Here is a 114,946-nt window from a genome sequence, read left to right as displayed (position 1 = left end):
CGGGTCGACCTCTTCGCGGAGGCCACCGGTGACCACCAGTGGATCCACGTCGACCCCGAGAAGGCCGCCGCGGGCCCGTTCGGCACGACCATCGCGCACGGCTATCTGACCCTGTCGCTGCTCCCCCTCTTCGGGCCGCAGCTGATCGCGGTCGAGGGCGTGAAGATGGGCGTCAACTACGGCACGAACAAGGTGCGTTTCCCCGCGCCCGTGCCGGTCGGCTCCCGGCTGCGCGCGACCGCCACGATCACCGGCGTCGAGGACGTGACCGGCGGCGTCCAGGTCACCGTCGCCTTCACGCTGGAGCGCGAGGGCGGCGACAAGCCCGTCTGCGTCGCCGAGTCCGTGGCGCGCTACTACTTCTGAGCCGGCGCCGGCTCCCCGGCTCCGACCATCCGCAGCACGAGGTCGGCGTACAGCGCGCCGACCTCGTCCGGCGTCCAGGGCCCGTCGACGTTGAACCAGCGGGCCACGTCGATGCAGAGGGAGAGCACCGCGAGGGTGGTCCCCTTGACGTCGAGCACATCGAACTCGCCCGACGCCACGCCGTCCACGATGACCGCGTGCACCTCGTCGTCGCACTGCCGGCGCAGCGCGAGGATCTCGGCCCGGGCGTCCGGCCCGAGCGAGTCCAGCTCGTACTGGACGACCCGGGCCGTGGTGCGCCCGCCGGCGTGCCAGCGGACGAAGGAGCTGACCGCGTCGGCCAGGCGCTCGCGGGCGCTGCCCTCGCGCCGGGCCGCCGTCCGCAGGATCTCCAGGGCCTTCGCGTGCCCGATCCTGCTGATGCGGTGCAGCAGCTCTTCCTTGGTCTTGTAGTGGATGTAGAGCGCGGCCGGGCTCATTCCGGCGCGGCCCGCGATGTCACGGGTCGTCGTGGCGTGGTACCCGCGCTCGGCGAAGGCCTCCACCGCGGCGATCAGCAGCCGTCGCGCCGCGTCGGGCGTGACCTCGCCCCACGCCTGCGCCTCGCCGCCGGCCGTCTCCTCCGCCGTACCCATCACGTGCCCCTCTCCACTGGCAGGTGCACCACCATACCGCCGAAGGTGAGCGGGCGCTTAGTGCGCGTTCGGCCCCGCGACCGCTCAGTGCTTCTCGAAGGGGGTGTAGGTGGGCGCCGAAGCCCCGTCCTGCCGGTCCCGGATCACCTTGGCCAGGGTGAAGGCGGAGGTGACCAGGTACAGGACGGCGATGGCGAGGAAGCCGCGGACCCAGGCGTCGGCGCTGAGCTGGTAGATGCCGATGGCGGTGGCCGCCATGGCGACGGCGAAGGAGGCGACGGCCTGGCCGTAGAAGGCCGCGGTGTTCTGCTTGCCCGGTGTGTCACTCATGGGGCCAAGCTTCGGCCGAAGTGGCCCGCGCCACATCCGCCGAGGTACTCAGGAAGGTACTCAGAACGCCGAAACCCCTGTCAGCGCCCGCCCGATGACCAGTTTCTGGATCTGGCTGGTGCCCTCGTAGAGGGTCATCACGCGGGCGTCCCGCAGCAGCTTGCCCGCCGGGTACTCGTCGATGTAGCCGTAGCCGCCGAAGACCTGGAGCGCGTTGTTCGCGGCGCGGACGGCCGCCTCCGAGGCGAACAGCTTGGCCTTGGAGGACTCGACGGCGAACGGCTGACCCCGGTCGATCAGATCGGCGACCCGCCAGGTCAGCAGCCGGGCTGCGTCGACGTCCACGGCGATGTCGCTGATCAGCTCCTGGACGAGCTGGTGCCCGGCGATGGGCTTCCCGAACTGCTCGCGCTCGCCCGCGTAGCGCACCGCCGCGTCCAGTGCGGCCTGGGCTATGCCGACACAGCCGGCGGCGACCGACATCCGGCCCTTGGCGAGGGCGGACATGGCGATCGAGAAGCCCTTGCCCTCCTCCCCCAGCAGCGCCGAGGCGGGCACGCGTACGTCCTCCAGCACCAGTTCGGCCGTGGTCTGGCCGCGCAGCCCGAGCTTGCCGTGGATCGTGCGGCGCGTCAGGCCAGGAGTGTCGGTGGGGACCAGGAAGGCGGAGACGCCCTTGTGGCCGGGGGCGTCCGTGGAGCGGGCGAAGAGCAGGACGACGTCGGCCCAGGTGCCGTTGGTGATGAACATCTTGGTGCCGTTGATGACGTAGTCGTCGCCGTCGCGTACGGCCCGGGTCGCGAGGTTGCCCGCGTCCGAGCCCGTGCCCGGCTCGGTCAGGCCGAAGCAGCCGACCGCCTCGCCGGCGGTGAGCCCCGGCAGCCACCGCCGCTTCTGCTCCTCGCTCCCCCAGGCGGCGACGGTCTTGGCGACGAGCCCCAGCGAGACGGAGACGACGCCGCGCACGGACGAGTCGCCCCGGCCCAGTTCCTCCGTGACCAGGCAGTACGCGAGGTGGTCGCCGCCTGAGCCGCCGTACTCCTCGTCGACGGCCAGGCCCAGGAAGCCGACCTCGCCGAGCTTCTTGACGACTCCGCGGTCGACTTCCTCGGCGCGGTCCCAGGCGATGACGTTCGGGGTGATCTCGCGCTCGACAAAGTCCCGGGCGAGCTGCCGCATGGCGGTCTGTTCCTCGCTGAGCTCCAGGTTCACCACAGGCACCCCACTTGAACACGGTACATTTTAATTAGCACTGCTAGTTTCCGTCGGCAGCCCTACTATGTGCGCCATGGCCCGACCGCGCAAGCCCTTGCTCTCCACCGACCGGATCGTCGAGACGGCCCGCGCGCTCGTGGACGCGGAGGGCCTGGCGGCCGTCTCCACGCGCAGGCTCGCCGCCGAACTGGGCGTCAGCGGGCCCTCGCTCTACAACCACTTCCGCACCAAGGACGAGATCCTGGAGGCGGTCGCCGACTCGGTGAGCGGCCAGGTGGATCTGACGATGTTCGAGGACGGCCGCGACTGGCGGACCGCGCTGCACGACTGGGCCGTCTCCTACCGGGCCGCGCTGCGCGACCATCCGAACATCGTGCCGGTGCTGGCCCGCGGCCCCGGCCGCCGCCCGGCGGGACTGCGCCTCGCGGACGCGGTCTACGGCGCGATGGTCGCCGCGGGCTGGCCGCCGGCGCAGGCCACGTCCATCGGCGCGCTGATGCGGTACTTCGTGATGGGTTCCGCGCTCGGCTCCTTCGCCGGGGGCTTCGTGGACGACGCGAGCGCCTACGACCCCGCCGACTACCCCCATCTCCAGCAGGCCCATCTCCTCGCCGAGCAGCAGGAGAAGATCGACGAGCGGGCCTTCGAGACGGGGCTGACGGCTCTGCTGGACGGGCTGGCAGGGCAGTACGAGCAGGTACGGCGGACCGCGTAGGGACACTTCGGCGGCGGCCGAACGGTCCGTGTTCCATGCTGGGGCCATGACGACGAGGGATCCGCGGGCCACCGGCCTGGCACGGCTCGCCGGGCTGTTCGCGGACGAGACCCGGGCCGCGTGCCTGCTGGCGCTGCTCGACGGGCGGGCGTGGACCGCGAGCGAGCTGGGGCGGCACGCGGGGGTCACCGCGTCGACGCTGAGCGAGCACCTGAGCAGGCTGGTCGCGGGCGGGCTGCTCGCCGAGGAGCGCCAGGGCCGGCACCGGTACGTCCGGCTGGCAGACGCGCGGGTCGCGCAGCTGTTGGAGGACCTGGCCGCACAGGTCGCGCCGGGCACGGCCGCCGTACGGCCGCGGAGCCTGCGGGAGTCGAGCGCGGGCTCGGCGATGGCCCGGGGCCGCACCTGCTACGACCATCTCGCCGGCCGGCTCGGCATCGCGGTCACCGAGGCGTTGACGGCCCGCGGGCTGCTGCAGCAGGAGACCGGATTCGCACTCACCGACACGGGCCTGGCCTGGTTCGCCTCGGCCGGCATCGGCCTCGAACGGCGTGGCAGACGCCCCCTGGCACGCGCCTGCCTGGACTGGACCGAACGCCGCCCCCACCTCGCGGGCGTCGCGGGCGCGGCCCTGTGCCGACACGCCCTGGACACGGGCTGGTGCGTCCGCATCGGCTCCGAGCGAGCGGTGAAGGTGACGGCGGCCGGTGAACAGGCCCTCTTCGAGCTGCTGGGGGTGGAGGCGGCGACACTGCGCTGATCCCTGGCCGGGCCTGCGGCGCCTTCAGCCGTGGCACGGCGACCGACACCGACGACGCACGCGTCCACCGCAACGCCCGAGGCGCAGGGCCTTGGTGAGGGCCCGGGAGGCATCGCATGGCGCAGCCAGGGCACCGCACCGGACACAGCGCCTTCGGCGGGGACGCACCCGCCGACACGCTCCCCGCCCACCCCACACCCACCTTGGTGGGGGGCCTGGGAGGCATCGCCTGGCGCAGCCAGGGCACCGCACCGGACACAGCGCCCTGGCCGGGGCGCAGGCCTTCGGCGGGGGCGCACCGGCCAACGCGCCCCCGCCCACCACGCACTCGACGGGACGCAGCGCCTTGGCCGGGGCGCCCGGCATGGCCGCACGCCCCCGGCTGCCGCGCCACCCGAGGCCCGCCCTCGGCCCTCAAGCGCCGACCCGCACCGCCCGAGCCTCGGCCCCCGGCCCGAACCGCCGCTCCCCTCCCGTCCGAACCCCTCGTCCGAAATCCGCGAGCGTCCGGCCCTTCGCCACTCCTAGCCTCTGGAGCATGATGAACACCTCCCCGTCCCGCCCCGACCGCCGGGCGGAGCTGCTGGCCGCAGGTGCTGCCGCGGTCACCGTCGTGTTGTGGGCGTCCGCGTTCGTCTCGATCCGCAGTGCGGGGGACGCTTACTCGCCGGGTGCGTTGGCGCTGGGGCGGCTGCTGGCGGGGGTGCTGGCGCTGGGGGTGATCTGTCTGGTGCGGCGGGAGGGATGGCCGCCGCGCGGGGCCTGGCGCGGGATCGCGATATCGGGGGTGCTCTGGTTCGGCTTCTACATGGTCGCCCTCAACTGGGGCGAGCAGCAGGTCGACGCGGGCACCGCCGCCCTGGTCGTGAACACCGGGCCGATCCTGATCGCGCTGCTCGGTGCCCGGCTGCTCGGGGACCCGATGCCGCCGCGGCTGCTGGCGGGGATGGCGGTGTCGTTCGCCGGTGCCGTGACGGTGGGGCTGTCGATGTCGGGCGAGGGCGGATCCTCGGTGCTCGGGGTGGTGCTGTGCCTGCTGGCGGCGGTCGCGTACGCCGGTGGCGTCGTGGCGCAGAAGCCCGCGCTGGGCTCGGCGAGTCCCTTGCAGGTGACGACGTTCGGGTGTCTGGTCGGCGCGGTGCTGTGTCTGCCGTTCGCCGGGCAGCTCGTCGCGGAGGCCGCCGACGCGCCGGCGTCCGCGACGCTCAACATGGTGTACCTGGGCGTCTTCCCGACCGCCCTCGCCTTCACCACGTGGGCGTACGCCCTGTCCCGGACGACCGCGAGCAGGATGGGCGCGACGACGTACGCGGCGCCCGCGCTGGTCGTCCTGATGTCCTGGCTGTTCCTCGGCGAGGTGCCGGGGCTGCTCACCCTGGTCGGCGGTGTGCTGTGCCTGGCGGGTGTCGCGGTGTCCCGGTCGCGGTCGCGGTCGCGGGCGGCGGCTCGGGGCGGGGCTCCGGGAGCGGCTCCGGAGCCCCGGCCCGAGGAGGCCGCGGACTCAGCCCGCTGACTCGGCCTCCGTCGCCGGCTCGGGGGCGGGTTCCGCCGCCGTTTCCGCCGCACGGGCCCGGTCCGCGAGGACCTTGATCGAGACCAGCGCGATCACCGAGAGCACGATGATGTAGCCGGACACGGCCATCGAGGTGCCCGTCGCCTCCAGCAGCAGCACCATGACGAAGGGCGCGAGCCCGCCGCCGGCGACGGCCGCGATCTGGTAGCCGAGGGAGGCGCCGGTGTAGCGCATCTCGGGCGTGAACAGCTCCGCGAACAGGGCGGCCTGGGGGCCGTACATGATGCTCAGGAAGCAGCTGGCGACGAACGTGCCGACCGCGAGCCACAGCAGCGAGCCGGTGTCGATCAGCAGGAAGAGCGGTACGGCCCACAGCGCGATGCCGACCGCGCCGAGGGCGTAGATCCGGATGCGGCCGAACTTGTCGGAGAGCGCGGCGGCAGCCGGGATCAGCACCAGCTGGGTGAGGCTGATGCACAGCGAGACCATGAGGACGGCGCTCTTCTTCATGCCGAGTTCGCGGGTCGTGTAGTCGAGCACGCCGGTGATGATGATGTAGAAGGTCGCCGTGTTCACGGCGAAGGAACCGCCGGCGAGGAGCACCGTACCGAGGTGGCCGCGCAGGATCGTGCGCAGCGGAGAGGACTGCTCGCCCTTCTCCTTCTCGGCCAGCTTCTTCTCCGCCTCCCGGAATTCGGGGGTCTCCTCGACGCGGGTGTGGATGTACCAGGCGAGCACGAGGACGAGCAGGCCGACGAGGAACGGCACACGCCAGGCCCAGGCCGCGAACTCGGAGTCGGTGGTGAACGCGCCGGCCAGCAGGAACACCGTGTTGGCGGTCACCACGCCGATGGGGACGCCGAGCTGGACGAAGCTGCCGTAGATGCCGCGCTTGCCCTCGGGGGCGTACTCGGTGGCCATCAGCATCGCGCCGCCCCACTGGGCGCCTACGGCGATGCCCTGCAGCACGCGGAAGAGGACCAGCAGGATCGGGGCCGCGACGCCGATCGTGTCGTACGTCGGCAGCAGGCCGATGCCGGTGGTGGCCACGCCCATCAGGGTGAGGGCGAGGACCAGCATCGGCTTGCGGCCGCGCTTGTCGCCGAGGTGGCCGGCGACGATGCCGCCGATGGGGCGGGCGAGGAAACCGACGGCGAAGGTGGCGAACGAGGCCAGGACGCCGGCGGTGGGGCTGCCCGCGGGGAAGTAGAGATCGCCGAGGACGAGGGCCGCGGCGATGCCGAAGACGAAGTAGTCGTACCACTCGACGGCGGAGGCGAGCGCTGCCGCGGTGGCGACCCGGCGGCGGTTGCCGGCGGCCGGGGTGGTGGAGGCGGGCTGAGCGGAAGGTGCCGTGTCCATGCGGTGCACGCTCCGGTGGGTGCGGGGACGGAACGGGGGGTGGCTCGGGTTCCGGGAACGTACTGACCGGACGGTATGGACGTCAACGGGTCGCGCACCAGGACTTTTACCTGTACTTGGCACCGACCGCGCGGGCGGGCATGCCTGAGGCCCCGGCCTCGCACGGAGGCCGGGGTGGCGGGAGAGCCGGTCTAGAAGACGACCAGGGCCCGGCCGCCCTTGCCCGCCAGCATGTTCTCGAACGCGGCCGGGATGCCCTCCAGGGAGATCCGCTCCGTCACCAGCGCGCTCAGGTCGAGGCGGCCCGCCCGGATGTGTTCGGCGAGCACCGGGAGGTCCTCGGCCGGGTCGGAGTTGCCGTAGACGCAGCCGGAGAGGGTGCGGCCCCAGTGGAAGATCTCCAGGGCGTTGAAGGTGACCTGCTGGTCCTCGCCGCCGATGCCGACGACCGTGGTGCGTCCGCCGCGCCGGGTGGAGTCCCAGGCCGTGCGGATGCTGACCGCGCGGCCGGCGCACTCCACGGCGACGTCGACGCCCTGTTTGCCGGTGAGGGCGCGGATCTCGCGGGCGGTGTTCTCCGAGGCGATGACGTAGTCGGTGGCGCCGGCCGCCCGGGCCAGTTCCTCCTTCTCGGCGGAGACGTCGACCGCGACGATCTTCGAGGCGCCCGCGATCCGGGCGGCCTGGAGCGCGGCGAGGCCCACTCCCCCGACGCCGAACACCGCGACCGTCTCGCCCGGCCGGACCTGGGCCGAGTGGTGGACGGCGCCGTAGCCGGTGAGGACGGCGCAGCCGAGGAGGGCCGCGTCGGTGAGCGGGACGCCCTCGGGCACGGGCAGGACGCAGGCGGCGGACACGACCGTCTCCTCGGCGAACGCGGCGACGTTCAGGCCGGGGTGCAGGTCGGTGCCCTCGGCGGTGCGGGCGTAGACGTCGCCGGCGCCCTTCAGGGCGTTGGCGCACAGCCAGACCTCGCCGAGCGAGCAGGCGTGGCAGGCGCCGCAGGACGGGGCCCAGTTGAGGACGACTCCGTCGCCGGGCGCGACGTGACCGACTCCCTCACCGACGGCGACGACCGTGCCGGCGCCCTCGTGGCCGAGGACGGCGGGGACGGGGACACGCATGGTCCCGTCGGACAGGGAGAGGTCGGAGTGGCAGACCCCGGCGGCGGCGAGCCGGATCCGGACCTGTCCGGGTCCGGGGTCGGGCAGGTCGATGCCGGTGATCTCCAGCGGGGAGCCGACGGCGGGCAGAACGGCGGCGCGGACAGCCATGGCGGAAGGGACTCCCCTGGTTCTAGAACTGGAGGGACTTGGTCTGGAGGTACTCGGCCAGGCCGTGCACACCGAGCTCGCGGCCGACGCCCGACTGCTTGTAACCGCCGAAGGGCGCGAGGGGGTTGAACCGGCCGCCGTTGATGTCGACCTGGCCGGTCTCCATCCGGCGCGCGAAGGCCACGGCCTCGGCCTCGTCCCCGGCCCAGACGGCGCCGGCCAGGCCGTAGACCGTGCCGTTGGCGATGCGCAGGGCGTCCTCCTCGTCGTCGTAGGGGAGGATCGACAGGACCGGGCCGAAGATCTCCTCCTGGGCGATGGTCATGTTCTCGGTGACGTCGGCGAAGACGGTCGGGCTGACGAAGTACCCGGTCTCGCGCGGGGAGTCGGGGCCGCCGGCGACCAGGCGGGCGCCTTCCGCGACGCCCTTCTCGATGTAGCCGCGCACCCGGTCCTGCTGCTTGGCGTTGACGACCGGGCCGATGCGGTCGCCGTACTTGGCGGCGGCCTCGGCGGCGAGTTCCACGGCCTCGTCGTACCGCTCGCGGTGGACGAGCATGCGCGTCCAGGCGCTGCAGGTCTGCCCGGAGTTGGACATGACGTTGGCGACGCCGACGTTGACCGCCTTGGCCAGGTCGGCGGTCGGCAGGATGACGTTGGCGGACTTGCCGCCGAGTTCGAGGGCGACCTTCTTGACCTGCCCGGCGGCGATCGCTGCGATCTGCCGGCCGACGGCGGTGGAGCCGGTGAAGGAGACCAGGTCGACGCCGGGGTGTTCGGCGAGGGCCTGGCCGGCGACCGGGCCGAGGCCGGTGACCAGGTTGAAGACGCCCGCCGGGATCCCGGCCTCGTGCACCGCGTCGGCGAAGAGGCGGGCGACCAGCGGGGTGTCCTCGGCGGGCTTCACGACGACCGTGCAGCCCGCCGCGAGGGCCGGGGCGACCTTGGCGACGATCTGGTGCAGGGGGTAGTTCCAGGGCGTGATGGCGCCGACGACACCGATCGGCTCGTGGTGCACGACCGAGTTGCCGGTCTTCTCCTCGAAGGCGTACGTCGCCGCCAGCTCGGCGTAGGAGCCCGCGACGGCGATCGGCACGCCCGCGTGGACGGCCTGGGAGAACTTCAGGGGCGAGCCGAGTTCGGCCGTGACCGTCTCGGCGATCTCGTCGGCGCGGGCCACGAGCACGTCCCGGAGGGCGGCCAGGCGCGCCGCGCGCTCGGCGGGCGGGGTCGCGGCCCAGCCCGCGAGGGCGGCGCGGGCGGCCCGTACGGCGGTGTCGACGTCCTGGGCGGTGCCCGCCGGGACCGTGCCGATGACCTGCTCGTCGACCGGGTTCACGACCTCGATCACGTCCTGGCCGGCGGCCGGGCGCCAGGCGCCCCCGATGTACATGCCGTCGTATGCCTTCATCGCGCTTCCTCCGGGGGCGGGGCGTCGTCGTCCGGCACATAAACTAGCGACGATAGTTTTCTGACGCCAGACACCCCGGTCACGGGTGCCGGGTCATGGGTGTGCCACTGCTCACCTTTCCAGGTCGGGCAGGCGTGCCGGATGCGGGCAGATGCGGTCGCCGTCCTGGTCGAAGACGAAGAGGTGGGCGAGGTCGACGAGGAGCGGCACCTGCATGCCGTGGCGGAGGGCCAGGTCGGGGGTGGTGCGGACGATGAGGTCCCCGGGCAGGCGGGGTTCGGCGGGGGCGGGGGCGGCGGTCTCGGGGTGGTCCAGGGCGACGACGGGTCCGGCCCGTCCGGCCGCGGACCGCTCCCGCAGCCGGGTGAGCACCGAGCCCTCGCGACGGCGGCGCCGGGCGGCTCGGCCGGGGCGGGGACGCGGGGCCTCCAGGTCGGGGACGACGGCGGGGCTGGAGCCGGTGTTGAAGTGGACGAGGATCTCGTGCCCCTGGAACTCCACATGCTCGACCAGGCCGGTGATCGGCACCTCGCCGGGCCGGGCCGAGGAGTGCTTGGCGATCCGGACGGCTTCCGAGCGCAGGCCCACGATGACCCCGCGGCCCTGCTGGACCCGCAGCAACTGGTGGTCCAGGGAGAGCGGTTCGGGCAGGCGCAGGAACTGCTTGCCCAGGCTGATGGTCATCGCGCCGTCCAGCGGGGCACGCACCAGTCCGCGCAGGAGGTTGATGCGCGGGGTGCCGATGAACGCGGCGACGAAGACATTGCTGGGCAGCGCGTACACCACGCGCGGGCTGTCGGCCTGCTGGAGCACACCGCCGCGCAGCACGGCGACCCGGTCGCCCAGCGACATGGCCTCGGCCTGGTCGTGGGTGACGTAGACCGTGGTGACGCCCAACTCCCCGGTGAGCTGGGCTATCTCGGCGCGCAGATGGGTGCGGAGCTTGGCGTCGAGATTGGACAGCGGCTCGTCCATCAGGAACGCGGAGGGGTGGCGGGCGATGGCCCGGCCCATGGCGACGCGCTGGCGTTCACCGCCGGAGAGCTGGGCGGGCAGGCGGTCGAGGAGGTCCTCGATGCCGAGCAGGCGGGCGGTGGCGTCCACCCGCGGCCGGGGGTCCGTGCCCGGGTCCTCGATGCGCAGCGGGAAGCCGATGTTGGCCCGGCCGGTCATGTTGGGGTAGAGGGCGAAGTTCTGGAAGACCATCGCCATGTCCCGGCCGGACGGCGGCAGGTCGTTGGCGTACTCGCCGTCGAGCAGCAGCTCGCCCTCGTCGATCTCCTCCAGCCCGGCGATCATTCTGAGCACGGTCGACTTGCCGCAGCCGGACGGGCCGAGCAGCACGAGGAACTCGCCCGGGGTGATGTCCAGCGACAGCCGGTCCACCACGCGGGAGCCGCGCGTGTAGGCCTTGCTCACGTCGTGCAGGGAGATGGCGCGTGTCATGCGTGCCCCCGAGGGGTCTTCAGGGCGCTGGTGCTCCGCGGGTCGGAAGCCCCGTGCGGGTCGTACGGGGCTGTGAGTCACGGAAGTTAACGGAATGTGTACGGCCGGGGGAAGACACCGGGCGGGATCGGGGGCTCCGGTCCAGCTGGTGAGAAGGCGGACGGCCTGATTCGGCCAGGTCGTCAGCGGACGGCGGTGAGATGGGCGAAGACCACGACGTTCCCGGAGTAGCCCTTCCTGCGGTCGTAGGCGCCGCCGCAGGTGATCAGGCGCAGCTCGGGGCGGCCCCGGGCGCCGTACACCTCCTGGCTCGGGAACCGTGCCTTCTCGTACGACTTGATGGCGTCGACCGTGTAGACGGCGGTCCGCCCGTCGGCGCGGCGGGCCTCGACGATCCGGCCCCGCTTCAGCTCCGTCAGCCCCGCGAAGACGGCGGGACCGCGGTCCGTGTCCAGATGCCCGACAGCGACGGCGACACCCTGCTCGCCGGGCGAGGCACCGTGCCGGTACCAGCCGACCAGTTTCGGTTTGCCCTCCGGGGGCGCGGTGAGACGGCGTTCGCGGTCGAGGCCCAGGGGCATGATCGGGGCGTTGATACGGAGGTAGGGGATGAGGAGGCGGGTGGCCGGCGAGTGGGGCAGCGGGCCGGGGGCGGAGGGACGCCGGGTGCGGGTGGGGGGTTGGGTGCGGGGCGGACTGGGGGTGCCGGCTGAGGGACGTGAGGGCGGGGCGGTTCGGCCGGCGGTGGGGGGCAGGGAGGTGTGGGGGCCGGAGCCTTGGGGCGGGGCCGTACGGGACGCGGGTGCCTGGGGCGTGCCGGTGCCGGGGCCCGTGCCGGGGGTTCGGGAGGTGCCGGGCCGGGCGGACGGGGAGCCGGAGGAGTTGGCGGGGAGGGTGGGGGGTGTGGCGGAGCGGCTGGGCGGAGTGGCGGTGGCGCCGACGTCGTCCGAGGGGGCCGGTGCCGTGCCGGAGGTGCCCGGCAGGGCTGCCGCGGCGGCTTCTGCGGAGCTGGTCGGGAGGGCCGTGACCGTTGCGGACCCGGGTACGTCGCCCGGGTCCCAGCAGACGGCGAGCAGCAGCAGCGAGAAGGCCACCGCGATCGTCCGCGCCAGCCGATAGGCGCGCGTCCGGTACCAGGGCCTGCGAGACCGCCGCGGCCAGGCCTCGGGGCCTCCGCCCCCGGCTCCACGACGCCCTCCGGTCCCACCGGGCCCACCGGGTCCACCGGGTCCCCCGGACCCACCGCGGGCCCCGCCCCTGCGCCGAACCACCGGCTCGGCACCCGAACCGACCCCGCCCCTGCGCCGACCCGCAGCGGTGGCGACAGAACCAGCCCCACCTCGCGTAGACCCCGGGCCTCGCGACGACCCCGGACCTCGCGAAAACTCCGTGCCTCGCGCAGACCCCGGCGAGGCAACGGTTCCGGCCCCACGGCGACTTACCGGTACCGGTACCGCGACGGATCCGGCCGCCCCGGACCCCCGCCGAGACACCGAGCCGCCGACGGCCCCGGCGCCAGCCCCACGCCGCGACACCGAGGCAGCCTCGGACCCTTCCCCGGCCGTACGCCGCCCCACGGCACCAGAACCGGACCCGGCCCCACGCCGCCCCACCGGAGCGCCGCCGGAACGGGAACCGGCCCCACGCCGGACCTCCGGGACGGCTCCGGATTCACCCCCGCCCCGCGCCGAACCCGCCCCGGACTCGCGCCGCCCCACGGAAGGGGCGGCGCGATACGCGGAAGGCGTCCTACGCCGCGCCATCGGGGCGGCGGCGGAGGCGGAACCAGACCACTCCGGCGACGGCGGCCAGGCCTACGGCGGCGGCGCCGGCGACCGGGGTGAAGGCCTCGGCGCGGGCGATGCCGCCACCGCCCGCCGGGGCGCCGCCGTTCGGGGTGATGGTGGCCTTGGAGTCCGGGCAGGCGACCTGGAACACCTTGAACTTGCCGGCGCCGTGGGCCCGGTCGGTGAGCCATGTCAGCTTGTACTGCCCGTTGGGCAGGTCGATGAGGGGGCTGCGGCCCGCTCCGGCCGCGTTGAGGGTGACCGAGCCGCTCTTGGCCGGCACCTCGGGCAGGGCCTGGATGGTCCAGTTGACCGTCTCGCCCGCCTCGAAGTCGAACGCGGCGAGGTAGAAGTCGCAGACCTTCGGATCGTTGCGCCGGTCTCCGGCGGCCGTCTCCGTGGCGTGGATCTTGACGTCCCCGTTGTCCCCCGGAGCGGCGACAGCGGGCACCCCGCTCAGGGTGGTCCCGGCGAGGGTGAGAGCGGCGAGGACGGCGGTGCGGGTGCCGGCACGGCGCGCGAGGGGTACGACGGGCATGAACATGCCTCCAAGTCAGATGATTTTCATACAAACACCTCGTCACCTGACTATCTGCCACATGTCACCCGGAAACGCCGGAGCAGCGCCCACGACGCGTCAGATGTCGCTCTTCCGGCCCAATGGCATCCCGTTCCGCCGGGGTTCGGGGTCGCCCGCTCCGTCCGCCTCCTCAGCCTCCTCCGGCTCCCGCGGGGACCGCACCGCGACCCCCGCCGACGCCAGCAACAGCACCCCCAGCATCACGAACGGCGCCGCGACCCCCGCGACCCCGGCGATCAGCCCGGCCGCGGCGGGCGCGGCGACCTGGCCGAGCCGGTTGCCGGTCAGCCGCAGGGCGAGCGCCGTGGAACGGGCCTCGTCGGGCGCGGCCTGGACGACCGTCGTCATGGACAGCGGCTGCCCGACGCCCAGGCAGAAGCCGAGCAGGACGAGCAGCAGCCCGAGCGCCCACACCGGCACCGGCAGGGCGATCCCCGCGCACAGCAGGGCCGCCAGCAGACACGTCACGGTGAGCAGCAGGGTCCGGCCGAGCAGCCGCAGCAGGGGCGTCAGCACCAGACGGCAGGCGATGGTCGCCGCCGCGCGCAGACTGAGCAGGACGCCGATCACGGACGGCGCGATGCCCCGGTGCTCGCCGACCACCGGGAGGTAGGCGGTGAGGATGTCGGTCGCGGACAGCACGGCGAGGCTGATGAGGATGCCGGCGGGCACGCCCCGGGTCCGCAGGATGCTCCCGACCGGGACCCGGGCGCCCTTGTCCGCGCGGGACGTGTCCGCCGTACGGCGGTGCTCGATACGCCACAGCGAGGTGAACGCGACCGCCGCGACCCCGCCCGCGACGATCAGGGCGAGCGCGCTGGTGCCCGCCATGTCCCCGCCGCCGATCAGCGCGCCCGCCGCGATGGGGCCGACGAGTTGGCCGAGGGCCGCGCCGATGGTGAAGTGCCCGAAGTTGCGGTCCTGTTCGTGCGGCGCGGACTGGCGCGCGACGAGGGACTGTGAGCCGATGACGAAGCAGAGATGGCCGAGGCCCATCACCCCGCTCCACAGGGCCATCGTCCCCAGGGAGCCGGCGACGCCGCTGAGGGCGCAGCCGCCGGAGATGAGGACGACACCGAAGGGCAGCAGGGGCGCGCAGCGGCCGTGGTCGGTACGGCGGCCCAGGGGGACGGCGGCGAACAGCGGAAGCAGCGCGTAGACACCGGCGATCACACCGACGGCACGTTCGTCCGCGCCCAGCGCGAGGGCCCGGTAGGAGACGGCGGGCCGGGCCATCGACACCGCCGCCTGCGCGAAGCTGAAGGCGATGACGAGGCGGAGCAGCCAGCCGCGGTTCCCACCGGGCCTCACGATGTACTCCAACGGGGATCGGACAAGGTCAGATGATCCCGAACAGGATGCCCGCGCCGAGGATGACCAGGCAGGTGAGGGCGGCCCACTTCACGACGAACTTGGTGTGGTCGCCGAATTCGACCTTGGCCATGCCGACCAGGACGTAGACGGCCGGGACGAGCGGGCTCGACATGTGCAGGGGCTGGCCGACCAGCGAGGCGCGGGCCATCTCCACCGGGGAGACGCCGTGCGCGGCACCGGCCTCGGCGAGGACCGGCAGGACACCGAAGTAGAAGCCGTCGTTCGACATGAAGTAGGTCAGCGGCAGGCTCAGCACACCGGTGACGATGGCCATGTGCGGGCCCATGCCCGCGGGGATGACGTCCACCATCCACTTGGCCATGTTGTCGACCATGCCGGTGCCCTGGAGGACGCCGGTGAAGACGGCGGCGGCGAAGACCATGCCGGAGACGTTCAGGACGTTGTCGGCGTGGGCGGCGAGGCGCGCCTTCTGGTCGGGGATGTGCGGGAAGTTCACGGTGAGGGCCAGCGCGGCACCGAGCAGGAACAGCACCGGGATCGGCAGCCACTCCATGATCATGGCGGTGAGCAGGGCGACCGTGAGCAGCGCGTTGAACCAGTAGAGCTTGGGGCGCAGGGTGGCCCGGTTCGGGTCGAGGCCCTGGAAGCTGTCGTCCTCGGCGTCGTCCTCGGCGTCGGCGCCACCGCCGGAGCCCGCGTCCGCGTCGGTGCCGGCACCCGAGCCGCCGCCCTTGCGCATGGAGACCTTGCCGTCGCCCGAGTCGCCGGAACCGCCGGAGCCCACGAGGACCGTCTCGCTCTCCTTCTCCTCCTCCAGCACCTCGTCCAGCGTCAGCATGCCGAGCCGACGGCGCTCACGGACACCGAGCACGTAGGAGAGACCGAAGACGAAGAGCAGGCCCACCAGGAGCGCCGGGATCATCGGGACGAAGATCTCGCTGGCGTCGAGCTTGAGCGCGGTCGCGGCGCGGGCGGTCGGGCCGCCCCAGGGGAGGGTGTTCATCACGCCGTTGGCCATGGCGGCGACACCGGTCATCACGACCAGGCTCATCTTCAGGCGCTTGTACAGCGGGTACATCGCCGAGACGGTGATCATGAAGGTGGTGGAGCCGTCGCCGTCCAGCGAGACGATCGCCGCGAGCAGGGCGGTGCCCACGACGATCCGCATCGGGTCCGCTTTACAGAATTTGAGGATCCCGCGGACGATCGGGTCGAAGAGACCGACGTCGATCATCACACCGAAGTAGACGATCGCGAACATGAGCATCGCCGCGGTGGGGGCGAGGTCGGTCACGCCGTCGAGGACGTAGTCGCCGAGGTGGGCACCCTTGCCGACGAACACGCAGAACAGCGCGGGAATCAGCACGAGCGCCGCGATCGGCGACATCTTCTTCATCATGATCAGGACCAGGAAGGTCGCGATCATGGCGAAGCCGAGGATGGTCAGCATGAGTGGATACCTAACGTTCGCCCTTGAACATCCCACCAGGGCCGGCGGTTCCCGAGACGTTAGGTCCCGTCAAGCAGCGTTAACAAGACGTTGACGTGCGAGCAATAAGCGCAAAACTGCTGGTCACAGCTTTGCTCAGGTCAGGGGCATGAGCTTTTCGGCCGCCGGGGCGCATGCGACGGGCACTCCGTTGAGGACCGCGTTGCCCGACAGCGGGTCGAGCAGCCGGCCGTCGAGGAGCTGGTTGACGTTGACGCCGGGGTCGGTCGAGGCGTGGCCGAGGCGGGTGCCGGGCCGGTTGTGGCCCCAGCCGTGCGGGAGGCTCACCACGCCCTTGCGGACGGCGTCCGTGACCTCGGCGGGTGCGGTGACCTCTCCCCCGGCGCCCTTCACCCGCACCGGCGCCCCGTCCTCGACGCCCAGCCGTTCGGCGTCCTCGGGGTGGATGTGCAGGGTGCAGCGGTTGGAGCCGCCGGTGAGGGCGGGCACGTTGTGCATCCAGCTGTTGTTGGAGCGCAGATGGCGGCGGCCGACCAGGACGAGCCCCTCGGGGCGTTCTGCCAGGGCCGCGCGAAGGCGGGGCAGGTCCCGCGCGATCGGCTCCGGCAGCAGCTCCACCAGGCCGCTGCGGGTCTTCAGCGGCTGCGGGAGCCGGGAGGCCAGCGGGCCGAGGTCGATGCCGTGCGGATGCGCGAGCAGCTTCTCCAGGGTGAGCCCGTCCGGTCGTACGCCGAAGCCGTCGCCGTAGGGGCCGAGGCGCAGCATCATGTCCAGCCGTCGCTCGGGGCCGGTGTCGCCGGTGAGCTGTGCGGCGAGGTCGCGGGGGTCGCGGTCGTATACGGGCGAGTGGGGTTCCGTGACCGCCTTGCCGAGGGTCTGGTCGATGACCATCCGGTCGACGGCGGCGGGGTCGGTCCCGTGCATGCCCGTCGCGGCGAGGATCAGCCGGGCCAGGATCTCCGTCTCCGCCATCCGTCCGGGTTCCAGCGGGACCGCGGGGCGGGTGTAGCGGACCTGGTTGCGGACGGCGAGGGTGTTGAAGGCGAAGTCGTGGTGCGGGCTCTGGGAGGGCGGGGGCGGGGGCAGCACGACATGGGCGTGGCGTGAGGTCTCGTTGAGGTAGGGGTCGACGCTGACCATGAAGTCGAGCGAGTCGAGCGCCTTGTCGAGCCGGTCGCCGTCGGGCGCGGACAGGACGGGGTTGGCGGCGACGGCGACGAGCGCGCGCACCGGCTCGCCCTCCTCGGTGGCGGTGTCGATCTCCTCGGCGAGGGCCGACAGGGGCAGCTCGCCCTTCGCCTCGGGGTGCCGGCTCACCCGGGAGTGCCAGCGCCCGAGGGCGAAGCCCCGTCCGGGCCCGGCGGGGCGCGGGGTCCTGTCGGTGGCGGCCTGCGGGAAGAGCGCGCCGCCCGGCCGGTCGAGGTTGCCGGTGAGGATGTTCAGGACGTCGACGAGCCAGCTGGCCAGGGTGCCGTGCGGGACGGTGCAGCTGCCGATGCGGCCGTACACGGCGGCGGTGGGGGCGGCGGCCAGTTCACGGGCGAGGGTGCGGATGAGCCCGGCGTCGACGTCACAGGCCGGGGCGACGGCCTCGGGGGTGAACTCCTCCAGGGCGTCGGCCAGTTCCTCGACGCCCTGGACGTGCGGGGTGGGCTCGACGAGGCCCTCGGCGTAGAGCACCTGGGCCATCGCCGCCAGCAGCAGCGCGTCGGTGCCGGGCCGTACGGCGATGTGCCGGTCGGCGAGCTTGGCGGTCCGGGTGCGCCGCGGGTCGATGACGACGAGGGTGCCGCCACGGGCCTTGAGCGCCTTGAGCTTGCCCGGGAAGTCGGGGGCGGTGCACAGACTGCCGTTGGACTCCAGCGGGTTGGCGCCGATCAGGAGCAGATGGTCGGTGTGGTCGAGGTCGGGCACGGGGATGGCGTTCGCGTCGCCGTAGAGCAGTCCGCTGGAGACGTGCTTGGGCATCTGGTCGACCGTGGAGGCGGTGAAGACGCTGCGAGTGCCGAGCCCGGCGAGCAGCAGCGTCGGGTACAGGGCCCCGGCCATGGTGTGCACATTGGGGTTGCCGAGGACGACGCCGACGGAGTTCGGGCCGTACCGCTCGACGACCGGGCGGATGCCGGCGGCGACGGCGTCGAAGGCCTCCTCCCAGGTGGCCTCGCGCAGTTCGCCGTCCCGGCGCACCAGCGGGGTGCGCAACCGGTCGGGGTCGGAGTCGACGGCGCCGAAGGACGCGCCCTTGGGGCAGACGAACCCCGCGCTGAACACATCGTCGCGGTCACCTCGGGCACGGGTGACGCGCGTCCCCTCGATGGTGAGGGTCAGGCCGCAGGTGGCCTCGCACAGGGGACAGATACGCAGGGCGGTGCGGGACACGGGTCCTCCCGGGGGCGGCGGCTACGGTGACGCACGAACGCGCCCGAGCATACCGACCGGTATGCATGGAGGGGAGGCCCTGGAGGAACCGGATCGCCCGACGGGTCCAGGACGCACCAGGTCAGTCGAGCACCCGGGACAGATACGCCCGCAGCATCTCCCGCATCTCCTCGATGACCTTCGGGTCTCCGTCCGGCGCGACCCGGAAGGCCAGGTGCACGAGTGTGTCGGCGGTCTCGACGGCGATGAGGAACACCCGGCGCAGATCCTCGTCGGGCTCACGGTCGAGATAGCCGGAGAGGAGTTCGCTGAGGCGGTCGGCGACACGGTGGTTGGGTTCGCTGTGGCGGGCGCCGACGGGGATCTGGTTGCCGAAGTCGACGAGGGAGAAGCCGGGCGCGGTGCGCTTCATCTCCAGGTACTCGTCGAGCACGGCGTCCATGGCCACCCGCCAGTCCCCGCCGCCCGTCTCCCGCAGGCGCTCGGTGACGCGGGCGGAGTACCGCTCGAGGTTGCGCTGGGCCAGCGCGTCGGCCATCTGGCGTTTGTTGCCGAAGAAGCGGTAGACCGAGCCGATGGGGACGCCGGCCCGCTGGGCGACGGCGCGGGTGCTCAGGTCGTCGTAGCCGACCTCGTCGAGGAGGTCGGCGCAGGCGTCGAGGATCCTGGTCAGGCGTTCGGCACTGCGCCGCTGCACGGGCGCACGACGGAGCGATGTCGCGTGGGGCACGGGCTTCATGATGCCTTTCCGGCGCGGTCGGGTGAACCTCGCCCCCCGATCCGGGGCCGGGCGTCCGTCGCGTGCGTCCGCGCTTCCCCCGGGGCGCTCGCGCTCGGCTTCGCGCCCGGGCCGGGTTGTGACGCGGTGATGTCGGCCGTGCTCTCCACGGGCCGCCCGTCCACCGCCCAGGCGGTGCCGTCGTCGGCGTAGAGGCGGGCCGTGACGTGGTGCGTGCCGCGCGGCACGAGGTGGGCGGCCAGCCGGTACTCGGTGGTGCGGAGCCGGGCGACGAGGCGGCCGTCCACATAGAGGTGCGCGAGTCCGCGCCCGGCCACCGCCTCGTCCGCCGCACCCGCCCCCGAGAAGCGGAACTTCCGGACGGCCAGCCGGACGTCCCAGTCGCCGGCCCCGTCGGGCTGCACCTCGATGCCGACGTCGGGGGCGTCCCGCTGGGCCACCTGACGGTAGGGCCGCCCCTCCGGGTCCCGGTCCTCCAGGAGCGTGCCCACGGGCGTGGGCGAGGCCCCGCTCCCCCGCTCCGGCTCCTGGCCGGAGCCGCAGCCGGCGGCTCCGGTCAGCAGGACGCAGACCGCGAGCAGGGCGAGAGGTCCACGTGTCCACGTCATGTCCGCGAGCGTAGAGCGCGCCCCAGGCCCGGCGGATCGTCCTCAAGTCGGGTTCAGGTCATCCGTCGTGAGGAGGGTGCGTGTCCCTCTTGCGTCGCGGAAAACGCAATCCTACGGTGTTCCATAGGAATCGGATGGCAAGGGAGCAGCGATCATGGGCGATGGGGGTACCTCCCGCGCAGGCGTGTCCGAGCGCGAGGGAGCGCGGAAGAGGGCCGAAGGGCTGACCTATCTCTCCGGCTTCGGCAACGAGCACGGCTCCGAGGCCGTCCCGGGCGCGCTGCCCGAGGGCCGCAACTCGCCGCAGCGGGCCCCGCTCGGGCTGTACGCGGAGCAGCTCAGCGGTACGGCCTTCACCGAGCCGCGCTCCCACAACCGCCGCTCCTGGCTGTACCGGATCCGCCCGTCGGCCGCGCACCCGGCGTTCACCCGGGCCCACAACGGCTCGGTCCGCACCGCTCCCTTCACCCAGACCGTGCCCGACCCGAACCGGCTGCGCTGGAACCCCCTTCCCGACCCGGCCCCCGAGACCGACTTCCTGGCCGGCCTGTGGACGCTGGGCGGCAACGGCGACGCCACCCAGCGCACCGGCGTCGCCGTGCACCTCTACGCGGCCAACGTCTCGATGGAGCGGGTGTTCAGCGACGCCGACGGCGAGCTGCTGATCGTCCCGGAGCGCGGCGGGCTGCTGCTGCGCACCGAGTTCGGTCTGCTCCATGTGGAGCCGGGCCATGTCGCGCTCGTCCCCCGTGGGGTCCGCTTCCGTGTGGAGCTGCTGGACGGATCCGCCCGCGGCTATGTGTGCGAGAACTACGGCGCGCCCTTCCGCCTCCCCGACCTGGGCCCGATCGGCGCGAACGGCCTCGCCCATCCCCGGGACTTCCGCGCCCCGGTCGCCGCGTACGAGGACGTCGAGGGCCCGGTGGAGGTGGTGAACAAGTTCTGCGGCAACCTCTGGACGGCCACCTACGACCACTCCCCGCTCGATGTCGTCGCCTGGCACGGCAACCATGTGCCGTACGTCTACGACCTGCGCCGTTTCAACGCGCTCGGCACCATCACCTACGACCACCCGGACCCGTCGATCTTCACGGTGCTGACGTCCCCGTCGGACACCCCGGGGCTGGCCGGGGTCGACTTCGTGGTGTTCGCGCCGCGCTGGCTGGTGGGCGAGGACACCTTCCGGCCGCCGTACTTCCACCGGAACGTGATGAGCGAGTACATGGGCCTGATCGAGGGCGCGTACGACGCGAAGGCGGAGGGCTTCGTGCCGGGCGGCGGTTCGCTGCACAACATGATGTCGGCGCACGGCCCGGACCGGGAGACCTTCGACCGGGCCAGCGCCGCCGAGCTGAGGCCCCAGAAGATCGACGACGGACTGGCGTTCATGTTCGAGACCCGCTGGCCGCTGACCCTCACCCCGCACGCGGCCCGGGCGGAACACCTCCAACAGCGTTACGACGACGTCTGGCAGGGCCTGGAGCGGCACTTCCGTCCCTTGCACTGAGCACCCCTGACCGGTACGGATGGCCCGTGACCTCCTTCGCCCCGGACTCGATCGTCCTGAACCGCAAGCTGCCGCTCTGGTACCAGGTGTCGCAGTCGCTGCGCGCCTCGATCCTCGGCCGCTCGCCCCAGGACCCGCTGCGCCTGCCCACCGAGGAGCGGTTGGCCGGGCACTACGGCGTGAGCGTGCTGACCATGCGGCAGGCGCTGAAGGAGCTGGAGGACGAGGGGCTGATCACCCGCCATCGCCGGCGGGGCACCTTCATCGAGCCGCACGCGCGCCGGGGTTCACCGGTCCGGCTGCTCGGCTCGGTGGACGCGATCGTGGCCCAGCAGTCCGGCATGACGTCCGAACTGCTGGACCACGGCACGATCCCCGTGCCGGGCGAACTCGCCGAGTTCTTCCCGGAGACGCGGGAGGTCTCGACGTACCACCGGCTGCGCAGCGACGAGAAGACGGGCGAGCCGACGAACCATGCGCGGAACTACGTCCGTCCCGAACTGGCCGCGCGCATCGACCTGGACGACCTCGTGCGGTGGCCCATGACCAAGGTGCTGCGGGATGTCGTCGGGGTGGACATCAGCCGCATCACGGACACGGTGGAGGCCCGGCTCGCCGACCCGGAGACCGCGAAGCTGCTCCAAGTGCCGCTGCTCAGCCCGATCCTGCACTACACGGGCATCACGTACGACACCGGCGGCCGGCCGCTGGACGTGGCCGTCATCCAGTACCGGGGCGACCGGTTCTCCTTCACGGTGACCCTGGACGCGTAGCGGTCGCCCCGCGTGCCGGTGGGGCCCTCGCAGGGTTCCCCGCGCCCCTCGGGGGCGTCGTACGATGCCCTGCGTGACGCACGACGACGCTCCGCCGCTGGCGGACCTCATGCCGTGGTCCGTCGCACCGCCGCGGCTCGGCCGGGGCTGGCCGGCGGCCCCCGACGCGGCGTCCCTGAAGGCCCGCTGGGACGCCTTGGTGAAGGCCGAGGGACCCGACCGCGAGACCCTGTTCGAGCCGACCCGCTCGCGCACGCTGCACTCGGCGGTCGGCCAGCTGCCCGGCCGGAGCGGCGGCACGGAGAAGCTGCTCCGCGCCTCGGGCCCGTGCCCGGAGCCGGTGCGCGTGCTGCGCGCGCCCTTCGACGAACAGTGGCTGATCCCCGACCAGCGGCTGATCGACGCGGCCCGCCCGGAGCTGTGGCGGGTGGCGGACGGGCATCAGGTCTTCGTGGTGGAGGCGCCCGAGGCCCTCGCCCCTCCCCTCCTCGTCACCTCACTGCTCCCGCTGCTCCGCCCCGGCCGCGTCCGCCCGCTGTTCCGCCGGCCGGGCGGGCGGGAACCGAACCTGGCCCCCGGCCTGCTGGAGCACCTCGGCTCACGCCTGGGCGCCGCCCCCGCCCCACTGGACGTCCTGGCCTGGATCACGGCCACGGCTCGCCCGGATCTCACCGTCCCGCTCACCGGTGACGCCGACGAGTGGGCGCGGGGCGTGGAGCTGGGCCACCGCCTGCTGTGGCTGATGCGCCGCGACGGCGAACGCCCGAAGCTCCCCGGCGGCCGCCGCCCCTACGTCCGCGCCCCGCTGCCCGCGCGACCCCTGACCCTGGACTACGACAGGGACGAGGAGGCCCTGCTGCTGGGCGACGGCCGCATCTCCCCGGTGCCGCCGGAGGCCTGGGACTTCGAGGCGGACGGGGTGCGCGTCCTGGAACAGTGGTTCGCGGCGCGTGTCACCGAGGCCGAGCCGGGCACCCTCGCGGCGATCCGCCCGGCGACCTGGTCGCAGACCTGGACGTCGGAGCTGCTCGAACTGATCACGGTCCTCGCCCTGCTGGCCGCACTGCGCCCCCTGGACGACCTGACGGTCCCCGACCCGATCACGCCGGCCGAACTCCGCGAGGCGGGCCTCCTCCCCGTCCCGGCGACGGCCCGCCGCCCGGCCTCGGTGCTGGACGGCCCCGAGGAGGGCCCGGAGGGCCAGCTCGCGCTGCTCTAGCGCGAGCCGGCGTCGCGGCTCCTACCGCAGGGCGGGATCGAAGGCGTCCAGGACGCGTTCGAGCGCCCGCCGGAACACCGCGTTCAGATCGACCGGCCCGCTCTGCTCCCCGAAGGCAGCGGCGAGTCGCGGATAGGCGCCGGTGGCCACCTGGCTGCCCAGATAGGCCATCCGCACCGCGTTCTCCTCCTCCTCGGACCACGGCATGGAGCGGGTGCGTTCGACGGTCGCGATGTCGTTCGCGGTGTAGGTCGCCACGATGCCGTTGAGCAGCGCGATCAGCTCCGTCTTCGTACCGGCCGGGACGTCGAGCGGTTCGAGGCAGGCCAGGCAGTGCTCCAGGTAGCGCAGGGTGTTGGGGCTGAAGCCGTGCACCCCGGCCATCAGGCGCGGCACCCAGGTGTGGCGGTACATGATGGCCCGCGTCTCCTCCGCGTTGCGGAGCATGTCGGCGCGCCAGTCGCCCGTGGGTTCGAACATCTCGTGCTCGGCGCCGACGGCGTCCACCATCAGCTCGTACAGGTCCTCCTTTCGGGGGACGTAGTTGTACAGCGACATCGTGCCGCAGCCCAACGCCGCGGCGACATGCCGCATGGACACCCCGTCGAGCCCCTCCGCGTCGGCGATCCGCACCGCCGCCGCCGCGATACCGGCGCGCGTGAACGCCGGTTTCGGCCCACGGCCGGTGCGCTCGGGGCGCGCCCAGATCACTTCGGGTACGGCCGCTCGGCCCGCCATCGATCATCACCTCGGCCACCATCCTAGTTACGTACAGCGTACGTAGTGCGCTATGGTCGAGCCATGACTTCTACGTACGCTGTACTTAGTGAGGGTCTGGAGAAGCGATTCGGGGAGGTCCACGCGGTGCGCGGACTGGACCTCGCGGTGGCCGAGGGCACGGTGTGCGGGGTCCTCGGGCCGAACGGGGCGGGCAAGACCACGGCCGTACGGCTGCTGACCACACTGCTGCGGCCGGACGCGGGCTCCGCGCGGGTCGCCGGGCACGACCTCGTCCGCGAGGCCGCCGCCGTACGGAGCCGGATCGGTGTCACCGGGCAGGACACCTCGATCGACGGGGACCTGACCGGACGCCAGAACCTCCGGTTGTTCGGCCGGCTGCACCGGGTGCGCGGCCCGGCCGGCCGGACCGCGGAACTCCTCGACCGCTTCGGGCTGACGGAGGCCGCCGACCGGCCCGCGTCCACCTACTCGGGCGGCATGCGCCGCCGCCTGGACCTGGCGGCGAGCCTGATCCGCCGCCCCGACGTGCTGTTCCTGGACGAGCCGACCACCGGCCTCGACCCGGCCAGCCGCAATCTCATCTGGGACGTGGTGCGCGAGCTGACCGCCGAGGGCACGACCGTGCTCCTCACCACCCAGTACCTGGAGGAGGCCGACCGACTCGCCGACGACATCGCCCTGGTGGACCGGGGCCGGGTCGCGCACACCGGGTCGCCGGCACAGCTCAAGGCGCTCGTCGGGGCGCACGCCGAGGTCGTGGTGACGGACGCGGACGTACTCGTGCGGGCGGCGGAGGTGCTCGACCGGATCACGGGCGGGCAGCCGTCGTTCGACCATGAGCGGGGCGCCGTCGGCGCGGTCAGCAAGGACCCGACCCTCACCCTCCCGCGTCTGGTGCGCGCACTGGACACGGCGGGCGTACCGCTGCTCGACGTGAGCCTGCGGCCACCGACGCTGGACGACGTGTTCCTGCGCCTGACCGAGACCACCGACGAGGAGAGGGAGGCTGCCGCATGAGCACGCTGGCGTACGACGGGACCGCGATGCTGGGGCGCCAGTTGCGGCGCATGCGGAACAACCCGGGGCTGCTGATCATCACCCAGACGATGCCGGTCAGCATGCTGCTGTTCTTCGGTTATGTCTTCGGCAGCGCGCTGGCGATGCCGGGCGAGGCGTACCGGTCGTTCCTCGTGCCGGGCCTGCTGGTGGCGACCGCCGCGGGCGGCATCATGACCGGCATGTTCCAGGCGGCCCAGGACACCCACCGGGGCGTGACGAACCGCTTCCGCACGCTGCCGATGAGCCGGGCGGCCGTACCGCTCGGACAGGCCGCGGCGGACCTCGTGGTCACAGCCGCCGGGACGGTGCCGTTCCTGCTGGTCGGACTCGCGGTGGGCTGGCGGATCGAGGGCGGCCCGCTCGAAGCGGCGGGGGCCGTCGGACTGTTGCTGCTGTTCCGCTTCGCGTGCACCTGGGCCGGGATCTACCTCGGCCTGCTCACCCGGAACGAGGAGGCGGCCGGTCAGCTCGGCGGGGCGACCTTCCTGCTGCCGCTGCTGTCCAGTGCGTACATCCCGACGACGGGACTGCCCGGGTGGCTGCGGACGGTCGCCGAGTGGAATCCGATCAGCGCGGTCGCGACGGCCCTGCGGGACCTGTTCTCCCCCAAGCTCTCGGCTTCGCTCGAGCAGGGAGGTGCCCCCATCGCGCCGGTGCCCGGCGGAGCGGCCTGGCCGGTGGCCCACCCCGTCGCGGGGTCGCTGATGTGGTGTGCCGTACTGCTCGGGATCTTCGTGCCGTTGGCCGTGCGTCAGTACGCACGCGGGGAGCGATAGATCGGGGAGGGGGGAGGACGTACCGCGCTCGGGAGACACCTGGCGCTGCCGCGTGCCGTGGGGATGACGGACGACGAGTGCGCAGCGTGACGCCAGGGGCGGTGTGACCGCCCGAGCGCGGGCCCCTACCTGCCGCCGAAGAGCGAGCGGCGCAGGCGGCGCAGCGGTGCGAAGAGCGAGACGCGACGTACACGCGCTCCCCTGCCACTGCGGTCGTGCGGCTGGCGCGCGGTCAGTTCACGCATCAGCGAGGTCGCCTCGACCGTCTCCCGCTGCGGGACGGCGGGACCGCCCAGCACCGACAGATGGCGGTCGAGGCGCGAACTGGTCGCGCTGCTCCCGCAGGTGATCGCAGGGACCCTCGCCCTGCTGCGCACTGTTATCTGTTCCATGTCACTCCCCACCCGTACGAGTCCACCCGGCCCGGGCAGGTTAACCCTATCGCCCCGCCCGGGCACTCGTGTATCGCGGTCACAGGATTCACCTTCCCCATAAGGGGGTTGACGATGTATCTGCGATTACTCTCCGAATCCGACAGATTTCAGGGCGAGTTGGACGATGGGCTGCGTGGTGGGCTGCGGCGAGCCGCCGGCGGGCTCGACGGTTACGGCCAGTGACGTCGCGGAGGAGCCGAGACGTGTCGCGACCAGGGGCGTGTCGCCTTTCAGGAGCCCCAGGGAGCGTGGTTGCGCGCCCGGGCGCATGAGCCACAACTGGTGCACTCGGCCGCCCGGCGGGGTGCTGTATCCGCCGAGGGTGATCACCGCACTCCCCTCCGTCGCGGAAGCGATCACTCCGATGGTTCGGCCCCGCGCGTCCCGGCCGCTGCTCGCACGTGCGTCCGGAGCGGCCAGAACGTGGGCGATCTCACGTGACCGGTCCCGCTCGGCGGTCAGTTCGTCCTGGGTCCGGTTCGCCTGGACGGCGAACAGCGAGGCGACCACGAGGGCCGCGGCGGCGGTGGCCGTGGCGAAGGGCACGAACAGCGGGATCCGGCGCCGCGTCCGCTGCCGCGGCGGCGGCTGGGTGCCCCACACGTGCGGCGGCAACTGTGTCGCACGCGCGCGTGCGGGCTCGCGCACCGCCTCCTGGGGCACCGGGTCCTGCGGAGTCGTCCGTACGGCGGCCATGACGCGGTCGCGCATCGCGGCCGGGGCCGGGGCGGCCGTGGACCAGGCGAGCCGGACGGCGTCCTCGGACAGGTCACGCACCTCGGCGGCGCAGCGGTCGCAGTCCTTCATATGCCTCTCGAAGCGGACCCGCTCCGGGGGTTCCAGGGCGTCGAGCGCGTAGGGCGCGGCGAGCGAGTGCGGGTCCTCGCGGCGGAAGAGGCTCATGCCACGCCTCCCAGGCACTCGCGCATCCGGGTCAGCCCGTCGCGCATCCGCGTCTTGACGGTGCCCAGCGGCAGGGAGAGCCGCTCGGCCACTTCACGGTAGGTGTAGCCCTCGTAGTAGGCGAGGGTGACGGACTGCCGCTGGAGGTCGGTGAGACGGTCCAGGCAGCGGCGGACCCACTCGCGTTCGAGTCCCGCCTCCACCTCCTCGGTGACCTGGTCGAAGGCCGGGAAGTGGGCGCGCCAGGCCTCGCGCTGCTCGCGCTCCCCCGCCGCGCGGGCGCTGCGCACCCGGTCGACGGCACGGCGGTGGGCGAGGGTGAGGATCCAGGACAGCGCGCTTCCCCGGTCCGGGTCGAACTTCGCGGCGGACCGCCACAGTTCGAGCAGCACCTCCTGAGCCACCTCCTCCGACTGCGCCGGATCGCGCACCACACGCCGTACCAGGCCGAACACCGGGCCGGACACCAGTCCGTACAGCTCCTCGAAAGCCTGGTGGTTCCCGCCCGCCACGAGCAGCAGCAGCTCGTCCGCCTCCACTCGTTCCCCCTCTCCGAGGCCGCATCGGGCCTGTCCCCTCACACGAGGTATTCGCAACGCACACACCTCCGGATGGGGTTACGGATCAACTCGCCGAAAACGCGGGTCGCCTGGCGATGAAACAACTTTTGAGTCGCGCCGTAAGAACGTTTGAGATTCGACCAATCCGCTCTGCCGACCACTCCGAATGGCGTGTGTCAGGCAAGTTGGCACCGAGGACGGACGGCATGACACCTACCTTCAGGACCGGCGCGGGGCGCCGGAGCATAGCGACCGTGATCTGTGGTGCGCTGGCATCCGGCGGCCTCGCCGCCGCCGGTGTGACCGCGCTGGCACCTGAGGAGGCCTCCGCCTCCAGTCACCGCGAGGCCCCGCTGATCTCGGGGACCCCGCAGTTCGACAACACCGACGTGTACGCCTTCGTCAGCCCGGACAAGCCGGACACGACGACCATCATCGCGAACTGGATCCCCTTCGAGGAACCGGCCGGCGGGCCCAACTTCTTCACGTTCGCCGAGGACGCCCAGTACGACCTGCGCATCGACAGCGACGGTGACGCGCAGGAAGACCTGCTGTTCCGCTACACGTTCAAGACGCACACGAAGAACGACAAGACGTTCCTCTACAACACGGGTCCGGTCGAGAGCCTCGACGACCCCGACCTCAACATCACGCAGACGTACGACCTCGAGCTGATCAAGCTGCGCGATCTGAAGGCGGTGTCGAAGACCAAGGTCGCCGACGACGTGCCGGTGGCGCCGTCGAACGTCGGCAAGGCGTCGATGCCGGACTACAACACCCTGCGCAAGCAGGCGATCCACAAGCTCGCCGGCGGCGCCCAGACCTTCGCCGGGCAGGCCGACGACCCGTTCTTCCTGGACCTGAGGGTCTTCGACCTGCTGTACGGCGGGAACCTCTCCGAGGTCGGCAACGACACGCTCAAGGGCTACAACGTCAACTCGATCGCCCTGCAGGTCCCCAACAGCTTCCTCGCCGAGTCGCACGAGCAGCCGATCGTCGGCATCTGGTCGACGACCCAGCGCAAGAACGCCAAGGGCTACTTCTCGCAGGTCTCCCGCCTCGGCATGCCGCTGGTGAACGAGGTCGTCAACCCGCTGAAGGACAAGGACAAGTTCAACGCGTCCGCGCCGCGGGACGACGCCCAGTTCCTGGAGAACGTCACCAACCCGGAGCTGCCCAAGCTCATCGAGGCGATCTACAAGATCCCGGCGCCCGACGAGCCGCGCAACGACCTGGTCGACGTGTTCCTCAAGGGCGTCAAGGACCTCAACCAGCCGCCGCATGTGACGCCGTCGGAGCAGCTCCGGCTCAACACCTCCATCAAGCCGGCCGCCAAGCCCAAGCGGCTCGGTGTCCTGGACGGTGACACCGCGGGCTTCCCGAACGGGCGCCGGCTCACCGACGACGTGATCGACGCCTCGCTCCAGGTGGTCGAGGGCGAGCTGCTCGGCGCCAAGAACGACCTCGGCGACGCCGTGAACAAGAACGACAAGAAGTTCGGCAAGTCCTTCCCGTACCTGGCCAACCCGACCGAGGGTTCGCGCGGCCCGCTCGCCAAGGGCGTGGACGGCGGCAACGACGTCCGCAGCCAGCTCGGCGACGCGCTCCAGCCGACGAACGCGCAGGGCTCGGACGACATGCGGCTGATCGCCGCGTCCGCCGGGGCCGGCGCGGGCGGCATCGTCCTGATCGGCGCGGCCCTGATGTGGTGGCGCCGTATGCGGAACCGGGCGTACTGACCCGTTCCGCTCCCCCTGCTGGCGCGGCCCGTTCCCACCCATCCCCCACGGCACGGGCCGCGCCTTCCCCCTCCCCACACCTGCACCCGCACAGCCGACTGAGGAGAAACATGCCTCCGCGTACGACGGACAGCGCACCGGAGAGGCGCGACGACGACCGCCCCCGCCCGGACCACGAGCGGGCCGCGGAGGCCTCGGAGGCAGGGGCCGAACACACCGCCGAACCGGCCGTCGAGCCGGAGGCCGAAGCGCCGGAGGCCGACGCGGCGGCGGGGCGTGACGCGGAGGCCGGTGCGGAACAGACCGCTACGGACCAGGCCGGTGCGGAGGACGCCCCGTCGGACAGCGCCGGCGCGCCTTCCGCCGACAAGGACGTCGACCAGCGCGTGGCCGCGCTGCGGCGGACCGCTGACGGCGCCCGGCGCTGGCGGGCGGCCCACCTGGCCGGGTGCGCCGCGCTGCTGGCCGTCGCGCTCACCGGTGGGGCCATCGCCTTCGGGGGTGCGGGAAACGGCCCGGCGGGCGCCGACGCGGCCGCCGTGTCCGCGGCCGGGGCACTGTCGCCGGGCGCGCTGGCCCGGGGTGATCTCGACGCCGGGATCGCCTCCCTGCAGAAGCATCTCCGTGCCCAGCCGAAGGACTTCGGCAGCTGGGCCACCCTCGGCGTCGCCTACGTCGAACAGGCCCGGACGAAGGGCGACCCCTCGCGCTATCCGCAGGCCGAGCGCGCGCTGAAGCGGTCCCTCGCCCTGGAGCCCGGCAACGACCCGGCCCTGGCCGGCCGAGCCGCCCTCGCCGCGGCCCGCCACGACTTCCCCGGCGCCCTGAAGTACGCCGACCGGGCCCTGAAGCAGAACCCCTACAACGAACGCGCGCTGTGCACCCGTATCGACGCCCTCGTCGAACTGGGCCGGTACGGCGACGCCGAGAAGGCCGCCGACACCGCCGACGACCGGCGCCCCGGCGTGCCCGTCTTCACGCGGTACGCCTATGTGCGGGAGCTGCGCGGCGACGTCCGCACGGCACGAGAGGTGCTGGAACGCGCCCTGGACTCCGCCGACTCGCCCGCCGACATCGCCTACGTGGCCACCGCCCTCGGGCAACTCGCCTGGAACCAGGGCGATTACAAGGCTGCCCTCGACGGCTACGCCCGCGCGCTCGCCGCCGACGACTCCTACCTGCCCGCCCTGGAGGGCCGTGCCCGCGCCGAGGCGGCGGACGGTGACCGCGGGGCCGCCGTGAAGAACCTGGAGCAGGTCGTCGGCCGCTTCCCGCTGCCCGGCCCGCTCGTCGCCCTCGGCGAGCTGTACGAGGACCGCGGCGCCGACGGCGACCGGGCGAAGGCCGGCGACCAGTACGCCCTGGTCGACGCCTGGACGGCGCTGGCCCGTGCCGGCGGTGTCAACGCCGACCTCGACTCGGCCATGGCCGCCGCCGACCACGGCGACAAGAAGGAGGCCCTGCGCGCCGCCCGCGCCGAGTGGGAGCGCCGCCACAGCGTGCACACCGCCGACGCCCTCGCCTGGGCCCTGCACGTCAACGGCCGCGACGAGGAGGCCCTGCCGTACGCCCGCCGGGCAACCGCCACCGGCTACCGCAACGCCACGTTCCTCTTCCACCGCGGGATCATCGAACGCGCCACCGGTGACGAGCGCGCGGCCCGCGACCATCTGAAGGCCGCGCTCGACCTGAACCCCGGCTTCTCGCCCCTCGGTGCCCGCGAGGCCCGTACCGCGCTCAAGGACCTGGAGAAGAACCGGTGACCCTGCGCCGACTGTTCGCGTCCGGCGCCGCCGTCCTCACGGCCGCCTGCGCGCTCACTCTGCTGCCCGCCGCCACGGCGAGCGCCCACCCGCTGGGCAACTTCACCGTCAACCGCTACGACGGTCTCGTCGCCGCCCCCGGCGAACTCCGGGTCCAGCACGTCGAGGACCTCGCCGAGATCCCGGCCACCCAGGCGAAGCCGGACATCGAGCGGCTGGGCATCGCACTGTGGGCCCGCGAGCGGTGCGCCACCGCCGCCGCGGACAGCAAGGTGACCGTCGACGGCCGCGGCGCCGCCCTCACCGCCGAGCGCAGCCGGGCGCGTGTGCGGCCCGGGCAGGCGGGGCTCGACACCCTCCGCGTGGAGTGCGAGCTGACCGCTCCCCTCCCCTCGGACAAGGAGAGCGTGTCGCTCGGCTTCCGCGGCGCGGGCGCCTCCTCCGGCCCGGGCTGGCGGGAGGTCACGGCCCGGGGCGACCGTATGACCCTCGCCGCGTCGGACGTGCCCGAGAAGTCGATATCGGCGGAACTGACCAAGTACCCCGAGGAGTTGCTCTCCTCTCCGGCCGACACCGCGTCCGCCGCGCTGCGGGTGCGTCCCGGCGGGGCGGCTCTGGCCGAGGAGGAGTCGGACGCCCCCGCCGCCTCCGTGCTGCCGCGCGGCGCCGACCGCTGGACGCGTGCCCTGGACGAGCTGGTCGCCCGGCACGACCTCACCGCGGGGTTCGCCGCGCTGGCTCTCGGCATCGCCGTCGTCCTCGGCGCGATGCACGCGATCGCCCCGGGCCACGGCAAGACCATCATGGCCGCGACGGCGGCGGCCCGGGGTGGTCAGGCCCGGATGAAGGACGTCCTGCCCATGGCCGCCTCGGTGACGGTCACCCACACCCTGGGCGTGGTCGCCCTGGGCCTGCTGGTCACGGCCGGTTCGGCGGCGGCCCCCTCGGTCATCGCCTGGCTCGGCGTCGCCAGCGGCCTGCTGGTGACCCTGGCGGGCGCGAGCCTGGTCCGCCGCGCGCTGCGCAGCCGCGCGCACGCCCACGGACACACCCATGGCGGCCACACGCACACCCACTCCCACGACGACAAGGGCCACACCCACAGCCACGCGCACGACGACCACCACCATCACGACCACAAGCACGATCACGCCCACAAGCACGACGACGACCACGACCACAGCCACTCGCACGGCCATGACCATGACCATGACCACAAGCACGACCACCCCCACTCCCACTCCCACCCGCACACGGTCGTGCACACCCACGGCGGCTTCACCCACTCGCACCCCGTCGCCCCCACCCTGCGCGGCACGATCCTCATGGGCTTCGCGGGCGGGCTCGTGCCCAGCCCGTCCGCCGTGGTGGTGCTGGTCGGGGCCGCGGCCCTCGGGCAGGCCTGGTTCGGTCTGCTGCTGGTCGTCGCGTACGGCCTCGGGCTGGCGCTCACCCTGACGGCCTGCGGATACGCCGTCGTCAAGGCGGGCAGCGGGATGACCCGGCTCCTGGACCGGCGCCCCCGCTGGACGGCGGGCCCGATGGCGGCCCTGGTGCGCCGCACCGCCCCCCTCGGTTCGGCCTTCGCCGTGGTGGTGCTCGGCGCCGGACTCGTGTTCAAGGGGGCGGCATCCGCACTCGGCTGAGCTACGTTCGTGAGAAAACAGGCGTCAAAGGGAAAGCGGACGTCGTGAGGAAAACCGACCTCGTGGGGAAAACAGACCTCATGGAGATTTCGCCCGGCTGCGAATGGGGGCTCCGTGTCCGAAGAACCGGGCCATGAGCGTGTGATCGCGGGCCGCTACCGGCTCCTGGCGCCGCTGGGCGAGGGCGGCATGGGGACGGTGTGGCGCGCCCGCGACGAAGTGCTGCACCGCGAGGTCGCCGTCAAGGAGGTGCGCGCCCCGGCCGGCATCGCGGCCGACGACGTACAGCGGATGTACGCCCGGCTGGAGCGGGAGGCGTGGGCGGCCGCCCGGGTCGCCAGCGGGAACGTGGTGACCGTATACGACGTGGCGACGGACGGCGGCCGGCCGTGGATCGTCATGGAGCTGGTCCGCGGGCTCTCGCTGGCGGAGGTGCTGGACGCCGAGGGCCCGATGCCGCCGCAGCGGGCCGCGCACATCGGCGCCGAGGTGCTGGCCGCGCTGCGGGTCGCGCACGAGGCCGGGGTGCTGCACCGGGACGTGAAGCCGGCCAACGTGCTGATCTCGAACGACGGCCGGATCGTGCTCACCGACTTCGGGATCGCCATGGTCGAGGGCAGCTCCGCGCTGACCATGACCGGGGAGGTCATCGGCTCGCCCGAGTTCCTCGCCCCGGAGCGGGCGCTCGGCCGCACGCCGGGTCCGGAGTCCGACCTGTGGTCGCTCGGGGTGCTGCTGTACGCGGCGGTCGAGGGCCACTCCCCCTTCCGTCACGACACGCCGCTGAGCACCCTGCGCGCGATCGTCGACGAGGAGCTGCCGCCGCCGTACCGGGCCGGTCCGCTCGCCCCCGTCATCGAGGGACTGCTGCGCAAGGATCCCGAGCAGCGGCTGCCGCCCGAGCGGGCCGAGCAGGACCTGCGGGTCATCGCGGCGGGCGGCGCGCCGGGCGCGGACACCACCCGGGCGGTCCCGTTCCCGCCGCCGGCCGCGGCCCGGCCCGAGCCGGCCGCCACGCCCCCGATGCCGTTCCCCGGGCAGTCGATGTCCTCGGGGTCGGGCTCGGGCTCGACGACGACGGCCACCGGTCATGGTCGCGACCGTCGGACCGGCCGGGTGCTGGTCGCGGGCGTCGTCGCCCTGGCCCTCGCGGTGGGCGGGCTGACGTACGCGCTGCTGAACCGCGGGGGCGGTGACGGCTCCGGGGACAACGACCAGGGGGCCGGGGCGAGTACACCGGCCGAGACCGGACCGAAGGAGAACACCGGGACCGGGAAGTCGAGCCCCTCCCCGACGCCGAGCGAGAGCGAGACCGAGAAGAGCAGTCCGCCGCCGCAGTCGGTGCGGGTGGCCCTGGAGGGCAAGCGCACGGACTACTCGGGCCCGTGCCCGCCGCCGAACGCCCAGGCGCCGCAGTTCACGGCGTCGTTCACGGTGGGCCGGCTGCCGGCCGAGGTGAGCTACCGCTGGCTGACGCAGGACGGCTCCGAGCTCGACGGGGGCTGGAAGACGCTGTCGTTCCCGGAGGGCGGCGGGCGTACGAAGCAGGACGCGGTGACCGTGACGACGGACGCGGAGAGCGGGGCGTTCGAGAACGAGATCAGCGTCGAGGTGCGGGAGCCGGTGCGGACGACGTCCGAGGGGGTGCCGTTCTCGGTGACCTGCGAGACGGAGACCCCGACGGACGGGGCCTCCCCTTCTCCTTCGGGCACGGACACGGACACGGGTTCGGACTCGGGTTCAGGTTCGGACTCCGACTCCGACTCCGGGTGACCGGTCAGTCGTTGGCGTTGAGCACCGGCAGATAGCCACCCGACTGGCCGGGGGCCTTCGGGTGGTAGGACTCGCCGATGTTGAGCCAGCTGACGCTGTGCAGCCAGGAGTCGCCGGAGCAGATCTCGTGGCCGGTGAAGGTGGTGCGTACGTCGCCGAAGACGAAGCCGTGGTCGGCGGCGCGCTTGGCGATGGCGGTGTCGAGGTGGTCGGCGGCGTCGTTGATGGCCTTCCGCTTGGTTTCGGAGAGGCCGAGACAGGTCGTGCCGAGCTTGTAGAAGCGGGGGTATCCGAGGACGACGACGCGTGCGTTGGGTGCCTTGGAGCGGATCGCCGAGTACACGCCGTCGAGCTTGCCGGGCAGCGTGGAGTCGACGTACGCGCGGGCGGTGTTGATGCGGGAGACGCAGGAGCTGTCGGACTGGGTCACACAGGTCGTCATGACGTCGGCGAATCCGGCGTCGTTGCCGCCGACGCTGAGCGAGACGAGGGCGGTGGCGCTGCTGAGCGGGCCGAGCTGACCGGACAGAACATCACCCGTTCGGGCGCCCGAGCAGGCCGTGAAGTCGAAGGTCGAGGGGGAGTGGGCGGCTGCCCAGAGGTAGGGGAATGCCTTGGTGCTGCGCTTGCAGTCGCCGCTGGAGCCGATGTAGCTGCCGGCGCCCACTCCGGAGGAGTAGGAGTCACCGAGCGCCACATAGCCGCCAGTTGCTGCGAGTGAGGACGCCTGCGCCGTCGCGGCCCCGGTGAGGGCGGTGCCGACGGCGAGGAGGAGCGAGCTCACGAGGACGACAAGTCGGGAACGTCTCATGGAACCTCCCTTTAGCAGGATCTCTGCCTTAACCGTCGTAGCAGCTACGCGTGTTGACAGGAAGTGTCCATGCCAACTCTGTTGATTTATTTCGTGCTCATGACAGATTTGTTGACTAGTGCTCAACTCTCTTGTTCTACGCCGGTAGATGGTCGACGCTTTACTCCGGCCGAGAGCGGAACGCGACGCTCCCCGGCCGTAGTGCGCGAGCACGCGCACCACCCCCACATGACGCGCGCCCCACCCAGGCGCGCGCCGCCTAGAGGAGGACTCCCTCGTAATGGCACAACTGCGCAGCAAGAGACTCGGACTCGCCGCGATCACCTCGGTGGCGACCGCCGCCCTCGTGGGCGGGTTCACCGCCCTGCCCGCCCAGGCCGCTCCCGCCGAGGGCCGGGTGCTCGCGGCGAACTCCCCGACCGCGATCAAGGACAGCTACATCGTCACGCTCAAGAAGAGCGCGGGGCTGAAGGCATCCTCGGCCGCGGGCAAGGGCCTGGTGAAGGAGTACGGCGGCACGGTCCAGCGGACCTTCGGCAAGGCGCTGAACGGCTACTCCGCCGCTCTCTCCGCCACCGAGGCCAAGCGGCTCGCCGCCGACCCGGCCGTGGCCGCGGTCGAGCAGAACCAGCGCGTCCAGGCCGACGCCACCCAGACCAGCGCTCCCTGGGGTCTGGACCGCATCGACCAGACCTCGCTCCCGCTCTCCGGCACCTACACCTACCCGGACAGCGCGGGCAGCGGCGTGACGGTCTATGTGATCGACACCGGTGTGCGCGTCACCCACCAGCAGATCAGCGGCCGTGCCGCGCACGGCTACGACGCCGTCGACGGCGACAACGACGCCTCCGACGGCAACGGCCACGGCACCCATGTGGCCACCACGATCGCGGGCACGACCTACGGTGTCGCCAAGAAGGCGAAGATCGTCGGCGTGCGGGTGCTGAACAACAGCGGCTCCGGCACCACGGCCGGTGTGATCGCGGGCATCGACTGGGTGACGCAGAACCACTCCGGCCCCTCGGTCGCCAACATGTCGCTCGGCGGCGGCGCCTCGGCCTCGCTGGACACGGCCGTCCGCAACTCCATAGCCAGCGGCGTCACCTACGCCGTCGCCGCGGGCAACAGCAGCACCACCGCCTCCTCGTCCTCCCCGGCCCGGGTCACCGAGGCCATCACGGTCGGCGCCACGGCCAACACCGACGCCAAGGCGAGCTACTCCAACTACGGCTCGGTCCTGGACATCTTCGCGCCCGGCTCGTCCATCACGGCCGGCTGGCACACCAGCGACACCGCGACCAACACCATCTCCGGCACCTCGATGGCGACCCCGCACGTCGCGGGCGCGGCGGCGGTCTATCTGGCGGGCCACACCTCCTCCACCCCGGCCCAGGTCGCCTCGGCCCTGGTCGCCGGCGCCACCACCGGCAAGGTCACCAGCGCGGGTACGGGTTCGCCGAACCGGCTGCTGAAGCTCGTGCAGTAACCAGCACCTGAACAAACGTTCCCCGGAGGCGGGTCGCGCCTCCGGGGAACGGCTGTTTCTGTGACCGGAACCTTTCAACTTACGACCCACAAAAGACATCCAGTAACGGCCAAACCAACAAAAACGTGAGGGGCCGTTCCAGGTCTTGCCATACGGGTTCAATCGTCAATACCGTCATACATCTCACCCGCATCGGTCCGTCAGTACGCGGCTCTAGGGGAGGGCTCAAGGACCGCGACGTACCGGCGCGGGGCGCGGTAGGGGGGTGCCGTGCTCGGTGACCGCTTTTGGTGGCCGGGCCGTGCCGCGCGGTCGGCTGCCGTTTTCGCGGTCGGCCAGCTTTGCCAGCTCACCCGGCGTGCCCGAAGCTCCATCTCGGCGTGCCACGGGTGAGAACCCCCCTTTCGAACCGGACTGGATCCGGACTGCCCTGGGGGGGCGGTCCACCGGACGAGAGGGCCCCAGACTCATGAGCTCAGTTCTGCAGCCGGCCGCCGCGGAGCAGCATCCGCCGGTCGTCTCCAAGTACCGACCCGTCTCCTCTCACCTGGCCATCGCGCCGCCGGTGAGCGTGGTCATCCCGGCCATGAACGAGGCGGAGAACCTTCCGTACGTCTTCAAGACCCTGCCCGACTGGATACACGAAGTGGTCCTGGTCGACGGGAACTCCACCGACGACACGGTCCGGGTGGCCCGCGAGCTGTGGCCCGAGGTCAAGGTCGTCGAGCAGCGCGGCAAGGGCAAGGGCGACGCCCTGATCACCGGCTTCCAGGCCTGCACCGGCGACATCATCGTGATGGTCGACGCGGACGGCTCGGCCGACGGGGGCGAGATCCTGTCGTACGTCTCCGCCCTGGTCTCCGGCGCGGACTTCGCCAAGGGCTCCCGCTTCGCCAACGGCGGCGGCACCGACGACATGACCTTCATCCGCAAGCTCGGCAACTGGGCGCTGTGCTCGGTCGTCAACCGCAAGTTCGGCGCCCGCTACACCGATCTGTGCTACGGCTACAACGCGTTCTGGCGGCACTGCCTCGACAAGATCGACCTCGACTGCACCGGCTTCGAGGTCGAGACCCTGATGAACATCCGGGTCGTCAAGGCCGGGCTCAAGGTGCAGGAGATCCCGAGCCACGAATATCTCCGCATCCACGGCACCAGCAATCTGCGGGCCGTGCGGGACGGGCTGCGCGTGCTGCGGGTGATCCTCCAGGAGCGCTCCAACCGCCGGGCGCTGCGCCGCCGTTCGCCCCGGTCGCCGATGGTGGACGCCCTGCGGGGAGAGGTGTCTTGAGCGGTCCCGGCATCTCCGTCGTGATCTGCGCGTACACCGAGGACCGCTGGGAGGACATCCTCGCGGCGGTCTCCTCGGTGCGGGCGCAGTCACGGCCGGCCCTGGAGACGCTGCTGGTCGTCGACCACAACGACACGCTGCGGGAGCGGCTGGCCAAGGAGTACAAGGAGTACCAGGAGCCCTCCGAGGGCGCTGTGGTGCGGGTGCTCGCCAACGCGGGCCCCCGCGGCCTGTCCGCGGGCCGCAACACCGGGATCGCGGCGGCGCACGGTGAGATCGTCGCCTTCCTCGACGACGACGCCGTGGCCGAGCGCGACTGGCTGCGGCACTTCGCCGAGGCGTACACCGACCCGCGGGTGATGGCGGTCGGCGGGCGCACGGTGCCGGTCTGGGCGTCGGGGCGGCGGCCTGACTGGTTCCCGGAGGAGTTCGACTGGGTGGTGGGCTGCACCTACCGGGGTCTGCCGCGCGGCCGGGTCCGGGTGCGCAACGTCCTCGGCGGCAACGCCTCGTTCCGCCGCAGCGCCTTCGACGCGGCGGGCGGCTTCGCCACCGGCATCGGCAGGGACGGCGACAAACGCCCGCTGGGCTGCGAGGAGACGGAACTGTGCATCCGCCTCAGCCGCGCCCGGCCCGACGCGGTGCTGCTGATCGACGACCGGGCGGTGATCCATCACCGGGTGCCAAAGGTCCGCGAGCACTTCCGCTACTTCCGTACGCGCACCTACGCCGAGGGCCTGTCCAAGGCCCTGGTGGCCCGGAGCGTCGGCGCCGGGAAGGGACTCGAGTCGGAGCGCCGGTACACGACCCGGGTGCTGCCGGCCGGGGTGGCCCGGGGTCTGCGGGACGCCCTGCTGGCCCGGCCGGGCGGTGTGGGGCGGGCGGGCGCGATCGTCGCCGGGGTGCTCACGGCGGCGGGCGGATACGTGGTGGGGAGCGTGCGGGCCCGCCGGGGCGGGGCGACGTTCTCGGTGCCCTCGGTGGAGGAGGCCGTCCGTGAGTGACACAGCCGTACCGATCCTCATGTACCACGCGGTCGCGACCGATCCGAACGAGGCGACCCGCGCCCTGTCGGTGACCCCTGAGGCGTTCGCCGAGCAGATGGCGGTGCTCGCGGACCGGGGTCTGACGCCGCTCACCACGGCCGGACTCGCCGCGTGCTGGCGCTCCGGCCGCCCGCTGCCCGCGCGGCCGGTCCTCATCACGTTCGACGACGGCTACGAGGGCGTGCACCGGCACGCGCTGCCCGTGCTCGCCAAGCACGGCTTCCCGGCCACGCTGTTCGTCTCGACCGGGTGGCTGCGGGGGCCGTACGACACCGGCGGCGGCCTGGACAGGATGCTGGACTGGGACCAGGTCCGCGAGCTCGCCGCGGCGGGCGTCGAGATCGGCGGGCACAGCCACAGCCACCCTCAGCTCGACCAGGTCTCCGACGCCGGCTTGCGGTTCGAGCTGATCCACTGCAAGGAGATCGTCGCGGACCAACTGGGCACCGTACCGGCCTCGTTCGCCTACCCCTACGGCTATTCCAGCCGCCGGGTCCGGCGGGCGGTGCGCGAGACGGGGTACGCCCAGGCACTCGCCGTGGGCAACGGCCTCGCGCGCCGCGCTCAGGGGCCGTACGCCCTGCGGCGCGTGACGGTGCGCCGCGGCACGGGGATCGAGGAGTTCGAGCGGGTGGTCGAGGGCCACGCGATCGCCCGTACGTTCGCCAGGGACCGTGCCCTGACCAAGGGGTACGCCCTGGTCCGCAGGACCCGGCAGGCACGCCGGCTGGTGTCGCGCTCAGGGGTCTGACCTGCGCGGGCTTGGGGCCTGAGCCGCACGGGCTTCGAGGCACGGCCCGCGCACGGGGAACTGCCGCGCGCCCCGGGAAACCGGGTGCACGCGGCGCCCCTGTGCCGGATCATGGCGGCATGTCTGGAAACCCGCACGAGGCGCTGCCGATCCGGCTCAACGTCGACGACTCCGACTCCCCGTCCGATGTCGTCGACGCGCTGTTCCTCGGCCGCTTCGCGACGGGCGAGCAGCCGTACTCCCACGCGGCGAACATCGACCGTGTCCGGTCCGGGGCGACGCTGATGCCGTCCGGCGCCCAGGTGCTGCGCGTCGCCCGGGACGACGACCGCAGCGCCACGCTGGCGGAGGGCGACGGCTGGACGCTGCTGGTCTCCCGCTGGAACCGGGGCGCCGATGTCACGGTCACGGCGACCAGCGCCGAGCTGGCGCAGAAGGTCCTCGACCAGGCGACGGACGGCGCGGCGGACGAACCCGAACCGCAGCCGGAGAACGTCACGATGGGCTTCTGGTACGTCTCCCCGCGCCGCGGCCCGCACCGCACGACCCGCCAGATCGCGGCGGGCACCTGGGACGAGGTGCGGTCCAACTACACCGCGCCGGTGGCGGACGCCATGGACCGGCTGATGAAGACCACCCCCGAGGACATCGCGGGCCGGCTGCTCCTGCTGCACGGCCCGCCGGGCACCGGCAAGACGTCCGCGCTGCGCACCCTGGCCCGTTCCTGGCGGGACTGGTGCCAGGTGGACTGCGTCCTGGACCCCGAGCGGCTCTTCTCCGACGTCGGCTATCTCATGGACATCGCGATCGGTGAGGAGGACGGGACGGGCAAGGGCCGCTGGCGGCTGCTCCTGCTGGAGGACTGCGACGAGCTGATCCGCGGCGAGGCCAAGCACACGGCGGGCCAGGCGCTGTCGCGGCTGCTGAACCTGACGGACGGACTGCTCGGCCAGGGCCGCAACGTCCTGGTCGGTGTCACGACCAACGAGGACCTGGAGCGCCTGCACCCCGCCGTCGTCCGCCCCGGCCGCTGCCTCGCCCGGATCGAGGTGGGTCCGCTGACCCGCTCGGAGGCGGTGGGCTGGCTGGGCCACGAGGACGGCGTCGGCCGCGAGGGCGCGACCCTGGCCGAGCTGTACGCGCTGCGCCGGGGCACGTCCCCGACGGCCCTGCCGGAGCCGCGCGGGGACGCGGACGCGGGGCTGTATCTGTAGAAGGCCCCTGGCAGCGGGTGTTTCATGAGGGTATGACCCTGTTCATCGGCACGTCCGGGTGGCAGTACAAGGACTGGCGGGACGTCCTGTACCCGTCCGGGCTGCCGATGCGGCTCTGGCTGGAGGAGTACGCGGGGCACTTCGCGACCGTCGAGATCAACAACGCGTTCTACCGGCTGCCGGCGCGGGAGACCTTCGAGGACTGGCGGGGGCGAGTGCCCGGGGACTTCGTCGTGGCGGTCAAGGCGAGCCGCTATCTGACACACATCAAGCGGCTCAAGGACCCCGAGGAGCCGGTGCACCGCCTGATGAGCCACGCGGCGGGCCTGGGAAGCCGCCTCGGCCCGGTCCTCCTCCAGCTGCCGCCCAACCTGCGCGCCGACCCGGGCCTCCTGGACGCCTGCCTGGCCTGTTTCCCCGCCTCGACCCGGGTGGCGGTGGAGCCCCGCCATGACTCCTGGTGGACACCGGAGGTCCGCGCGGTCCTGCGGTCCCGGGGCGCCGCCCTGTGCTGGACCGACGTCCTGGCCCGTCCCGCGACACCGCTGTGGCGCACCACCGACTGGGGCTACGTCCGCTTCCACCAGGGCCGCGCCCACCCCTGGCCCCGCTACGGCCGGCGCTCCCTGGCCACCTGGCTCGACCGCGTCGCCACGACCTGGCCCGACGGCGAGGACGTCCACGCGTACTTCAACAACGACCCGGGCGGCGCGGCGGTGGAGGACGCGAGGGTGTTCGCACGGCTGGGGAGGTCGGCGGCCCTGGAGACCACCCGGACCCCGGGGCGCCTGACGCGGACCGGCTGAACAGGTACGTCGGCTGCGGCACCGTTGTGGCCAATCGCGCAGTTCCCCGCGCCCCCTAGGGCGACGCCCTCAAGGGGCGCGGGGAACTGCGCGAACAACCCCCACCGGCCCGCACCCGGAAGACAGCCCAACCCGACCATCAGCCCGACCAGCAGCCCCGACGCCCTACTCCCCGTAAGCCGCCCGCAGGGCATCCCGTACCGCCGCCAGTGCGTCGGCCTCCGTGAGCCCGAGCCTCCTCGCCCGCTCCACATAGGCCTGCGCCGCGGTCGCCAGTTCCCGATCCGCCGCCGAGCCGGCGGCAGCCACAAACGTGCCGTTACGCCCCCGCGTCTCGATCACGCCGTCCGCCTCCAGCGCCCGGTACGCCTTGGCGACCGTGTTCGCGGCGAGCCCCAGCGACTCGGCCAGCCCCCGCACCGTCGGCAGCCGATAGCCCACCGGCAGCGCTCCCGACCGGGCCTGCTCGGAGATCCGCGCCCGCACCTGCTCGTACGGCGGACCACTGTCATCGATGTCGATCTTCAAGGTCACAGGCCGATTGTCCCGTACCCGGCGGAAAATGAGAGGCAGCCGGGGTGCGCCCCCACGTAACGTCCGCCTCCATGACTGTGATCGTGCGCGACCTGCGTCCCGACGTCCGAGCCGATGCCGAGGGGTTCTCCCACACCCGTCGCCTCGCCCTTCCCTACATGCTGTCCACCCCCGAGTCGGTCGTGCACACCGTGACGCACGCCCACCCGAACGCCCACTTCGGCCAGCTCGTCGCCGAGGAGGACGGCGAGATCATCGGCACGGCCCAGATCAGCGTCGCCCACGACAGCCCGGAACCCGGCCAGGGCTCCGCCAACATCTACGTACGCCCCGACCGGACCCGCCGCGGCGCCGGTTCGCTGCTGCTGCGCACCGCCGAGGAGCGCTTGGCCGCACTGGGCGTCACCAAGCTGTTCGCCTGGGTGCTGGACGAGCCGGAGAACCGCGCCTTCGCCGAGCGCAACGGCTTCCGGGCCAGCCGCTCCGCGTACTTCCTGCGCCTGGACCTGACCGGCGCGCTGCCGCCCCGCCAGGACCCGCCGGCGGGCGTCGAGCTGCGCACGGCCGCCGACTTCGCGGACGACCCGCGCCCGGTGTTCGAACTGGACGCGGCGGCGTCCTCCGACGAACCGAGCGACATCGAGACCGAGTTCACGGACTACGACGCCTGGCTGGCGGAGACCTGGCAGCACCCCCTGCTGAACCGCGACCTGACCACGGTCGCCGTCGTCGACGGCCGGCCCGCCGCCTTCAGCGTGGCGTACACCGACGGCGGGGCCCGCTACGGCACGGCCATGACCGGGACGGCCCGGGAGTTCCGCGGCCGGGGTCTGGCCAAGCTCGCCAAGAACGACTCCCTGCACCGGGCCCGCGCCGCCGGCTGCACGGAGGCCTTCACGGGCAACGACACCGGCAACGAGCCGATGATCGCCATCAACAAGTGGTTCGGCTACGAGATCTGCGCGAAGGAAGTGCGCTATGTCCGTGAACTCGGCTGACCGGCCCGGCGAGGTGGACGTCGTGCTCGTCAAGGCGGGCCGTACGAAGATCCGTTACACGGGCGAGCTGCTGGCGGACGACGGCACGCGTGTCACGGTCCGCGCCCCGTGGGCGGGCAGCGGCGTACGCGACTTCGGGTTCGTCCGCTTCGAGCCCGGGGACGTCTTCACGGAGTACTACTGGCGTGACCGCTGGTACGCGGTGAAGGAGGTCCGCTCCGCCGCCGGCACGCTGAAGGGCTGGTACTGCGACATCACCCGCCCCGCCGTCCGGTCCGGCCCGGAGCTGGTGGTCGAGGACCTCGACCTGGACCTGTGGCGCTCCGCCGACGGCACGGACGTACGCCGCCTGGACGAGGACGAGTTCGCCGACAGCGGCCTCACCGAGTCGGACCCGGAGGCCGCGACGGCCGCCCTGTCCGCACTCGACGAACTGGAGACCCTGGCCCACGGCGCCGACTTCACCACACTCCTGACCTGAGCCCCCGCCGCCCCCGCTTCAGCCCGTCACCGCGACCACCGCGTACCGCTCATCGGCCACCTCCCCGCCCCACAGCAGCGGATCGTCCGAGAGCCGTTCCACGCGCACCTGCCCGGCGATCGGGTCGAGGAGCGCGGTGAGCCGCTCCGCCGGTATCCCGACCGGATCGGCCGTCCCCCACACGCCCTCGACCAGCACGAGCCGCCCTCCCGGCCGCAGCAGCCCGGCCCAGTGCCGCAGGGCGCGGCCGGGGTCGGGCAGGGCCCACAGGACATGCCGTACGAGAACGACGTCGAAGCGCCGCTCCCCGATCCGCGGGGCGGCGGCGTCACCGACGAGGAACACCGCGTCGCGCCCGGCCAGTTTCTCCCGGGCGAGCGTCACCATCGCCGGGGAAAGGTCCACGCCCGTCACCCGGTGTCCCTGCTCGGACGCGAGGAGCGACAGACTGCCGGTTCCGCAGCCGAGATCGAGGACATCGCCCGCGCGCCCGGGCAGCCAGCCGCGCAGCCGCCCGGACCAGGCGCGGCGCACCCCGGGGTCGCGCAGCCCGTGGTCCGGCTCCTCGTCGAAGGACGCGGCCCGCGCGTCCCAGTCCACGTCCGGACAGGGCGTATTCGCCGAGGTCATGGCCTCGCTGTCGTTCGTCATGGGCCCAAGAGTGACACCCGCCACTGACACTCGAATGGTGACAGCCGCCACAGACAGACCGGGAGCGATGAGGAACTCTCCCCCGAAAGGTCTACCTCCGTGAGAACGCGGAACCCGGTAGCCCCCAAGGAGGCAGCCATGCGCCGTGTGACCGTGCAGAAGCCCCTGAAGAAGTCGGACGTCCGCAAGGTCCGCGAGGAGACCGACGAGTGCCCCGGCGGGCGCCCGGAGGTCCGCAAGGACGTCGCACGCACGTGGTGGCCGGAGAGCTGACCGGCCGGTGCCGGTCATGAGACGCGTTCAGAGCAGCCGCTTGCGGTAGTGGACGCGGTCGTAGGGCCCGTCCACTCTGCGCTCCACGAGTTCGTAGCCGTACCTCGGGTAGATCTTCTGGTTCTCCCACATCATCGCGTTCGTGTAGAGCCTGATCTCGGGCAGGCCCAGCGCACGCGCGTGTGCGTCGACGAAGCGGAGCAGCCGCCGCCCCACTCCCCTGCCGTGCGCGGTGGGGTGGACGGCGATGGTGTCGAGGAAGAGATGGTCCTCGAAGGCCTCGATCACGACGAGGCCGGTCACGGGCTCGCCCGTCACGAACACCTTCCCCGCGGCCACGTTCGCCGCGTGGTCCTCCTCCATGGGCTGCGGCACCCGGCCGATGCGCTCGATGTAGGGGCGGAAGGCCGCGTCGATCACGCCCTCGACGGCCGGTACGTCGGCGGCTCCGGCCGGCCGGATCTCCTCGTCTGCCATGCCGCGACGGTACCTACCTGATGCCAGTCTGAGCACTCCCTTAACGCGGCCATAAGGATCTCCTCCACCCGTGCCCAGCAGGCGATTTCACGGTTCTCTGGGGCTAGCTTCGGATCACCCCACGGGATCCGGCCCCACTCGGGCCGACCCTGCCCCATGAACCGTTTCGAGGAGTTCCCGCATGTCCGCACGCCGCGCCGCAGCCACCGTCGTCGCCCTCGGCGGCCTTCCGCTCGCCCTGACGGCACTGACCGCCACGCCGGCGGCCGCGCACGGCTCCATGGGCGACCCGGTCAGCCGAGTCTCGCAGTGCTACGCCGAGGGCCCCGAGAGCCCGAAGTCGGCCGCGTGCAAGGCGGCCGTCGCGGCGGGCGGCACCCAGGCCCTCTACGACTGGAACGGCATCCGCATCGGCGAGGCGGGCGGACGGCATCAGCAGCTCATCCCGGACGGCAAGCTCTGCAGCGCGAACAACGCGCAGTTCAAGGGGCTCGACCTGCCCCGCGCCGACTGGCCCGCGACCTCCGTACGCCGCGGCTCGCACACCTTCAAGTACCGCGTGACGGCGCCCCACAAGGGCACCTTCAAGGTGTACCTCACCAAGTCCGGCTACAACCCGGCCAAGCCGCTGGCCTGGAAGGACCTGGATCTGAAGAACCCGGTGGCGACCTCCACCGACCCGGCCGCCAAGGGCGGTTTCTACACCTTCTCCGGCACCCTGCCCCAGCGTTCGGGCAGACACCTGCTGTACGCGGTCTGGCAGCGCTCGGACAGCCCGGAGGCGTTCTACTCCTGCTCGGACGTCACCTTCGGCGGCGGCGGTGACACCGGGAAGGGCGGCACCGCCCCGGCCCCGACCGCCTCGGCTCCCACCAAGAAGCAGATCGAGGACGGCAGCGACAAGTCGACCGTCGAGAACCACGGCCACGGCGACCACGACGCCAAGACGTCGGCGAAGCCGGCCGCCGCTCCGGAGAACACCCCGGACAACGTCAAGGACACCGCCGCGGACGAGACCCCGGCCAAGGCCCCGACCCAGGCTCAGAACCGCCCGAAGGCGGCCGGTGCCTCCGAGAACCTCGCCGAGACCGGCGGCGACACCAGCACGACGTACCTCGCGATCGGCGGCGCCGCCGCGCTGGCGCTCGGCTCGTCGGCCCTGTTCCTCACCACCCGGCGCCGGGCGGCGAGCGGCGGACGCCACGGTCGCTGACCAGCGTCAGCCCCTCTGACTCGGGGCCTGTCCGGCGGCTCAGGCCGGACAGGCCCCGAAACGTTTCCCCTACACGTGTCAGCAGACACGTGTCAGCGGTAACCGCGTCAGCGTTACACGTGTCATTCGAACGCCGAAGCACAGGTGGTGGGCCGAGCCCGCCCCGGATCCAGCGCGTTGGCCACCTCGTGGAAGGCGATCCGGTCGAACAGCCCGATGGCCACATGCTCGGACAGATCCAGCGGGCACAGATCCTGGAGCAGGACGTTGCGCACGTCCGGCCCGCTCAGGTACTGGCTGCGCCACGGCGTGACCACCTCGTCGTACTTGGTGGCGATGACGGTGTAGCTCACGCCGGGCACGGTGTCGCCGCCGGCGTTCAGCCGCTTGAGGAAGTCGGAGCCGGCGACCTGGTCGGCGAGGGCGGGGGTGTTCTTCGCCAACAGGTCCGCCGCGCCCGGGAAGTAGGGCAGCAGGTTGGTGAAACCGTTCAGGGTGGTGCCGTGGTTGGAGGGCGCGATGCCGACCAGGGCGTTCACCTTGGCGGCTCCGCCGAGGAAGCGCAGGTACCAGCGGGGCATCATGCCGCCCTGCGAGTGTCCGACGACGTCGGTCTCGGCGGCGCCGGTCGCGGCGAGCACCTTGTCGACGAACTCCTTGAGCTGTCCGGCGGACTTCTCGACGGGGCCGAGGCCGTGGAAGAAGGGGACGCCCTCGAGCCGGCCGTAGTCGAGGGAGAAGACGCAGTAGCCGCGGACCTTCAGATAGGGGGCGAGGCCCAGCCAGTTGTCGACGGAGTTCCCGAGGGTGCCGTGGACCAGGACGACGGGACGGGGATGGGCGGCGGAGGGCTTGCAGGAGTAGTCGTTCCAGCCGGCGCTGGGGGCGGCGGCGGCTTGGGCGGTGGTGGCGGGGACGGTGACGGCCGCGGCGGTCAGCAGCAGCGCGGCCAGGGGTCTGAGCACTCGTTTCCAGGGCAGCATCGAGTGATCTCCTTGCGGGTCAAGGGAAGTGCGACGGCACGACGCCTGTGATCCGGATCACGAGGATGCTGTTCACTCGTCAAGTTACGAGCGAGTAGCCAACCTGGGAAGTTACGCGTCAGTAAAAACTTCCGGCGGCAACCGGCACCGACCGCCCCACCCCTGCCATCGCCCTCACCAGGCGGGCCGCACGGGTCCCTGCGGCGCGATCCGCAGCAACTGCTCCCGCAGCACCCGCGCTTCCCCCTCCCCCAGCACCGCGCCCCACTCCCGCACCGCCTCCGCGGCCGCCTCCTCGGCCGCCCGCGTACAGGCCCACCCGCGCTCGGTCAGCACGACCAGCCGCGCCCGCGCGTCCCCGGGATGCGCCCGCCGCTCGGCGTACCCCTTGCGCACCATCTCGTCGACGAGCTGGCTGGCGGCCTGCTTGGTCACCCCGAGATGGACGGCGAGGTCGGTGGCCGTCGCACCGTCCGGAGCGAGCCGGGCGAAGGCGAAGCCGTGCGCGGGCCGCAGCCCCTCGAAGCCGCGCGCGACCACGCCCTCGTGGATGCGGTGCGTGAGCTCGCCGGCAGCGGCGAGCAGGGCGGCGGAGAGGGCCATGGCCTCGGAGTTCTGCACGCGTGCATTGAAACACCCTTGACGTGACAGTCAAGCAGCTTGACCATATAGTCAAGTTACTTGACGATCTCACCTCACCCAACCAGTCGACCGGAGGCAGCCATGCCCGTCATCCGCTCCTCGGAAGCCGTCACGCACGAGATCCACGGCGTCCGTTTCGTCTCGTACGCCACACCCCTGAGCGGGAGCGAGGAGTTGTGCGCCTGGCGCGGTGAGATCCCGCCCGGCCTCAAGGCCCCCGCGCACACGGTCAGCCGGGAGGAGATCTTCCATCTGCTCGACGGCGAGCTGCTGATCACCCTCGACGGCCGCACCGACCGGGTCACCGCGGGCGACACGGTGATCGTCAACCCCGGCGCCACCCTGACCGTCGAGAACCCGACCGGCCGGACCGCGTACTCCTGGGTCACCACCTCCATCGGCCTGGAGGCAGAGCTGGCCGACGGCACCCGCATCGCACCACCGTGGGCCAACTGACGTCATGCGGAGGGATTCACGCCGCCAGTCCCCCCAGCCCCCCGGGCATCACCGCCCGCGGCCCGAACTTCGCTCGCGCGCGGTCGGCGACCTCCTCGATACGGCGGACCCGCTCGTCCACGGGGTCGAAGGTGAGCTGGTAGGAGGCCTGGTCGGCGGGGTCGAGCCCCTCGGCGCGCAGGACGATCGCGCGTACCCGGGCGCGCTGCAGCCCGAGCGCCTCGTACATGCCGTACGCGGTCCTGGTCAGCGCCGGTGAGTGCGCGGTCGGTTCGGTCAGGGTGCGGCTGCGGGTGGTGGCCGACCGGTCGGCGTAGCGCACGGTGAGGGTGAGTGTGCGGCAGACCTTGTCCAGGGCGCGCAGCCGGGCGCCGATCTCCTCGGCGGCGGACAGCAGGGCCCGGCGGTGCCGGTCCGGGTCCAGTTCGTCGCGCTCGAAGGGGCGTTCCGTGGCGAGCGAGCGGGAGACGGCGTTCGGGACGACCCGGCCGCGGTCGACGCCGTTCGCCTTCTCACGCAGCTCGCGGCCGGCCTTGGCGCCGATCAGCCGCTGGAGCGTGGACAGCGGTGCGGCGGCGACCAGGCCGAGGGTGTCGAGGCCGTAGTCGCCCAGCGTACGGGCGGTTCTGGTGCCGATGCCGGGCAGCGCGGCGACGGGCTTGTCCGCGAGGAACTCCGCGATGGCGTCCCGCTCCTCGGGCACCGCGGACGTCACCCCGGGCACGGCGTCGCCCAGCGCGACCCGGGCCAGCATCGGCCCGGGCCCGGCGCCGATCACGCAGTCGACGCCGTACAGCGCGAGCGAGCGCACCCGGATCACCGAGGCCAGTTGGACGGCGTCCCGCCCGAAGTACCGCTCGGCGCCCCGCAGGTCGGCCAGCGCCCCGTCCGGTGGCAGAGCCTGGACGACGGGGGTGAACTCCTCGAGCATCCCGAGCAGTCGGGGCAGATCGGCCTCGCGCGTCGGAGGCAGCTGGAAACGTACGCAGAGGATGGTCATCCCGCACTCCCCGGACTCTGGTGCCACAACTTCCGTCCCACCGCGGGCCCTTCGCCCGCGGGACGCAGATCGGCCCAGGGGTGCATCTCGTACCCCGTGGGCATGCGGATCTTCCGCTGGTCCGTCGGCTCCTGGTCAGCGGAGTCCGCCGGTCCGGGCGCTCCCTCACCGCCATCACCGGAATCACTGGCGTCGGCCAGCCGGGCCGCGACTCCCTCCAGCCCTTCCTCCCGGCGCACCTCCAGCAGTTCCGCGAGGTTCCAGGCGGCGGCGCCCACCACGCTGAGGCTGCGCGGGCCGCGCCGCTGCACCACCCCGCGCACCAGCAGCAGCCAGGAGTGGAAGACGGTGTGGGCGCAGGCGTCGTGGGAGTCGTCGAAGAAGGCGAGGTCGACCAGGCCGGTGCCGTCGTCCAGGGTGGAGAAGATGACCCGCTTGCCGGACCGGATCGGCGGCGTCTGGGTGGCCGCCTTGGCGCCCGCGACCAGCACCGTCTCCCCGTGCCGTGCCTCGCGCAGCCGCCGTGCCGAGACCACGCCCAGCTCGTCGAGGAACGCCCGGTGATCGTCCATCAGGTTCCGTGAGGCGTCCATGGACAGCACGCCCAGTTCGGCGCTGAGCCGCTCCGAGGAGGTGAGGTCGGGCAGCCCGGCCGGGGCGGTCTTCCGCCCTCCGGCCATCGGGAGCTGGCCACCGCCCGCGCCCCGCGCGCCCCGGTGCAGCTCGGTCAGATGCAGTTGCAGATCACGGCGGTTGGCGCCGAACGCGTCCAGCGCCCCCACCTGTGCGAGCCGCTGGGCCAGCGGACGGCTGGGCCGGCCGCGCTCCCAGAAGTCGACCAGCGAGGCGTACGGCTGCCCCTCGGCGATCCGCGCCGCCTCGGCCTCGCTGATGCCGTGCACATCGGAGAGAGCGAGCCGCAGCCCCCAATTACCGGACACCAGTTCGATACGGTGTGCGATCCCCGACGCGTTCACATCCAGCGGCAACACCGGCACGCCCCGCCGCCGCGCGTCGGCCAGCAGCAGCCGCTTGGGATACATCCCGGGGTCGTGCGTCAGCAGCCCGGCATAGAAGGCGGCCGGATGATGCGTTTTCAGCCATGCCGACTGGTACGTCGGCACGGCGAAGGCGACCGCGTGCGCCTTGCAGAAGCCGTACGACCCGAAGGCCTCGATGATCTCCCAGGTCCGCTGAATCGTTTCCGCGTCATAGCCGTTCGCCGCCGTGTGCTGCGCGAACCACACCTTGATCCGCCCCTGCGACTCCGGATCCGACAACCCCCGCCGCACCCGGTCCGCCTCACCGCGCCCGCACCCGGTCATGATGTCGACGATGTCGATGATCTGCTCATGGAAGACGACGACCCCGTACGTCTCCTTCAGCGGACCCTCCAGATCCGGATGCGGATAACGGATCGGCGCCCGCCCGTGCCGTGCCTCGATGAACGGCCGCACCATGTCGGCGGCGACCGGCCCGGGCCGGAACAGCGAGATGTCGACGACGAGATCGTGGAAGGTGGCCGGCTGGAGCCGCCCGACCAGGTCCCGCTGGCCCGGCGACTCGATCTGGAAGCATCCGAGCGTCTCGGCGGACCGCACCAGCCGGTACGTCTCCGGGTCACCCGGCGCCAGGGCGTCCAGATCGACCCGGACACCCGACACCCGCCCCACTTCCGCCACCGCGTGCGCCATCGCCGACTGCATCCGCACCCCCAGCACATCCAGCTTCAGCAGCCCGAGGTCCTCGACGTCGTCCTTGTCGAACTGCGACATCGGAAAGCCCTCGCCGCTGGTCGGCATGACCGGCGTACGCGCGAGCAGGGAGGCGTCCGACAGCAGCACCCCGCACGGGTGCATGGCCACCCCGCGCGGCAGGGCGTCCAGCCCCTCGACCAGTTCCCACAGCCTCCCGTACTTCTCCTTCTCCCCGGCCAGCGCGCGCAGCTCGGGCAGTTCCTCAAGGGCCGCACGGGCGTCCCGCGCCCGGATGTGGGGGAAGGACTTGGCGACCCGGTCGATCTCGGCCGGATCCATGGACAGGGCGGCCCCCACGTCCCGGATGGCGTGCCGCACGCGATACGTCTCCGGCATCGCGACCGTCGCGACCCGCTCGGTGCCGAACCGGCCGATGATCGCGCGGTAGACCTCCAGCCGGCGCGCGGACTCCACGTCGATGTCGATGTCGGGCAGCACGACCCGCTCCTTCGACAGGAACCGCTCCATCAGCAGCCGGTGCTCGATCGGATCGGCGTGCGCGATCCCGAGCAGATGGTTGACGAGCGACCCCGCACCGGACCCCCGGGCGGCCACCCGGACCCCCATCCCCCGCACATCGTCGACCACCTGGGCGACGGTCAGGAAGTAGGAGGCGAAGCCGTGATGGGCGATGATGTCCAGCTCATGGTGCATCCGCTCCCAGTACTCCCGCCGCCGGTCGTACCCGCGCAGCACCATCCCCGCCACCGCCCGCGAGGCCAGCGTCCGCTGGGCGGTACGCCGCCCGGCGCCGACCAGATGCGGCTCGGGGAAGTGGACGGTGCCGATCCCGAGGTCGTCCTCGGGGTCGACCAGGCACTCGGCGGCCGCGGCCTCGGTCCGCTCCACCAGCCGGTGAGCGGTGTCCCGCCGGAACCCCGCGGCCTCCACGATCCGCTCCGCCGCCCCGAACATGGCCCCCGCCCCCTTGAGCCAGGCCTCGCCGGAGTCCAGTTCCTTGGTCGGGTCGATGGGCACCAGCCGCCGGGCGGAGTCCAGGACGTCGGCGACCGGCCCCAGCCCCGGGTCGGCGTACCGTACGGCGTTGCCGAGCACGGGCCGGACACGCTGCTCGGCGGCGAACCCGACGGTGCGGGCGGCCAGCCGCAGGGACCCCGGACCCGTACCTTTTCGGCCATGCCAGACGGCCTCCAGCCGTAGATCGTCGCCGTAGACCTCCCGCCAGGGCACGAGCAGCCGCGCCGCACGGTCGGGACGCCCCGCGGCCAGGGCGCGCCCGACATCCGACTCGGGCCCGAGCAGCACGGTCAGCCCCTCGGCCCGATGGTGCTCCCAGGGCAGCAGAGGCGTGGGCCCCTCCCCCGCGTGCGCCGCCGAGACGAGCCGGCACAGCTCGGCCCACCCCCGGGCGCCGTCCCTGGCGAGAAAGATCACGCGAGGAGCCGACTCGTCGACGAAGGCCCCGCCCCGCACCGGAGTCCGACGCCGCCCCCGCCGGTCCCCGGTCTCCGGAGCCTGGGGGCCCGCCACCGCCAGATCCGCCCCGAACACCGGACGGACCCCTTCCTTCGCACAGGCCTTGGCGAACCGGACGGCACCGGCGAGCGTGTCGCGGTCGGTGAGAGCCAGGGCGTCCATGCCCCGCTCGGAGGCACGCTCGGCCAGCCGCTCCGGATGCGAGGCTCCATAGCGCGACGAGAATCCGGAGACGGTGTGCAGATGCGTGAACCCCGGCACACGCACCTCCCGCACTCGTGAGCCGTACCAGCTCTCGAACATCTGTTCCCAGCTACCTCACCCCCACCATAGACCAATTTTCGAATGTGTGTGCGACATCCGTTCGGCCCCGCCCCACCTGCGGAAACACCCGGCCGCACCCGACCGTGGAGGCATGCCGCAGAGCTCGTTCCTCAGCGAGGTGAAGGACGCCGTCACGCCCCGGGCCACCCTGCTCATCCTCGGCGTGATCGCCCTCCAGCTGCTCTTCATCGCCTCGTACGTGGGGGCACTGCACGACCCGAGACTCAAGGACGTGCCCTTCGGGGTGGTCGCCCCCCAGGCCGCCTCCGCACAAGCGGTGACCCGACTGGAACGACTGCCCGGCTCCCCGCTGGACCCGCGCGCACTGCCCGACGCGGCCTCGGCCCGGGACCAGATCAGGAACCGGGACATCGACGCCGCCCTGATCATCGATCCGGGCGGCACCGACACCCTCCTCGTGGCCTCCGGCGGCGGCAGGGTTCTCGCCAGTACCCTGACGACTTTCGTCACCACGCTGGAGAAATCGGAGAACCGCAGATTCCGCACGGTCGACGTCATCCCGTCCGCCGCCCACGACCCCAACGGGCTCTCGTCCTTCTACCTGGTGGTCGGCTGGTGCGTGGGCGGCTATCTGGGCGCCGCGGCCCTGGCCATCAGCGCGGGTGCGAAACCGTCCAACCTCGAGCGCGCCGCGATCCGCCTGGCGGTGATGGCCCTGGTCGCGATCGTCGGCGGCCTGGGCGGAGCCCTCATCGCCGGCCCGATCCTGGACGCCCTCCCCGGCAGCACGGCGGCCCTCTGGGGCCTGGGCGCTCTGATCATCTTCGCCGTGGGCGCGGCCACCCTCGCCCTCCAGGGCATCTTCGGCACGATCGGTATCGGCCTGGTGATCCTGCTGGTGGTGATCCTCGGCAACCCGAGCGCCGGCGGCGCCCTCCCGCCGCCCCTGCTCCCGCCCTTCTGGAAGGCGATCGGCCCGGCACTGCCGCCGGGAGCGGGCACCTGGGCGACCCGTTCGATCGCCTACTTCGAGAACAACGCCATGACCACAGCGCTGCTGGTGCTGGCGGCCTGGGCCGTGGCGGGAGCGGCCCTCACCCTGGTAGCCGCCGCGCTGCGAAAACGAGCGGACACAACGCCCCCGGCGCAAACGCCGTAGAGCGCACACAAAAGCCCCGCCCCTCACACAAGGGGCGGGACTTCGCGAAGCTGTGCGTGTCAGCCGATCTCGGTACCGGTCGCCGACAGCGCCTCGGTCACCGGCTGGAAGAACGTCTCCCCGCCGGAGGTGCAGTCACCGCTGCCGCCGGAGGTGAGACCGACCGCCTTGTCGCTCGAGAAGAGCGCGCCGCCGCTGTCACCGGGCTCGGCGCAGACGTCGGTCTGGATCAGACCGTTCACGATGTCGCCGTTGCCGTAGTTCACGGTGGCGTCCAGCCCCGTGACCTTCCCCTCGTGCACCTGGGTCGTCGACCCGCTGCGGGTGACCGCCATGCCGACGGTCGCGTCGGCGGCGCCCGAGATCTTCTGGGTGGAGCCGTTGTAGAGGTTCACCTCGCTCGGGTGATCCACCTCGGCGGTGTACTTGACCAGGCCGTAGTCGTTGTCCGGGAAGCTGGAGTCCGCGTTGGTGCCGATCTCCTTGCCGCTGGAGTCCGACCAGGTGGAGATGCCCTCGGTGCAGTGCCCGGCGGTCAGGAAGTGGGGCTCGCCGCCCTTGACGACGTTGAAGCCGAGCGAGCAGCGGCCGCTGCCACCGGTGATCGCGTCGCCACCGGCGATGAAGGGCTTGTACTCCCCCTTCGACCTCTTCAGCTCGGCCTTCGCCCCGAGCCCGTCGACGACCTTCGTCAGCGTCGCCCACTCGGCCTTGGAGACCGTACGGTCGGCGGTCACGACGACCTTGTTCGTGGTCGGGTCGGTCACCCAGGCGGTGCCGGGGATCGTCGCGTCCGCCTTCAGCGTGCCGCGGGCGCTCTTCAGCTCGGCGAGGGAGTTCGCCACGACTCTCGCCTTGGCGCCGGCCTTCTCGACGGCCTTGGCCGCGGCCTCGTCGAGCACGTTCACCACGAGGTTCTTGCTCTTCGTGTCGTAGTACGTACCCGCCGAGTCGGCGCCCAGGTCCTTGGCCAGCGTCGAGGCGAGCTTTCCGGCCGCGGAGACCGACAGCGTCTCGGGCTCGGAGGCCTTCACGGGCTCACTGGCGTTCGCAGACTGGAAGGTCACTCCGGCGGCGACCAGTGCGGCGACACCCGCACCTGCCAGGGCTGCGCGCCGCTTGGGTATGCGTCGGTGCTTCAACTCACGTCCTCCTGTGGGGGGTCGACCCGGGAGGTTGTGGGGACCTCGCGGGCCGGAAGGCCTTGTTGACGAGCGCCCACTATTCCGAGGACAACGGGGAGCACACAAGGTCGAGTTCAGGACGCGCGTAGATTACGGGCCCCACGCCCCCACATTTTGACCGCGCACGGTCAAATCGGACCCAATTCGCACGCGCTTCACACGCGTTCACACTGCAAACATTACGCGCGAGTAATGTGTGCGCACTCTGTGAGGTCTGGCCATGGCTGAAAATCGCCCAACCAACCGACCCCAATCAGCATCCGAGGGGCGGATATTGATGCACCTTTCCTCTGTACTCACCCTGAACCATGACAAGAAGCCACAAACTCTCCACCCACACAGAAGAGCCCCCGCACGCGATGCGTGCGGGGGCTCGAAACGCTGTCTGCTGCTGCCCGGTAGGGCCTAGTACACGCTCACCCCGTAGGCGCTCAGGGCCTCCGTGACGGGCTGGAAGAACGTCGTGCCGCCGGAGGAGCAGTTGCCGCTGCCGCCGGAGGTCAGACCGTACGCGGTGCCGTTGCTGCCGTAGAGCGAGCCGCCGGAGTCGCCGGGCTCGGCGCAGACGGTGGTCTGGATCAGGCCGGAGACGATGTCGCCGCCGCCGTAGTTGACGGTGGCGTTGAGGGCGGTGACCCGGCCGCTGTGCGTACCGGTCGTGGAGCCGTCGCGGATGACGGTGGTGCCCACGCTCGGGGTGGCCGCGCGCGTGATGTCCACGCCGTTCGCGGTACCGGGCCGCGCGACGGACCCGCTGTAGCGCACCAGGCCGTAGTCGTTGCCCGGGAAGCTGGAGCCGGCGGTCGAGCCGATGACCGTGGTGCGCCCGGAGTTGGAGTACCAGGTGCCCGCGCCGTCGGTGCAGTGGCCGGCGGTCAGGAAGAACTGCTGACCGCTGCTGTTCTGGACGTTGAAGCCGAGGGAGCAGCGCCAGCTACTCGCATAGATGGCGTCGCCGCCTTGGATGAGCTTGTTGAACTGGCCGGGGGTGCGCTTGATCGTGAGCGCGTCGGCGTTGGCGCCGGCCTGCTGCTTGATCTTCGCGATCTCGGCCTGGGTGACCGTGCTGTCGACGGTGACGAGCACACGGTCGGTCTTGCTGTCGACGGCCCAGGCGGTGCCCGGGATGTCGGCCTTCAGGATCGAGCCGCTCGCGCTCTTGAGCTCGGCGGCGCTGAAGGTGGTGGGGGTGTCGGACGCGTTCGCGCTGGGGATCGCGATCGCTGCGGCGGCGACGAGGCCGGTGGAAACGGCGATCAGCCGGGTCCGTCTCGAGATGCCGCTGCGGGGGGTGGTGCGCTTGATCCTCACTTTTCGTTCCTCCACAGGGGAAGTAGGGGGCCCTCGTGGGGTCTCGGGCCCGTGAGGCGCAGCCTGGGACCGCGCGTCCGGTTCCCGAACACGCCGTGCCCCTGACAAGCGCTGTGGGGGAGTATTCGGCCGAACGGCCGGTAGGCGCAAGGGTGCCTTTCGGCCGTCAACCTTTGAACGACCTTTGCAACGCGCGCCCCCACCACACCTCAAGCGCCGCCCAGCCACGCCTCACGCCGGCGCTCGGTCCAAGTTCCGTACGCCCTCCGCGCGCCGGTCAGCAGGGCCGCTTCGCCGAGTCCCGCCGATGCCGGTGCCGGTGTTGGTGCCTCAGCAGTTGCAGCCGCAGTCGCAGCCGTCGCAGCCGCAGTTGTCACAGCAGTTGCCGCAACAGTCGCAGCAGCTGCAGCAGTCCCCGCATCCGCTGCAGTCGCAGTTGGCGCACTGCCCTTCCTTGCGCTCGCCGGTCCACGGGTCCTGGTACGTGCCGCAGCACATCTGACACGTACAGGCGAGCCCGAGCCACACCGCGCACCCGGCGAGCAGCCCGCGCCGGTTGTCGCGCGGCGGCTGTGGCGGCGGGGCGCCGGGACCGCCCGGGGCGCCGGTGCCGGGCGGCGCATACGGACCGGCCGCCTCGGGACCTGCGGTGTGAGCGCAGCGGGCCGTACCGAAGGCGCGGTCGACGGAGGTGCGCAGCTCGTGCACGAGGAGCCGGTGGACCAGCCGGCCGTCGCTGAACTCCGCCTCCCGCAGCGCCAGCCGGACGCCGTGCACCGCGTCGTCGGCGAGCCGCCGGGCCTCCACGAGGGAGGTACCGGTCGCGGTGATCGGGTTCCAGGCGCCTGACGCGGCGTCAGCGTGCCGGTCCTCCACGGCGTCCAGCAGATGGGCGAGGCGCCCGAAGTGGCGTCCGGCCTCGGCGAGCGGCCCGGCGTTGTACGGCCGGCCGGCGAGGACCGCGGTGTGCGCGAAAGCGGCGGCGGTCGCGGTCTCGGTGGGTTCGGTCACCGTCAGGATCGGCGTCCCGGGCCCGGCGAGCGCCTCGATGCCGCCCTGCCGGTCCACGGCGTCGACCAGGACGGCCGTGTCGAACCCGACGGCGGAGCCGGTCCGTGCTCCGGCCCGGTCCCAGCCCTTCGCGACCCGGCGCGCGGCGCGCGCCACCGGCGCACGGGCCAGCAGCCCGTCACCGTCGGCGACATGGTCGCGCACCTTCGCGGAGGCGAGCACCAGCGACACGGCCGCCGCGAGCCGCGCCCCCTCACCGTGCGCGACGGACGCGGTGCGCATCCCGCGCAGCGGACACGGACCCGCCGTACGCCGCCCCATATCCCTCGACCCGCCGGTCACAGGGCGTGTCTGAGCCTCCGTCAATACGGAGACGAGAAGCCCGTCATAGTTCGTCACGATGCGCGCGAACTGGCCGTGATCCCCGCGCAGCGCGAGACACAGGCCGCACAAATGCGCCATCCACTGAGCGGTGAGGCTCTCCCCGAGGCGATGCCGACAGGGCCTGACCATTCCGAACACGACGTCCCCCGCGTTCCGTACGACGTTTGAGCGCCCGCATATTATCGGCCAACCCGTTCACCCGTACGCACTGCCCATCACCCAAACGCCGTGAAGAATCATATTTCACTCACAGTCAGCAGTCGTTTACGGCAAGGCCCTTGGGAAACACGGACTCTCGACGGAATCGCTGTGCACCAGTACCGTCACAAACCCCCCGTGCGGCGTCTATCCACTTGGCGCGCCATCCGCATCATGGACGACCATAGGGATGCGGAAAGCAGAAAGACCGCTGTGAGAGGAGGCGTCCATGGGATCGGTACGCAAGGCAAGTGCCTGGCTTGGCCTCGTCGACGACAACGAAGACGAGCGTTACTACGACGACGACTACTCCGACGGGACCGAGTCCGGGGAGGCCTGGGTCACCGATCCGCGTGTCAAGGTGGCCTCGGACGTCGCCGAGGAGAGAGGCCGTCGCATCGGCACGGTGACGCCGGACAGCTTCCGGGACGCCCGCGCGATCGGCGAGCTGTTCCGCGAGGGCGTCCCGGTCATCATGAATCTCACGGCCATGGACGCCGCCGACGCCAAGCGCGTGGTCGACTTCGCGGCCGGGCTGATCTTCGGGCTGCGGGGTTCGATCGAGCGGGTGTCGACCCGTGTGTTCCTGCTGACCCCCGCCAACACGGAGATCGTGAACGGCGACCCGGCCGGGCACCGCACGGACGGCTTCTTCAACCAGAGCTGAGGCAGGGCCGCTCACCGGCCCTGCCCCCCCCTCGGGGTTCACCGGACGGCGTCTAGCGGAAGGCGTCGAGTCCGGTGAGCGCCTTGCCCAGCACGAGCTGGTGCATCTCGACGGTGCCCTCGTAGGTGAGCACCGACTCGAGGTTGGTCGCGTGCCGCATCACGGGGTATTCGAGCGAGATCCCGTTGGCGCCGAGAATGGTGCGGGCCGTGCGGCAGATCTCGATCGCTTCTCGTACGTTGTTGAGCTTGCCGAAGCTGACCTGTTCGGGGCGCAGGCGGCCGGCGTCCATACGCCGCCCCAGATGATGGGCGAGCAGAATCCCCTTGTGCAGTTCGACCGCCATGTCGGCGAGTTTGGCCTGGGTGAGCTGGAAGCCGCCGATGGGCCGCCCGAACTGCTCCCGCGACTTCGCGTAGTCGACGGCGGCCTCGAAGGAACTGCGGGCCGCGCCCATGGCGCCCCAGACGATTCCGTACCGGGCGTGGGACAGACAGCTGAGCGGCCCGCGCAGGCCGGTGCCCTCCGGGAGTACGGCGTCGGCGGGCAGACGTACGTCGTCCAGGACGAGTTCGCTGGTCACCGAGGCGCGCAGGGACCACTTGTGCTTGATCTCCGGCGCGGAGAACCCGCTGCTGCCGGTCGGTACGACGAACCCTCGGATGCCGTCCTCGGTCTGCGCCCAGACGACGGCGACACCGGCGACCGAGCCGTTGGTGATCCACATCTTGCGGCCGTTGAGCACCCAGTCGGAGCCGTCGCGCTTGGCGTACGTCCGCATGGAGGCGGGGTCGGAGCCGTGGTCGGGCTCGGTGAGCCCGAAGCAGCCGATGACCTCGCCGGAGGCCATACGGGGCAGCCATTCCCGCTTCTGCTCCTCGCTCCCGAAGCGGTGGATGGCGTACATGGCGAGGGAGCCCTGCACGGAGACGAGGGACCTGATGCCGGAGTCGGCGGCCTCCAGCTCCAGACAGGCGAGCCCGTACTGCACGGCGGAGGCGCCGGCGCACCCGTACCCGCTCAGCGACATCCCGAGCGCCCCGAGCCCCCCGAGCTCCCTCGCCAGCTCCCGGATCTCCGGCAGCTCCCCCTTCTCGTACCAGTCGGCCACATACGGCAGCACCCGATCCGCGGCCCAGGCCCTGACCGTGTCCCTGATCCCGAGGTCCTCGGCATCCAGCAGGTCGTCGAGGCCGAGGGGGTCGCCGGGGTCGAAGGGGGGCAGCTTGGACGACACGGACATGACGACACCCTCCGAGACTCTTTAACTAGCACCGCTAACCACGACGCTACGACGCCTGCCCACCCCCGCACCACCCGTAGCTCCCAACTGAGTGGCCAAGGTCGCCGACCGGGGCAGAGCCCCATCGGCGCCTGCGGGCCCCTCGCACATGACGTCGAGCACCCCTGCGGGCTCCACCGAGGGCACCGGCATGGCTTCCACGCGCGCACGGCGAGTCCTTCGCCTCGGGCGCAGCCCAAGGAGGATCGGCTCCCCGATCCCCGCTCCTCGCTCCCCGCTCCCCGCTCCCCACGAGCCGGGGCCCAGCCCTGCCACCACCCACCTCCGCAAGCTGCCGACGCCGCCCCACCCCCACAGGCGGCCCGGACCTCCAGTCGGGAGTTACGGGCGGTGCGTGGGTGGGCGAGTCACACCGAGACGCGGGACTCCGCGGCGTCCCTGGGTGCGGGTACCTCCACCGCACCGCCCGCCTCCTCCTCGCACTGCATCGCCCGCGGCAACCGCAGCGCCATCGCCGCCCCGAGCAGCAACAGCCCCGCGCTCACCAGCAACGTCACATGCAGCCCGTGCACGAACGCGTCCCGGGCGGCATGCCGCAGCGCGGCCCCGGCCGACCCGCCCAGCCGCGCGGCGACCTCGTAGGCCTCCCCCAGCGAATGCCCCGCCGAGGAGGACGCCGACTCCGGCACCCCCGACACACCGGACAGTCCAGGCGCGTACGCCGCGTTCATCACGCTGCCGAGCAGCGCGATCCCGATGCCGGCCCCGAGCTGGTAGGACGTCTCCCCGATCGCCGCCGCCCCACCGGCCTGTTCCTGCGGCGCCTCGCTCAGCATCGACTCGTACGCCCCGAACAGCGTCGTCTCCAGCCCGAAGCCGAGCAGCACGAACGCGGTCAGCATCAGCGCGCACTGGTCCGTACGCCCCAGCGCCGTCAGCAGCAGCACCGCGAACGCCGTGACACAGAACCCGACGCTCACCATCCGCCGCGGCCCGAAGCGCCGCAGCATCCGCGCCCCGGCCAGCCCGGCCGCCATCGCCGCGAACGTCAGCGGCAGCAGCCGCAACCCCGTCTCCAGCGGCGACAGCCCGAGCACGAGCTGCAGATACTGCGCCGCGATCAGCTCCAGACCGACCAGCGCGAGCATCGCCAGCACGATGCAGCCGACGGACGTGCTGAACGCCGGCCGCGCGAACATCTTGAGGTCGACCAGCGGATACGTCCGCCGCCGCTGCCGCCGTACGAAGCCCACCAGGAGCGCGGCCCCGAGGACCAGCGGCAGCACGGTGAACATGCTCCACACCGGCTCCCCGCCCCCGAGCCGCTTGACGCCCAGCACCATGCCGAACAGCCCGGCCGCCGCCATCAGGGCGCCGATGACGTCCCAGGGGCCGGTGCCGTCGCCCTTCGACTCGGGCAGCAGCAGCCGCCCCACCGGAAGACTGACCAGCATCAAAGGAATGTTGACGAGGAAGACCGAACCCCACCAGAAGTGCTCCAGCAGGAAGCCGCCGAGCAGCGGCCCGACCGCCGCGCCCACCGCGGCCACGGCGCTCCAGATGCCGATCGCGAGCGCCCGCTCGCGCCGGTCCGGGAAGACCTGGCGCAGGATCGACAGGGTCGCGGGCATGATCATCGCGCCGCCCACGCCGAGCAGCGCCCGCGCCACGATCAGCACCTGGGCGTTGTCCGCCAGGGCCGCCATACCGGAGGCCACGCCGAACAGCGCGTACCCGAGGAGCAGGACCCTTCGGCGTCCGACGCGGTCGCCCAGCGTGCCGAAGAGGATCAGCAGCGAGGCGCAGACGAGCGGGTAGACATCGACGATCCAGAGCAGCTCGATCCCGCCGGGCCTCAGGTCCTCCGTGACGGCGGGAACCGCCACGTGCAGCACGGTGGCGTCGACGGCGACCAGCAGCAGGCTGACGCAGAGGACGACGAGAACCACCCAGCGGTTGGCACCGGCCCCGGCCGCCCGACGGCGCAGCGCAGCGGCAGCCGTGGTCGTCCCGGACATGTACGTACCTCCCAGATGTTCCCTCGCGATCGGCGGGCTCACGGGGTGGGGGACGCCCCCGCGACTCGGCCGGAGAGGAGCGGTGGTGGTGGTCTCCGGCCCGCGCAAACGAAAAGCGAGTGACACGTCAGAGTACGCGAGTCCCCGCCGGAGCCCAGTGGCGGACCTCTCACAGTTCCGGCGGAACGATGTGGCGTACGCCACTCCGTCGCCACTTCTCCGCCACTCCTCCGCCGCCCCCTACTGCCGCCCCCTCTGCCTCCACCACGCCCCGCCCGGCCGCCCGGTTCCGCCCCGGGTCGATAATCGGGCCCGTGACCGATCTCGAGACGCGCGCGGCCCCGCCATCCCGCGCCGGGGCGCTGCGCCGGGCGGCCCCGGCGCTCCTGGGGTACGCGGCCGTACGCGCCCTGGGCCTCGTCGCCCTGGCCGTGTGGAGCGCTGCCCGCGACAAGGACGCGTACACACTGCTGACCGCTCGCTGGGACGCGCTCTGGTACACCAGGGTCGCCGAGCTCGGCTACGGCTACGAGGTGCGCCTGGCCAACGGGGACGTGCACTCCAATCTGGCGTTCTTCCCGCTGCTGCCCTGGCTGGAGCGGCTGGTGACGGCGGTGTCCCCGCTGTCCCCCGCGGACGGGGGTTTCCTCGTCAGTCTGGTCGCCTCCCTCGCCGCGGCCTGGGGAATCTTCGCGGTGGCCGACCATGTGTACGGCCGCCGGGCCGGGGTGTGCGCGGTGCTGCTGTGGGCCGTCCTCCCGGTCGGGATCGTGCAGTCGATGGCGTACAGCGAGTCCCTGTTCACGGCGCTCGCCGCGTGGGCGCTGTACGCGGTCCTGACCGGCCGGCTCCCTGTGGCGGGCGTGCTGGCGCTGCTGGCGGGGCTGACCCGTCCGGTGGGGATGGCGGTGGTGGCGGCGGTGTGGGTGGCGGCCATCGCCTCTTTCGTGCGGGACCGACGCGCGAACGAGCCGGACGGCGCGCACATCACGCCAAGCGCCCCCGCCTCCGCCCTCACCTCTTCGTCCGCCTCCCCGTCCGCGTCCCCTTCCGTCGTCGCCTCCGCCTCGGCCGACGCCTCCCGTGTCCTCGGCATGCTGCTGGCCCCCCTCGGCACCGCCGGCTACGTCCTGTGGGTCGGCCACCACACCGGCAAGGGGCCGCTCGGCTATCTCGAGGTGCAGGCGGGGTGGCGCAACGGCTTCGACGGCGGTTACGCCTTCGCCCGGTTCGTCGCCGAGAAGTTCACGTCGTTCCCCTCGGCCCTGGCCGGCGTCGGGCTGATCGCCGGGGTCGTGTCAGTCGTCTGGCTGTATCTGGTCGGGGTACGTCAGCGCCAGCCGCTCCCGCTGCTGGTCTACACCGGGGTCGTCACCGCGCTCGCGCTGTGCGCGTCGAGCTACTTCGGCTCGAAACCGCGCCTGCTGGTGCCCGCGTTCCCGCTGCTCCTGCCCCTCGCGCTGGCCCTCGCCCGGCTGCGTACGCGCAGGTCAACGGTGGTGCTCGGGTCGGTGGCGGTAGCCTCCGCGGTGTACGGCGCGTTCTGGCTGAACGGCTCCGGTCCGCCCTGACCCGCTGTGAGCGCCGGGGTAATTCCGCACCATGCTCCGGTGAACGAATTCAAAAGCGCAATAAAACCCCCATCCGGAATGATCAAAGGAATTGAAGGCCGCAGCGGCCGACGATTGCAGATTCGGTGGAAATAAACGTCCTGCTGAGAGGAATCCCACATCACATCGTCATCACAAAGCCGTTGATTCGCCCGGGATCAGAGCTCACTCGCTGTAACGTCGATTGGGTGCGTACCGAACCGAAGCTCACCCGTCTGGACCGGGTGTTCGCCCGGCTGGATCGTGAGCCGGAACGACCCGCCCACATCGATGTGCCGAAGATGAGCAGGCACCGCATCGTGCTGTTCGCGGCCACCGCCGCGTTCTACGGCGCGATCGTGTGGGCCGTGGTGATCACGTCCTGGCTGGTCCGGCTCGACTGGCAGGTCATGTTCTTCCGGCCGTACCAGCAGTGGTCGGAGATCCACTGGTTCGTCGACTACTACGTGGTGCTCGGCCAGCGCGGCCCGACCGCGGTGATGGTCGCGGCCTGGCTGGGCTGGCGCTCGTGGCGGCAGCACACCCTGCGTCCGATGCTCGCCCTCGGCGTCTCGCTGCTGCTGCTGAACATCACGGTCGGCGCCGCCAAGTACGGCATGGGCCGCCTCGGACCGCACTACGCGACCATAATCGGCTCGAACGAGATGTGGCGCGGCGGCGATATATTTCCGAGCGGTCACACCGCCAACGCCGTGGTGACCTGGGGAATCCTGGCCTACCTCGCCTCCACCCCGAGAGCGCGCCGCTGGCTGTCCGCCGTCTCCGCCGTGACCTCGCTCGGCGTCGGGATGGCCACCGTCTATCTCGGTACGCACTGGCTGAGCGATGTGCTCCTCGGCTGGGTCGCGGGTCTGCTGATCCTGCTCGCCCTGCCGTGGTTCGAGCCGCTGATCGCCCGTGCCGAGGCCCGGATCTTCGACCTGCGCGACCGCTGGCGGTCCGGCCGCGACGGTACGGCCGCCGTCCCGGTCAGCGCGCCGCCCGTGGTGGTCACGCCGCTGCCCGCCGACCGGGAGGACGTCGCGGCCCGCTCGCCCCGGGCCCCGGCCTACCTGGCCCCGGGGCCGCACACGGCCCGCTCGGAGCGCACCCCGGTCACCCCGGCCGGCAGCCGCCGCCCTCCGCACCCGGAGCGGCACCCGCGCGGCTCGACCTCCTCGGCCCACCCCTGACAGACGCGCGAAGGCCCCGGTTCCACTGCGGAACCGGGGCCTTCGCGCGTGTCCTCAGCCCTTCCAGGCCCGCGCCACCCGGCCGCCCTTCACCTCGAAGTTCAGCCGTCCCACGCGGTACTCCATCGTGATGATCGCCCCCGGCGGCAGGGTGCGCACCGTCGGCCAGCCACGCTCACGCGCGAGGTGTTCGGCCCGGTCGGCCGCCAGGCCGACATAGGTGTCCGGGCTGTCGTCGGGTTCCGCGGAAGGTGTCGGAATGGGTGCCATGCCGCCACGCTACCCCCGGTGGCTGTCCGGCCCCGGTCACACTTCTGTCACAAGATCACGACAGCCGTTTCCCGCGATGTCCGTCACACGGAAGAGCGGTTCTGTAGGCCTTCCGTAGGCCTTCCGCAGGCATTCGATCGTAATTCCCGCGTGTCACATGAGCTCCTGGAAAAGCCCGGCGGAAAGTGCCGGGAGAAGTACCCCCGGAGCTCCATTCCATTCCGGCGCCGCCACCGGTCCGGCCGAACCGGCGCCGCACAGGAAATGCGTGGATCGGGCACACAGAGGCCGATACGCCCCTGTCGGAGCGCGCGGTGCCCCGAGCATCATGGCGTGAGCTCGCGGGCACCTGCGGCGCGGGCTTCGGCGGGCCCGGTACGCGATGAGCGAAGGGGCGAGCGAGCGATGGGGACGCAGACCGTACAGCCGACGGCGCCGACCGTGCCGAGGACACGGCACGGGCGGGTGGTGGTCGACTGGCTGACGACGACCGACCACAAGAAGATCGGCCACCTCTACCTGATCACGTCGTTCCTCTTCTTCCTGGTCGCCGGGGTGATGGCGCTGCTGATGCGCGCCGAACTGGCCCGCCCGGGACTCCAGATCATCGACAACACCCAGTTCAACCAGGCGTTCACGCTGCACGGCACGATCATGCTGCTGCTGTTCGCGACGCCGACCTTCGCGGGCTTCGCCAACGAGCTGATGCCGCTCCAGATCGGCGCGCCCGACGTCGCCTTCCCCCGGCTGAACATGCTGTCGTACTGGCTGTTCCTGTTCGGCGGGCTGATGGTGCTCGGCTCGCTGCTGGTGCCGTCCGGCCCGGCGGACTTCGGCTGGACCGCCTACGCCCCGCTCAACAGCGCGGAGCGCACCCCGGGAATCGGGGCCGATCTGTGGATCATGGGGCTGGCGCTGTCCGGCTTCGGCACGATCCTCGGCGCGGTCAACTTCATCACGACCATCATCGGGATGCGCGCCCCCGGCATGACGATGTTCCGGATGCCGATCTTCGTCTGGAACACGCTCTTCACGTCGATCATGATCCTGATGGCGTTCCCGGTGCTGGCGGCGGCGCTGCTGGTGCTGGAGGCGGACCGGCGGTTCGGCTCGCAGGTCTTCGACTCGGCCAACGGCGGGGCGATCCTGTGGCAGCACCTGTTCTGGTTCTTCGGGCATCCCGAGGTGTACATCATCGCGCTGCCGTTCTTCGGGATCATCACGGAGATCATCCCGGTCTTCAGCCGCAAGCCGATGTTCGGCTATCTGACCCTGGTCGGCGCGACGATGGCGATCACCGGCCTGTCGATGATCGTGTGGGCGCACCACATGTTCGCCACGGGCGCGGTGCTGCTGCCCTTCTTCTCCCTGATGAGCTTCCTGATCGCCGTGCCGACGGGCGTGAAGTTCTTCAACTGGACCGGCACCATGCTCAAGGGCTCGCTGTCCTTCGAGACCCCGATGCTCTGGGCGACGGGCTTCCTGGTGACGTTCCTGTTCGGCGGACTGACCGGGGTGATCCTGGCGTCGCCGCCGATGGACTTCCATGTGACGGACTCGTACTTCGTGGTCGCGCACTTCCACTACGTCGTCTTCGGCACCGTCGTCTTCGCGATCTTCGGCGGGTTCTACTTCTGGTGGCCGAAGTTCACCGGGAAGATGCTCGACGAACGGCTCGGCAAGATCCAGTTCTGGGCGCTCTTCGTCGGCTTCCACACCACGTTCCTGGTGCAGCACTGGCTGGGCGCCGAGGGCATGCCCCGCCGGTACGCGGACTATCTCGCCGCGGACGGGTTCACCGCGCTCAACACCGTCTCGACGATCGGCGCGTTCCTGCTCGGCATGTCGACGCTGCCGTTCCTCTACAACGTGTGGAAGACCGCCAAGTACGGCGAGAAGGTCGAGGTCGACGACCCCTGGGGCTACGGCCGCTCCCTGGAGTGGGCGACGTCCTGCCCGCCGCCCCGGCACAACTTCACGACGCTCCCCCGGATCCGGTCCGAGTCGCCGGCGTTCGACCTGCACCATCCGCAGTACGCGGCGGTGACTGCGCAGCCCGAGCCAAAGCGCCATCAAGCCGGTCGCGAGTCCTCCTGACCGCCTCGATCAGCTCCACCGGCTCCAGCACCTCGAACTCGAAGCCCAGCATCACCACGTGGATCACCATCACGTCGAGGCTCCCGGCGCCGCAGCGCAGCAGGCAGGTGTCGGGGCCCTCGGCCTCCAGCACCCCGGCGGAGGGCGAGATGTGGGCGGCGGCCTCCTCCAGGGGAGCCAGGAGCCGCACCACGGCGTGGGTGGCGTACACGCGGGTGGAGACGCCCTGGGAGACGTAGGCGGCCAGGTCCTCGGCGGGCGGCGGGCGGGGGACGAAGCGCGGGCCGTGCGGCGGCCGGGGCGTGACGCGGTCCACGCGGAACGTGCGCCAGTCCTCCCGCTCCAGGTCCCAGGCGACCAAATACCAGCGGCGCTCGGTGCACACCAGGCGGTGCGGTTCGACGCTGCGGCGGCTGAGGGTGCCGTCGTGGCCGCGGTACTCGAAGCGCAGGCGTTCCGCGTCCCGGCAGAGGTGGGCGAGCTCGGTCAGCACGACGGGGTCGACGGCGTCGGGCACGGGGCCGCGCAGCATCGGCACGGTGAAGGCGTTGAGGGCGCCCACCCGGCGGCGCAGCCGGTTCGGCAGCACCTGTTCCAGCTTGGCGAGGGCCCGTACCGAGGTCTCGCCGATGCCCTCGATGCCCTGCCCGGCGGCCGTGCGCAGCCCGATCGCCACCGCCACGGCCTCGTCGTCGTCCAGCAGCAGCGGCGGGAGTTCGGCGCCGGCGCCGAGCTGATAGCCGCCGCCCGTGCCGGGGCTGGCGTTGACCGGGTAGCCGAGTTCGCGCAGCCGGTCGACGTCGCGGCGCAGGGTCCGGGCGCTGACGCCGAGCCGCTCGGACAGATCGGCGCCGGACCACTCGCGGTGGGCCTGGAGCAGGGACAGCAGACGCAGCAGGCGGGCCGAGGTCTCCAACATGAGGGCGAGTCTGTCAGCCCTTGCGGACAGCCACTGTCCGCAAGGGCTTGCCGTCCTCAAGGCTCGTACGCCAATTGCGGCACGTCGAAGCAGGTGCGGTTCATGTCGCCCTGGCCGACCCAGCCCTCGCCGTCCTGCCAGCGGGCCACCGACAGGCAGGTATCCCGGGTCCTCGGGGGTTCGGCGAGCCGCCGGAACTCGACGGGCAGGAGCAGTCCGCCCGCCGTGTAGCCCTGGCTGCGGTCCATGTAGCCGTCGACGCACGCGCGCGTGATGCCGCTCTTCGCGCAGGACTTCGCCGCGTCGGTGAACCAGCGTGCGGCGGCCCATCCCTCCAACTGCCACTGGGAGTGCGTCTTCAGTCCCTTCGTCGCCTCGCGGAACTCCCGTACGGCCGGATGGCCGGTGTCGTCGAAGTCGCGGCTCGCGCCGGTCGCCCAGAGGGCGTTGCGGCAGCGCGGGGCGTCCTCGTAGTCGTCGGGGACGGTGGACGTCCAGCTCTGCACGTTGGTCACCTTGGCGGTGACCTGGGCGCCGACCTGGTCCATGGCCTGGCAGAGCCGGGCGTTGCCGTGGGAGTCGATGGCGTCGAAGACCAGGTCGGCGCCCTGTTCCTTCAGGTCGGCGGCGACGGCGCGGAAGTTGGGCAGGGCGAAGTCGACCTGCTCGGTGACGACCTTGTAGCCCTCGGCGCGCAGGCCCCGCTCGACGAGCCGGGCGTAGGCGGCGGAGGCGGACTGGTTGTAGGAGACGACGGCGGCGGTACGGGCGCCGTGCTCGCGTTTGAAGTAGCGGTAGACCTCGGTGCCGCCGTACAGCTTGCCGTCCCAGCCGGTGGTGCCGTCGCGGGGCGCCAGGCTGCCGTAGATGCCGTAGAGGTGCGGGTAGGTGTCGTAGGCGCCGCCGATGGGCTGGCCGCCGATGTCGGGCACGCGCGCGCGGGAGACGCGGGAGGCGCCCGCGTAGTCCAGGGCGGTGGTGGCGACCAGGGCGACGACGTCGTCCTCCTCGACGAGTTTGTGGACGCACTCGTTGTTGCCGACGCCGCTGCCGCCGTCGTCGCACAGGCGCACCTCGACGCGGCGGCCGTCGATGCCGCCGCGCGCGTTGAGCCGGTCGAACCAGGCCTTGGCGCCATCGCGCGGGCCGGTGAAGGCGTTGCCGCCGACCGGGCTGGTGGCGCTGGTGATGATGCCGACCCGCAGCGGGGCGGAGTCGCGGGGCGCCGGGGTGCGGTCGTCGTGCTCGAAGTCGCTCTCCGGGAGCCGGCTGCCGCAGGCCGCGCTCAGGGCGAGCAGCAGCACCGCGGCGATGATCTCAGCAGCCCGGGACCGGCGACCCATTGCCGCTCATCTGCACCAGCGAGCACAGCGTCTTGACGGACACCTTCCAGGTGCCCTCCTGCTCGACGGCTGTCCCGGAGGCGTCCGGCAGAGCGGTGGCCCCCTTCAGAGTGAGCGTGTACGTCACATCCGCGCCGGTCGCCGAGGTGAACTCGACCTTGGTGACCTGCGCCTCGACCTGCCCGCCGCGTTCGTCACCGCTGAAGGCCTGGAGGACCGGCCCCATCCGGTCGCCGTTCTCCAGGACGGCCTGCTTGTCCTCGGTGGAGGTCTGCGGGTCGAAGAACGTCTCCCAGTTCTGCTTGATCTCCTGCTCGGCCGCGGTCCGGTCCGCCGGCGCGCTCGCCGGGGCGCTCGTGGTCCGCTCCGCGGTCGGTGTGGGCGGCGTGCTCTCGCTGCCGCCGCCGCTGTCGTCGCTGCACGCCGCGAGGGCCGGGGCGAGGGCCAGGACCAGGGCGGCCGCGATGGCCGTGCCCCGTCCTGCGGCTCGCGGGCCCTCTGTCGCTCTACCCCGCCTGAGGTCGCTGCCGAGAACCATCTGGCTCACCACCGGGTGTCGGTCCGGGCCATGTGCGCCCGGTGCTTTCAGGGTCAGCTTCCACGGGGCATAGTGCAAGCGATCGCCGGACTTGAACAGGCAGCCAGCACACAGCCGAACCGACGTGTGGGAGCCAGCGATGCGAACAAGCCGACTGCGGACCGTGCATCCCGTTCTGTGGGCGGGCTGGGCGGCCCTGGCCGCGGGCGCGGTGCTGTGCGTCGTCGGCTGGTACGGCGTCTCCGGCGAGCGCTTCGCGGAACGCCAGCTTCCCTATCTCGCCTCCTGCACGGTCCCCGGCGCGGCGCTGATCGTCTCCGGGGCGGTGCTGCTGGCCCACGGCCGGGGCGCGATCGCCGCCGCGCGCGTGGAGGAGCTGTACGGCCTGCTGGTGGCCGCCGAACCCGACGGCCCTCGGGGGCGCGCCGAGACCGGGCAGGCCTCCCTCGCGCCGCTCGCGGTCAGCGGCGAGCGGTTGATGGTGCCGGGCGGCACGCTGTGGCACCGCGCGGACTGTCCGCTGGTCGCGGGCAAGGCGGAGGCGGTCCCGGTGGACTCCAAGCTGGTGGCGAGCGGTGAACTGGACCCCTGCCCGATCTGCGAGCCCACCGGGGAAACCGACTGAGCCCGGCCGATGTCCTCGCTGACGTACGACCTCACCCTGGCCGGCCTCTCGGTGGGCAGCGCGGCGGCGCTGACCGGGATCGGCCTGATCGTGACGTACCGAGCCACCGGCGTGCTCAACTTCGCGCACGGCGCGATCGCGATGGTGTGCGCGTATGTGCTGCGGCAGTGCGTGGTCGAGTGGGGCTGGCCGCTGTGGCTCGGGGCGACGGTGACCCTGCTGGTGCTGGCGCCGGGGCTGGGGGTCGTACTGGAGCGGTTCGTCTTCCGGCCGCTGGCGGTGCTCGGCGGTGATCCGGCACAGACGCTGGTGGCGTCCATCGGGGTGTTCGTGCTGCTGGTGGGCGGGGCGGCGCTGCTGTGGGGGCAGGGGGCGCGTGAGGACGCGCCGGAGCTGGTGCCGGACGAGCCGTGGGGACAGCTGACGGTGGTGCTGGTGCTGGCGGCCGGGGTGGCGGTGGTGGTCCGCCGGACGCGGTTCGGGCGGGAGCTGCGGGCCGTGGTGGACGACCGGCAGCTCGCCGTGCTGGGCGGCATCGACGCGGACCGGGTCGCGGCGGCGGGCTGGGCGTTCGGCTCGTTCACGGCGGGTCTGACGGGTGTGCTGCTGGCGCCGTACGTGCGTCTCGACCCGTACGGGCTGCCGCTGCTCGTGATGGAGGTCGTGGCGGTCGCGGTGGCCGCGCGGATGCGGAGCCTGCCGGTCGCGGTGGTGGTGGCGCTGGCCGTCGGGGTGGCGCAGAGTCAGCTCACGCGGCTGCATCCGTCGGGCTGGGGCGAGCCGCTGCTCCAGGCCGTGGGCACGAACCTGTTCGTCGTCGCGCTGCTGATCGCGGCCCTGGTGCTGCCGGGCGTGGGCACCCGGGACGCGCTGCCGCGCACCGCCACCGCCCGGGTCCCGACCCCGCCCGGCGCGTGGATCGTGGCGGCCGTGCTGTTCCTGCTGCCGCTGGGCCTGGCCGGCCGGGACCTGCACACCTCGGTCCAGGTGCCGGCGCTGGCCGTGATCCTGCTGTCCCTGGTGGTGGTCACCGGCCGGGGCGGCCAGATCTCGCTGGGCCAGGCGGCGTACGCGGGTCTGGGCGCCCTGTTCACCGCGCTGCTGGCGGCGGGCCGTTTCCCGGGGCTGCCCCGGCTGCCGGAGCTGGCGGCCCTCGCGGTGGCGGTCGTCCTGGTGGCGCCGCTGGGCCTGCTCACCGGCTGGCCGGCGATCGGCCGCCGGGGCCTGGCGCTGGCGCTGGCGACCTTCGCGGTCGGCGTGGGGGTGAGCCGGTTCGTCTTCGCCCAGCCGTACGCCACATCGGGCCTGACGCTGGGCCGCCCGGCAGGCTTCGACGGGGACCGTGCCTACTACGTCCTGGAGCTGCTCCTGCTGGCGGTCGCGCTGCTGGCCACGCACGCCCTGCGCCGAGGGCGGACGGGCCGGGCCCTGGCGGCCATGCGGGACCACGAGCGGGGCGCGCAGGCGGCGGGCGTCCGGGTGCCGTCCCTCAAGCTGCTGGCCTTCGTCGCGGGCGCCGCGCTCGCCGCGCTGGGCGGCGGCATGCTCGGCATGGGCCTGCGGGCCTTCGACGCCGCCGCGTACGACCCGGTGCGCGGACTGCTGTGGTTCGCGGCGGTCGTGGTGCTGGGCGCCGACAGCACCCTCGGCGCCCTCGCCGCCGCGGCCCTCCTGGTCGGCCTGGACGCGGGCACCCGGGGCGGTGTCGCCGCGGCCCTGATCGGCGTCCTGGCGATCCTCGTGGGCCGCTTCCCCGGCGGCCCGTACGAGGCCCTGCGCACGGCGGCGGAGCGCCTGCGGTTGCGCCGCACCCCGGCCCTGACACCGCTGGGCGCCCGGGCCCGCGCGCTGCTGCGCCCGGCGGAGCCAGGGGCGGCCCGGCCGGCGCCGGTGCCCACGGGGGCGACGGCGACGGGTGCGGCCGGAACGGCACCCCACGACAGCGGCAGCCGGCCGTCGGTGCCCCCGGACACCCCCGCATCCCCCGCCCCTGCCGCTCCCCTCCTCACCGCCCGCCGTCTCCACGCCCGCTACGGCGGCTTCACCGCGCTCGACGGAGTCGACCTGGACCTCTCCCCCGGCCGGATCACCGCCGTCGTGGGCCCCAACGGGGCCGGGAAGAGCACCCTGTTCCACTGCCTGGCCGGGACACTGCGCCCCGCGCGCGGAACCGTGCGGCTCGCCGGGCGGGACATCACCGCGCTCCCCGCTCACGCCCGGTCCCGGCTCGGTGTCGCACGGACGTTCCAGCAACTGGCCGTCTTCCCGTCGCTGACCGTGGCCGAGAACGTCCGGGTGGGCGCCGAGCAGGGCCGGGTCACCGACCCGGGCGCGGTGGAGCGGACGCTCAGGATGCTCGGACTGGACGGGCCGGTCCGTGCCCTGCCCGCCGCCGGGCTGCCCACCGGGACACTGCGGCGCGTGGAGCTGGCCCGGGTGCTCGCGGGCGGCCCCCGCGTCCTGCTGCTCGACGAGCCCGCCGCCGGTCTCGACAGCGCCGAAGTGGCCGCCCTGGCCCGGGTCCTGAAGGCCCTGGCCGCCGACGGCACGGCCCTGCTCGTCGTCGAGCACGACCTGGACCTGGTCGCGGGCCTCGCCGATGTCGTGCACGTGATGACCGCGGGCCGGATCGTCGCCTCCGGTCCGCCCGAGCACGTCCTGGACGCCCTGGGAACGGCGGCCGGGCGATGACGACGATCTCCCTGCGCCACGCGCGCGTGCGCTACGGCCCCCTGGAGGCCCTGCACGGCGTCACCCTCGCGGCGCCCGGCCCCGGCCTCACCGTCCTGCTGGGCCGCAACGGCTCCGGCCGCACCACCGCCCTGCGCGCGCTGGCCGGCACCGTGCCCCTGTCGGGCGGGGCGGTGGTGTGGGACGGCGCCGACGTGACCCGCGTACCGGCGTACGAGCGGGCCCGGCGCGGACTGTGCCTCGTCCCGGAGCGGCAGGCCGTGTTCGGCTCGCTCAGCGTGCGCGAGAACCTCGGACTCGCCGCCCCGGACCACATCCCGGCCCTCGACGCCTATCCGCAGCTGCGACCCCTGCTGGAACGGCGCGCCGGCACCCTCTCCGGCGGGGAGCAGCGCATGCTCGCCCTGTCCCGGGCCCTGCTGGCACGCGCGCGTGTGGTGCTCGTCGACGAGCCCGCCCAGGGCATGGCGCCCCCGGTCGCGGCCCGGACGTACGAACTGCTGGGCGCGCTCGACGCGTGCGTGGTGATCGCCGAGCAGCGGCTGCCGCCCGGTCTGCGGGACCGGCCGGCCATCGTCTACGAACTGCGCCGCGGGTCGGTCGTGTTCGCTGGGGAGGCGGCCGAGCTCCGGCGATGACCCGGCGCCCGCCCGCACTGCGGAGGTCCCGCCCGGTCGAGTGACCGGACGGGACCTCCGTGTCCCGGCGAGGGGGAGCAGCGGCTCAGATGGCGAGACGCAGGCCGGGCACGATCATGTTGGGGTCTGCGCCGATGGCGCTTTTGTTGGCGGCGTAGAGGCGCTGCCAGGTGGTTCCGTGCCGGGTGGCGACGCCGCTCAGGGTGTCGCCCTCGCGGACGGTGTAGTCGCCGCGGGACGTGCTGCGGTTCGGGTGCGGCGCGGAACGCTCCGGCGCCTTCCACTGCTTCTCCGGAGCGGGCTGGGAGGTGACCGGGTCGGCGGCGGAAGCCGCGGGTGCGCTTCCGCTCGCCCCGGCGCGAGCCGAGCAGGTCGGCCAGGCGCCCCAGCCCTGGGCGCGCTGGACCTTGGTGGCGACGGCGATCTGCTGGGACTTGCTCGCCCGGTCGGCGGTGGCCGCGTAGGCCGTGCCGCCGTAGGCGCTCCAGGTCGACGGGGCGAACTGGAGTCCGCCGTAGTAGCCGTTGCCGGTGTTGATGTGCCAGTTGCCGCCGCTCTCGCACTGGGCGATGCGGTCCCACACCCCGCTGTCAGCCGCCGCGGCGTTGCCGGTGGCCGCCAGCAGTCCGAGGGGCGCGAGCAGAGCCGCCCCGGCGAGGACCGCCGTCGTACGAACCGGGTTCTTCCGGGCGCTGTCGCGGGTGGTATCGGCACATTCGGACATGTGGTTCCCTCTCGAAACACCCGGGGTCCCCCAAGGCGGAACGCCACTCCCCGCGCCATGGGGCACGTGGGTCGCGCTCGCCCCGCCCGCCGGTGGTGGTGCTGCGCGGTTCCGGAGAACCGTGCGGCCGGCGGACGTACCCGAGCGGTGCTCGCTGCACACGGCGGAGGAATCTAAGGAGTTGACGGCCTGTCATCAACCAGCGGCCCGTCACGCCAGGCCAGTTCGCCGATACCTCGGGTAACGGCAATTTCAGGACACCCACTTCATTCCTGGATTTCATGATTTGTCGACCAACCGGCTTGGTGACGTGTGACCCACTTCACCACTTCAACGCCCTTTACAAACAAGGTACTTGACCGTGAGTGCGCGATTCCGTGCCGAACGTGACCCTGCGCGCTGGTTGGTTCGATTCCGTTCGCCCTGGGGCGTGACTCCCGCCACAGATCGCCCGTTGTCTTCTTCATGAGCCGGGGCCTACCCGGACCACGGGCCGGGAGCCACCCGGCTTTGCCACGCACCGCATCCCCGAGGGAGCCACCCGTGCCGCGCATGCTCGACGTCAGCGACGAGGTACGCGCCGAGATCGGCGACGAAGAAGCAGACCGACTGCTCGCCGGAGAGACCGCGCCGGGCAGTTACGACTGCACGTCCTGCCGCACTCCGGGCGACTCCGAGCAGGAGCGCACCAGCACCGTCCTGTTCATCGGTGACGAGACCGCAGTCCTCGCCTTCGCCCACTCCGGCTGCCTGCCCTCGCAGGTCGTCCAGGTGACCGAGGAGCAGCTCCGGGGCGCCGTGAAGTCCATCGCCGGTGACACCGGCGGCATGGTGTCCGACCAGTCGGCGCCCGAGCCGGCGGTGCTCGGCGTGACCAGCGGGCTCGTCCTGATCGCCGGGGAGCTGCACCCGGCCCTGGTGGTGGAGCCGACCGCGCCCATCGCCCGGGCCGGCACCACCGGCTCCGGCGACGACTTCCTGCCGCTGCTCACCGAGCAGGGCTTCATGCCGCTGGCCGACCTGTCCGCCGTACCGCCGGTGCTGCACGGCTGGTCGGTGCTGCTCGCCGTGGGCCAGCTGCACGCGGTGCTCCAGCCCGGTGCCAACGGCGGCCAGCCGGTGGCCTGGTGGCAGGCGCACCAGCCGCTCCAGGTGACCGACCCCTGGCGCGCGGCCGCCAACAAGCACCAGCAGGTGCTGATGTTCGCCGCGCCCGTCGGCTCGATCGGCCGCCAGCCGCGCGAGGACCTGATGCGGGACGCCCTGGACAAGGCGGCGGCGACCGGAGTGCTGGTCGGCGCGGCCCTGCCGCTGGCCGGCACCTGACCTGCGCGTCACCCACTCGCGCCGCACTGAGGCGAAAGCCGTACAAGGGCCGCATCTCCTGACCCTCGGGGTCGTTTGGACCTACGTGCACGCATACGACGTTCCCCGCCGCCAGTCCTTCTCGCCGATCCCCTCCGCGCGATCGGCTCAGGACTCCCTGGGCGGCCCATCGGCCACGCCGATCTACGACGCGCTCTACGCCGAGTACGTCAAGTCCTTCCGCGCACTGCCCGGCGACCGCAGCGGTGAGGAGAAGCTGGGCTTCACCGCCTTCGGAAGCATCCCGCACAGTACGGGCTCGTACAGCCATTCGTACGGCAGCTCGTACAGCGCGTACAGCGCGGGGGCCCAGAGCGCCCGCCACGCCGCACAGCAGCCGCACTGGCAGCGCGTGGGGACCGTCAGCGCGCACGGCACGGCGATGCACTATGTGCCGGCGGCCCTGCCGCCGGTACCCCGCAGCGGCATCTGAGCGAGCACCGGACAGTGAAGAGGGCGGCCCCGCGGGGCCGCCCCTCTTCACTGTTCCGCGCTACTTCTTCTTCGCGCCGCGCTTCTCACGCACCCGCACCGAGATGTGGATCGGCGTGCCCTCGAAGCCGAACTCCTCGCGCAGCCGGCGCTCGATGAAGCGCCGGTAGCCGGCCTCGATGAAGCCGGAGGCGAACAGCACGAACCGCGGCGGCTTGGTGCCCGCCTGGGTGCCGAACAGGATGCGCGGCTGCTTGCCGCCCCGGACCGGGTGCGGATGGGCGGCTACCAGCTCACCGAGGAAGGCGTTCAGCCGGCCCGTCGGGACCCGGGTCTCCCAGCCCGCCAGGGCCGTCTCGATCGCCGGGACCAGCTTCTCCATGTGCCGCCCGGTGCGCGCCGAGACGTTCACCCGCGGGGCCCACGCCACCTGGCCGAGCTCGGTCTCGATCTCCCGCTCCAGGTAGTAGCGGCGCTCCTCGTCGAGGGTGTCCCACTTGTTGAAGGCGACGACGATCGCTCGGCCCGCCTCCACGGCCATGGTGACGATCCGCTGGTCCTGCACCGAGATCGACTCGGCGGCGTCGATGAGGATGACGGCCACCTCCGCCTTCTCGACGGCGGCGGCGGTGCGCAGCGAGGCGTAGTAGTCGGCGCCCTGCTGGAGGTGGACGCGCTTGCGGATACCCGCCGTGTCGACGAACTTCCAGGTGACGCCGCCGAGTTCGATCAGCTCGTCGACCGGGTCACGGGTGGTGCCCGCCAGCTCGTTGACGACGACGCGCTCCTCGTTCGCCACCTTGTTCAGCAGCGAGGACTTGCCGACGTTCGGGCGGCCGATCAGCGCGATCCGGCGCGGGCCGCCGACGGCGGTGCCGAAGCTCTGCTCGGGCGCCTCCGGCAGGGCCTCCAGGACGGCGTCCAGCATGTCGCCGGTGCCGCGGCCGTGCAGCGAGGAGACCGGGTGCGGCTCGCCGATGCCGAGGGACCACAGCGCGGTCGCGTCGGCCTCGCCGCTCGGGCCGTCGACCTTGTTGGCGCAGAGCACCACCGGCTTGTTGGCCTTGCGGAGCAGCCGTACGACGGCCTCGTCGGTGTCGGTGACGCCGACCTTGGCGTCGACGACGAAGACGACCGCGTCGGCGGCCTCGATGGCGTACTCGGCCTGGGCGGCCACGGAGGCGTCGATGCCGAGGACGTCCTGCTCCCAGCCGCCGGTGTCGACGACCTTGAAGCGGCGGCCCGCCCACTCGGCCTCGTAGGTCACACGGTCGCGGGTGACGCCCGGCTTGTCCTCGACGACGGCCTCGCGGCGTCCGATGATGCGGTTCACCAGAGTCGACTTGCCGACATTGGGGCGGCCGACCACGGCGAGCACGGGCAGCGGGCCGTGTCCGGCCTCCTCGATGGCGCCCTCGACGTCCTCGGGGTCGAAGCCCTCTTCCGCGGCGAGCTCCATGAACTCCGCGAACTCGGCGTCGCCGAGCGCCCCGTGGTCGTGCTCGTGCGCGCCCTCGGAGGCGGCCGAGCCGTCGGGCTGGATGTGGTCGTTCATGAAGTCCGTACCTCGTCGTTCATCTTGGTGGTCGGTGGAGTACCCGCTGTCTTCCGGGCTGATCCACTACTCAGTGTTGCCTAGCGCCTGGTGAGGCGCCTGGCGTTTTCCAGGTGGGCGGCGAGCTGCTTCTGGATGCGGCCGGTGGCCTCGTCCAGCGCCTTGCGCGTACGGCGCCCGCTGCCGTCGCCCGCGTCGAAGGGCTCGCCGAAGACGACGTCGACGCGCGAGCGCAGCGGCGGCAGCCCCTTTATCAACCGTCCGCGCTTGTCGGTGCTTCCCAGCACGGCGACCGGCACGATCGGGGCACCGCTGCGCACCGCGAAGTACGCGAGCCCGGCGCGCAGCGAGGCGAAGTCGCCCTCGCCCCGGGTGCCCTCGGGGAAGATGCCGAGCACGCCGCCGCTGTCCAGGATGCCGAGCGCGTGGGTGATCGCCGTCCGGTCGGTGGTGTCGCGGTCCACCTTCACCTGCCCGATGCCGAGCAGGAAGGGGTCCAGCGGCCCGATGAACGCCTCCTTCTTGATCAGGAAGTGCGTCGGCCGGGGCGCCACGCCCATGACCATCGGGCCGTCGATGTTGTGGGAGTGGTTGACCGCGAGGATCACCGGGCCGCTGGTCGGCACCCGCCAGGCGCCGAGCACGCGCGGCTTCCAGAACCCGTACATCAGGCCGACGCCGATGCGCCGCCCGACCTCGGCACCCCGTACCGAAGGCAGCTCGGTCACTTCCCTGCCCGCTTCTCCTCGACGAGGGTGACGACACACTCGATGACCTGGGCCAGCGTGAGCTCGGTGGTGTCCACCTCGACCGCGTCGCCCGCCTTGGCGAGCGGCGAGGTCTTGCGGCTGGAGTCGGCCGCGTCCCGCTTGATCAGGGCCTCGCGGGTGGAGTGGACGTCGGAGCCCTTCACCTCGCCGCTGCGGCGGGCGGCACGCGCCTCCGGAGAGGCGGTGAGGAAGATCTTCAGGTCGGCGTCGGGCAGCACGGTGGTGCCGATGTCCCGGCCCTCGACCACGATGCCGTCCTGCGCGGAGGCCGCGATCGTGCGCTGCAGCTCGGTGATCCGGGCCCGCACGTCGGAGACCGCGCTGACCGCGCTGACCTTGGAGGTGACCTCCTGGGTGCGGATCGGCCCGGCCACGTCGACGCCGTCGACGGTGATGGTCGGGCCCTGCGGGTCGGTGCCCGAGACGATCTCCGGCTTGCCGGCCGCGGCGGCGATCGCGGCGGGGTCGTCGATGTCGATGCCGTTGCTCACCATCCACCAGGTGATCGCCCGGTACTGGGCGCCGGTGTCCAGGTAGCTCAGCCCGAGCTGTGCCGCCACGGCCTTCGACGTGCTCGACTTGCCCGTGCCGGAGGGGCCGTCGATGGCGACAATCACGGGCGTGGGGCTTTCCACAGTGGAGACCTTCCTGGACCGGGCTGGCGGGGTGAGGGCGCGAGGGCCCCGCACAAGGTTACTGGGTGCGGGTCACTCGTCCGGCCGCGCGTCGGACGGCCCTGTTCCAGGATGCCCTACTGCCGAATCGCCCAGCCCCGCTCGCGCAGCGCGGCGCTCAGCACGGGTGCCGCCTTCGGTTCGACCATCAGCTGCACCAGACCGGCCTGCTGCCCCGTCGCGTGCTCGATCCGTACGTCCTCGATGTTGACGCCGGCCATGCCCGCGTCCGCGAAGATCCGGGCCAGCTGTCCCGGCTGGTCGTCGATGAGCACCGCCACGACCTCGTAGACCCGGGGGGCGGAGCCGTGCTTGCCGGGGACGCGGATCTGCCCCGCGTTGCCGCGCCGCAGGACGTCCTCGATGCCGGTGCCGCCCTCGCGGCGCTTGTGGTCGTCGGTGGACTGCAGGGCGCGCAGGGCCCGCACGGTCTCCTCCAGGTCGCCGGCGACGTCCGTGAGCAGGTCGGCGACCGGCCCGGGGTTGGCAGAGAGGATGTCGATCCACATCCGGGGGTCGGAGGCGGCGATCCGCGTCACATCCCGGATGCCCTGCCCGCAGAGCCGTACGGCGGCCTCCTCGGCGTTCTCCAGGCGGGCGGCGACCAGGCTGGAGACCAGGTGGGGCATGTGGGAGACGAGGGCGACGGCCCGGTCGTGGGCGTCGGCGTCCATCACCACCGGCACGGCACGGCAGTGCGAGACCAGTTCCAGGGCGAGGTTCAGCACCTCGGTGTCGGTGTCCCGGGTCGGGGTCAGCACCCACGGGCGGCCCTCGAAGAGATCCCCGGTCGCGGCCAGCGGGCCGGACTTCTCCCGGCCCGACATGGGGTGCGTGCCGATGTAGGCGCTCAGATCGAGGCCGCGTGCCTCCAGCTCGCGGCGCGGTCCGCCCTTGACGCTGGCGACGTCCAGGTAGCCGCGGGCCGCTCCGCGGAGCATGGCGTCGGCGAGCACGTCCGCCACATGGGCGGGCGGGGCGGCGACGATCGCGAGGTCGACGGGCCCGTCCGGCGCCTCGTCGGTGCCGGCGCCGAGCGCGGCCGCCGTACGGGCCTGCTCCGGGTTCGGGTCGGCGAGGTGCACCACGACGCCCCGCTGGGACAGGGCCAGGCCGGCGGAGGTGCCGATGAGGCCGGTGCCGATGACGAGTGCGGTTCTCACTGGGCGATGTCCTTGCGCAGGGCGGCCGCGGCGCCGAGGTAGACATGGGCGATGCCGGCCCGGGGCCGGTCGGACTCGATGTGCGCGAGGACCCGGACGACCCGGGGCATGGCGCCCTCGATGTCGAGTTCCTGGGCGCAGATCAGCGGTACGTCGACGATGCCGAGCTTGCGGGCGGCGGCCGCCGGGAAATCGCTGTGCAGATCGGGCGTGGCCGTGAACCAGATGCTGATCAGGTCGTCGGCCTCGAGTTCGTTGCGCTCCAGGATGGCCGTGAGCAGGGCTCCGACCTGCTCGTCCATGTGCCCGGCCTCGTCCCGCTCGAGTTGGACGGCCCCCCGGACCGCTCGTACCGCCACGGCGCTGCTCCTTGCTGACGTGCGTGTCGCTCTACGTCCGTCCAGCCTAGTCAGCCCGCGCGAACGGGATGCGCGGCGCCCGCCCGATGAGACACCCGAATTACTATTCCTTGGGTATTTTCAGTGCCAAGATTCAGAAAAGTCCATTTTCTCCATTTTTGGCACGTTCGGAGTGACGACATGACCTACGACACCACGCGCCGGACGGTTCTCCTCGCCACGGGCGCGACAGGCGCGGTCGCACTGGTCGCGGCCTGCGGCGGGGGCGGCGACGGCAACGGCTCCACGTCGACGGTCTCCCCCACCGGCAAAGAGACCACGGACGCCCCCGCCGGTCAGGAGCTGGCCTCCACCGACGAGATCCCCGTCGGCGGCGGCAAGATCTTCAAGAACGAGGAGGTCGTGGTGACCCAGCCGGAGCAGGGCCAGTTCAAGGCCTTCTCGGCGATCTGCACCCACCAGCGCTGCCTGGTGACGACCGTCTCCGACGGCACGATCAACTGCCCCTGCCACGGCAGCAAGTTCCGCATCGCCGACGGCGCGGTCGCCCACGGCCCGGCGACCCGCGCCCTGCCCGCCGAGCAGATCACGGTGGAGGGGAACTCGGTCCGTCTCACCTGACCGTCACGCGTCCCACAGCGCCCCGAGCGTGAGCAGGTCGCTCCGGTACTCGATGCGGTCGGCCCACTCGGCCGGCCAGACCTCCGCGCCCAGATGCGCGCCGGCGAAGGCGCCCGCCAGGCAGGCGATCGAGTCCGAGTCGCCGGCCGTGCAGGCGGCGCGCCGCAGGGCGGTGACCGGCTCGTCGGGGAAGAGCAGGAAGCACAGCAGCCCGGTCGCCAGGGCCTCCTCGGCGATCCAGCCGTCGCCGGTGGCCAGGCACGGGTCGTCCTCGGGCGAGACGGTGCCCACGGCGTCCCGGAGCCGGTCGAGGATCGCCAGACACTCGTCCCAGCCGAGCGCGATGTACTGCTCGGGCGTCGGAGCCTTGGCCCGGCTCCACAGGTCGCCGAGCCAGCGCTCGTGGTAGTGGCTGCGGTTCTCCAGGGCGTACGAGCGGAGCAGGCCGATCAGCTCGGACGGCTCGGCACCCTGCGCGAGCAGGCGTACGGCATGCGCGGTGAGGTCGGACGCGGCGAGCGCGGTGGGGTGCCCGTGGGTGAGGGCGGACTGCAACTGGGCGGCGCCCGCGCGCTGTTCGTCGCTCAGGCCCTGGATCACGCCCAGCGGCGCGACGCGCATGTTGGCGCCGCAGCCCTTGGACTGGATCTGGCTGGCCTCCTGCCAGGGGCGGTCCGTGAGTTCCAGCAGGCGGCAGGCCCGCAGGCAGGTGTTGCCGGGGGCGCGGTTGTTCTCGGGCGAGCGGTTCCAGGCGATGAACTCCTGCCGCACGGCCTCGGCCATCCCCTCGGGCTCCAGCACGCCCCGGTCCATCGCCGTGCGTACGCCCCTGCCGAGCGCCAGTGTCATCTGCGTGTCGTCGGTGACGAGCGCCGGCGTCGGCAGCTCCAGCTGCCGCCAGGGGCCGAATCTGGCGACGATCCTGTCCACCGGGCTGAACTCGGTCGGATAGCCGAGCGCGTCGCCCAGGGCGAGGCCGGTGAGCGTTCCGGTGGCGGCTTGCTTGTGGACGAGGAGGGTCATGCGGGGTGGTTCCTTCCGGCCGTTCACGAACAGTTCCCCGCGCCCACCGGGCACGGGGAACTCAAGGATGTCGAGGTCGGCGCTGCGTCTAGAGATCGACTTCCTGCATCAGCATCCCCACCTCGGTGTTGGACAACCGCCGCAGCCAGCCCGACTTCTGGTCGCCCAGGGTGATCGGCCCGAAGGAGACCCGCACCAGCTTGTCGACGGGGAAACCCGCCTCCGCGAGCATCCGGCGCACGATGTGCTTGCGGCCCTCGTGGAGGGTGACCTCGACGAGGTAGTTCTTGCCGGTCTGCTGGACGACCCGGAAATGGTCCGCGCGGGCGTAGCCGTCCTCCAGCTGGATGCCGTCCTTGAGCTGCTTGCCCAGGTCGCGCGGGATGGGGCCGACGATGTGCGCGAGGTAGGTCTTCTTCACGCCGTACTTCGGGTGGGTCAGCCGGTGGGCCAGCTCGCCGTGGTTGGTGAGCAGGATGACGCCCTCGGTCTCGGTGTCGAGCCGGCCGACGTGGAAGAGGCGGGTCTCGCGGTTGGTGACGTAGTCACCGAGGCACTGCCGACCCTCCGGGTCCTCCATCGTCGACACGACACCGGCGGGCTTGTTCAGCGAGAAGAACTGGAAGCGCTGGGTGGCGACGGTCAGCCCGTCGACCTTGATCTCGTCCTTCTCCGGGTCGACGCGCCGACCCTGCTCCAGGACGATCTCGCCGTTGATCTCGACCCGGGCCTCCTCGATCAGCTCCTCGCAGGCGCGCCGGGAGCCGAAGCCCGCGCGCGCGAGGACCTTCTGCAGCCGCTCGCCCTCCTGCTCGGCGCCCGGGAAGGTCTTGGGGATCTTGACGTCCTTCTTCCCGGCGTACCGGTCGCGGTTGCGCTCCTCGATCTGCGCCTCGTACTCGCGAGCGCGGGCCGGAGCCGTACGCCCACGCTGCTGAGGCTGCTTGGGACCGCCCTTGGCGCCGCCGCGGGCGGCACCACCACGTCCGGCTTTGGGGCCGTCCTTCGTCGCCCCGGGGCCCACGTCGTAGCGGCGCTCCTCCGGGCGCGGCTTCTTCGGACGGCCGCTGCCCTGCTTGTCGTCGCGGTTGTTGCCGGCGCCGCGGAAGTTGCCGCGACCACCACCACTCCCGCCGCGGCCGCCGCTGTTGCCACCACGGCTCCCGCCGTTGTTTCCGCTGCTGTTCCTGCCGCTGCTGCTTCGCATCAAATTTCCGTCTGGTCGTCTTCGTCGTCGGTACCCGGGGTGACCGGGCGGCCCGGCACGTCGTCATCGGGTGCGTCCGGGTCGAACGACGGTACGCCCTCCTGGGTCTCGGCCTCGATCGCCTCCGCCTCCGGGAGGAAGGGCGCGAGCTCCGGGAGCTCGTCCAGACCGCGCAGGCCCATCCGCTCCAGGAAGTAGTTCGTCGTCGTGTACAGGATCGCACCTGTTTCGGGTTCCGTGCCCGCCTCCTCGACCAGACCCCGTTGCAGGAGGGTCCGCATGACGCCGTCGCAGTTGACTCCGCGCACGGCCGAGACCCGGCTGCGGCTGACCGGCTGCCGGTACGCGACGACGGCCAGGGTCTCCAGGGCGGCCTGGGTGAGACGGGCCTGCTGGCCGTCCAGCACGAAGCGCTCGACGGCGGGCGCGTACGCGGCGCGGGTGTAGAAACGCCAGCCGTTCGCGACGAACCGCAGTTCGAAGCCGCGTCCCTGGACGGTGTACTCGTCGGCCAGCTCGCGCAGCGCGTCCGTGATCTGGCGGCGCGGCCGGTCGAGGATCTTCGCGAGATGTTCCTCGGTCGCGGGCTCGTCCACGACCATCAGGACGGCCTCCAGAGCGGGCTTGAGGTCGAGATCGGCGACGGTACGCACTCCGGCCGGGATCTCGGTGATTTCTTCGCTCACGCCGGTTTCTCCTCCTTCGGCGGCTCGGGCGGCCGGTCGAACTCGTCGGTGACGGTCGGGGTCTCGTCCCCGTCCCCGCCGGTCCACCGCACGAGCAGCTCGCCCAGCGCGGCCTCCTGCTCCAGCTCCACGGCCTTCTCGCGGTACAGCTCCAGCAGGGCGAGGAAGCGGGCCACGACGGTGAGGGTGTCGTCGGTGTCCTCGATGAGCGCCCGGAAGCTGACCGCGCCCAGCTCCCTGAGCCGGGCCACGACGAGCTGGGCCTGCTCCTGCACGCTGACCAGCGGGGCGTGGATGTGGTCGACGTAGACCTGCGGTTTGGGCCTCGGCTGCATCGCCTTCACGGCGAGCTTGGCGAACCCTTCCGCGCCGATGCTGATGACGACCTCGGGCAGCAGCTCGGCGTGCTGCGGTTCGAGCCCGACGGTTCGCGGACAGCGCCGGGCCTCCTCGTCGAGCCGCCCGCTGAAGATGTCCGCGATCCGCTTGTACGCCCGGTACTGGAGCAGCCGGGCGAAGAGCAGGTCCCTTGCTTCGAGCAGCGCCAGGTCGCCCTCGTCCTCCACCTCGGCCGCGGGCAGCAGCCGGGCCGCCTTCAGATCGAGCAGGGTGGCCGCGACGACGAGGAACTCGGTCGTCTCGTCCAGATCCCAGTCCGGCCCCAGCGCCCGGATGTACGCCATGAACTCGTCGGTCACCTTCGACAGCGCGACCTCGGTGACGTCCAGCTTGTGCCGGGAGATCAACTGCAGCAGCAGATCGAAGGGACCCTCGAAGTTGGCGAGCCGAACCTTGAAGACCCCGTCGGCGACATCACCCGGTGCCTCGGCCCCCGCAGCGGCCTCGACGGGCACCACAGGCTCAACGGGCTCCACCCGCTCGGCCACCGGCCCCGAGGCCTCCGCCGCTGTCGGTTCAGCCGGTGCCACCGGCTCGAGCGGCGCGACCTCGGGCCACGCCTCCGCAGGAGACGGCGGAGGCGGTTCCGGCTCCACCCGCGGAGCGCCCGGCCCCCGCCCCAACGCGCGCCGACGGCCGGTCGGGCCGTCGGCGGGTGGAGGGGAAGCGTTCGAGGTCATGGCCCCCGCAGGCTACCGTTACCGCCCGCGCAGACGTCGTACGAGGATGCTGGCGTCCCCGCGGGTCTCCAGGTCGGCGAGGACCACGGCGACCGCCTCACGGACGATGCGGCCGCGGTCGACCGCCAGGCCGTGCTCGCCGCGGAGCACGAGACGGGCGTGCTCCAGGTCCATGAGCTCCTCGGCGGACACGTACACGGTGATCTTCTCGTCGTGCCGCTCGCGGCCGCTGGGGCGGCGTGCGGCCGCCCGTCCGCGCTTGCGTGGGCCCGCGCCCGCGGCAGCGGCGGCAGAACCTTCCTGCGCCGCCTGACGCCGCCCCGCGCCGGAGCGGTCCGCGGCCGCGGAGCGGCTGCGGGACTCGGCATCGGCCGACTCCGCGTCCGCCGCCACATGCTCGGCGCCCTCGCCGTCGCCGCCCTGTGCGGGCACCGACTGCGGCGCGTCCTCCGCGCCCGCCGCGGCGTCGCCCTCACCCGCCGGAGCGGGCACCCGGGCGTCGCCGTTGGCCTGACGCCTGGGCGAGGACGGCTGCAGCCCCATCCCCCCTGTCGTACGGAAGAGTTCGTCGGCCCCCGGCAGACTCACTCGGCGTGACACCGGGCGAGCACCTCCCTGGCGAGCTGGCGATAGGCGGCGGCGCCGACGGAGTTGGAGGCGTACGTGGTGATCGGCTCACCGGCGACGGTGGTCTCCGGGAAACGGACCGTGCGCCCGATGACCGTGTGGTAGACGTGGTCGTCGAAGGCCTCGACGACACGCGCGAGCACCTCACGGCTGTGCACCGTGCGCGAGTCGTACATCGTGGCGAGGATCCCGTCGAGCTCCAACTCCGGGTTGAGCCGTTCCTGGACCTTCTCGATGGTCTCCGTCAGCAGCGCCACACCGCGCAGCGCGAAGAACTCGCACTCCAGCGGCACTATCACCTTGTGCGCGGCCGTCAGGGCGTTGACCGTGAGCAGGCCGAGCGAGGGCTGGCAGTCGATGACGATGAAGTCGTAGTCGGGCAGCAGCGGCTTCAGGGCGCGCTGCAGTGTCGACTCGCGGGCGACCTCGGAGACGAGCTGGACCTCGGCCGCCGACAGGTCGATGTTGCTGGGCAGCAGGTCCATGTTGGGGACCGCCGTCTTCAGCAGCACCTCGTCGGCCGCCATGCCCCGCTCCATGAGCAGGTTGTAGACGGTGAGGTCGAGTTCCATCGGGTTGACGCCGAGACCGACCGACAGCGCGCCCTGCGGGTCGAAGTCCACGAGCAGGACCCGGCGTCCGTACTCCGCGAGCGCGGCACCCAGGTTGATGGTCGACGTCGTCTTGCCGACGCCGCCCTTCTGGTTGCACATCGCGATGATCTTCGCGGGACCGTGGTCGCCCAGCGGGCCCGGGATCGGGAAGTACGGCAGCGGACGCCCCGTCGGACCGATGCGCTCCCGGCGCTGTCTGGCCGCGTCGGGCGCGAGAGTGGCCGCGTACTCGGGGTCGGGCTCGTACTCCGCGTCGGGGTCGTAGAAGTGCCCCTCGGGCAGTTCGTCGTAGTCGGCGAGTTGGTTGTGGGGCGCGCCACTTCCGCCGCCGGCCATGGCGTTCACGTGATGGCCATCCATCTTCTGGTGTGCTGTGTGAGTCGCCTGCTGACTCTGGTGGGCTGCGAAGGTGCGCACAGCGACGGAGCCGACAGCCGCGAATCCCGCGGGCTCCTGGTCCCGTGCAGGCATTCCTGGCTGGCCACCCCCGGGAGTAAATGTCGACTCATTCACAAGTCGTCTTACCTCCTTGGTGACCAGGAAACTTCTAGACAGGTCAGCGTGGCACCATGCCGACGGTTGGCGACTCTATGGCGTGTCGGGCGTCCGCAGCAACACAATCCGCCGGACCCGGCCCGATGTGTCGGCAATGAAACATCCCGCTGTCAAGGGCGTACGGCCGTCGCACGGCAGGTTTCACCGGTGTGCGAATCGGTTGAAGGGTTACGTTCGAGGCGAGTTGCTCGAGAAGCGCGAAGTGACCATACACACATCCGGCCGGACCTTGTCGGGCAAGGTCCGGCCGGGCGCGCGGCGTTGACGTCCCGTGTTGACGTATCGCCTTTACGGGTTGATGACTTAGCCGATTTACCGGCCGTCGGACTCAGACGAGCAGCGAGGCCAGCTCCACGTGCTCCACGCCGTGGGCCTCGGCGACCTCGCGGTAAACGACCTTGCCGTCATGCGTGTTGAGACCCCGGGCCAGCGCCGGGTCGCGGCGCAGCGCCTGCGCCCAGCCGTGGTTCGCCAGCTCCACGATGTACGGCAGCGTGGCGTTGGTCAGCGCGTAGGTGGAGGTGTTGGGCACCGCGCCGGGCATGTTGGCGACGCAGTAGAAGACCGACTCGTGGACCGGGAAGGTCGGCTCGGCGTGCGTGGTCGGACGGGAGTCCTCGAAGCAGCCGCCCTGGTCGATCGCGATGTCGACAAGGACACTTCCGGGCTTCATCCGCGAGACGAGCTCGTTGGTGACCAGCTTCGGGGCCTTGGCGCCGGGGATCAGCACCGCGCCGATGACGAGGTCGGCCTCCAGGCAGGCCTTCTCCAGCTCGAAGGTGTTGGAGACGACGGTCTGGATCTTCGTGCCGAAGATCTTGTCCGCCTCGCGGAGCTTGTTGACGTCCTTGTCGAGCAGGGTCACGTGGAAGCCCATGCCGATGGCGATCTGGGCCGCCTGCCAGCCCGAGACACCGCCGCCGATGACGACGGCCCGGCCGGCCAGGACGCCGGGGACACCGCCGGGCAGTACGCCCCGGCCGCCGTTGGCGCGCATCAGGTGGTAGGCGCCGACCTGCGGGGCCAGCCGGCCCGCGACCTCGGACATCGGGGCGAGCAGCGGGAGCGCGCGGCTGGGCAGCTCGACCGTCTCGTAGGCGATCGCCGTGGTGCCGGACTGCAGGAGGGCGTCCGTGCACTCCTTGGAGGCGGCGAGGTGCAGGTAGGTGAAGAGCGTCTGGTCCTTGCGGAGGCGGTGGTACTCCTCGGCGATGGGCTCCTTGACCTTCAGCAGCAGGTCGGCGGCGGCCCACACCTCGTCGGCGGTGCCCAGGATCTGGGCACCGGCGAGGACGTACTCCTCGTCGACGATCGAGGAGCCGGCGCCGGCGCCGCGCTCGATGACGACCTGGTGGCCATGACGCACCAGCTCGTGGACGCCTGCGGGGGTGATGGCCACCCGGAACTCGTTGTTCTTGACCTCGCGGGGGATGCCGACCTTCACGTCGATCACGGTCCTTGGCTCAGAGGGTATGGGGGCATTACTAGACATACCCGGCCGCGCTCGGGCACACCGGGAGAGACCGCAGAGAACGTGCGGCAGAGCCAGTCTAATGAAGGTGTTCCCGCTGTCTAGCCTTTCATTGCATCAATCTTCAGCGGATGCGGTACGGATTTCGCAGGCGTCAGCGTCATCTGCCTGGTTTACCTCTCCGAGAAGCCGCTCGGCCGCGCCCCGGTGCAGCCCGGCCGACGCGGGGTCGCCGAGGTGGTCGAGGGTGTCGGCGACCCGCAGGTGCAGCGCGGCCTGCAGCCGTGTGTCCTCGGCGCGCCGCGCCCATTCCACGGCCTCCCGGCAGGTGCGCAGCGACTCGTCGGGCCGGCCCGCGTACTCCTGGACCCGGGCCAGTTCGCTCAGCGCCCGCGCCTGGGCGGCCACGTCGCCGAGCTTGCGATGCCCGGAGATCGCCGCGCGCCAGTTCCGCAGGGCCTCGCCGTAGCGGCCCGCGAAGGTGTGGGCGGCGGCGATCCGCCCGTACAGCCGGGCGGCGTCGGCACGCTCGCCCCGGGCAAGCCGCTCGGCCAGGGCCCGGCCGAACCAGTCGGCGGCCCGGTCGTAGTCGCCGAGCTCCAGATGCGCGCCGCCTACGGATTCCATCGCGCGTCCGGCCGCGTACGGGTCGTCGACCTCGCGTCCGGCGTCCAGCGCGGCCCGGTAGCGCACCAGCGCGTCGGCGGTGCGGCCGGTCCGGGCGTCGAGATCGCCGAGGTTGAGCAGGGCGGCGGCCCGTTCGCGGGGCAGCTCACGGCGCTCGGCCACCTCCAGGACCAGGCTGTGGATCTCGTAGAGGTCGGGCGCGGCCGCCTGGGTCCCGACATGCGCCACCATCGCCCGCACCAGCTGGGCCATCAGCCGCCGGGCCAGGGTGTCCAGCTCCCCGTCGCCGACCGCGAGCCGGGCCGAGGCCAGCAGGGCGGGCCGGGTCAGGCGCAGCCAGTCGGCAGCCGCCCGGGGGGTGGGAAAGCGCAGGGCACGCGGCATGTCGAGGAGCTTCTGGCGTGCCTGGGGGCTGTCGGTCTCGGTGATGGCTCGGCAGACCTGGAGCAGCCGTACGGTCCGCTCCAGCATCCGGGCACGGGCCACCTGGAGGTCGGCCGGACGCTCGTGGTGCCCGGCGAGGACGCGGAGCATCGGGTGCAGACAGCCGGGGACCTCGTACTGCGGCAGCGGCGAGTCCACCGCGTGCAGGAAGCCGAGGGCGACGAAGTCCTCCAGGGTGGTGCGGGCACTGTCGACCGAGCAGCCGACGAGGGCGGAGGCGGCCTGTGGGTCGACCAGTCCGGCCGGGGCGAGGGCGAGCAGGCGCAGCATCCGCGCGGCGGTGGCGGGCAGGGCGTCGTAGGCGAGGCGGAAGACCCGGCTCAGGGCGGTTCCCTCGGGGTCGGTGCGCAGTTGCTTGGCGAGGTCCAGGACGGCCGCCTTGGGGCGGGCCGCGAGCCAGCCGCCCGCCAGCATCAGCGCGGCGGGCTGCCCCTGGCACTCCTCGGCGAGGCCCTCGGCGGCCCGGGGGTCGACGGTGATGCGGACCGAGCCGGTGTGCCGGGACAGCAGCTCCACCCCGGACTTGGCGTCCAGGCCGCCCAGCGTGCAGGGGCGGACGTCCGGGATGCCGGTCAGCGGGCCCTTCGAGACCGCCACGACCAGGCAGTCCGGGGTGTCGGGCAGCAGGGCGTCGACCTGCTCGGCGTCGGCCGCGTCGTCCAGCAGGAGCAGGGCGCGGCGGTCGGCCAGGGCACTGCGCAGGGAGTCGGCCAGGTCGTCGCCGCAGGCCCCGGCCGGTGCCTGGTGCTCCAGGGCGGTGAGCAGATCGCGGGCGGCGCGCTCGACGGGTACGGGGGTGCCGTCCGGGTCGGTCAGCCGGGCGCGCAATACCCCGTCCGGGTAGCGGTCGGCGACCTGGTGCACGAGTTCCTCGGCGAGTGCGGTGCGACCCGAGCCGGGCCGGCCGGCGATGAGCAGCACCCGCGCGCGTGGGGGTTTGCGGCCGGCGAGGGTGTCCAGGCCCGCCCGCTCGATGTCGGCGCGCAGCTCCTTCAACTCCCGTGTGCGGCCCAGGAACTGACTCTCGCCGGCAGCGTGTCCGGTCAGCCGCACGTCGCCTGTCTCCACGACCTGATCCGTCACGGGCCACACTCCCGTCCCACGCACGCAAGCCCGCCGGGAATCCGGTTCGGGCGTGCCTCAGAGCCTAGTTCACGCTCTGCAACGTTCCGGGAGGAGCGCGACGGGGACGGCAGCCACATCCCCCGATCGGATCAGCCGATCTTCACACCTTGGAGGGGCGCGGAGGGGCGTGGAGGAGCAGGGCGGAGGCGCCAGGGCGAATTCAGGCCCATTTCACGCCCCCCGTCGGGCCCCGTCCGCTCACGCCCCGTCCGGCACCTTCCGCTCACGCCCCCGTCCGGCCCCGTCCGCTCACACCTCGAACGGCCGCGCCGGCCACGGCGCCTGGGCCGGGCGCAGCGCGTCCAGGCCGTCACCCGCGCGGGCGGCGACCAGGGACAGGACGCCCACCACGAGGCAGTTGTTGTGGAGTTCGCCGGCGAGTACGCCCCGCACGAGGTCCTCGACCGGGACCCGGTCGAGTTCCATGTCGGCCTCTTCCTCCTCGACCGCGAAGCGCTCGCCCTCGGCCTCGGACAGATCGCGGGCAAGGAAGATCCGTACGGCCTCGTCGCAGCCGCCGGGGGTGGTGTAGACGTCGGTCAGCACCCGCCAGTCCTCGGCCTTGACGTGCGCCTCCTCGTACAGCTCGCGCTGCGCGGCGTGCAGCGGGTTCTCGCCGGGGACGTCGAGCAGACCGGCCGGGATCTCCCACAGCTTGTGGCGCACGGGGTGGCGGTACTGGCGCAGGACCAGGACGCGGTCGGCCTCGTCGAGGGCGAGGACGGCCACGGAGCCGGGGTGGACCTGGTAGTCACGGCCGACCACGGTGCCGTCGGGCATGACCACGTCGTCGGTACGGACGGAGGTCTTGTTGCCGACGAAGGGGGTGTCCGTCGCCCGGACCTCCCACTCCTCCGGGGTGTCCTTGATCGTCATGCCTGTCCTTCCACGTACCCGACCCGACCTGCGGAAATGAAACCGGGGTGCACGCCCTTTGAAGGGATGCACCCCGGCCACCGTACAACTGGTGTGTTACTTCGAAGTCTTCCGCTCGACCGAGGCCTTGACGAGCCCGGCGAACAGCGGATGCGGACGCGTCGGGCGCGAGCGCAGCTCCGGGTGTGCCTGGGTGGCGACCAGGTACGGGTGGACGTCGCGCGGGTACTCGACGTACTCGACGAGCTTGCCGTCCGGGGAGGTGCCGGAGAACTGGATGCCCGCCTTCTTCTCCAGCTCGGCCCGGTAGGAGTTGTTCACCTCGTACCGGTGACGGTGCCGCTCCTCGACGTACTCCTTGCCGTCGTACACCTCGCGCACGATCGAGCCCTCGGCCAGCTTGGCCGGGTACATGCCCAGCCGCATGGTGCCGCCCATGTCGCCGTCACCGGCGACGATGTCGAGCTGCTCGGCCATGGTGGAGATGACGGGGTGGCCGGTGGCGGGGTCGAACTCGGTGGAGTTGGCGTCCTGGATGTCGACCAGGTTGCGCGCGGCCTCGATCACGATGCACTGCAGGCCGAGACAGAGGCCGAGCAGCGGGATCTTGTTCTCGCGGGCGTACTTGATCGCGCCGACCTTGCCGAGCACACCCCGGTCGCCGAAGCCGCCGGGGATGCAGACGCCGTCGACGTCGCCGAGCTGCTGGGCCGCGCCCGCCGGGGTCTTGCAGTCGTCGGAGGTGACCCACTTGATCTTCACGCGGGCCCGGTTGGCGAAGCCGCCGGCGCGCAGCGCCTCGGTGACCGACAGATAGGCGTCGGGCAGGTCGATGTACTTGCCGACCAGGGCGAGGGTGATCTCGTGGTCGGGGTTGTGGACGCGGTCGAGCAGGTCGTCCCAGGTGGTCCAGTCGACGTCCCGGAACGGCAGGTCCAGCTTGCGGACGACGTAGGCGTCCAGGCCCTCGCCGTGCACGGTCTTCGGGATGTCGTAGATCGAGCGGGCGTCGGGGCAGGCGACGACGGCGGCCTCGTCGACGTCGCACATCAGCGAGATCTTCCGCTTGATCGCGGTGGGCACCTCGCGGTCGCAGCGCAGCACGATCGCGTCCGGCTGGATACCGATGTTGCGCAGGGCCGCAACCGAGTGCTGGGTGGGCTTCGTCTTCAACTCACCCGAGGGGCCGATGTAGGGCAGGAGCGAGATATGGACGACGAAGACGTTGTCGCGGCCGACCTCGTGCCGGACCTGGCGGACGGTCTCCAGGAACGGCAGCGACTCGATGTCGCCGACCGTGCCGCCGACCTCGGTGATCACGACGTCGACCTCGTCCGTCGCCATGCGGCGGATGCGGTGCTTGATCTCGTTGGTGATGTGCGGGATGACCTGCACGGTGTCACCCAGGTACTCGCCGCGCCGCTCCTTGGCGATCACGGTGTTGTACACCTGACCGGTGGTGACGTTGGCGGAACCGTCGAGGTCGCGGTCGAGGAAGCGCTCGTAGTGGCCGATGTCCAGGTCGGTCTCGGCGCCGTCGTTGGTGACGAACACCTCACCGTGCTGGAAGGGGTTCATCGTGCCCGGGTCCACGTTCAGGTACGGGTCGAGCTTCTGCATCACGACGCGCAGACCGCGGGCCTTGAGCAGCATGCCGAGGCTGGAGGCCGTCAGGCCCTTGCCGAGCGAGGAGGCGACACCCCCGGTGACGAAGATGTGCTTGGTCGTCGAATTACGAAAAGCGGCGGGCGGCATGGCCAAGACGGGGCTCCCGTGGTCGCGGTCTGGGGGTGCGGTGCGGCTGACTGCCGGAGGCTTCTCCGGGGGTCGCCGTCGCTGCGGTTCGGGGGTTTACGGGCCCACCGGTCCACGGGCTACCAGCGTATCAGCGCCTCGGGGCGATGGCTTCCGGCCACGCTCCGCACACACACCGACACGGAGGCGATCACCGTTACCGGTCTCTCACCCGTTGCTCACTCGTTCGGCGTACCCGCCTTGTCCGGAGCGGCACACAGATCATCTGCGTGCGTCGTATCCTGCTCGGACACTCGCTGCCGAGCCCGCCCGGCCCGAACGGCACCACCCACCGCCCGTGAGCGCCGGAACAACGTGAGCTCGTCAGTTCGTTGAGCAAGAATTGGCGCTTTGCGTCACGGCTGAGTGACCTGTTTTGCTTCACAGCTCAACGACGCATTGCAAGACCTGCTGAAACCCCCCTTGACCGCACTAGCGACAGCCCCCTCGTGGGGTGACGTGGCCGTTCGACTGGAGTTGCACGTGGCCGGGCGCATCGAAGACTACGCACTCATCGGAGACATGCAGACCGCTGCCCTGGTCTGCCGGGACGGGACGGTCGACTGGCTGTGCCTGCCCCGCTTCGACTCGCACGCCATCTTCGCCGGCCTGCTGGGCACCGAGGAGCACGGCTTCTGGCGGCTCGGCCCCGCGTACGCCTCCGACCAGCAGCCACCCACCGCCGCCCGGCGCAGCTACCGCGGTGACTCGCTGGTGCTGGAGTCCGAGTGGGACACCCAGCGGGGCACGGTCCGGGTGACCGACTTCATGCCGCCGCGTGACGGCGCCCCGCAGCTGATCCGGATCGTGGAGGGCGTCTCGGGCCGGGTGCCGATGCGCTCGGAGCTCCGGATGCGTTTCTCCTACGGCCGGGTGGTGCCGTGGGTGCACAAGCACGACGGGCGCACGGTGGCCGTGGCGGGCCCCGACTCCGTGTGGTTCGACACATCCGCCGAGACCTACGGCAAGTCGCTGACGACGTACGCGGACTTCACGGTCGCTCCCGGTGACCGGATCGCGTTCACGATCTCCTGGCAGCCCTCGCACAAGGAGCCGCCGCCGCTGCCCGAGCCGGAGCAGTCGCTGGAGGCGACGGAGGACTTCTGGCGCGAGTGGGTCGACCACTGTACGTACCACGGCCCCTACCGCGAGGCCGTGATCCGCTCGCTGATCACGCTGAAGGCCCTGACGTACGCCCCGACCGGCGGCATCGTCGCCGCGCCCACCACCTCCCTGCCGGAGGACATCGGCGGCGTCCGCAACTGGGACTACCGCTACACCTGGCTGCGCGACGCGGCGATCACCCTGTCCTCGCTGCTGCGCACCGGCTACCGCGAGGAGGCCCGCGCCTGGCGCGAGTGGCTGCTGCGGGCGGTCGCGGGCGACCCGGAGAACCTGCAGATCATGTACGGCATCGCCGGCGAGCGCGAGCTGGGCGAGGCCGAGCTGGACTGGCTGCCGGGCTACGAGAACTCCGCCCCGGTCCGGGTCGGCAACGGCGCGGCCCACCAGCTCCAGCTGGATGTGTACGGCGAGGTCACCGAGGCCCTGCACCTGGCCCATATGACGGGCCTCGCGCGCAACGACTACGCCTCGCTGCTCCAGCTGAAGCTGATCCGCTACCTGGAGGACCACTGGCAGGAGCCGGACGAGGGCATCTGGGAGGTGCGCGGCCCGCGCCGCCACTTCGTGCACTCCAAGGTGATGGCCTGGGTCGCCGTCGACCGCACGATCAAGCTGATCGAGTCCGGCGACGCCGACGGCCCGCTGGAGCGGTGGCGGGAACTGCGCGACGACATCCACCGGGACGTGTGCGAGAAGGGGTACGACAAGGAGCGCAACACCTTCACGCAGTCGTACGGCTCGAAGGAGCTGGACGCCTCGCTGCTGCTGATCCCGCAGATGGGCTTCCTGCCGCCGGACGACAAGCGCGTCATCGGCACCATCGAGGCGATCCAGCGGGAGCTGTCCACGCCGGACGGCTTCATCCTGCGCTACCCGACGGAGGGCGACAACGCGGGCGTCGACGGTCTGCCCGGCGACGAGGGCGCGTTCCTCGCCTGCTCGTTCTGGATGGCCGACGACCTGGCGATGATCGGCCGCGTCGACGAGGCCCGCAAGCTGTTCGAGAAGCTTCTGGCCCTGCGCAACGACCTCGGTCTGCTGGCCGAGGAGTGGGACCCGCACCTCCAGCGCCAGGTGGGCAACTTCCCGCAGGCGTTCAGCCATGTGCCGCTGATCGACACGGCACTGCGTCTGACGGCCTCGGGCGCCTACGGCGGCTGACCCGGCCGGACAGCGGAGGGGCGCGCCGCCTCGTGTGACGGGCGGCGCGCCTCGTCATGTCGGCTTGAGCGCGGTGAGGGTGCGCTCCCCCGCCGGGTCGCCGGCCGTGGCCGGGACCAGGGCTATCTCGTCGAGACCGGCCTCGGCGTAGGCGTCGATCCGGGCGCGGACGGTGTCGGCGTCGCCGACGAGGGCGACCGTGTCCGCCGCCCGGGGCGGCAGGGCCCGCAGCAGGGTGTCCCGGTCGGCGCCCTTGGCGGCCAGTTCGACGACCTCGGCGAGTCCCGCCTCGACGAACATGTCGCTGTAGCCCGGCACGGCGAGATAGCCGACGACGCTGCGCAGGACCTGCGTGAGCGTCTCCGGCTCCGGATCCACGGCGGCGGGCAGCCAGGCGGCGAGCCGGGGCGGTGTACGGCCCGCCCGCTCGGCCGCCGCGAGCATGCGTGCCCGCAGGACGCGCACCTGCTCGGGCGAGACGATGTCGAGCAGCAGCCGGTCGGCGTACCCGACGGCGGCCGCGATCGCGCGCTCGCCGAATGCCGCGACGGTGATCTCGCCCCCGGGCGGGGGCAGCCGCCGCGGGAAGCCGCTGCCGGGCACGATCGGCTCGCCCGGCAGGCTGTCCCACAGTCCGCGCACGGCCGAAGCCGACTCCTCGAGGGCGGTGGCGGGCCGGGTCCGCGGGCGGCCGTGGACGCCCTCGACGACCCGCTTGCTGGACGTGCCGAGAGCCACTCCGACGGGCCGGCCGGTGACGGCCGCGGTGGACGCGGCGCCCCGGACGATGGTGAGCGGGTCACGCACCGACACGGGCACGGGCCCGGCCGTCAGCACGGCCTGCTCGGTGGCCGCGCCGATCGCCGCCGCCAGCACGAACGAGTCCCACGTGGGTCCCTCGCCCGCCCACACCTCCCGGTACCCGAGCCGGTCGGCGAGCACCGCGACCCGCAACGGCTCCTCGACCGGACTGTCGTCCTCCCGACCTACCGCCACCACGCTGAATTCCATGCCCGCGCATGTACCCGGAAGATCACGCCCTAATCCGGGGCATGATCGACTCCGTGGCCCGCCGGAGATGTCCGTCGGGCACCCGCGCGGGTAGCGTCCGGCACATGGACAGCGGGACGGACAGCGATCACGACACCCAGGGCGCCGGGATCAGCGTGCAGCGGGCTCTGGAGCTGCCGGGGCTGCGCAGCGGACTGCCCGAGGTGCTGGCGGGCGGCGACCGGCTCGGGCGGTCCGTGCGCTGGGTGCACGCCGGTGAGGTGCCGCACATCGCCTCGCTGCTCAAGGGCGGCGAACTGCTGCTGACCACGGGCTACGGCCTCGGCACCCGCCCGGCCGAACAGCGGGCGTTCGTACGCACCCTGGCCGAGCGCGGGATCGCGGCCCTGGTGGTGGAGCTCGGCCCGCGCTTCACACGGCTGCCCGCCGCCCTCGTCGACACGGCCCGCTCGGCCGGGCTGCCGCTGGTCCAGCTCCATCGCGAGGTGCCGTTCGTCACGGTCACGGAGGAGGTCCACACCGAGATCGTCAACGGCCACTACGCGCTGCTCCAGCGGGCGGAGGAGGTGCACCGGCGGTGTACCGAGGCCCTGCTGGGCGGCGGCGGTGTGCCTCAAGTGCTGGGCATTCTGGCGGACTTCGGCGGCAATCCCGTCTTCCTGGAGACGGCGGACGGGCAGTTGCTGTACGCCGCCGGGGCCGGTCCCGAGGGCGCGGACCCGCTCCAGGTGTGGGAGGGGCTGCGCGGCACGCACAAGGACGAGCCGCCGCTCGCGGGCTCGGTCCTGGTGGACGTGCCGGGCGGCGGGCCCGGCAGCGGCGGTGTCCGCGCGCGTCTGGTCCTGCTGCCGGTGCGGAGCCCGCTGGCGCCCGTGCACCGGATGGCGGCCGAGCGGGCCGCGGGCATCCTGGCCGTGGTGCTGATGCAGGCACGGCAGGAGGACGAGCTGGCGGCGCGCGGGCGCGGCGACTTCCTCACGGACCTCGCCGAGGGCCGGGTCACTCCGGAGGACGCCCCGGCGCAGGCACGTGTCCTGGGCTTCCGGCCGGGCGAGGGGCCGCTGCTGCCGATGGTCATGCGGCTCGGGGACGCCCTGTCCCCGGGGGGAGGCTGGGCCGTGCTGGCCCGGGCGGTCGCCGAGGAACTGGCGTCGGTGGGTGTGCCGGTGCTGCTCGGGGTGCGGCCGGTGGAGGGACGGGTGCCGGTGCTGCTCGGGCTGCGCTCGGAGTCGGAGCGGCCGACGGTCGCGGACCGGGTCGCGGCGGCGCTGCGGGCCGGGGTGGAGCGGGCCGGGATGCTGCGGCCGGGCGGGCAGCCGCCGGTGGTGGTCGTCGGGGTGGCCGGCGGCTGGACGGCGGCGGCGTCGGGTCTGCGGCACGCGGCGGAGACGGCGACCGCGGCCCAGGGCTTGGCGGACCGGCCCTGGTACGACGCCCGCCGGCTGGACATCGACCTGCTGCTGTGGCGGCTGCGCGACCACCCCGATCTGGCCGCCTTCGTCGACCGGGCGCTCGGCCCGCTGCTGGAGCACGACCGCCGCTCCCGGCCGCCGCTACTGCCCACCCTGGCGACCTATCTCGCCCACGCGGGACGCAAGGCGGAGACCGCCCGGGAGCTCCACCTGAACCGGCAGACCCTCTACAACCGCCTGGCACGCATCGGGGAGTTGCTGGGCACCGACCTCGACGACCCGCAGACGGTCCTGGCACTGAGCCTGGCGCTGCGGGCCCGCAGGCATGTCTCCCAGAGTCTCAGGTGACCTCAGGTGAGGGGCCGGGGCTGGGTCAACTCGTCGTAGACGCTGAGCACTTGGGCGACGGTCTCGTCCTCGCTCGGCCAGGTGGCCGCCTGCCGGGCGCTCTTCTCCCGCAGCGACTCCCGGCGCTCCGGGTCGCCGAGCAGGCGTACGACGGAGTCGGCGAGCGCCTCGGCGTTCCCGTGCGGGACGACCTCGGCCGCGTCGCCGACGAGTTCGGGAATGCCCCCGACGTCGGTCGCGACGAGCGGCACGCGCGCGTGGAGGGCCTCCTGGGCGAGGACGGAGCGTGACTCCTCCCACCGGCTCGGCAGCAGGGCGAGGTCGGCGGCGGCGAGCAGCTCGGTGATGTCGTCGCGCCGCCCGATGAGCCGGACGGGCAGCCCCTCGCCCTCGATCCGCTCCTGGAGCTCGCCGCGCAGCGGCCCTTCCCCGGCGATCACGACCAGCGGGACGGGGTCGAGCCGGCGCCAGGCGCGCGCCGCGTCCAGCAGCACGTCGTACCCGCGATGCCGCTCCAGGGAGCCGACGGCCATCAGCAACGGCCGTCCGATGGCGCCGAGTTCGGCACGCACCTTGGGGCGCAGCCCGTCGGGGTCGTCGGGCTCCACGGGCCTGCGGGGGCCGGGCAGCGCGACGGCCGCGAGCCGGGCGTCCCGGGCGCCCGTCCATCGGGCGCGGTCCACGAGCGCCGATGTCGTCCCCAGCACGACGCTGGCCGCCTTCACGACCCGCCGCTCCAGCACCCGCAGCAGATGGGCCCGCGCACCGTCGGCGTGCGCCCGGTCGTGCCACGTCACCACCAGCGGAGTACCCACGCGCCGCCCGCTGAGCGCGAGGACCGCACGGAACGAGGCGTGCAGCCCGTGCGCGTGCACCAGGTCGGCGTTGGCGCAGGCCGCCCGCAGTGCCGCCACCGACACCGGGTCACTGCTGCGCGGAACGTGCACGTGATCGGCCCCGACCCCGCTGAAGTCATAGGCGCGATCCGCCTCATAGGGGGCGCACACCGTGACTTTCACGCCCCTCGCGACGAGCCCCGCGGCCAGCGATCTCACATGCGCACTGCTGGCGGCGTTGCCTCCGCCCAGCACCTGCACGGTGCGCAGCGGCGACTGGCCAGGCGGTGAGTGGCTGCTCACGGGGGTCACGTGGGGCCGGGCTCCTGGTTCGGGTCGGGCGGTCACGACGAACGTACAGAACGAACGAGCGCGGGGAACGCACCGCGCGGTTTCCTCCGTGTACTCCGCCAAGGATGCCAGGACACCGGAGGGTTCCGGGAACGCCGGAACCCCGGCGGCGCGACAGTGGGGCGCGCCATCGGGAGGAATGCGCCGGGCCGCATCACCCACACGAGTGAAGATGGGGCACGCCTGCCCGACCATGCGACCGAACGCCAGTGCGCTTTCCCGCTACATGTCCGCCCGAGCCGTCGCCAGCAACTCCTCCGCGTGCGCCCGGGCCGTCTCGGAGTCCTCCTGGCCCGCGAGCATGCGGGACAGTTCCCGCACCCGGTCCTCCCCCTCCAGCACCTTCACACCGGAACGGGTGACCGAGCCGTCGTTGGTCTTCTCGACCAGCAACTGCCGGTCGGCGAAGGCCGCCACCTGCGGGAGGTGGGTCACGACCACGACCTGCGCGGTCTTCGCCAGACGCGCGAGGCGCCGGCCGATCTCGACCGCCGCCTTGCCACCGACCCCGGCGTCGACCTCGTCGAAGAGATACGTCGGCACGGGATCCGTCCCCGCGAACACGACCTCCACGGCCAGCATCACGCGCGACAGCTCACCACCGGACGCCCCCTTGGCGATCGGCCGCGGCGGCGCGCCCGGGTGCGGGGCCAGCAGCAGCTCCACCTCGTCGGCACCGGCGGGCCCGTACGCGACCGCGCGTCCACCGACCTCGACGCCCTCGGGGTCCTCGGTCTGCCGGATGTCGAAGGACACGCGCGCGTGCGGCATGGCGAGCGAGGCCAGCTCGGCGGTCACGGCGGCGGCGAACCGCTCGGCGGCCTCCGTCCGCGCGTCCGTCAACGCCTGTGCGAGCCCGCCCAGTTCGGACCGCAGCGCGTCCCGCTCGGCGGTCAGCTCCCCGATCCGCTCGTCGTCGCCGTCGAGTTCGGTCAGCCGGGCGGCACTCGTCTCGGCCCAGGCCAGCACCGTGGCGACGTCCTCGCCGTACTTCCGCGTCAGCCCGGTGAGCGCGGCCCGCCGCTCCTCGACGGCCGACAGCCGCAGCGGATCGGCCTCCAGATCGTCGGCGTACCCGGCGAGGTCCCCCGCCGCGTCGCGCAGCAGGATCCCGATCTCCCCGATGCGGTCGGCGAGCGCCGCCAGCGCCGGGTCGTACGACCGTACGGCGTCCAGGGCCCGCTGGCCGCCCGCGACGAGCGTCCCGGCGTCGACGCCCTCGGGGTCCTCCGGATTGCCCGCCAGTGCCGCGTGGGCGGCCGCGGCGGCGGATGCCAGTGCCTCGGCGTGCCCCAGCCGCTCGGCCTCCTCGGCCAGTTCCACGTCCTCACCGGCCCGGGGCTCGACGGCGGCGACCTCGTCGAGCCCGTAGCGCAGCATGTCGGCCTCCTGGGCCCGTTCCCGCGCGCGTGTGGTGATCTCGTCCAGCTCGACGGAGGCGGCGCGCAGCCGCTTGTACGCCTCGCCGTACTTGGCCAGGGGCACGGCGACGGCGTCGCCCGCGTACCGGTCGAGCGCCTGCCGCTGCCGGGACTGCTTGAGCAGCCCCTGCTGGTCGGTCTGCCCGTGCACGGCCACCAGCTCGTCGGCGAGCTCGGCGAGCACCCCCACGGGCACGCTGCGCCCGCCCAGGTGCGCCCGTGAGCGCCCCTCGGCGGAAACGGTACGGCTGATCAGCAGGGCACCGTCGTCGAGCTCGGCCCCGGCCTCCTCGGCGCGTACGGCGGCCGTGGCGTCGTCCGGGACGGTGATCCGCCCCTCCACGACGGCCTTCCCGGCCCCGATCCGCACGAGCGCCGGGTCGGCGCGCCCGCCCAGCAGCAAGCCCAGGCTGGTGACCACCATGGTCTTGCCCGCACCCGTCTCACCGGTGACAGCGGTGAACCCGGGCGACAGCTCGACCACGGCATCGTCGATCACGCCGAGCGACCGTATCCGCATCTCCTCCAACACGGACACGACCTTACGAGGTCGGAGCCAAGGATTGCGACTGGCCCACTCCTGTCACCCACGCGAGTGGTAGCTCTTGTTCCGCTAGTGCGGCGCCCCCCGCCACCCGCTGACAGGCAGCGCGAACTTGGCCACCAGCCGGTCCGTGAAGGACGCGTGGTGCAACCGGGCCAGCCGAACCGGCACAGCTCCCCGCCGCACCTCGACCCGCGCACCGGCGGGCAGCTCCACGGTCCGCCGCCCGTCACACCACAGCACGCCTGGCGGAATGTGTGGCAGAACCTCCACAGCCAACACAGAATCCGGCGATGTCACCAACGGTTTCGCGAACAGCGCGTGCGCGCTGATCGGCACCATCAGCAGCGCCTCGACCTCCGGCCACACCACCGGCCCGCCCGCCGAGAACGCGTAGGCCGTCGACCCGGTCGGCGTCGCGCACACGATCCCGTCGCAGCCGAACCCGGTGACGGGCCGCCCGTCGATCTCGAGGACGATCTCCAGCATCCGCTCGGCGGACACCTTCTGCACGGCCGCCTCGTTCAGCGCCCAGTCCGTGTGCACGATGTCGCCGTTGCGGTGCACCACGACGTCGACGGTCATCCGCTCCTCGACCTCGTACGCCTTGGTCACCACCCGGTCGACGACCTTGTCGAGGTCGTCGCGCTCGGCCTCCGCGAGGAACCCGACCCGTCCGAGGTTGACGCCGAGCATCGGCACGCCCGACGCCCGCGCGAACTCCGCGCCACGCAGCAGCGTGCCGTCGCCGCCCAGCACTATCAGCAGCTCGCACCCGTCGAGGCACTGCGGAGTGGCTTCCTTGACCAGCTCCACTTCCTCCGGCAACGGCAGGTCGCGCGCCTCGGCCTCCAGGACGCGCACGCCGAGACCGGAGCGCAGCAGCCCCTTCACCACGAGCTCGGCACTGCGCACGGCCGCGGGCCGGCCCGTGTGGGCGAGCAGGAAAACAGTACGAGCTCGGTTCTCGGTCAACGCGGCCCCTCCGCCACTGCACGGTCGACATCGGCCGGGTCCAGTTCCGGTGCCCCGGCCCGCAGCCACAGAAAGTATTCGACATTCCCCGACGGCCCGGGCAGCGGACTGGCCGTCACGCCCTTCACCCCGAGCCCCAGTCCCCAGGCCTTCTCGGCAACCCCCCGCACCGCCTCGGCCCGCAGCTGCACGCTGCGTACGACTCCTCCGCTGCCGAGGCGTTCCTTGCCCACCTCGAACTGCGGCTTGACCATCATCACCAGATCGGCGTCCGGTTTCACGCACCGCACCAGGGCGGGCAGGACCAGCCCGAGCGGGATGAAGGACAGATCCCCCACGACAAGATCCACAGGCTCCCCATCGATCGCTTCAAGCGTCAACTCGCGTACGTTCGTACGGTCTTTGACGGTGACGCGTTCATCGTTCCGGAGAGCCCATGCGAGTTGGCCGTATCCGACGTCCACGGCGACGACATGGGCGGCGCCCGACCTCAGCAGAACGTCGGTGAAACCGCCGGTGGACGCGCCCGCGTCGAGCGCCCTGCGCCCCTCGACGGCCAGTCCCCGCGGCACGAACGCCGCCAGCGCGCCGGCGAGCTTGTGGCCGCCCCGGGAGACGTAGTCGGGATCGCCGTCGTCCTGGGTCACCACGATCGCGGCCGCCGTCTCCACCTGTGTGGCGGACTTGGTCGCGACGGTCTTGCCGACGGAGACGCGCCCTGCGGCGATCAGCTGGCCGGCATGCTCACGCGAGCGCGCGAGCTTCCGGCGGACCAGCTCCGCGTCGAGACGGCGGCGTGCGACTCCTGCCACGTTCGGTTCAGCTCCTAGGTCCGTGCTGGTGCGACGGGGGCGCCGGAGGTCCCGGGCGTGCGTCGAGCGCGGTGAGCGCGTCGCGCAGCCCCCGGTGTACATCCTCGTACACCTCGATGTGTCCGTCCGTGGCGAGGTGGTCCGCGTCGCCGAGCCGGTCCAGGCAGGCGTCCACGTCGGCGACGCCCGTGGGGGCGCGGGGCACGTTCAGGGGCGCGGGGGCGGCCGGGTCGTACTCGGGCTCGGTGTCTTCCCGCACCGCCGCCGCTTCGGGCACTGCGTCGTCCATGCCCCGACGCTACCGCGAACCGCTGCGGTACCGTCGTCGCGATGGCCACGATCGAGGAGTGCCGCAGCGCACTCGACAAGCTCTCGGACAACATGCAGCGCGCCGAAGGGGACGTCCGCGACGCCGCGTCCCTGGACCGTTCGGTGAGCTGCCACATCACGGACCTGGACGTCACCTTCGTCGGCCGCATGCGCGGCGGGCGGATCCACGTGCACGAGACCGTGCAGGGGCCGCCGCCCGCCAAGGCCGAGATCAGACTCGCCATGGCCGGCGACGATCTGGTGGCCCTGGTCGACGGCGAGCTGAGCTTCGCCAAGGCCTGGGGCTCGGGCCGGGTGAAGCTGCACGCGGGCGTGCGCGATCTGCTCCAGCTCAGGAAGCTTCTGTAGCCACCTTCTCGGCCGCTGCCTCGGCACGTGCCCGCCGAGCCGCCGGCACCACCAGCGGTGTGCCCGTCTCCGGGTCGTCGATGACCTGGCAGCGCAGCCCGAAGACCTCCTCGACCAGTTCGGCCGTGACGATGTCCTTCGGCGCGCCCTCGGCGATGACGCTTCCCTCGCGCAGGGCGATGAGGTGCGTGGCGTAGCGGGCGGCGTGGTTCAGGTCGTGCAGCACGGCGACGAGCGTGCGCCCCTGCTCCTCGTGCAGCTCCGCGCACAGGTCCAGTACGTCGATCTGGTGCTGGATGTCCAGGTAGGTCGTGGGCTCGTCGAGCAGCAGCAGCGGGGTCTGCTGGGCGAGCGCCATGGCGATCCACACGCGCTGGCGCTGGCCGCCCGAGAGCTCGTCGACGTAGCGCTCGGCGAGTTCGGCGACGCCGGTCTGCCGCATGGACTCCTGGACGACGCGCTCGTCGTCGGTCGACCACTGGCGCAGGATGCCCTGGTGCGGGTAGCGGCCCCGGCCCACCAGGTCGCCGACGGTGATGCCGTCGGGCGCGATGGACGACTGGGGCAGCAGACCGAGGGTCCGCGCGACCTTCTTCGCGGGCATCGACTGGATGACCTGACCGTCGAGCAGCACCCGGCCCTCGCTGGGCTTGAGCATCCGCGACAGTGCCCGCAGGAGCGTCGACTTGCCGCACGCGTTGGGGCCGACGATCACGGTGAAGGAGTTGTCGGGTATCTCCACCGACAGCTGCTCGGCGATCACCCGCTGGTCGTAGGCGAGGGTGACGTTCTCGGCGGACAGACGGTTCACAGTGCTCCTTTGGTTCTTGCTCATATCCGGCCCGCCTTGCGCTCGGTGACCAGCAGCCACAGCAGGTAGACACCGCCGAGCACGCCGGTGACCACACCCACGGGCAGCTGCTCGGCGCCGAACGCCCGCTGCGAGAGCCAGTCGGCGGTGACCAGCAGGGCCGCGCCCATGCACAGGGAGGGCAGCAGGTTCGGGCCGGGCGAACGGGTCAGGCGCCGGGCGAGCTGCGGCGCGGTGAGCGCGACGAAGCTGACGGGACCGGCGGCGGCGGTCGCGGACGCGGTGAGCAGCACGGCCGCCAGCATCAGCAGCAGGCGCACCCGCTCCACCCGGACCCCGAGGGCGTACGACACGTCGTCGCCCATCTCCATCATCCGCAGCCCGCGCGCGTTGCAGAGGGCGAGCGGCACGAGCACGGCGCACAGCCCGAGCAGCGGCCACACCTGGTCCCAGTCACGGCCGTCGAGCGAGCCGGTCATCCACACGACCGCGCGGGCCGCGTCCACGATGTCGGACTTGGTGAGCAGATAGCCGTTGACCGCGGTGACGATCGCGGAGACGCCGATGCCGACCAGCACCAGCCGATAGCCGTGCACGCCCCGCTTCCAGGCGAGCACATAGATCGCGAGCCCGGTCACCAGGCCGCCCACGAGCGCGCCCAGGGCGATCTGGTTGGCGTCCCCGGAGAACAGCACGATCATCGTGAGCGCGCCGGCCGTCGCTCCCTGTCCGAGGCCGAGTACGTCCGGACTGCCCAGCGGATTGCGGGAGATGGACTGGAACAGCGCGCCGCCGAGCCCGAGCGAGGCGCCGACCAGCAGCCCGACCAGGACCCGCGGCAGCCGCAGCTCGTTGACGATGAACTCCTGGCCCTCGTTGCCCTGGCCGAACAGCGTCCGCAGCACATCGGCGGCCGGGATCGGGAAGTCGCCGGTGCCGATGAGCACGACACTCGCCGTGAGCGCCGTGGCCAGCAGCAGGAGCACGACGACCAGGGCCCGCACGTCCAGGCGTATCGAGAGACCGCCGGGGGACCTCACAGCACGGTTGGTGGTCTTCACAGCTGCGCCGTCCTCCGCCGTCGTACGAGATAGATGAACACCGGTCCGCCGAGGATCGCGGTCACGATGCCCACCTGGAGTTCCGCCGGCCGGGCCACGATCCGGCCGATGACATCGGCGCCGAGCAGCAGCACGGGCGACAGGATCGCCGCGTACGGCAGGATCCAGCGCAGGTCGGGCCCGGTGAAGGAACGCACCACGTGCGGCACCATCAGCCCGACGAACACGATCGGCCCGCAGGCGGCGGTCGCGGCCCCGCACAGCACGGTCGCGGCCAGCATGGACAGCGCCCGGGTCCGGTTCAGGTCGGCGCCGAGCGCCTTGGCGGTGTCGTCGCCCATGGCCATGGCGTTGAGCGGCCGGGCCAGGGCCAGCGCCAGGATCGTCCCGGCCAGCAGGAACGGCAGGACCTGTTCGATGGTCGAGTCGGTGGCAGCGGAGAGCGAACCCACCGTCCAGAACCGCATCTTGCCGAGCGCCGCGTCGTCCATGATCATCACGGCCTGGAGATAGCCGTAGAGCGCGGCGCTGATCGCCGTACCGGCGAGCGCGAGCCGCACCGGTGTCGCGCCCCGGCTGCCGCCGAGGAACCACACCAGCGCGCCGACCGCGGCAGCGCCGAAGAACGCGAACCAGACATAGCCGCTGAGCGAGGTGACCCCGAAGAAGGTGATCGCCGTGACGACCGCGGCGGACGCGCCGGCGTTGATGCCGAGCAGCCCGGGGTCGGCGAGCGGGTTGCGCGTGAGCGCCTGGAGAACCGCGCCGGCAAGACCGAGGGCGGCCCCGGCGAGCAGCCCCAGCACCGTCCGTGACATCCGCTCGGCGACGACGACATCGCCGTACGTCCCCGAGTCCTCGAACAGACCGTGCCAGACCTGCCCGAGGGACAGCTCTTTCGCTCCGATCGCGATACTCGCCATAGCGACGAGCACCAGGATCGCGACGGCCAGGACCAGCCCAAAGGCTCGTACCACCCGTCGAGTCGGGGGCGCGGGGGCGGTCTCCGCGCGCTGTTCGGGGGGACTCTCGACCAACACGCAGGTTAGGCTAACCTACCCTGCCTTTCGATCACGATTCCGGATCCGGCCGGGGTCCTCGGACCCACGCACAGCCGTAGCGTGCCCGCGCACCGCGCTTCCCAACCGGTGCTCAGAGGCCCAGCTTCGCCAGCGCCTTCCCCCCGTCCAGCTCGCACGCACCCTCTCCGACGGCCGTCCACGCCGCCGCGCACAGCGCGCGCAGCCCGTCCAGCGCCTCGCCGTCCCCGTCGAGCTCCAGCACCTCCGCGCCGGCCGTCGCCGTCCAGCCTCCGCAGCGGAATCCGCCGTCCTCCAGCGCCTCGATGTCCGGCTGGCCGCTGAGCATCCCCCGCAGATCGGCGTCCACATAGGTCGGCCGGTGCTGCGGCGGCGCGGCCAGCAGTCGCGCGCCGTCGGTGACGCCGGTCAGGACGAGCAGCGAGTCGACGTCCCCGTTGAACGCGCCCTCGATGTCCGTGTCCAGCCGGTCCCCCACCACGAGCGGCCGCCGCGCCCCGGTCCGCAGGATGGTCTCCCGGTGCATCGGCGGCAGCGGCTTGCCCGCGACCTGCGGCTCGGCGCCGGTCGCGATCCGGACGACCTCCACCGCCGCGCCGTTGCCCGGCGCGATCCCGCGCCCGCTCGGAATCGTCAGATCGGTGTTGGAGGCGAACCACGGCACACCGCGCGCGACCGCGTAACTGGCCTCCGCGAACCGGCCCCACGGCAGCTCGGGCCCGCCGAATCCCTGCACCACGGCCGCCGGATCGTCGTCAGCGGACTCGACGGGCACGAGCCCGCGCTCGCGCAGCGCCACCCGCAGCCCCTCACCGCCGATCACCAGCACCCGGGCGCCCTGCGGCACCTGCTCGCTGATCAGCCGCGCGACCGCCTGCGCCGAGGTGATGACATCGTCCGCGCCCGTGGGTATCCCCAGCTTGGTCAGATGCGCGGCCACGGTGTCCGGAGTCCGCAGCGCGTTGTTCGTGACGTACGCGAGCCGCATCCCGCCCGCCCGCGCCTCGGCCAGCGACTCGACGGCGTAGGCGATCGCGCTCCCGCCCGCGTACACGACCCCGTCCAGATCGAGCAGCGCCGTGTCGTACGCCTCGCTCAGGGCCTGCCCACTGCCCTCGGGCCTCGTCCTGACGCTCCGGCTCATCCCGCATCGCTCCTCGTTCGACGGCTTTTCCCCCGATCATCCCCCATGCCACTGACACCCGTACGATGCCGGGATGAACACAGCAGGTCACTCGGAGGCAACGGAGCACCGAGGCCTGGAACTCACCCCGTTCCGAGGCCTTCGTTACGACCCCGACCGGGTCGGCAGCCTTGCCGCCGTCACATCGCCGCCGTACGACGTCGTGGTGCGCCCCGACGGCCTGCACCACCTCGAGTCCTCGGACCCGCACAACATCGTCCGCCTGATCCTGCCCCAGGCCGCCACGCCCAGCGCCCGCAACGAACAGGCCGCCGAGACCCTGCGCCGCTGGCTCTCCGAGGGCGTCCTGGCCACCGACCCGGAACCCGGCCTGTACATCTACGAACAGCGGGACGGCGCCGGCATGCTGCAACGCGGCATCATCGGCACCCTGCGCGTGTCGGACCCCGGCGAGCAGGTGGTGCTGCCGCACGAGGACGTCATGCCGCACATCGTCGCCGACCGCGCGGCCCTGATGCGGGCCACCTCGGCGAACCTCGAACCGCTGCTGCTGACCTACCGGGGCGACGGCTCGGCGAACTCCACGGCGGACCTGATCGAGCGCACCGCCGACCTGCCGCCCCTCCTCTCCACCACCACGGAGGACGGTTTCAGCCACCGCCTGTGGTCCGTCACCGCACCCGCCGACCTGGCCGCGATCCAGACCGACCTGGCCCGTCACCAGGCCCTCATCGCCGACGGCCACCATCGCTGGGCGACCTACCGCCGGCTCCGCGCGGAACACCCCTCCCCCAGCCCGTGGGACCACGGCCTGGTCCTCCTGGTCGACACGGCCCGCTATCCCCTCCGGGTCCGCGCCATCCACCGTCTCCTCCACGACCTGCCGGTCGACCGGGCCGTGGCGGCCCTGCACGGCCTGTTCCGGGTACGCCGCCTGGTGGCCTCCCTGCCCGAGGCCCTTGAGGTCTTGGCGGACGCGGCCTGCGAGGGCAACGCGTTCCTGCTGGCCGGCGACGGTTCCTTCCATCTCGTCGACCGCCCGGACCCGGATCTCCTCGCCCGTACGATCCCCGCCGACCGCCCCGCCGCCTGGCGCACGCTCGACGCGACGGTCCTGCACGCCACGCTCCTCGAACACGTCTGGCACATCCCCGAGGACTCCCCCGCCCACATCGCCTACATCCACGACACGGCCGCCACGGTCGCCAAGGCGGAGCGCGACGGCGGTACGGCCGTCCTGATGCACCCGGTCCGCGAGGAGGTCGTCCGCGACCTGGCCCGCCAGGGCATCACGATGCCGCGCAAGTCGACATCGTTCGGCCCGAAACCGGCCTCGGGCCTGGTGCTGCGCACGCTGGACCTCTGAGAACCCCTGAACACAAAAAAAGGGGGGGCGGATCCCCACCGGGATCCGCCCCCCTTCAACTCAACCGGACGTCAGTCCTTCTGCTCCCCCTCGGAGGGGGAGTCCGCGTCGTCGCTCTTGTCGTCGGTGTCGCTCTCGTCGTCGGTCATGACGTCGACGAACTCCACCCCGTCCAGCTCGGCGAGCCGGTCCGACGCGTCCGTGCTGCCGTCCCGGTCGGCCTCCACGGCCTTCGCGAACCACTCCCGCGCCTCGCTCTCCCGTCCGGCGGCGAGCAGCGCGTCGGCGTAGGCGTACCGCAGCCGCGCGGTCCAGGGCTGCACGGAGTTGGCGGCCAGCTCGGGGCTCTGCAGCGTCACGATGGCCGCGTCCAGCTGCTCCATGTCACGCCGGGCACCGGCCGCGACGAGCCGCATCTCGACCTGTCCGGCCTTGTCGAGCTTGTGCACCTCGGGGGCACCGGCCATGTCCAGCGCCTTCTCCGGCCGCCCGAGCCCACGCTCGCAGTCGGCCATGACGGGCCACAGGTCGATGTTCCCGGTCATCCGCTTGGCGGCCCGGAACTCGGCCAGCGCCTCGCCGTACTTCTGGGTGGCGTACGCGGCGAACCCGGCGGCCTCGCGCACGGCGGCGACACGCGATGCCAGCCGCAGCGCGACCCGCGAGTAGCCGTACGCGCCCTCGGGGTCCTCGTCGAGGAGCCGCGCGACCATCACCAGGTTCCTGGCGACGTCGTCCGCGAGCGTCTTCGGCAGGCTCTGCAGCTCCTGCCGTACGTCCTTGTCGATCTCGTCGCCCGTGACGTCCTCGGGGATCGGCAGCCGCTTGATCGGCTCCCGGTCCCGCTCCCGCTCCTCACGGAACCGGCCGCCGCCACGGCGGTCGTCGCGCCGGTCGTCGCGGCCGCGGAAACCACCACGGTCACCGCCCTCACGCCGGAAGCCACGATCGCGGTCGTCCCGCCGCGGCCCACGGTCGTCACGCCCACGGAAACCACCACGGTCGCCGCGGTCCCCACCACGGTCGTCGCGACGGAAGTCACCGCGCTCGCCTCGAGGAGCGTCGTCGCGACGGAAGCCACCACCACGCCCGCCTCGACCGGCGTCGTCCCGACGGAAACCGCCACGCTCCCCGCGGTCGTCCCCACGGCGCTCGTCGCGCCGGTCGTCACGACGGTCGTCACGACGGAAGCCACCGCGGTCCCGGTCGTCGCGACGCTCTCCACGGTCGTCGCGCCGGAACGCGGGACGGTCACCGCGGTCGTCACGCCGGAACCCGCCGCGATCGCGGTCGTCCCTGCGCGGTCCCCGGTCCCGGTCGTCGCGCCTGTCGTCACGCCGGAAGCCACCGCGGTTGTCGTCACGGCCACGGCTGTCGTCACGCCGATCGTCACGACGGTCATCCCGTCGGAAGCCACCGCGCGGTCCACGGTCGTCTCCACGACGGGCATCGCCCCGGCGGTCGTCGCGCCGGCCGTAGCCGCCGCCACGGTTGTCGTCACGACCACGGCTGTCGTCACGCCTGTCGTCACGACGGTCGTCACGCCGGAAGCCACCGCGGTCCCGGTCGTCGCGACGCTCTCCACGGTCGTCGCGCCGGAACGCGGGACGGTCACCGCGGTCGTCACGCCGGAACCCGCCGCGATCGCGGTCGTCCCTGCGCGGTCCCCGGTCTCGGTCGTCGCGCCGACCGAAACCGCCACCACGGCTGTCGTCACGACCACGGCTGTCGTCACGCCGATCGTCACGACGGTCATCGCGCCTGTCGTCCCGTCGGAACCCACCGCGCTCACCGCGGTCGGCACGATCGCCTCGGTCACCTTCACGACGGCCGAAGCCACCACGGTCGTTGTCGCGGCGGTTGTTGTCGCGACGGAAGCCCCCACGGTCTCCACGGTCCCCGCGCTGACCGCCGCGGTCGCTCCGGTCCCCCTCCCGTCGCCGCTGGTCGCGCTCCGGTCGGTCGTCGGGAGAGTTGGTGGACATGGTGACTCCTGTCTTCGGTACCGCAAGTCATTCTCGCGCAGCCGGCTACCCGGTGCGCACCGCAAAAACAAAAAAGGACCCCTGGTCCCAGCTGAACGCTGGGACCAGGGGTCCTTTCCAAAGATTGTTCGGCGGCGTCCTACTCTCCCACAGGGTCCCCCCTGCAGTACCATCGGCGCTGTAAGGCTTAGCTTCCGGGTTCGAAATGTAACCGGGCGTTTCCCCTACGCTATAACCACCGAAACCCTAATGGTTTCGAGCGAACAAGCACACTCTTTAATTGTTCGTTCTGCTCAAACCGACAACTGTTCGTTGTCTCAGAACTGACACAGTGGACGCGAGCAACTGAGGACAAGCCCTCGGCCTATTAGTACCGGTCAACTCCACACGTTACCGTGCTTCCATATCCGGCCTATCAACCCAGTCGTCTACTGGGAGCCTTACCCTCTCAAGGAGGTGGGAATACTCATCTCGAAGCAGGCTTCCCGCTTAGATGCTTTCAGCGGTTATCCCTCCCGAACGTAGCCAACCAGCCATGCCCTTGGCAGAACAACTGGCACACCAGAGGTTCGTCCGTCCCGGTCCTCTCGTACTAGGGACAGCCCTTCTCAATATTCCTACGCGCACAGCGGATAGGGACCGAACTGTCTCACGACGTTCTAAACCCAGCTCGCGTACCGCTTTAATGGGCGAACAGCCCAACCCTTGGGACCGACTCCAGCCCCAGGATGCGACGAGCCGACATCGAGGTGCCAAACCATCCCGTCGATATGGACTCTTGGGGAAGATCAGCCTGTTATCCCCGGGGTACCTTTTATCCGTTGAGCGACGGCGCTTCCACAAGCCACCGCCGGATCACTAGTCCCGACTTTCGTCCCTGCTCGACCCGTCGGTCTCACAGTCAAGCTCCCTTGTGCACTTACACTCAACACCTGATTGCCAACCAGGCTGAGGGAACCTTTGGGCGCCTCCGTTACTCTTTAGGAGGCAACCGCCCCAGTTAAACTACCCATCAGACACTGTCCCTGATCCGGATCACGGACCCAGGTTAGACATCCAGCACGACCAGACTGGTATTTCAACGACGACTCCACCCACACTGGCGTGCGAGTTTCAAAGTCTCCCAGCTATCCTACACAAGCCGAACCGAACACCAATATCAAACTGTAGTAAAGGTCCCGGGGTCTTTCCGTCCTGCTGCGCGAAACGAGCATCTTTACTCGTAGTGCAATTTCACCGGGCCTATGGTTGAGACAGTCGAGAAGTCGTTACGCCATTCGTGCAGGTCGGAACTTACCCGACAAGGAATTTCGCTACCTTAGGATGGTTATAGTTACCACCGCCGTTTACTGGCGCTTAAGTTCTCAGCTTCGCCACCCCGAAGAGTGACTAACCGGTCCCCTTAACGTTCCAGCACCGGGCAGGCGTCAGTCCGTATACATCGCCTTACGGCTTCGCACGGACCTGTGTTTTTAGTAAACAGTCGCTTCTCGCTGGTCTCTGCGGCCACCCCCAGCTCAGAGCGCAAAGCTCATCACCGGATGTGGCCCCCCTTCTCCCGAAGTTACGGGGGCATTTTGCCGAGTTCCTTAACCATAGTTCACCCGAACGCCTCGGTATTCTCTACCTGACCACCTGAGTCGGTTTAGGGTACGGGCCGCCATGAAACTCGCTAGAGGCTTTTCTCGACAGCATAGGATCATCCACTTCACCACAATCGGCTCGGCATCAGGTCTCAGCCACAAGTGCGACGGATTTACCTATCGCACGGCCTACACCCTTACCCCGGGACAACCACCGCCCGGGATGGACTACCTTCCTGCGTCACCCCATCACTCACCTACTACCAACTTGGGTCACCGGCTCCACCACTTTCCTTTCCCCGAAGGGTCCGGAACGGCTTCACGGGCTTAGCATCACTGGATTCGATGTTTGACGCTTCACAGCGGGTACCGGAATATCAACCGGTTATCCATCGACTACGCCTGTCGGCCTCGCCTTAGGTCCCGACTTACCCTGGGCAGATCAGCTTGACCCAGGAACCCTTAGTCAATCGGCGCACACGTTTCTCACGTGTGAATCGCTACTCATGCCTGCATTCTCACTCGTCAACCGTCCACAACTCGCTTACGCGGCTGCTTCACCCGGCAGACGACGCTCCCCTACCCATCACAGCACCCGTTGGGGCTTATTGCTGCAATGACACGACTTCGGCGGTACGCTTGAGCCCCGCTACATTGTCGGCGCGGAATCACTAGACCAGTGAGCTATTACGCACTCTTTCAAGGGTGGCTGCTTCTAAGCCAACCTCCTGGTTGTCTCTGCGACTCCACATCCTTTCCCACTTAGCGTACGCTTAGGGGCCTTAGTCGATGCTCTGGGCTGTTTCCCTCTCGACCATGGAGCTTATCCCCCACAGTCTCACTGCCGCGCTCTCACTTACCGGCATTCGGAGTTTGGCTAAGGTCAGTAACCCGGTAGGGCCCATCGCCTATCCAGTGCTCTACCTCCGGCAAGAAACACACGACGCTGCACCTAAATGCATTTCGGGGAGAACCAGCTATCACGGAGTTTGATTGGCCTTTCACCCCTAACCACAGGTCATC

101 protein-coding genes, 2 rRNA genes and 1 pseudogene (2 of these 104 running past the window's edge) are annotated in these 114,946 nt (G+C 71.8%); 39 read left to right on the top strand and 65 right to left on the bottom strand.

The annotated features are described in order from the left end of the window. Positions 1–366: the 3' portion of a MaoC family dehydratase gene (locus NNW99_RS30860; RefSeq protein WP_215122445.1), read on the top strand. The gene continues 96 nt to the left of window position 1, outside the view; only the last 366 of its 462 coding nucleotides appear in the window; the start codon falls outside the window, past its left edge; the stop codon is at positions 364–366. Here the strand turns inward: NNW99_RS30860 and NNW99_RS30855 are convergent. The 3 genes from NNW99_RS30855 to NNW99_RS30845 all read right to left on the bottom strand — a co-directional run bounded on the left by NNW99_RS30855 (position 357) and on the right by NNW99_RS30845 (position 2,543). After that, positions 357–1,001, bottom strand: a complete 645-nt coding sequence (locus NNW99_RS30855) for a TetR/AcrR family transcriptional regulator (RefSeq protein WP_215122444.1) — start codon at positions 999–1,001, stop codon at positions 357–359. The two genes, NNW99_RS30860 and NNW99_RS30855, sit on opposite strands and share 10 nt — an antisense overlap. 84 nt (positions 1,002–1,085) lie before the next feature. Then, positions 1,086–1,331 carry a YiaA/YiaB family inner membrane protein gene (locus NNW99_RS30850; RefSeq protein WP_215122443.1) on the bottom strand — a complete coding sequence of 82 codons (246 nt, stop codon included), beginning with the start codon at positions 1,329–1,331 and terminating at the stop codon, positions 1,086–1,088. 60 nt (positions 1,332–1,391) lie between these two features. Continuing rightward, on the bottom strand, positions 1,392–2,543 hold the full coding sequence (locus tag NNW99_RS30845) for an acyl-CoA dehydrogenase family protein (protein WP_215122442.1): 1,152 nt from the start codon (positions 2,541–2,543) through the stop codon (positions 1,392–1,394). Between the two features lie 76 nt (positions 2,544–2,619). Here NNW99_RS30845 and NNW99_RS30840 point away from each other — a divergent pair, with 76 nt between their 5' ends. From NNW99_RS30840 to NNW99_RS30830, 3 genes are all read left to right on the top strand, one after another. Beyond that, positions 2,620–3,261, top strand: a complete 642-nt coding sequence (locus NNW99_RS30840) for a TetR/AcrR family transcriptional regulator (RefSeq protein WP_215122441.1) — start codon at positions 2,620–2,622, stop codon at positions 3,259–3,261. A gap of 46 nt (positions 3,262–3,307) precedes the next feature. Beyond that, positions 3,308–4,021, top strand: coding sequence for a helix-turn-helix transcriptional regulator (locus NNW99_RS30835; RefSeq protein WP_215122440.1), 714 nt, complete (start codon positions 3,308–3,310; stop codon positions 4,019–4,021). A gap of 538 nt (positions 4,022–4,559) precedes the next feature. After that, a complete protein-coding gene (locus NNW99_RS30830) occupies positions 4,560–5,534 on the top strand; it encodes a DMT family transporter (protein ID WP_370869168.1) in 975 nt (324 codons plus the stop codon). Here NNW99_RS30830 and NNW99_RS30825 read toward each other — a convergent pair. From NNW99_RS30825 to NNW99_RS30775, 11 genes are all read right to left on the bottom strand, one after another. Next, a complete protein-coding gene (locus NNW99_RS30825) occupies positions 5,523–6,896 on the bottom strand; it encodes an MFS transporter (protein WP_215122439.1) in 1,374 nt (457 codons plus the stop codon). The two genes, NNW99_RS30830 and NNW99_RS30825, sit on opposite strands and share 12 nt — an antisense overlap. A 191-nt stretch (positions 6,897–7,087) precedes the next feature. Then, positions 7,088–8,170, bottom strand: coding sequence for a Zn-dependent alcohol dehydrogenase (locus NNW99_RS30820; protein WP_215122438.1), 1,083 nt, complete (start codon positions 8,168–8,170; stop codon positions 7,088–7,090). Positions 8,171–8,192: 22 nt separating this feature from the next. After that, the gene (locus NNW99_RS30815; RefSeq protein ID WP_215122437.1) at positions 8,193–9,581 is read right to left on the bottom strand and encodes an aldehyde dehydrogenase family protein; all 1,389 of its coding nucleotides are present in this window, start codon (positions 9,579–9,581) and stop codon (positions 8,193–8,195) included. A 111-nt stretch (positions 9,582–9,692) separates the two neighbouring features. Continuing rightward, the gene (locus NNW99_RS30810; protein ID WP_215122436.1) at positions 9,693–11,027 is read right to left on the bottom strand and encodes an ABC transporter ATP-binding protein; all 1,335 of its coding nucleotides are present in this window, start codon (positions 11,025–11,027) and stop codon (positions 9,693–9,695) included. 182 nt (positions 11,028–11,209) lie between these two features. Next, positions 11,210–12,121 (bottom strand): class F sortase, encoded by a 912-nt coding sequence (locus tag NNW99_RS39215; RefSeq protein ID WP_321170475.1) that lies wholly within the window; start codon positions 12,119–12,121, stop codon positions 11,210–11,212. A gap of 655 nt (positions 12,122–12,776) precedes the next feature. Beyond that, positions 12,777–13,358, bottom strand: coding sequence for a hypothetical protein (locus NNW99_RS30800; RefSeq protein WP_215122434.1), 582 nt, complete (start codon positions 13,356–13,358; stop codon positions 12,777–12,779). Positions 13,359–13,451: 93 nt separating this feature from the next. Then, positions 13,452–14,705 (bottom strand): MFS transporter, encoded by a 1,254-nt coding sequence (locus tag NNW99_RS30795; RefSeq protein ID WP_215122433.1) that lies wholly within the window; start codon positions 14,703–14,705, stop codon positions 13,452–13,454. 28 nt (positions 14,706–14,733) lie between these two features. Further along, positions 14,734–16,179 (bottom strand): CitMHS family transporter, encoded by a 1,446-nt coding sequence (locus NNW99_RS30790; RefSeq protein WP_215122432.1) that lies wholly within the window; start codon positions 16,177–16,179, stop codon positions 14,734–14,736. Positions 16,180–16,314: 135 nt separating this feature from the next. Continuing rightward, positions 16,315–18,558 carry a molybdopterin oxidoreductase family protein gene (locus NNW99_RS30785; RefSeq protein ID WP_215122431.1) on the bottom strand — a complete coding sequence of 748 codons (2,244 nt, stop codon included), beginning with the start codon at positions 18,556–18,558 and terminating at the stop codon, positions 16,315–16,317. Between the two features lie 121 nt (positions 18,559–18,679). Further along, the gene (locus tag NNW99_RS30780; protein ID WP_215122430.1) at positions 18,680–19,297 is read right to left on the bottom strand and encodes a TetR/AcrR family transcriptional regulator; all 618 of its coding nucleotides are present in this window, start codon (positions 19,295–19,297) and stop codon (positions 18,680–18,682) included. Beyond that, on the bottom strand, positions 19,294–19,905 hold the full coding sequence (locus NNW99_RS30775; RefSeq protein ID WP_215122429.1) for a hypothetical protein: 612 nt from the start codon (positions 19,903–19,905) through the stop codon (positions 19,294–19,296). The genes NNW99_RS30780 and NNW99_RS30775 overlap by 4 nt, the downstream gene beginning before the upstream one ends. A 154-nt stretch (positions 19,906–20,059) precedes the next feature. Here NNW99_RS30775 and hmgA point away from each other — a divergent pair, with 154 nt between their 5' ends. The 3 genes from hmgA to NNW99_RS30760 all read left to right on the top strand — a co-directional run bounded on the left by hmgA (position 20,060) and on the right by NNW99_RS30760 (position 23,404). Further along, on the top strand, positions 20,060–21,412 hold the full coding sequence (gene hmgA, locus NNW99_RS30770) for a homogentisate 1,2-dioxygenase (RefSeq protein WP_215122428.1): 1,353 nt from the start codon (positions 20,060–20,062) through the stop codon (positions 21,410–21,412). A 26-nt stretch (positions 21,413–21,438) separates the two neighbouring features. Next, positions 21,439–22,185 (top strand): GntR family transcriptional regulator, encoded by a 747-nt coding sequence (locus NNW99_RS30765; protein ID WP_215122427.1) that lies wholly within the window; start codon positions 21,439–21,441, stop codon positions 22,183–22,185. Positions 22,186–22,249: 64 nt separating this feature from the next. Further along, the gene (locus NNW99_RS30760) at positions 22,250–23,404 is read left to right on the top strand and encodes a type ISP restriction/modification enzyme (protein ID WP_215122426.1); all 1,155 of its coding nucleotides are present in this window, start codon (positions 22,250–22,252) and stop codon (positions 23,402–23,404) included. Positions 23,405–23,425: 21 nt separating this feature from the next. Here NNW99_RS30760 and NNW99_RS30755 read toward each other — a convergent pair whose 3' ends face one another. Next, a complete protein-coding gene (locus tag NNW99_RS30755) occupies positions 23,426–24,142 on the bottom strand; it encodes a TetR/AcrR family transcriptional regulator (RefSeq protein WP_215122425.1) in 717 nt (238 codons plus the stop codon). A gap of 63 nt (positions 24,143–24,205) precedes the next feature. On the opposite strand from NNW99_RS30755, the gene NNW99_RS30750 reads away from it, so the two are divergent. Next, positions 24,206–25,162, top strand: a complete 957-nt coding sequence (locus tag NNW99_RS30750; RefSeq protein ID WP_215122424.1) for an ATP-binding cassette domain-containing protein — start codon at positions 24,206–24,208, stop codon at positions 25,160–25,162. After that, the gene (locus NNW99_RS30745; RefSeq protein WP_215122423.1) at positions 25,159–25,980 is read left to right on the top strand and encodes an ABC transporter permease; all 822 of its coding nucleotides are present in this window, start codon (positions 25,159–25,161) and stop codon (positions 25,978–25,980) included. The genes NNW99_RS30750 and NNW99_RS30745 overlap by 4 nt, the downstream gene beginning before the upstream one ends. Before the next feature lie 125 nt (positions 25,981–26,105). Here NNW99_RS30745 and NNW99_RS30740 read toward each other — a convergent pair whose 3' ends face one another. The 3 genes from NNW99_RS30740 to NNW99_RS30730 all read right to left on the bottom strand — a co-directional run bounded on the left by NNW99_RS30740 (position 26,106) and on the right by NNW99_RS30730 (position 27,856). Continuing rightward, entirely contained in the window at positions 26,106–26,372 is a 267-nt protein-coding gene (locus NNW99_RS30740) for a hypothetical protein (protein WP_184562045.1), read from the bottom strand. 126 nt (positions 26,373–26,498) lie between these two features. After that, a complete protein-coding gene (locus NNW99_RS30735; protein WP_215122422.1) occupies positions 26,499–27,317 on the bottom strand; it encodes an anti-sigma factor domain-containing protein in 819 nt (272 codons plus the stop codon). Beyond that, a complete protein-coding gene (locus tag NNW99_RS30730; RefSeq protein WP_215122421.1) occupies positions 27,314–27,856 on the bottom strand; it encodes a sigma-70 family RNA polymerase sigma factor in 543 nt (180 codons plus the stop codon). Before NNW99_RS30730 ends, NNW99_RS30735 begins: the two co-directional genes overlap by 4 nt. Positions 27,857–28,083: 227 nt before the next feature. On the opposite strand from NNW99_RS30730, the gene NNW99_RS30725 reads away from it, so the two are divergent. From NNW99_RS30725 to NNW99_RS30710, 4 genes are all read left to right on the top strand, one after another. Next, the gene (locus NNW99_RS30725) at positions 28,084–29,616 is read left to right on the top strand and encodes a DUF4331 domain-containing protein (RefSeq protein WP_215122420.1); all 1,533 of its coding nucleotides are present in this window, start codon (positions 28,084–28,086) and stop codon (positions 29,614–29,616) included. A 110-nt stretch (positions 29,617–29,726) separates the two neighbouring features. Further along, positions 29,727–31,379, top strand: coding sequence for a lipopolysaccharide assembly protein LapB (locus NNW99_RS30720; protein WP_215122419.1), 1,653 nt, complete (start codon positions 29,727–29,729; stop codon positions 31,377–31,379). Then, positions 31,376–33,025, top strand: a complete 1,650-nt coding sequence (locus tag NNW99_RS30715; protein ID WP_215122418.1) for a nickel transporter — start codon at positions 31,376–31,378, stop codon at positions 33,023–33,025. Before NNW99_RS30720 ends, NNW99_RS30715 begins: the two co-directional genes overlap by 4 nt. A 114-nt stretch (positions 33,026–33,139) precedes the next feature. Further along, on the top strand, positions 33,140–34,798 hold the full coding sequence (locus tag NNW99_RS30710) for a serine/threonine-protein kinase (RefSeq protein WP_251057980.1): 1,659 nt from the start codon (positions 33,140–33,142) through the stop codon (positions 34,796–34,798). Positions 34,799–34,802: 4 nt separating this feature from the next. Here the strand turns inward: NNW99_RS30710 and NNW99_RS30705 are convergent, their stop codons facing one another. Continuing rightward, entirely contained in the window at positions 34,803–35,609 is an 807-nt protein-coding gene (locus tag NNW99_RS30705) for an SGNH/GDSL hydrolase family protein (protein ID WP_215122417.1), read from the bottom strand. A gap of 280 nt (positions 35,610–35,889) precedes the next feature. On the opposite strand from NNW99_RS30705, the gene NNW99_RS30700 reads away from it, so the two are divergent. The 6 genes from NNW99_RS30700 (at position 35,890) to NNW99_RS30675 (ending at position 42,203) form a co-directional block, all read left to right on the top strand. Continuing rightward, on the top strand, positions 35,890–37,095 hold the full coding sequence (locus tag NNW99_RS30700; RefSeq protein ID WP_215122416.1) for a S8 family peptidase: 1,206 nt from the start codon (positions 35,890–35,892) through the stop codon (positions 37,093–37,095). A 469-nt stretch (positions 37,096–37,564) separates the two neighbouring features. Continuing rightward, entirely contained in the window at positions 37,565–38,386 is an 822-nt protein-coding gene (locus NNW99_RS30695) for a glycosyltransferase family 2 protein (protein ID WP_215122415.1), read from the top strand. Then, the gene (locus NNW99_RS30690) at positions 38,383–39,390 is read left to right on the top strand and encodes a glycosyltransferase family 2 protein (RefSeq protein ID WP_215122414.1); all 1,008 of its coding nucleotides are present in this window, start codon (positions 38,383–38,385) and stop codon (positions 39,388–39,390) included. Before NNW99_RS30695 ends, NNW99_RS30690 begins: the two co-directional genes overlap by 4 nt. Continuing rightward, positions 39,383–40,183 (top strand): polysaccharide deacetylase family protein, encoded by an 801-nt coding sequence (locus NNW99_RS30685; protein ID WP_215122413.1) that lies wholly within the window; start codon positions 39,383–39,385, stop codon positions 40,181–40,183. Before NNW99_RS30690 ends, NNW99_RS30685 begins: the two co-directional genes overlap by 8 nt. A gap of 119 nt (positions 40,184–40,302) precedes the next feature. Then, complete coding sequence (locus NNW99_RS30680) at positions 40,303–41,397, top strand: DUF5925 domain-containing protein (protein ID WP_215122412.1); 1,095 nt, start codon at positions 40,303–40,305, stop codon at positions 41,395–41,397. Between the two features lie 32 nt (positions 41,398–41,429). Then, positions 41,430–42,203, top strand: coding sequence for a DUF72 domain-containing protein (locus NNW99_RS30675; protein WP_215122411.1), 774 nt, complete (start codon positions 41,430–41,432; stop codon positions 42,201–42,203). A gap of 165 nt (positions 42,204–42,368) precedes the next feature. Here NNW99_RS30675 and NNW99_RS30670 read toward each other — a convergent pair whose 3' ends face one another. Then, complete coding sequence (locus NNW99_RS30670) at positions 42,369–42,737, bottom strand: GntR family transcriptional regulator (RefSeq protein ID WP_215122410.1); 369 nt, start codon at positions 42,735–42,737, stop codon at positions 42,369–42,371. Positions 42,738–42,808: 71 nt separating this feature from the next. On the opposite strand from NNW99_RS30670, the gene NNW99_RS30665 reads away from it, so the two are divergent. Both NNW99_RS30665 and NNW99_RS30660 read left to right on the top strand, forming a co-directional pair. Next, on the top strand, positions 42,809–43,735 hold the full coding sequence (locus NNW99_RS30665; RefSeq protein WP_215122409.1) for a GNAT family N-acetyltransferase: 927 nt from the start codon (positions 42,809–42,811) through the stop codon (positions 43,733–43,735). Further along, positions 43,716–44,216 (top strand): DUF402 domain-containing protein, encoded by a 501-nt coding sequence (locus tag NNW99_RS30660; RefSeq protein ID WP_215122408.1) that lies wholly within the window; start codon positions 43,716–43,718, stop codon positions 44,214–44,216. Before NNW99_RS30665 ends, NNW99_RS30660 begins: the two co-directional genes overlap by 20 nt. Positions 44,217–44,234: 18 nt before the next feature. On the opposite strand, the gene NNW99_RS30655 is transcribed toward NNW99_RS30660, so the two are convergent. Next, on the bottom strand, positions 44,235–44,867 hold the full coding sequence (locus tag NNW99_RS30655) for a bifunctional 2-polyprenyl-6-hydroxyphenol methylase/3-demethylubiquinol 3-O-methyltransferase UbiG (protein ID WP_215122407.1): 633 nt from the start codon (positions 44,865–44,867) through the stop codon (positions 44,235–44,237). Positions 44,868–45,005: 138 nt separating this feature from the next. Between NNW99_RS30655 and NNW99_RS30650 the strand changes: the two genes are divergently transcribed. After that, positions 45,006–45,140: a hypothetical protein gene (locus NNW99_RS30650; RefSeq protein WP_255961308.1), complete on the top strand. Its 135-nt coding sequence runs from the start codon at positions 45,006–45,008 to the stop codon at positions 45,138–45,140. 27 nt (positions 45,141–45,167) lie between these two features. Here NNW99_RS30650 and NNW99_RS30645 read toward each other — a convergent pair whose 3' ends face one another. Further along, positions 45,168–45,617, bottom strand: coding sequence for a GNAT family N-acetyltransferase (locus NNW99_RS30645; RefSeq protein ID WP_215122406.1), 450 nt, complete (start codon positions 45,615–45,617; stop codon positions 45,168–45,170). 181 nt (positions 45,618–45,798) lie between these two features. Here NNW99_RS30645 and NNW99_RS30640 point away from each other — a divergent pair, with 181 nt between their 5' ends. Then, complete coding sequence (locus tag NNW99_RS30640; protein ID WP_215122405.1) at positions 45,799–46,830, top strand: lytic polysaccharide monooxygenase; 1,032 nt, start codon at positions 45,799–45,801, stop codon at positions 46,828–46,830. A 122-nt stretch (positions 46,831–46,952) separates the two neighbouring features. Here the strand turns inward: NNW99_RS30640 and NNW99_RS30635 are convergent, their stop codons facing one another. Both NNW99_RS30635 and NNW99_RS30630 read right to left on the bottom strand, forming a co-directional pair. After that, positions 46,953–47,813 (bottom strand): triacylglycerol lipase, encoded by an 861-nt coding sequence (locus NNW99_RS30635; protein ID WP_215122404.1) that lies wholly within the window; start codon positions 47,811–47,813, stop codon positions 46,953–46,955. A 174-nt stretch (positions 47,814–47,987) separates the two neighbouring features. Continuing rightward, entirely contained in the window at positions 47,988–48,434 is a 447-nt protein-coding gene (locus NNW99_RS30630; RefSeq protein ID WP_215122403.1) for a MarR family winged helix-turn-helix transcriptional regulator, read from the bottom strand. Positions 48,435–48,536: 102 nt separating this feature from the next. Here NNW99_RS30630 and NNW99_RS30625 point away from each other — a divergent pair, with 102 nt between their 5' ends. After that, positions 48,537–48,911 carry a cupin domain-containing protein gene (locus NNW99_RS30625; protein WP_215122402.1) on the top strand — a complete coding sequence of 125 codons (375 nt, stop codon included), beginning with the start codon at positions 48,537–48,539 and terminating at the stop codon, positions 48,909–48,911. 16 nt (positions 48,912–48,927) lie between these two features. Here NNW99_RS30625 and NNW99_RS30620 read toward each other — a convergent pair whose 3' ends face one another. Continuing rightward, positions 48,928–49,911: a hypothetical protein gene (locus NNW99_RS30620; protein WP_215122401.1), complete on the bottom strand. Its 984-nt coding sequence runs from the start codon at positions 49,909–49,911 to the stop codon at positions 48,928–48,930. After that, positions 49,908–53,366 carry a DNA polymerase III subunit alpha gene (locus NNW99_RS30615; RefSeq protein ID WP_215124515.1) on the bottom strand — a complete coding sequence of 1,153 codons (3,459 nt, stop codon included), beginning with the start codon at positions 53,364–53,366 and terminating at the stop codon, positions 49,908–49,910. Before NNW99_RS30615 ends, NNW99_RS30620 begins: the two co-directional genes overlap by 4 nt. A gap of 154 nt (positions 53,367–53,520) precedes the next feature. Between NNW99_RS30615 and NNW99_RS30610 the strand changes: the two genes are divergently transcribed. Then, a complete protein-coding gene (locus tag NNW99_RS30610; protein ID WP_215122400.1) occupies positions 53,521–54,549 on the top strand; it encodes a DUF3533 domain-containing protein in 1,029 nt (342 codons plus the stop codon). A 59-nt stretch (positions 54,550–54,608) separates the two neighbouring features. On the opposite strand, the gene NNW99_RS30605 is transcribed toward NNW99_RS30610, so the two are convergent. From NNW99_RS30605 to NNW99_RS30595, 3 genes are all read right to left on the bottom strand, one after another. Beyond that, positions 54,609–55,691: a S1 family peptidase gene (locus tag NNW99_RS30605; protein ID WP_215122399.1), complete on the bottom strand. Its 1,083-nt coding sequence runs from the start codon at positions 55,689–55,691 to the stop codon at positions 54,609–54,611. 447 nt (positions 55,692–56,138) lie between these two features. Beyond that, the gene (locus NNW99_RS30600) at positions 56,139–57,044 is read right to left on the bottom strand and encodes a S1 family peptidase (RefSeq protein WP_215122398.1); all 906 of its coding nucleotides are present in this window, start codon (positions 57,042–57,044) and stop codon (positions 56,139–56,141) included. A 330-nt stretch (positions 57,045–57,374) separates the two neighbouring features. Further along, complete coding sequence (locus NNW99_RS30595; RefSeq protein ID WP_215122397.1) at positions 57,375–58,577, bottom strand: DUF5685 family protein; 1,203 nt, start codon at positions 58,575–58,577, stop codon at positions 57,375–57,377. Between the two features lie 289 nt (positions 58,578–58,866). Here NNW99_RS30595 and NNW99_RS30590 point away from each other — a divergent pair, with 289 nt between their 5' ends. Further along, positions 58,867–59,304, top strand: coding sequence for a cell division protein SepF (locus NNW99_RS30590; protein ID WP_184597617.1), 438 nt, complete (start codon positions 58,867–58,869; stop codon positions 59,302–59,304). A 52-nt stretch (positions 59,305–59,356) separates the two neighbouring features. Here the strand turns inward: NNW99_RS30590 and NNW99_RS30585 are convergent, their stop codons facing one another. Then, positions 59,357–60,547 (bottom strand): acyl-CoA dehydrogenase family protein, encoded by a 1,191-nt coding sequence (locus tag NNW99_RS30585; RefSeq protein WP_215122396.1) that lies wholly within the window; start codon positions 60,545–60,547, stop codon positions 59,357–59,359. A gap of 407 nt (positions 60,548–60,954) precedes the next feature. Then, positions 60,955–62,565, bottom strand: a complete 1,611-nt coding sequence (locus NNW99_RS30580; RefSeq protein ID WP_215122395.1) for an MFS transporter — start codon at positions 62,563–62,565, stop codon at positions 60,955–60,957. 314 nt (positions 62,566–62,879) lie between these two features. On the opposite strand from NNW99_RS30580, the gene NNW99_RS30575 reads away from it, so the two are divergent. After that, the gene (locus tag NNW99_RS30575) at positions 62,880–64,136 is read left to right on the top strand and encodes a glycosyltransferase family 39 protein (protein WP_215122394.1); all 1,257 of its coding nucleotides are present in this window, start codon (positions 62,880–62,882) and stop codon (positions 64,134–64,136) included. A gap of 227 nt (positions 64,137–64,363) precedes the next feature. Then, positions 64,364–65,347, top strand: a complete 984-nt coding sequence (locus tag NNW99_RS30570) for a phosphatase PAP2 family protein (protein WP_215122393.1) — start codon at positions 64,364–64,366, stop codon at positions 65,345–65,347. 54 nt (positions 65,348–65,401) lie between these two features. On the opposite strand, the gene NNW99_RS30565 is transcribed toward NNW99_RS30570, so the two are convergent. Then, on the bottom strand, positions 65,402–65,617 hold the full coding sequence (locus NNW99_RS30565) for an I78 family peptidase inhibitor (protein WP_215122392.1): 216 nt from the start codon (positions 65,615–65,617) through the stop codon (positions 65,402–65,404). Positions 65,618–65,881: 264 nt separating this feature from the next. Here NNW99_RS30565 and ctaD point away from each other — a divergent pair. Next, a pseudogene (ctaD, locus tag NNW99_RS30560) lies at positions 65,882–67,549 on the top strand (cytochrome c oxidase subunit I); the annotation flags it as partial. Positions 67,550–67,592: 43 nt separating this feature from the next. On the opposite strand, the gene NNW99_RS30555 reads toward ctaD, so the two are convergent. Genes NNW99_RS30555 through NNW99_RS30545 form a run of 3 tightly spaced genes read right to left on the bottom strand, consistent with a single transcriptional unit; the run spans position 67,593 to position 70,514 of the window. Next, entirely contained in the window at positions 67,593–68,633 is a 1,041-nt protein-coding gene (locus NNW99_RS30555; protein ID WP_215122391.1) for a YafY family protein, read from the bottom strand. Positions 68,634–68,689: 56 nt separating this feature from the next. Continuing rightward, the gene (locus NNW99_RS30550) at positions 68,690–69,976 is read right to left on the bottom strand and encodes an ABC transporter substrate-binding protein (RefSeq protein ID WP_215122390.1); all 1,287 of its coding nucleotides are present in this window, start codon (positions 69,974–69,976) and stop codon (positions 68,690–68,692) included. Continuing rightward, the gene (locus NNW99_RS30545) at positions 69,951–70,514 is read right to left on the bottom strand and encodes a hypothetical protein (RefSeq protein ID WP_215122389.1); all 564 of its coding nucleotides are present in this window, start codon (positions 70,512–70,514) and stop codon (positions 69,951–69,953) included. Before NNW99_RS30545 ends, NNW99_RS30550 begins: the two co-directional genes overlap by 26 nt. Positions 70,515–70,653: 139 nt before the next feature. Between NNW99_RS30545 and NNW99_RS30540 the strand changes: the two genes are divergently transcribed. Genes NNW99_RS30540 through NNW99_RS30530 form a run of 3 tightly spaced genes read left to right on the top strand, consistent with a single transcriptional unit; the run spans position 70,654 to position 74,468 of the window. Beyond that, positions 70,654–71,139, top strand: a complete 486-nt coding sequence (locus NNW99_RS30540) for a hypothetical protein (protein WP_215122388.1) — start codon at positions 70,654–70,656, stop codon at positions 71,137–71,139. A 9-nt stretch (positions 71,140–71,148) separates the two neighbouring features. Then, positions 71,149–73,830: an ATP-binding cassette domain-containing protein gene (locus tag NNW99_RS30535; RefSeq protein ID WP_215122387.1), complete on the top strand. Its 2,682-nt coding sequence runs from the start codon at positions 71,149–71,151 to the stop codon at positions 73,828–73,830. Beyond that, entirely contained in the window at positions 73,827–74,468 is a 642-nt protein-coding gene (locus tag NNW99_RS30530) for an ABC transporter ATP-binding protein (RefSeq protein WP_215122386.1), read from the top strand. Before NNW99_RS30535 ends, NNW99_RS30530 begins: the two co-directional genes overlap by 4 nt. Before the next feature lie 85 nt (positions 74,469–74,553). Here NNW99_RS30530 and NNW99_RS30525 read toward each other — a convergent pair whose 3' ends face one another. Next, a complete protein-coding gene (locus NNW99_RS30525) occupies positions 74,554–75,192 on the bottom strand; it encodes a transglycosylase family protein (protein WP_215122385.1) in 639 nt (212 codons plus the stop codon). A gap of 543 nt (positions 75,193–75,735) precedes the next feature. Here NNW99_RS30525 and NNW99_RS30520 point away from each other — a divergent pair. Together NNW99_RS30520 and NNW99_RS30515 are read left to right on the top strand one after the other, a co-directional pair. Next, on the top strand, positions 75,736–76,518 hold the full coding sequence (locus NNW99_RS30520; RefSeq protein WP_215122384.1) for a hypothetical protein: 783 nt from the start codon (positions 75,736–75,738) through the stop codon (positions 76,516–76,518). 85 nt (positions 76,519–76,603) lie between these two features. After that, the gene (locus NNW99_RS30515; protein WP_215122383.1) at positions 76,604–76,990 is read left to right on the top strand and encodes a hypothetical protein; all 387 of its coding nucleotides are present in this window, start codon (positions 76,604–76,606) and stop codon (positions 76,988–76,990) included. Positions 76,991–77,050: 60 nt separating this feature from the next. On the opposite strand, the gene der is transcribed toward NNW99_RS30515, so the two are convergent. The 5 genes from der to aroH all read right to left on the bottom strand — a co-directional run bounded on the left by der (position 77,051) and on the right by aroH (position 81,510). Further along, the gene (gene der / locus NNW99_RS30510; protein ID WP_215122382.1) at positions 77,051–78,544 is read right to left on the bottom strand and encodes a ribosome biogenesis GTPase Der; all 1,494 of its coding nucleotides are present in this window, start codon (positions 78,542–78,544) and stop codon (positions 77,051–77,053) included. Positions 78,545–78,624: 80 nt separating this feature from the next. Further along, on the bottom strand, positions 78,625–79,272 hold the full coding sequence (locus NNW99_RS30505) for a 1-acyl-sn-glycerol-3-phosphate acyltransferase (RefSeq protein WP_215122381.1): 648 nt from the start codon (positions 79,270–79,272) through the stop codon (positions 78,625–78,627). Next, on the bottom strand, positions 79,269–79,949 hold the full coding sequence (cmk, locus tag NNW99_RS30500; RefSeq protein ID WP_215122380.1) for a (d)CMP kinase: 681 nt from the start codon (positions 79,947–79,949) through the stop codon (positions 79,269–79,271). Before cmk ends, NNW99_RS30505 begins: the two co-directional genes overlap by 4 nt. 116 nt (positions 79,950–80,065) lie before the next feature. Further along, positions 80,066–81,151 carry a prephenate dehydrogenase gene (locus tag NNW99_RS30495; RefSeq protein ID WP_215122379.1) on the bottom strand — a complete coding sequence of 362 codons (1,086 nt, stop codon included), beginning with the start codon at positions 81,149–81,151 and terminating at the stop codon, positions 80,066–80,068. Beyond that, a complete protein-coding gene (aroH, locus tag NNW99_RS30490; protein WP_215122378.1) occupies positions 81,148–81,510 on the bottom strand; it encodes a chorismate mutase in 363 nt (120 codons plus the stop codon). Before aroH ends, NNW99_RS30495 begins: the two co-directional genes overlap by 4 nt. A 180-nt stretch (positions 81,511–81,690) precedes the next feature. Between aroH and NNW99_RS30485 the strand changes: the two genes are divergently transcribed. Next, the gene (locus tag NNW99_RS30485) at positions 81,691–82,131 is read left to right on the top strand and encodes a Rieske (2Fe-2S) protein (RefSeq protein ID WP_215122377.1); all 441 of its coding nucleotides are present in this window, start codon (positions 81,691–81,693) and stop codon (positions 82,129–82,131) included. Positions 82,132–82,134: 3 nt separating this feature from the next. Here NNW99_RS30485 and NNW99_RS30480 read toward each other — a convergent pair whose 3' ends face one another. From NNW99_RS30480 to NNW99_RS30435, 10 genes are all read right to left on the bottom strand, one after another. Then, on the bottom strand, positions 82,135–83,154 hold the full coding sequence (locus tag NNW99_RS30480) for an ADP-ribosylglycohydrolase family protein (protein WP_215122376.1): 1,020 nt from the start codon (positions 83,152–83,154) through the stop codon (positions 82,135–82,137). 88 nt (positions 83,155–83,242) lie between these two features. Continuing rightward, the gene (locus NNW99_RS30475; protein ID WP_215122375.1) at positions 83,243–84,361 is read right to left on the bottom strand and encodes a pseudouridine synthase; all 1,119 of its coding nucleotides are present in this window, start codon (positions 84,359–84,361) and stop codon (positions 83,243–83,245) included. After that, on the bottom strand, positions 84,361–85,047 hold the full coding sequence (scpB, locus tag NNW99_RS30470; RefSeq protein WP_215122374.1) for an SMC-Scp complex subunit ScpB: 687 nt from the start codon (positions 85,045–85,047) through the stop codon (positions 84,361–84,363). The genes NNW99_RS30475 and scpB overlap by 1 nt, the downstream gene beginning before the upstream one ends. Next, positions 85,044–86,126 (bottom strand): ScpA family protein, encoded by a 1,083-nt coding sequence (locus NNW99_RS30465; RefSeq protein WP_215122373.1) that lies wholly within the window; start codon positions 86,124–86,126, stop codon positions 85,044–85,046. Before NNW99_RS30465 ends, scpB begins: the two co-directional genes overlap by 4 nt. Positions 86,127–86,144: 18 nt before the next feature. Continuing rightward, entirely contained in the window at positions 86,145–86,726 is a 582-nt protein-coding gene (locus NNW99_RS30460; RefSeq protein ID WP_215122372.1) for a hypothetical protein, read from the bottom strand. Next, positions 86,711–87,838, bottom strand: a complete 1,128-nt coding sequence (locus NNW99_RS30455; RefSeq protein ID WP_215122371.1) for a ParA family protein — start codon at positions 87,836–87,838, stop codon at positions 86,711–86,713. Before NNW99_RS30455 ends, NNW99_RS30460 begins: the two co-directional genes overlap by 16 nt. Before the next feature lie 412 nt (positions 87,839–88,250). Beyond that, positions 88,251–89,375 carry an alanine dehydrogenase gene (gene ald, locus NNW99_RS30450; protein WP_215122370.1) on the bottom strand — a complete coding sequence of 375 codons (1,125 nt, stop codon included), beginning with the start codon at positions 89,373–89,375 and terminating at the stop codon, positions 88,251–88,253. A gap of 135 nt (positions 89,376–89,510) precedes the next feature. Next, positions 89,511–91,547: a tetratricopeptide repeat protein gene (locus NNW99_RS30445; RefSeq protein ID WP_215122369.1), complete on the bottom strand. Its 2,037-nt coding sequence runs from the start codon at positions 91,545–91,547 to the stop codon at positions 89,511–89,513. A 291-nt stretch (positions 91,548–91,838) separates the two neighbouring features. Next, positions 91,839–92,465, bottom strand: coding sequence for an NUDIX hydrolase (locus tag NNW99_RS30440; protein ID WP_215122368.1), 627 nt, complete (start codon positions 92,463–92,465; stop codon positions 91,839–91,841). A gap of 96 nt (positions 92,466–92,561) precedes the next feature. Then, positions 92,562–94,220: a CTP synthase gene (locus NNW99_RS30435; protein ID WP_215124514.1), complete on the bottom strand. Its 1,659-nt coding sequence runs from the start codon at positions 94,218–94,220 to the stop codon at positions 92,562–92,564. Positions 94,221–94,742: 522 nt separating this feature from the next. On the opposite strand from NNW99_RS30435, the gene NNW99_RS30430 reads away from it, so the two are divergent. After that, the gene (locus NNW99_RS30430; RefSeq protein WP_215124513.1) at positions 94,743–96,545 is read left to right on the top strand and encodes a glycoside hydrolase family 15 protein; all 1,803 of its coding nucleotides are present in this window, start codon (positions 94,743–94,745) and stop codon (positions 96,543–96,545) included. Between the two features lie 54 nt (positions 96,546–96,599). Here NNW99_RS30430 and NNW99_RS30425 read toward each other — a convergent pair whose 3' ends face one another. After that, complete coding sequence (locus tag NNW99_RS30425) at positions 96,600–97,556, bottom strand: LLM class F420-dependent oxidoreductase (protein WP_215122367.1); 957 nt, start codon at positions 97,554–97,556, stop codon at positions 96,600–96,602. 104 nt (positions 97,557–97,660) lie between these two features. On the opposite strand from NNW99_RS30425, the gene NNW99_RS30420 reads away from it, so the two are divergent. After that, on the top strand, positions 97,661–99,316 hold the full coding sequence (locus NNW99_RS30420; RefSeq protein ID WP_215122366.1) for a PucR family transcriptional regulator: 1,656 nt from the start codon (positions 97,661–97,663) through the stop codon (positions 99,314–99,316). A 2-nt stretch (positions 99,317–99,318) separates the two neighbouring features. On the opposite strand, the gene NNW99_RS30415 is transcribed toward NNW99_RS30420, so the two are convergent. From NNW99_RS30415 to NNW99_RS30395, 5 genes are all read right to left on the bottom strand, one after another. Next, entirely contained in the window at positions 99,319–100,464 is a 1,146-nt protein-coding gene (locus NNW99_RS30415) for a glycosyltransferase family 4 protein (RefSeq protein WP_215122365.1), read from the bottom strand. Between the two features lie 261 nt (positions 100,465–100,725). Further along, the gene (gene recN / locus NNW99_RS30410) at positions 100,726–102,444 is read right to left on the bottom strand and encodes a DNA repair protein RecN (RefSeq protein WP_215124512.1); all 1,719 of its coding nucleotides are present in this window, start codon (positions 102,442–102,444) and stop codon (positions 100,726–100,728) included. 93 nt (positions 102,445–102,537) lie between these two features. Continuing rightward, positions 102,538–103,443 carry an NAD kinase gene (locus tag NNW99_RS30405; RefSeq protein ID WP_215122364.1) on the bottom strand — a complete coding sequence of 302 codons (906 nt, stop codon included), beginning with the start codon at positions 103,441–103,443 and terminating at the stop codon, positions 102,538–102,540. Next, a complete protein-coding gene (locus NNW99_RS30400; protein ID WP_215122363.1) occupies positions 103,440–104,255 on the bottom strand; it encodes a TlyA family RNA methyltransferase in 816 nt (271 codons plus the stop codon). The genes NNW99_RS30405 and NNW99_RS30400 overlap by 4 nt, the downstream gene beginning before the upstream one ends. 7 nt (positions 104,256–104,262) lie before the next feature. Next, positions 104,263–104,544 (bottom strand): hypothetical protein, encoded by a 282-nt coding sequence (locus tag NNW99_RS30395; RefSeq protein ID WP_215122362.1) that lies wholly within the window; start codon positions 104,542–104,544, stop codon positions 104,263–104,265. Between the two features lie 41 nt (positions 104,545–104,585). Between NNW99_RS30395 and NNW99_RS30390 the strand changes: the two genes are divergently transcribed. Continuing rightward, entirely contained in the window at positions 104,586–104,933 is a 348-nt protein-coding gene (locus NNW99_RS30390) for a sterol-binding protein (protein ID WP_215122361.1), read from the top strand. On the opposite strand, the gene NNW99_RS30385 is transcribed toward NNW99_RS30390, so the two are convergent. The 4 genes from NNW99_RS30385 to NNW99_RS30370 form a co-directional block, all read right to left on the bottom strand. Next, positions 104,917–105,768, bottom strand: a complete 852-nt coding sequence (locus tag NNW99_RS30385) for an ABC transporter ATP-binding protein (protein ID WP_215122360.1) — start codon at positions 105,766–105,768, stop codon at positions 104,917–104,919. The genes NNW99_RS30390 and NNW99_RS30385 overlap by 17 nt on opposite strands. Continuing rightward, positions 105,765–106,805 carry an iron chelate uptake ABC transporter family permease subunit gene (locus tag NNW99_RS30380; protein ID WP_215122359.1) on the bottom strand — a complete coding sequence of 347 codons (1,041 nt, stop codon included), beginning with the start codon at positions 106,803–106,805 and terminating at the stop codon, positions 105,765–105,767. Before NNW99_RS30380 ends, NNW99_RS30385 begins: the two co-directional genes overlap by 4 nt. After that, positions 106,802–107,845, bottom strand: a complete 1,044-nt coding sequence (locus NNW99_RS30375) for an iron ABC transporter permease (RefSeq protein ID WP_215122358.1) — start codon at positions 107,843–107,845, stop codon at positions 106,802–106,804. Before NNW99_RS30375 ends, NNW99_RS30380 begins: the two co-directional genes overlap by 4 nt. Positions 107,846–107,957: 112 nt before the next feature. Then, the gene (locus tag NNW99_RS30370) at positions 107,958–108,989 is read right to left on the bottom strand and encodes an HAD hydrolase-like protein (RefSeq protein ID WP_215122357.1); all 1,032 of its coding nucleotides are present in this window, start codon (positions 108,987–108,989) and stop codon (positions 107,958–107,960) included. Between the two features lie 73 nt (positions 108,990–109,062). Between NNW99_RS30370 and NNW99_RS30365 the strand changes: the two genes are divergently transcribed. After that, on the top strand, positions 109,063–110,355 hold the full coding sequence (locus NNW99_RS30365; protein WP_215122356.1) for a DUF1015 domain-containing protein: 1,293 nt from the start codon (positions 109,063–109,065) through the stop codon (positions 110,353–110,355). A gap of 71 nt (positions 110,356–110,426) precedes the next feature. On the opposite strand, the gene NNW99_RS30360 is transcribed toward NNW99_RS30365, so the two are convergent. From NNW99_RS30360 to NNW99_RS30345, 4 genes are all read right to left on the bottom strand, one after another. Beyond that, positions 110,427–111,176, bottom strand: a complete 750-nt coding sequence (locus NNW99_RS30360) for a tetratricopeptide repeat protein (protein ID WP_215124510.1) — start codon at positions 111,174–111,176, stop codon at positions 110,427–110,429. Beyond that, on the bottom strand, positions 111,068–112,240 hold the full coding sequence (locus tag NNW99_RS30355) for a hypothetical protein (protein WP_251058144.1): 1,173 nt from the start codon (positions 112,238–112,240) through the stop codon (positions 111,068–111,070). The genes NNW99_RS30360 and NNW99_RS30355 overlap by 109 nt, the downstream gene beginning before the upstream one ends. A gap of 226 nt (positions 112,241–112,466) precedes the next feature. Next, positions 112,467–112,583: ribosomal RNA gene (gene rrf / locus NNW99_RS30350) — 5S ribosomal RNA — on the bottom strand. 104 nt (positions 112,584–112,687) lie between these two features. Continuing rightward, positions 112,688–114,946 (bottom strand): 23S ribosomal RNA (locus tag NNW99_RS30345) (it continues 863 nt past the right edge of the window).

The organism is Streptomyces sp. CRCS-T-1 (assembly GCF_024442335.1).
Lineage (GTDB): Bacteria > Actinomycetota > Actinomycetes > Streptomycetales > Streptomycetaceae > Streptomyces > Streptomyces koelreuteriae.
The sequence above is the reverse complement of the archived record's forward strand: the minus strand, read 5'-3'. Positions and strand labels throughout refer to the sequence as shown.

Coding starts and splice junctions, on each gene's coding strand:
- NNW99_RS30855 (WP_215122444.1), bottom strand. CDS start 1,001: ATGGGTACGGCGGAGGAGACGGCCGGCGGCGAGGCGCAGGCGTGGGGC.
- NNW99_RS30850 (WP_215122443.1), bottom strand. CDS start 1,331: ATGAGTGACACACCGGGCAAGCAGAACACCGCGGCCTTCTACGGCCAG.
- NNW99_RS30840 (WP_215122441.1), top strand. CDS start 2,620: ATGGCCCGACCGCGCAAGCCCTTGCTCTCCACCGACCGGATCGTCGAG.
- NNW99_RS30835 (WP_215122440.1), top strand. CDS start 3,308: ATGACGACGAGGGATCCGCGGGCCACCGGCCTGGCACGGCTCGCCGGG.
- NNW99_RS30830 (WP_370869168.1), top strand. CDS start 4,560: ATGATGAACACCTCCCCGTCCCGCCCCGACCGCCGGGCGGAGCTGCTG.
- NNW99_RS30825 (WP_215122439.1), bottom strand. CDS start 6,896: ATGGACACGGCACCTTCCGCTCAGCCCGCCTCCACCACCCCGGCCGCC.
- NNW99_RS30820 (WP_215122438.1), bottom strand. CDS start 8,170: ATGGCTGTCCGCGCCGCCGTTCTGCCCGCCGTCGGCTCCCCGCTGGAG.
- NNW99_RS30815 (WP_215122437.1), bottom strand. CDS start 9,581: ATGAAGGCATACGACGGCATGTACATCGGGGGCGCCTGGCGCCCGGCC.
- NNW99_RS30810 (WP_215122436.1), bottom strand. CDS start 11,027: ATGACACGCGCCATCTCCCTGCACGACGTGAGCAAGGCCTACACGCGC.
- NNW99_RS30800 (WP_215122434.1), bottom strand. CDS start 13,358: ATGTTCATGCCCGTCGTACCCCTCGCGCGCCGTGCCGGCACCCGCACC.
- NNW99_RS30790 (WP_215122432.1), bottom strand. CDS start 16,179: ATGCTGACCATCCTCGGCTTCGCCATGATCGCGACCTTCCTGGTCCTG.
- NNW99_RS30780 (WP_215122430.1), bottom strand. CDS start 19,297: ATGAAGCCCGTGCCCCACGCGACATCGCTCCGTCGTGCGCCCGTGCAG.
- NNW99_RS30775 (WP_215122429.1), bottom strand. CDS start 19,905: ATGACGTGGACACGTGGACCTCTCGCCCTGCTCGCGGTCTGCGTCCTG.
- hmgA (WP_215122428.1), top strand. CDS start 20,060: ATGGGCGATGGGGGTACCTCCCGCGCAGGCGTGTCCGAGCGCGAGGGA.
- NNW99_RS30760 (WP_215122426.1), top strand. CDS start 22,250: ATGCCCTGCGTGACGCACGACGACGCTCCGCCGCTGGCGGACCTCATG.
- NNW99_RS30755 (WP_215122425.1), bottom strand. CDS start 24,142: ATGGCGGGCCGAGCGGCCGTACCCGAAGTGATCTGGGCGCGCCCCGAG.
- NNW99_RS30750 (WP_215122424.1), top strand. CDS start 24,206: ATGACTTCTACGTACGCTGTACTTAGTGAGGGTCTGGAGAAGCGATTC.
- NNW99_RS30745 (WP_215122423.1), top strand. CDS start 25,159: ATGAGCACGCTGGCGTACGACGGGACCGCGATGCTGGGGCGCCAGTTG.
- NNW99_RS30740 (WP_184562045.1), bottom strand. CDS start 26,372: ATGGAACAGATAACAGTGCGCAGCAGGGCGAGGGTCCCTGCGATCACC.
- NNW99_RS30735 (WP_215122422.1), bottom strand. CDS start 27,317: ATGAGCCTCTTCCGCCGCGAGGACCCGCACTCGCTCGCCGCGCCCTAC.
- NNW99_RS30725 (WP_215122420.1), top strand. CDS start 28,084: ATGACACCTACCTTCAGGACCGGCGCGGGGCGCCGGAGCATAGCGACC.
- NNW99_RS30720 (WP_215122419.1), top strand. CDS start 29,727: ATGCCTCCGCGTACGACGGACAGCGCACCGGAGAGGCGCGACGACGAC.
- NNW99_RS30705 (WP_215122417.1), bottom strand. CDS start 35,609: ATGAGACGTTCCCGACTTGTCGTCCTCGTGAGCTCGCTCCTCCTCGCC.
- NNW99_RS30700 (WP_215122416.1), top strand. CDS start 35,890: ATGGCACAACTGCGCAGCAAGAGACTCGGACTCGCCGCGATCACCTCG.
- NNW99_RS30695 (WP_215122415.1), top strand. CDS start 37,565: ATGAGCTCAGTTCTGCAGCCGGCCGCCGCGGAGCAGCATCCGCCGGTC.
- NNW99_RS30680 (WP_215122412.1), top strand. CDS start 40,303: ATGTCTGGAAACCCGCACGAGGCGCTGCCGATCCGGCTCAACGTCGAC.
- NNW99_RS30675 (WP_215122411.1), top strand. CDS start 41,430: ATGACCCTGTTCATCGGCACGTCCGGGTGGCAGTACAAGGACTGGCGG.
- NNW99_RS30665 (WP_215122409.1), top strand. CDS start 42,809: ATGACTGTGATCGTGCGCGACCTGCGTCCCGACGTCCGAGCCGATGCC.
- NNW99_RS30660 (WP_215122408.1), top strand. CDS start 43,716: ATGTCCGTGAACTCGGCTGACCGGCCCGGCGAGGTGGACGTCGTGCTC.
- NNW99_RS30655 (WP_215122407.1), bottom strand. CDS start 44,867: ATGACGAACGACAGCGAGGCCATGACCTCGGCGAATACGCCCTGTCCG.
- NNW99_RS30650 (WP_255961308.1), top strand. CDS start 45,006: ATGCGCCGTGTGACCGTGCAGAAGCCCCTGAAGAAGTCGGACGTCCGC.
- NNW99_RS30645 (WP_215122406.1), bottom strand. CDS start 45,617: ATGGCAGACGAGGAGATCCGGCCGGCCGGAGCCGCCGACGTACCGGCC.
- NNW99_RS30640 (WP_215122405.1), top strand. CDS start 45,799: ATGTCCGCACGCCGCGCCGCAGCCACCGTCGTCGCCCTCGGCGGCCTT.
- NNW99_RS30635 (WP_215122404.1), bottom strand. CDS start 47,813: ATGCTGCCCTGGAAACGAGTGCTCAGACCCCTGGCCGCGCTGCTGCTG.
- NNW99_RS30625 (WP_215122402.1), top strand. CDS start 48,537: ATGCCCGTCATCCGCTCCTCGGAAGCCGTCACGCACGAGATCCACGGC.
- NNW99_RS30620 (WP_215122401.1), bottom strand. CDS start 49,911: ATGACCATCCTCTGCGTACGTTTCCAGCTGCCTCCGACGCGCGAGGCC.
- NNW99_RS30610 (WP_215122400.1), top strand. CDS start 53,521: ATGCCGCAGAGCTCGTTCCTCAGCGAGGTGAAGGACGCCGTCACGCCC.
- NNW99_RS30590 (WP_184597617.1), top strand. CDS start 58,867: ATGGGATCGGTACGCAAGGCAAGTGCCTGGCTTGGCCTCGTCGACGAC.
- NNW99_RS30585 (WP_215122396.1), bottom strand. CDS start 60,547: ATGTCCGTGTCGTCCAAGCTGCCCCCCTTCGACCCCGGCGACCCCCTC.
- NNW99_RS30580 (WP_215122395.1), bottom strand. CDS start 62,565: ATGTCCGGGACGACCACGGCTGCCGCTGCGCTGCGCCGTCGGGCGGCC.
- NNW99_RS30565 (WP_215122392.1), bottom strand. CDS start 65,617: ATGGCACCCATTCCGACACCTTCCGCGGAACCCGACGACAGCCCGGAC.
- NNW99_RS30555 (WP_215122391.1), bottom strand. CDS start 68,633: ATGTTGGAGACCTCGGCCCGCCTGCTGCGTCTGCTGTCCCTGCTCCAG.
- NNW99_RS30550 (WP_215122390.1), bottom strand. CDS start 69,976: ATGGGTCGCCGGTCCCGGGCTGCTGAGATCATCGCCGCGGTGCTGCTG.
- NNW99_RS30545 (WP_215122389.1), bottom strand. CDS start 70,514: ATGGTTCTCGGCAGCGACCTCAGGCGGGGTAGAGCGACAGAGGGCCCG.
- NNW99_RS30540 (WP_215122388.1), top strand. CDS start 70,654: ATGCGAACAAGCCGACTGCGGACCGTGCATCCCGTTCTGTGGGCGGGC.
- NNW99_RS30535 (WP_215122387.1), top strand. CDS start 71,149: ATGTCCTCGCTGACGTACGACCTCACCCTGGCCGGCCTCTCGGTGGGC.
- NNW99_RS30530 (WP_215122386.1), top strand. CDS start 73,827: ATGACGACGATCTCCCTGCGCCACGCGCGCGTGCGCTACGGCCCCCTG.
- NNW99_RS30525 (WP_215122385.1), bottom strand. CDS start 75,192: ATGTCCGAATGTGCCGATACCACCCGCGACAGCGCCCGGAAGAACCCG.
- der (WP_215122382.1), bottom strand. CDS start 78,544: ATGAACGACCACATCCAGCCCGACGGCTCGGCCGCCTCCGAGGGCGCG.
- NNW99_RS30485 (WP_215122377.1), top strand. CDS start 81,691: ATGACCTACGACACCACGCGCCGGACGGTTCTCCTCGCCACGGGCGCG.
- NNW99_RS30480 (WP_215122376.1), bottom strand. CDS start 83,154: ATGACCCTCCTCGTCCACAAGCAAGCCGCCACCGGAACGCTCACCGGC.
- NNW99_RS30475 (WP_215122375.1), bottom strand. CDS start 84,361: ATGCGAAGCAGCAGCGGCAGGAACAGCAGCGGAAACAACGGCGGGAGC.
- NNW99_RS30465 (WP_215122373.1), bottom strand. CDS start 86,126: ATGACCTCGAACGCTTCCCCTCCACCCGCCGACGGCCCGACCGGCCGT.
- NNW99_RS30455 (WP_215122371.1), bottom strand. CDS start 87,838: ATGCCTGCACGGGACCAGGAGCCCGCGGGATTCGCGGCTGTCGGCTCC.
- NNW99_RS30440 (WP_215122368.1), bottom strand. CDS start 92,465: ATGACGATCAAGGACACCCCGGAGGAGTGGGAGGTCCGGGCGACGGAC.
- NNW99_RS30435 (WP_215124514.1), bottom strand. CDS start 94,220: ATGCCGCCCGCCGCTTTTCGTAATTCGACGACCAAGCACATCTTCGTC.
- NNW99_RS30425 (WP_215122367.1), bottom strand. CDS start 97,556: ATGGAATTCAGCGTGGTGGCGGTAGGTCGGGAGGACGACAGTCCGGTC.
- NNW99_RS30420 (WP_215122366.1), top strand. CDS start 97,661: ATGGACAGCGGGACGGACAGCGATCACGACACCCAGGGCGCCGGGATC.
- recN (WP_215124512.1), bottom strand. CDS start 102,444: ATGCGGATACGGTCGCTCGGCGTGATCGACGATGCCGTGGTCGAGCTG.
- NNW99_RS30395 (WP_215122362.1), bottom strand. CDS start 104,544: ATGGACGACGCAGTGCCCGAAGCGGCGGCGGTGCGGGAAGACACCGAG.
- NNW99_RS30390 (WP_215122361.1), top strand. CDS start 104,586: ATGGCCACGATCGAGGAGTGCCGCAGCGCACTCGACAAGCTCTCGGAC.
- NNW99_RS30385 (WP_215122360.1), bottom strand. CDS start 105,768: ATGAGCAAGAACCAAAGGAGCACTGTGAACCGTCTGTCCGCCGAGAAC.
- NNW99_RS30370 (WP_215122357.1), bottom strand. CDS start 108,989: ATGAGCCGGAGCGTCAGGACGAGGCCCGAGGGCAGTGGGCAGGCCCTG.
- NNW99_RS30365 (WP_215122356.1), top strand. CDS start 109,063: ATGAACACAGCAGGTCACTCGGAGGCAACGGAGCACCGAGGCCTGGAA.